The sequence below is a fragment of the Nitrospira sp. CR1.1 genome (genome assembly GCA_014055465.1).
Taxonomy (GTDB): Bacteria; Nitrospirota; Nitrospiria; order Nitrospirales; family Nitrospiraceae; genus Nitrospira_A.
This window is the reverse complement of sequence record WIAF01000001.1, coordinates 115344-227411: the sequence shown is the minus strand read 5'-3', so window position 1 is coordinate 227411 and position 112068 is coordinate 115344. Positions and strand designations below refer to the sequence as shown.

110 protein-coding genes are annotated in these 112068 nt (G+C 59.8%); 53 read left to right on the top strand and 57 right to left on the bottom strand.

All coding sequences use genetic code 11. From position 1 onward, the window contains the following. The first annotated feature begins 356 nt into the window (after positions 1-356). Positions 357-1001, top strand: coding sequence for a DUF2238 domain-containing protein (locus tag GDA65_01055; GenBank protein MBA5861287.1), 645 nt, complete (start codon positions 357-359; stop codon positions 999-1001). Positions 1002-1011: 10 nt separating this feature from the next. Next, positions 1012-1692, top strand: coding sequence for a DUF2238 domain-containing protein (locus tag GDA65_01050; protein ID MBA5861286.1), 681 nt, complete (start codon positions 1012-1014; stop codon positions 1690-1692). 54 nt (positions 1693-1746) lie between these two features. On the opposite strand, the gene GDA65_01045 is transcribed toward GDA65_01050, so the two are convergent. Beyond that, complete coding sequence (locus tag GDA65_01045; protein ID MBA5861285.1) at positions 1747-2493, bottom strand: CBS domain-containing protein; 747 nt, start codon at positions 2491-2493, stop codon at positions 1747-1749. 85 nt (positions 2494-2578) lie between these two features. Between GDA65_01045 and GDA65_01040 the strand changes: the two genes are divergently transcribed. Beyond that, positions 2579-2797, top strand: coding sequence for a hypothetical protein (locus tag GDA65_01040; protein MBA5861284.1), 219 nt, complete (start codon positions 2579-2581; stop codon positions 2795-2797). Between the two features lie 410 nt (positions 2798-3207). Here GDA65_01040 and GDA65_01035 read toward each other — a convergent pair whose 3' ends face one another. Together GDA65_01035 and GDA65_01030 are read right to left on the bottom strand one after the other, a co-directional pair. After that, complete coding sequence (locus tag GDA65_01035; protein MBA5861283.1) at positions 3208-4122, bottom strand: hypothetical protein; 915 nt, start codon at positions 4120-4122, stop codon at positions 3208-3210. 20 nt (positions 4123-4142) lie between these two features. After that, positions 4143-4907 carry a hypothetical protein gene (locus GDA65_01030; protein ID MBA5861282.1) on the bottom strand — a complete coding sequence of 255 codons (765 nt, stop codon included), beginning with the start codon at positions 4905-4907 and terminating at the stop codon, positions 4143-4145. Between the two features lie 269 nt (positions 4908-5176). Here GDA65_01030 and GDA65_01025 point away from each other — a divergent pair, with 269 nt between their 5' ends. From GDA65_01025 to GDA65_01000, 6 genes are all read left to right on the top strand, one after another. Then, a complete protein-coding gene (locus tag GDA65_01025) occupies positions 5177-6190 on the top strand; it encodes a methyltransferase (GenBank protein ID MBA5861281.1) in 1014 nt (337 codons plus the stop codon). 181 nt (positions 6191-6371) lie between these two features. Continuing rightward, the gene (locus GDA65_01020; protein ID MBA5861280.1) at positions 6372-7253 is read left to right on the top strand and encodes a hypothetical protein; all 882 of its coding nucleotides are present in this window, start codon (positions 6372-6374) and stop codon (positions 7251-7253) included. A gap of 41 nt (positions 7254-7294) precedes the next feature. Then, complete coding sequence (locus GDA65_01015; GenBank protein ID MBA5861279.1) at positions 7295-8764, top strand: hypothetical protein; 1470 nt, start codon at positions 7295-7297, stop codon at positions 8762-8764. A 31-nt stretch (positions 8765-8795) separates the two neighbouring features. After that, a complete protein-coding gene (locus tag GDA65_01010) occupies positions 8796-9614 on the top strand; it encodes a hypothetical protein (GenBank protein MBA5861278.1) in 819 nt (272 codons plus the stop codon). Between the two features lie 90 nt (positions 9615-9704). Beyond that, entirely contained in the window at positions 9705-10502 is a 798-nt protein-coding gene (locus GDA65_01005; protein MBA5861277.1) for a methyltransferase domain-containing protein, read from the top strand. Between the two features lie 13 nt (positions 10503-10515). After that, on the top strand, positions 10516-11085 hold the full coding sequence (locus GDA65_01000) for a hypothetical protein (protein MBA5861276.1): 570 nt from the start codon (positions 10516-10518) through the stop codon (positions 11083-11085). Positions 11086-11112: 27 nt separating this feature from the next. Here the strand turns inward: GDA65_01000 and GDA65_00995 are convergent, their stop codons facing one another. The 4 genes from GDA65_00995 to GDA65_00980 all read right to left on the bottom strand — a co-directional run bounded on the left by GDA65_00995 (position 11113) and on the right by GDA65_00980 (position 16721). Next, the gene (locus GDA65_00995; GenBank protein MBA5861275.1) at positions 11113-11868 is read right to left on the bottom strand and encodes a TerC family protein; all 756 of its coding nucleotides are present in this window, start codon (positions 11866-11868) and stop codon (positions 11113-11115) included. 178 nt (positions 11869-12046) lie between these two features. Continuing rightward, positions 12047-12892, bottom strand: coding sequence for a CBS domain-containing protein (locus tag GDA65_00990; protein MBA5861274.1), 846 nt, complete (start codon positions 12890-12892; stop codon positions 12047-12049). Between the two features lie 99 nt (positions 12893-12991). Then, on the bottom strand, positions 12992-15772 hold the full coding sequence (locus GDA65_00985) for an HAD-IC family P-type ATPase (protein MBA5861273.1): 2781 nt from the start codon (positions 15770-15772) through the stop codon (positions 12992-12994). After that, positions 15765-16721: a hypothetical protein gene (locus GDA65_00980; GenBank protein ID MBA5861272.1), complete on the bottom strand. Its 957-nt coding sequence runs from the start codon at positions 16719-16721 to the stop codon at positions 15765-15767. Before GDA65_00980 ends, GDA65_00985 begins: the two co-directional genes overlap by 8 nt. A 268-nt stretch (positions 16722-16989) precedes the next feature. On the opposite strand from GDA65_00980, the gene GDA65_00975 reads away from it, so the two are divergent. The 4 genes from GDA65_00975 (at position 16990) to GDA65_00960 (ending at position 18960) form a co-directional block, all read left to right on the top strand. Next, positions 16990-17520 carry a hypothetical protein gene (locus GDA65_00975; protein ID MBA5861271.1) on the top strand — a complete coding sequence of 177 codons (531 nt, stop codon included), beginning with the start codon at positions 16990-16992 and terminating at the stop codon, positions 17518-17520. A gap of 46 nt (positions 17521-17566) precedes the next feature. Further along, positions 17567-18037 carry a CBS domain-containing protein gene (locus tag GDA65_00970; protein ID MBA5861270.1) on the top strand — a complete coding sequence of 157 codons (471 nt, stop codon included), beginning with the start codon at positions 17567-17569 and terminating at the stop codon, positions 18035-18037. Positions 18038-18070: 33 nt separating this feature from the next. Next, positions 18071-18505, top strand: coding sequence for a CBS domain-containing protein (locus GDA65_00965; GenBank protein MBA5861269.1), 435 nt, complete (start codon positions 18071-18073; stop codon positions 18503-18505). Between the two features lie 245 nt (positions 18506-18750). Next, a complete protein-coding gene (locus GDA65_00960; GenBank protein MBA5861268.1) occupies positions 18751-18960 on the top strand; it encodes a hypothetical protein in 210 nt (69 codons plus the stop codon). Positions 18961-19202: 242 nt separating this feature from the next. On the opposite strand, the gene GDA65_00955 is transcribed toward GDA65_00960, so the two are convergent. The 8 genes from GDA65_00955 to GDA65_00920 all read right to left on the bottom strand — a co-directional run bounded on the left by GDA65_00955 (position 19203) and on the right by GDA65_00920 (position 27957). Beyond that, on the bottom strand, positions 19203-20411 hold the full coding sequence (locus tag GDA65_00955) for an MFS transporter (protein MBA5861267.1): 1209 nt from the start codon (positions 20409-20411) through the stop codon (positions 19203-19205). Between the two features lie 352 nt (positions 20412-20763). Continuing rightward, positions 20764-22263 (bottom strand): pentapeptide repeat-containing protein, encoded by a 1500-nt coding sequence (locus GDA65_00950; GenBank protein MBA5861266.1) that lies wholly within the window; start codon positions 22261-22263, stop codon positions 20764-20766. Positions 22264-22276: 13 nt separating this feature from the next. Then, positions 22277-23611: a nicotinate phosphoribosyltransferase gene (locus GDA65_00945; protein ID MBA5861265.1), complete on the bottom strand. Its 1335-nt coding sequence runs from the start codon at positions 23609-23611 to the stop codon at positions 22277-22279. Next, entirely contained in the window at positions 23608-24189 is a 582-nt protein-coding gene (locus GDA65_00940) for an isochorismatase family protein (protein MBA5861264.1), read from the bottom strand. Before GDA65_00940 ends, GDA65_00945 begins: the two co-directional genes overlap by 4 nt. Positions 24190-24222: 33 nt before the next feature. Further along, entirely contained in the window at positions 24223-24699 is a 477-nt protein-coding gene (locus GDA65_00935) for a c-type cytochrome (GenBank protein ID MBA5861263.1), read from the bottom strand. Then, positions 24624-24788: a zinc ribbon domain-containing protein gene (locus GDA65_00930; GenBank protein MBA5861262.1), complete on the bottom strand. Its 165-nt coding sequence runs from the start codon at positions 24786-24788 to the stop codon at positions 24624-24626. Before GDA65_00930 ends, GDA65_00935 begins: the two co-directional genes overlap by 76 nt. Before the next feature lie 30 nt (positions 24789-24818). Further along, on the bottom strand, positions 24819-27365 hold the full coding sequence (locus tag GDA65_00925; protein MBA5861261.1) for an AAA family ATPase: 2547 nt from the start codon (positions 27363-27365) through the stop codon (positions 24819-24821). Beyond that, the gene (locus GDA65_00920; GenBank protein ID MBA5861260.1) at positions 27241-27957 is read right to left on the bottom strand and encodes a hypothetical protein; all 717 of its coding nucleotides are present in this window, start codon (positions 27955-27957) and stop codon (positions 27241-27243) included. The genes GDA65_00925 and GDA65_00920 overlap by 125 nt, the downstream gene beginning before the upstream one ends. 108 nt (positions 27958-28065) lie before the next feature. On the opposite strand from GDA65_00920, the gene GDA65_00915 reads away from it, so the two are divergent. From GDA65_00915 to GDA65_00905, 3 genes are all read left to right on the top strand, one after another. Beyond that, positions 28066-29154: a phosphotransferase gene (locus GDA65_00915; GenBank protein MBA5861259.1), complete on the top strand. Its 1089-nt coding sequence runs from the start codon at positions 28066-28068 to the stop codon at positions 29152-29154. A 49-nt stretch (positions 29155-29203) separates the two neighbouring features. After that, on the top strand, positions 29204-29740 hold the full coding sequence (locus GDA65_00910; protein ID MBA5861258.1) for an adenylyl-sulfate kinase: 537 nt from the start codon (positions 29204-29206) through the stop codon (positions 29738-29740). A 143-nt stretch (positions 29741-29883) separates the two neighbouring features. After that, on the top strand, positions 29884-31794 hold the full coding sequence (locus GDA65_00905) for a 1,4-alpha-glucan branching protein (GenBank protein ID MBA5861257.1): 1911 nt from the start codon (positions 29884-29886) through the stop codon (positions 31792-31794). A gap of 394 nt (positions 31795-32188) precedes the next feature. Here GDA65_00905 and GDA65_00900 read toward each other — a convergent pair whose 3' ends face one another. Then, positions 32189-33019 carry a hypothetical protein gene (locus GDA65_00900; GenBank protein ID MBA5861256.1) on the bottom strand — a complete coding sequence of 277 codons (831 nt, stop codon included), beginning with the start codon at positions 33017-33019 and terminating at the stop codon, positions 32189-32191. Between the two features lie 90 nt (positions 33020-33109). Continuing rightward, complete coding sequence (locus tag GDA65_00895) at positions 33110-33565, bottom strand: GNAT family N-acetyltransferase (GenBank protein MBA5861255.1); 456 nt, start codon at positions 33563-33565, stop codon at positions 33110-33112. Between the two features lie 776 nt (positions 33566-34341). Here GDA65_00895 and GDA65_00890 point away from each other — a divergent pair. From GDA65_00890 to GDA65_00870, 5 genes are all read left to right on the top strand, one after another. Then, positions 34342-35196 (top strand): hypothetical protein, encoded by an 855-nt coding sequence (locus GDA65_00890; protein MBA5861254.1) that lies wholly within the window; start codon positions 34342-34344, stop codon positions 35194-35196. 193 nt (positions 35197-35389) lie between these two features. After that, positions 35390-36628 carry an efflux RND transporter periplasmic adaptor subunit gene (locus tag GDA65_00885; GenBank protein ID MBA5861253.1) on the top strand — a complete coding sequence of 413 codons (1239 nt, stop codon included), beginning with the start codon at positions 35390-35392 and terminating at the stop codon, positions 36626-36628. Further along, a complete protein-coding gene (locus tag GDA65_00880) occupies positions 36625-39753 on the top strand; it encodes a CusA/CzcA family heavy metal efflux RND transporter (GenBank protein ID MBA5861252.1) in 3129 nt (1042 codons plus the stop codon). The genes GDA65_00885 and GDA65_00880 overlap by 4 nt, the downstream gene beginning before the upstream one ends. A 19-nt stretch (positions 39754-39772) precedes the next feature. Then, positions 39773-42298: a magnesium-translocating P-type ATPase gene (gene mgtA, locus GDA65_00875; GenBank protein MBA5861251.1), complete on the top strand. Its 2526-nt coding sequence runs from the start codon at positions 39773-39775 to the stop codon at positions 42296-42298. A gap of 151 nt (positions 42299-42449) precedes the next feature. Beyond that, entirely contained in the window at positions 42450-43967 is a 1518-nt protein-coding gene (locus GDA65_00870; protein ID MBA5861250.1) for a response regulator, read from the top strand. A gap of 979 nt (positions 43968-44946) precedes the next feature. On the opposite strand, the gene GDA65_00865 is transcribed toward GDA65_00870, so the two are convergent. Next, complete coding sequence (locus GDA65_00865; GenBank protein MBA5861249.1) at positions 44947-45315, bottom strand: hypothetical protein; 369 nt, start codon at positions 45313-45315, stop codon at positions 44947-44949. 49 nt (positions 45316-45364) lie between these two features. Continuing rightward, positions 45365-46354, bottom strand: coding sequence for a hypothetical protein (locus GDA65_00860; GenBank protein MBA5861248.1), 990 nt, complete (start codon positions 46352-46354; stop codon positions 45365-45367). Positions 46355-46696: 342 nt separating this feature from the next. On the opposite strand from GDA65_00860, the gene GDA65_00855 reads away from it, so the two are divergent. After that, entirely contained in the window at positions 46697-47314 is a 618-nt protein-coding gene (locus GDA65_00855) for a hypothetical protein (protein MBA5861247.1), read from the top strand. Between the two features lie 18 nt (positions 47315-47332). Here GDA65_00855 and GDA65_00850 read toward each other — a convergent pair whose 3' ends face one another. Continuing rightward, positions 47333-47785: a hypothetical protein gene (locus GDA65_00850; protein ID MBA5861246.1), complete on the bottom strand. Its 453-nt coding sequence runs from the start codon at positions 47783-47785 to the stop codon at positions 47333-47335. Positions 47786-48075: 290 nt separating this feature from the next. Here GDA65_00850 and GDA65_00845 point away from each other — a divergent pair, with 290 nt between their 5' ends. Further along, entirely contained in the window at positions 48076-50796 is a 2721-nt protein-coding gene (locus GDA65_00845; GenBank protein ID MBA5861245.1) for an HAD-IC family P-type ATPase, read from the top strand. On the opposite strand, the gene GDA65_00840 is transcribed toward GDA65_00845, so the two are convergent. The 4 genes from GDA65_00840 to GDA65_00825 form a co-directional block, all read right to left on the bottom strand. Further along, on the bottom strand, positions 50786-51622 hold the full coding sequence (locus tag GDA65_00840; protein ID MBA5861244.1) for an acid phosphatase: 837 nt from the start codon (positions 51620-51622) through the stop codon (positions 50786-50788). The genes GDA65_00845 and GDA65_00840 overlap by 11 nt on opposite strands. A 53-nt stretch (positions 51623-51675) precedes the next feature. Then, on the bottom strand, positions 51676-53406 hold the full coding sequence (locus GDA65_00835; GenBank protein ID MBA5861243.1) for an ATP-binding cassette domain-containing protein: 1731 nt from the start codon (positions 53404-53406) through the stop codon (positions 51676-51678). Between the two features lie 100 nt (positions 53407-53506). Beyond that, on the bottom strand, positions 53507-53725 hold the full coding sequence (locus GDA65_00830) for a hypothetical protein (protein MBA5861242.1): 219 nt from the start codon (positions 53723-53725) through the stop codon (positions 53507-53509). 31 nt (positions 53726-53756) lie between these two features. Then, complete coding sequence (locus GDA65_00825; protein MBA5861241.1) at positions 53757-53852, bottom strand: AURKAIP1/COX24 domain-containing protein; 96 nt, start codon at positions 53850-53852, stop codon at positions 53757-53759. Positions 53853-54027: 175 nt separating this feature from the next. On the opposite strand from GDA65_00825, the gene GDA65_00820 reads away from it, so the two are divergent. Both GDA65_00820 and nadB read left to right on the top strand, forming a co-directional pair. After that, the gene (locus GDA65_00820; protein ID MBA5861240.1) at positions 54028-54543 is read left to right on the top strand and encodes a hypothetical protein; all 516 of its coding nucleotides are present in this window, start codon (positions 54028-54030) and stop codon (positions 54541-54543) included. Between the two features lie 2 nt (positions 54544-54545). Next, positions 54546-56216 carry an L-aspartate oxidase gene (gene nadB / locus GDA65_00815; protein ID MBA5861239.1) on the top strand — a complete coding sequence of 557 codons (1671 nt, stop codon included), beginning with the start codon at positions 54546-54548 and terminating at the stop codon, positions 56214-56216. Here nadB and GDA65_00810 read toward each other — a convergent pair. The 3 genes from GDA65_00810 to GDA65_00800 all read right to left on the bottom strand — a co-directional run bounded on the left by GDA65_00810 (position 56122) and on the right by GDA65_00800 (position 59320). Continuing rightward, entirely contained in the window at positions 56122-56787 is a 666-nt protein-coding gene (locus GDA65_00810; protein ID MBA5861238.1) for a transglycosylase SLT domain-containing protein, read from the bottom strand. The two genes, nadB and GDA65_00810, sit on opposite strands and share 95 nt — an antisense overlap. Before the next feature lie 149 nt (positions 56788-56936). Continuing rightward, on the bottom strand, positions 56937-57821 hold the full coding sequence (locus GDA65_00805) for a branched-chain amino acid aminotransferase (GenBank protein MBA5861237.1): 885 nt from the start codon (positions 57819-57821) through the stop codon (positions 56937-56939). Further along, entirely contained in the window at positions 57821-59320 is a 1500-nt protein-coding gene (locus GDA65_00800; GenBank protein MBA5861236.1) for a hypothetical protein, read from the bottom strand. The genes GDA65_00805 and GDA65_00800 overlap by 1 nt, the downstream gene beginning before the upstream one ends. A gap of 92 nt (positions 59321-59412) precedes the next feature. Between GDA65_00800 and GDA65_00795 the strand changes: the two genes are divergently transcribed. The 4 genes from GDA65_00795 (at position 59413) to atpF (ending at position 61322) form a co-directional block, all read left to right on the top strand. After that, positions 59413-59697 (top strand): hypothetical protein, encoded by a 285-nt coding sequence (locus GDA65_00795; protein MBA5861235.1) that lies wholly within the window; start codon positions 59413-59415, stop codon positions 59695-59697. A gap of 30 nt (positions 59698-59727) precedes the next feature. Continuing rightward, complete coding sequence (locus GDA65_00790) at positions 59728-60477, top strand: F0F1 ATP synthase subunit A (protein ID MBA5861234.1); 750 nt, start codon at positions 59728-59730, stop codon at positions 60475-60477. Between the two features lie 35 nt (positions 60478-60512). Beyond that, positions 60513-60743, top strand: a complete 231-nt coding sequence (gene atpE, locus GDA65_00785) for an ATP synthase F0 subunit C (protein ID MBA5861233.1) — start codon at positions 60513-60515, stop codon at positions 60741-60743. Between the two features lie 66 nt (positions 60744-60809). Beyond that, positions 60810-61322 carry a F0F1 ATP synthase subunit B gene (gene atpF / locus GDA65_00780; GenBank protein MBA5861232.1) on the top strand — a complete coding sequence of 171 codons (513 nt, stop codon included), beginning with the start codon at positions 60810-60812 and terminating at the stop codon, positions 61320-61322. Here atpF and larE read toward each other — a convergent pair. Genes larE through rlmN form a run of 4 tightly spaced genes read right to left on the bottom strand, consistent with a single transcriptional unit; the run spans position 61319 to position 66076 of the window. Then, complete coding sequence (gene larE / locus GDA65_00775) at positions 61319-62149, bottom strand: ATP-dependent sacrificial sulfur transferase LarE (GenBank protein ID MBA5861231.1); 831 nt, start codon at positions 62147-62149, stop codon at positions 61319-61321. The two genes, atpF and larE, sit on opposite strands and share 4 nt — an antisense overlap. Positions 62150-62193: 44 nt before the next feature. After that, the gene (locus tag GDA65_00770; GenBank protein ID MBA5861230.1) at positions 62194-63567 is read right to left on the bottom strand and encodes a hypothetical protein; all 1374 of its coding nucleotides are present in this window, start codon (positions 63565-63567) and stop codon (positions 62194-62196) included. A gap of 11 nt (positions 63568-63578) precedes the next feature. Next, positions 63579-64973, bottom strand: coding sequence for an insulinase family protein (locus GDA65_00765; protein MBA5861229.1), 1395 nt, complete (start codon positions 64971-64973; stop codon positions 63579-63581). A 14-nt stretch (positions 64974-64987) separates the two neighbouring features. Continuing rightward, positions 64988-66076, bottom strand: a complete 1089-nt coding sequence (gene rlmN / locus GDA65_00760) for a 23S rRNA (adenine(2503)-C(2))-methyltransferase RlmN (GenBank protein MBA5861228.1) — start codon at positions 66074-66076, stop codon at positions 64988-64990. Here rlmN and GDA65_00755 point away from each other — a divergent pair. The 9 genes from GDA65_00755 (at position 66075) to GDA65_00715 (ending at position 75611) form a co-directional block, all read left to right on the top strand. Then, on the top strand, positions 66075-68420 hold the full coding sequence (locus tag GDA65_00755; GenBank protein MBA5861227.1) for a transglycosylase SLT domain-containing protein: 2346 nt from the start codon (positions 66075-66077) through the stop codon (positions 68418-68420). The two genes, rlmN and GDA65_00755, sit on opposite strands and share 2 nt — an antisense overlap. 95 nt (positions 68421-68515) lie before the next feature. Then, the gene (gene zapB, locus GDA65_00750) at positions 68516-68770 is read left to right on the top strand and encodes a cell division protein ZapB (GenBank protein MBA5861226.1); all 255 of its coding nucleotides are present in this window, start codon (positions 68516-68518) and stop codon (positions 68768-68770) included. Then, positions 68649-69059, top strand: a complete 411-nt coding sequence (gene zapA, locus GDA65_00745) for a cell division protein ZapA (protein ID MBA5861225.1) — start codon at positions 68649-68651, stop codon at positions 69057-69059. Before zapB ends, zapA begins: the two co-directional genes overlap by 122 nt. Positions 69060-69627: 568 nt before the next feature. Beyond that, complete coding sequence (rny, locus tag GDA65_00740) at positions 69628-71205, top strand: ribonuclease Y (protein MBA5861224.1); 1578 nt, start codon at positions 69628-69630, stop codon at positions 71203-71205. A 10-nt stretch (positions 71206-71215) separates the two neighbouring features. After that, on the top strand, positions 71216-71995 hold the full coding sequence (locus GDA65_00735) for a TIGR00282 family metallophosphoesterase (GenBank protein ID MBA5861223.1): 780 nt from the start codon (positions 71216-71218) through the stop codon (positions 71993-71995). A 37-nt stretch (positions 71996-72032) separates the two neighbouring features. Next, the gene (locus GDA65_00730; protein MBA5861222.1) at positions 72033-73391 is read left to right on the top strand and encodes an exodeoxyribonuclease VII large subunit; all 1359 of its coding nucleotides are present in this window, start codon (positions 72033-72035) and stop codon (positions 73389-73391) included. 58 nt (positions 73392-73449) lie between these two features. After that, positions 73450-73698 (top strand): exodeoxyribonuclease VII small subunit, encoded by a 249-nt coding sequence (gene xseB, locus GDA65_00725; protein MBA5861221.1) that lies wholly within the window; start codon positions 73450-73452, stop codon positions 73696-73698. A 65-nt stretch (positions 73699-73763) separates the two neighbouring features. Continuing rightward, positions 73764-74519: a TlyA family rRNA (cytidine-2'-O)-methyltransferase gene (locus GDA65_00720; GenBank protein ID MBA5861220.1), complete on the top strand. Its 756-nt coding sequence runs from the start codon at positions 73764-73766 to the stop codon at positions 74517-74519. Positions 74520-74687: 168 nt separating this feature from the next. Next, positions 74688-75611: an NAD-dependent epimerase/dehydratase family protein gene (locus GDA65_00715; protein ID MBA5861219.1), complete on the top strand. Its 924-nt coding sequence runs from the start codon at positions 74688-74690 to the stop codon at positions 75609-75611. A 9-nt stretch (positions 75612-75620) separates the two neighbouring features. Here GDA65_00715 and GDA65_00710 read toward each other — a convergent pair whose 3' ends face one another. Further along, on the bottom strand, positions 75621-75941 hold the full coding sequence (locus GDA65_00710) for a rhodanese (protein MBA5861218.1): 321 nt from the start codon (positions 75939-75941) through the stop codon (positions 75621-75623). Between the two features lie 362 nt (positions 75942-76303). Here GDA65_00710 and GDA65_00705 point away from each other — a divergent pair, with 362 nt between their 5' ends. The 3 genes from GDA65_00705 (at position 76304) to GDA65_00695 (ending at position 79644) form a co-directional block, all read left to right on the top strand. Next, positions 76304-76633, top strand: coding sequence for a divalent cation tolerance protein CutA (locus GDA65_00705; protein ID MBA5861217.1), 330 nt, complete (start codon positions 76304-76306; stop codon positions 76631-76633). A 115-nt stretch (positions 76634-76748) separates the two neighbouring features. Beyond that, positions 76749-77768, top strand: a complete 1020-nt coding sequence (locus tag GDA65_00700; protein MBA5861216.1) for a peptidoglycan DD-metalloendopeptidase family protein — start codon at positions 76749-76751, stop codon at positions 77766-77768. A 193-nt stretch (positions 77769-77961) separates the two neighbouring features. Next, positions 77962-79644, top strand: a complete 1683-nt coding sequence (locus GDA65_00695; GenBank protein MBA5861215.1) for a formate--tetrahydrofolate ligase — start codon at positions 77962-77964, stop codon at positions 79642-79644. Positions 79645-79650: 6 nt separating this feature from the next. On the opposite strand, the gene hflC is transcribed toward GDA65_00695, so the two are convergent. The 11 genes from hflC to GDA65_00640 form a co-directional block, all read right to left on the bottom strand. Then, positions 79651-80511, bottom strand: a complete 861-nt coding sequence (gene hflC / locus GDA65_00690) for a protease modulator HflC (protein MBA5861214.1) — start codon at positions 80509-80511, stop codon at positions 79651-79653. After that, positions 80508-81545 carry an FtsH protease activity modulator HflK gene (hflK, locus tag GDA65_00685; GenBank protein MBA5861213.1) on the bottom strand — a complete coding sequence of 346 codons (1038 nt, stop codon included), beginning with the start codon at positions 81543-81545 and terminating at the stop codon, positions 80508-80510. The genes hflC and hflK overlap by 4 nt, the downstream gene beginning before the upstream one ends. Positions 81546-81671: 126 nt before the next feature. Beyond that, on the bottom strand, positions 81672-82634 hold the full coding sequence (locus GDA65_00680) for a hypothetical protein (GenBank protein ID MBA5861212.1): 963 nt from the start codon (positions 82632-82634) through the stop codon (positions 81672-81674). 70 nt (positions 82635-82704) lie between these two features. After that, a complete protein-coding gene (locus GDA65_00675) occupies positions 82705-85167 on the bottom strand; it encodes an arsenate reductase (azurin) large subunit (protein ID MBA5861211.1) in 2463 nt (820 codons plus the stop codon). A 31-nt stretch (positions 85168-85198) separates the two neighbouring features. Beyond that, the gene (locus GDA65_00670; protein ID MBA5861210.1) at positions 85199-85726 is read right to left on the bottom strand and encodes an arsenate reductase (azurin) small subunit; all 528 of its coding nucleotides are present in this window, start codon (positions 85724-85726) and stop codon (positions 85199-85201) included. A gap of 30 nt (positions 85727-85756) precedes the next feature. Further along, positions 85757-87232, bottom strand: a complete 1476-nt coding sequence (locus GDA65_00665) for a hypothetical protein (GenBank protein ID MBA5861209.1) — start codon at positions 87230-87232, stop codon at positions 85757-85759. Between the two features lie 134 nt (positions 87233-87366). Beyond that, the gene (locus GDA65_00660; protein MBA5861208.1) at positions 87367-88500 is read right to left on the bottom strand and encodes an inorganic phosphate transporter; all 1134 of its coding nucleotides are present in this window, start codon (positions 88498-88500) and stop codon (positions 87367-87369) included. A 139-nt stretch (positions 88501-88639) separates the two neighbouring features. Then, complete coding sequence (locus tag GDA65_00655; protein MBA5861207.1) at positions 88640-89677, bottom strand: radical SAM/Cys-rich domain protein; 1038 nt, start codon at positions 89675-89677, stop codon at positions 88640-88642. 51 nt (positions 89678-89728) lie between these two features. Beyond that, positions 89729-90085: a metalloregulator ArsR/SmtB family transcription factor gene (locus GDA65_00650; GenBank protein ID MBA5861206.1), complete on the bottom strand. Its 357-nt coding sequence runs from the start codon at positions 90083-90085 to the stop codon at positions 89729-89731. Further along, positions 90085-91272 (bottom strand): methyltransferase domain-containing protein, encoded by a 1188-nt coding sequence (locus GDA65_00645; GenBank protein ID MBA5861205.1) that lies wholly within the window; start codon positions 91270-91272, stop codon positions 90085-90087. Before GDA65_00645 ends, GDA65_00650 begins: the two co-directional genes overlap by 1 nt. Before the next feature lie 226 nt (positions 91273-91498). After that, positions 91499-91855 carry a hypothetical protein gene (locus GDA65_00640; protein MBA5861204.1) on the bottom strand — a complete coding sequence of 119 codons (357 nt, stop codon included), beginning with the start codon at positions 91853-91855 and terminating at the stop codon, positions 91499-91501. Between the two features lie 322 nt (positions 91856-92177). On the opposite strand from GDA65_00640, the gene GDA65_00635 reads away from it, so the two are divergent. Next, the gene (locus GDA65_00635) at positions 92178-92879 is read left to right on the top strand and encodes a cyclic nucleotide-binding domain-containing protein (protein MBA5861203.1); all 702 of its coding nucleotides are present in this window, start codon (positions 92178-92180) and stop codon (positions 92877-92879) included. A gap of 64 nt (positions 92880-92943) precedes the next feature. On the opposite strand, the gene GDA65_00630 is transcribed toward GDA65_00635, so the two are convergent. Continuing rightward, the gene (locus GDA65_00630; protein ID MBA5861202.1) at positions 92944-93183 is read right to left on the bottom strand and encodes a hypothetical protein; all 240 of its coding nucleotides are present in this window, start codon (positions 93181-93183) and stop codon (positions 92944-92946) included. A 557-nt stretch (positions 93184-93740) separates the two neighbouring features. On the opposite strand from GDA65_00630, the gene GDA65_00625 reads away from it, so the two are divergent. Continuing rightward, positions 93741-94649, top strand: coding sequence for a restriction endonuclease (locus GDA65_00625; protein ID MBA5861201.1), 909 nt, complete (start codon positions 93741-93743; stop codon positions 94647-94649). A gap of 157 nt (positions 94650-94806) precedes the next feature. On the opposite strand, the gene GDA65_00620 is transcribed toward GDA65_00625, so the two are convergent. After that, positions 94807-95283: a group 1 truncated hemoglobin gene (locus tag GDA65_00620; protein MBA5861200.1), complete on the bottom strand. Its 477-nt coding sequence runs from the start codon at positions 95281-95283 to the stop codon at positions 94807-94809. A gap of 212 nt (positions 95284-95495) precedes the next feature. Between GDA65_00620 and GDA65_00615 the strand changes: the two genes are divergently transcribed. Both GDA65_00615 and GDA65_00610 read left to right on the top strand, forming a co-directional pair. Next, entirely contained in the window at positions 95496-96101 is a 606-nt protein-coding gene (locus tag GDA65_00615) for a sigma-70 family RNA polymerase sigma factor (protein MBA5861199.1), read from the top strand. Further along, the gene (locus GDA65_00610) at positions 96098-96682 is read left to right on the top strand and encodes a hypothetical protein (protein MBA5861198.1); all 585 of its coding nucleotides are present in this window, start codon (positions 96098-96100) and stop codon (positions 96680-96682) included. The genes GDA65_00615 and GDA65_00610 overlap by 4 nt, the downstream gene beginning before the upstream one ends. A gap of 11 nt (positions 96683-96693) precedes the next feature. Here GDA65_00610 and GDA65_00605 read toward each other — a convergent pair whose 3' ends face one another. The 4 genes from GDA65_00605 to GDA65_00590 all read right to left on the bottom strand — a co-directional run bounded on the left by GDA65_00605 (position 96694) and on the right by GDA65_00590 (position 98645). Continuing rightward, on the bottom strand, positions 96694-97065 hold the full coding sequence (locus GDA65_00605; protein MBA5861197.1) for a DUF2784 family protein: 372 nt from the start codon (positions 97063-97065) through the stop codon (positions 96694-96696). 52 nt (positions 97066-97117) lie between these two features. Further along, a complete protein-coding gene (locus GDA65_00600; GenBank protein ID MBA5861196.1) occupies positions 97118-97690 on the bottom strand; it encodes a DUF488 family protein in 573 nt (190 codons plus the stop codon). Then, positions 97687-98091 (bottom strand): competence protein TfoX, encoded by a 405-nt coding sequence (locus GDA65_00595; GenBank protein MBA5861195.1) that lies wholly within the window; start codon positions 98089-98091, stop codon positions 97687-97689. The genes GDA65_00600 and GDA65_00595 overlap by 4 nt, the downstream gene beginning before the upstream one ends. Positions 98092-98210: 119 nt before the next feature. After that, positions 98211-98645, bottom strand: a complete 435-nt coding sequence (locus GDA65_00590; GenBank protein ID MBA5861194.1) for a hypothetical protein — start codon at positions 98643-98645, stop codon at positions 98211-98213. A gap of 208 nt (positions 98646-98853) precedes the next feature. On the opposite strand from GDA65_00590, the gene GDA65_00585 reads away from it, so the two are divergent. After that, positions 98854-99132: a hypothetical protein gene (locus tag GDA65_00585; protein ID MBA5861193.1), complete on the top strand. Its 279-nt coding sequence runs from the start codon at positions 98854-98856 to the stop codon at positions 99130-99132. Between the two features lie 67 nt (positions 99133-99199). Here GDA65_00585 and GDA65_00580 read toward each other — a convergent pair whose 3' ends face one another. Both GDA65_00580 and GDA65_00575 read right to left on the bottom strand, forming a co-directional pair. Next, positions 99200-100057, bottom strand: a complete 858-nt coding sequence (locus GDA65_00580; protein ID MBA5861192.1) for a methyltransferase domain-containing protein — start codon at positions 100055-100057, stop codon at positions 99200-99202. Between the two features lie 34 nt (positions 100058-100091). Beyond that, positions 100092-100598: a hypothetical protein gene (locus GDA65_00575; GenBank protein MBA5861191.1), complete on the bottom strand. Its 507-nt coding sequence runs from the start codon at positions 100596-100598 to the stop codon at positions 100092-100094. Positions 100599-100883: 285 nt separating this feature from the next. Here GDA65_00575 and GDA65_00570 point away from each other — a divergent pair, with 285 nt between their 5' ends. The 5 genes from GDA65_00570 to GDA65_00550 all read left to right on the top strand — a co-directional run bounded on the left by GDA65_00570 (position 100884) and on the right by GDA65_00550 (position 104323). After that, positions 100884-101480: a DUF4396 domain-containing protein gene (locus GDA65_00570; protein ID MBA5861190.1), complete on the top strand. Its 597-nt coding sequence runs from the start codon at positions 100884-100886 to the stop codon at positions 101478-101480. A gap of 182 nt (positions 101481-101662) precedes the next feature. Further along, complete coding sequence (locus GDA65_00565) at positions 101663-102610, top strand: hypothetical protein (GenBank protein MBA5861189.1); 948 nt, start codon at positions 101663-101665, stop codon at positions 102608-102610. Beyond that, a complete protein-coding gene (locus GDA65_00560) occupies positions 102607-103392 on the top strand; it encodes a hypothetical protein (protein ID MBA5861188.1) in 786 nt (261 codons plus the stop codon). Before GDA65_00565 ends, GDA65_00560 begins: the two co-directional genes overlap by 4 nt. Positions 103393-103491: 99 nt before the next feature. Further along, complete coding sequence (locus GDA65_00555; GenBank protein ID MBA5861187.1) at positions 103492-103737, top strand: hypothetical protein; 246 nt, start codon at positions 103492-103494, stop codon at positions 103735-103737. A 289-nt stretch (positions 103738-104026) separates the two neighbouring features. Then, positions 104027-104323, top strand: coding sequence for a hypothetical protein (locus GDA65_00550; GenBank protein ID MBA5861186.1), 297 nt, complete (start codon positions 104027-104029; stop codon positions 104321-104323). Positions 104324-104468: 145 nt separating this feature from the next. Here GDA65_00550 and GDA65_00545 read toward each other — a convergent pair whose 3' ends face one another. From GDA65_00545 to GDA65_00535, 3 genes are all read right to left on the bottom strand, one after another. After that, a complete protein-coding gene (locus tag GDA65_00545) occupies positions 104469-105188 on the bottom strand; it encodes a hypothetical protein (GenBank protein ID MBA5861185.1) in 720 nt (239 codons plus the stop codon). Between the two features lie 70 nt (positions 105189-105258). Then, positions 105259-105660, bottom strand: a complete 402-nt coding sequence (locus GDA65_00540) for a hypothetical protein (protein ID MBA5861184.1) — start codon at positions 105658-105660, stop codon at positions 105259-105261. An 817-nt stretch (positions 105661-106477) separates the two neighbouring features. Further along, positions 106478-107431 carry a hypothetical protein gene (locus GDA65_00535; GenBank protein ID MBA5861183.1) on the bottom strand — a complete coding sequence of 318 codons (954 nt, stop codon included), beginning with the start codon at positions 107429-107431 and terminating at the stop codon, positions 106478-106480. Positions 107432-107488: 57 nt separating this feature from the next. Between GDA65_00535 and GDA65_00530 the strand changes: the two genes are divergently transcribed. Continuing rightward, a complete protein-coding gene (locus GDA65_00530; GenBank protein ID MBA5861182.1) occupies positions 107489-108727 on the top strand; it encodes an MFS transporter in 1239 nt (412 codons plus the stop codon). 33 nt (positions 108728-108760) lie between these two features. Here GDA65_00530 and GDA65_00525 read toward each other — a convergent pair whose 3' ends face one another. Next, positions 108761-109711, bottom strand: coding sequence for a tetratricopeptide repeat protein (locus tag GDA65_00525; GenBank protein ID MBA5861181.1), 951 nt, complete (start codon positions 109709-109711; stop codon positions 108761-108763). Between the two features lie 256 nt (positions 109712-109967). Here GDA65_00525 and GDA65_00520 point away from each other — a divergent pair, with 256 nt between their 5' ends. Then, on the top strand, positions 109968-110534 hold the full coding sequence (locus GDA65_00520) for an AAA family ATPase (protein MBA5861180.1): 567 nt from the start codon (positions 109968-109970) through the stop codon (positions 110532-110534). Between the two features lie 49 nt (positions 110535-110583). Here GDA65_00520 and GDA65_00515 read toward each other — a convergent pair whose 3' ends face one another. Together GDA65_00515 and GDA65_00510 are read right to left on the bottom strand one after the other, a co-directional pair. Continuing rightward, complete coding sequence (locus GDA65_00515) at positions 110584-110829, bottom strand: GIY-YIG nuclease family protein (GenBank protein MBA5861179.1); 246 nt, start codon at positions 110827-110829, stop codon at positions 110584-110586. Between the two features lie 824 nt (positions 110830-111653). Then, positions 111654-112013, bottom strand: coding sequence for a DUF4440 domain-containing protein (locus GDA65_00510; GenBank protein ID MBA5861178.1), 360 nt, complete (start codon positions 112011-112013; stop codon positions 111654-111656). Positions 112014-112068 lie beyond the last annotated feature (55 nt).

Sequence of the window (112068 nt, the reverse complement as noted above, 5' to 3'; positions counted from 1 at the left end):
CCACCTAATCCACCGCTTTTGCCGTCCGTAGCCTGCTCTGCTGCGGAACTCCGGTCTTCACCGATTGGATTGCCTGCTCGGCCTGTTCATACCGCAACATCCTGGCGATCGCTTCACCCATGCCCTTCTCCGCCATTTCAACAAGACCGTTTGTGTAGAGGTTTCCGGCTGAACTGATCTGTTGTGAGGTCTGATGTGCGCGATGCGGTTCCCTCAATGTGTGGCGGGGAGCCGCAGTGGAGACATCGCGCTCCGAGGCTGGCGGTTGCAGGAAGGGGGATCATCCAGTAGAGTAATTCAATCCCTTCGTCCGTCTGATCGGAAGCAATCTCTCCAGTACCCTCTTACAAGGAGTCATGCAGGTGAGCCGCAACAAACTGGTCTCGAGCGGGCTGCTCCTCTGGTATCTGGCGGTGTCGGTCTGGATGGCGCAGGCTCCGGTCGATCCCCAATTCTGGTTGCTGGCGAGCATTCTTCCGGCCCTCTTCGTCGTCCTCCTGGTGGTGACGCACCGGTTTCTTCCCCTCTCGCATACCTCCTATGCGCTCATCACGGCCTTCCTCACCTTGCATACGATCGGTGTGCACTATACGTATGCCGAGGTGCCGGTCGGGTTGTGGATGGACAAGGTGTTGCATCTCGGGCGCAATCATTTTGATCGCATCGTGCATTTCAGTTTCGGGTTCTTGCTCGCCTATCCGATGGAGGAGTTGTTCCGTTTGAGTGCAACGATTCGGGGATGGGTGGTGTATTATTTGCCCGTCATGACGGTGCTCGGTCTGAGCGGACTCTGGGAAATTATTGAATCCTGGGTGGCTCGCGCAGTGCATCCTGAACTGGGCGTGACGTATTTAGGTTCGCAGGGTGATATCTGGGATGCGCAAAAGGATATGGCCGCCGCGCTCTATGGCGCCCTCCTGTCTATGACGGTGCTGTTGGTCGTGCGCGCGCTTCGAGGGGCGGAGACCGCGCTGGAGTCCGAGGCGGCGTTTTCAGAGTAGCCTGCAGGACATGCTGGGAGCAACCATTCCGCAACGGGGCAATGCGCAGGCGGCTCATCGCCGGATCACGGCGGGGCTGTTGTGTGGTTATGGCGCAATCTGGATCTGGCTGGCCATCAACCCGGTCAATCGCCATGATTGGTTTCTGGAAAATCTCCTGGCCGTCGGACTGGTGGCGGTCCTGGTTCTGACCTACCGCCGGTTCTCGTTTTCTCTCACCTCCTACTCACTCATTGCCGCATTCATGGTGCTCCACGCCATCGGCGCACACTACACCTATTCAGAGGTGCCGTTCGGTTTTTGGCTCAAGGACATGGGGGGATTGAGCCGGAACCCGTTCGATAGAATCGTCCACTTTGCCTATGGTCTCCTGCTGGTCTATCCCATGCGGGAATTGTTGGTGCGTCTGGCGGGATTGCAGGGGGCTTGGGCTTATGCAATGCCGGTCAGCAGCATTCTCGCGCAGAGCGGGTTCTTTGAAGTGATTGAAGCGATCGTGGCGATGATCGTCAGTCCGGAATTGGGCAGTATGTATCTTGGGACCCAGGGCGACGAGTGGGATGCGCAGAAGGACATGGCCGCGGCCTTTGCCGGTGCCGTCCTGACCATGCTCTTGACGGCGGGAATGTTCACCCGTTGCCACCCGCAGGAGGAACGGTCGCACCGCGCTGCGCCGGGCGTAGTTCAGTAAGATTTCTGCGCGTGGAGCATCATGCCGCTCGGAGGCCTCTGTCGCAGGGCGCTGCTACGGCCAGTAGATCGCCCGGGCTTTCACGTAAGCAAAGACAACATCACGCCGTGCGACCATCCCGACCAGTTTTTGCGCCTTCACGACCGGAACGCGGATGAGGTGCCGCTCTTGCAGCAGGTGAATCAGATTCATGAGCGGTGTGTCTTCAGTGGTGGTGACCACCTCTCTGGTCATAATGTCCGACACGGGAACCGTTCGGAGATCTCTTCCCTGCTCGACGGCTTTCAGCAAATCAAACTCCGTGACGAGCCCGCGCAAGGTCCCATCTCCCTCAACCACCGGCAAGCTTCCAAAGGCATGCTCGCTTAAAAGCTCCGCAACAACCATGGCGCTCGATGCCGGATGAGTCGTGACGACGGCATCCTCCATGATTTGTCTTACGATCAGCGTGTTCGGATCACAGCCTCGAACGAAATATTCTGTTGCCCTCATAGGATCCTCCTTCTTTTGCTCTGTTGGAGTGAAGCAGGACGCCAGGATTCGACGCACTCTCCTGGAAACGGAGAGGAGCAAGCCCGATGCCCTGGTCGTTCTCCCCACCGTCGCCAAAAACGCAGGAATAAGCCGGTGTTCCGGTATTGCCGCTACTCCGGCTGTGGACATTCGCGCCAGGTCAAAGTCTTCGAACTGCGGAAAATATCCGCAGTTCTGCTTCGCCATTGGCCGGTGATGGAACAATTCTGTCTGATTCGCTCCTTCCGCAATGCGTGGGTGCTGGCATGTCTGTTGCGCGTATGTCATGAGGTAGCGAAGAGGTTCGGAGCATCCGCTTGCGGGGGAACAAGCGTGAAGCGGAGCAGAATCCTGGGATCGACGAGGAGGACGGATGATGCCAATCACCGCCAGTGTCGTGTTGAGTGTCGTGGCAGGGCTATTCTTCTCCGTTGCCGCTTGCGCGCCGCCGACACCGAAGATTCAACAGGGGCCGGCCGCAGTCCCGCCGCGCATCGAGCAAAGACCTCAGGGCCCTGCTCACGAGGTAGACCAGTCATTTCGCCCGATGGTTCGAGAGGAGGGCGTCACAACGCCGACTCGTCATGGGTGAGCGCAGTCCCATTAGGCAGGGACATCCTGCCGGAGGGCTGGTCATGGTTCCCACGCCGTGGCCGACGAATATGCGAAGGGTTGCGAAGCCGGCGGCCGCGCCGTCAAGGCGGGTTGAGGTGGCGATAATGGAGTTTTCTGTCCGGAGGACAAAAGAGGAGGTTGCGATAGGGCGACCCCCGGATTTCACCAGGCAGGCGCAGTGGCACCTCGCGCATAGTCTCTAGCCCGCCTTATTCAAGAGCACCTCTGCTGCCATCGCCGATGTACTGCTACGACGGGCTTTCGGCCGGCTGGCTCGCCCCCGGCTCTCACCGTCACCTAAGGCATCATTGGAGGGCGAGCGGGGGAGTGTTGCGGGACTTCGTCGAGGTCGCAGCGGCAACCATCTCATCGCATGGGAGAAATCTGTTACGGGGTGTACAGCAATTTCCGGCACTCGGCCAGAATGTAGACCGGCCGCGTGTCGTTGCCTGTATTATCCGGGTTGTGCCCGATGGCCATACCGGTGATGACCATGCCCGGGGGACATGTCCAATAATCGACTCTGATCATGCCGCCCAATCCAAACGCATCCGGGACTTTATCGCTGAGCGTGAAGCCGTCGACTTGCCGACCGTTGATTCCGGCAGCCTGAATCGCCGCGGCATCGGTGAGTTCCAGGGCGAGTTGTAACAGGCTCTTCGTACTGGTGAGGCGGTTGCCGACTTCGAAGATTCCGAAGGTGAGGTATCGGCTGGCCGCCGTGGTTTCGTACAGTGTGCCCTCCCGGTCATAGTTGAAGAGAAAATCCGATTTCTGAGCGGTTCCAACCATGTTCCCGTCCGGCGCCATGTCGCGGCAGGAGAACCGGAACGATTCCCATGTCCGATTGTTAATTTCCTTGATCGAGACGCCGGAAACCACGCCGTTGGGGAAGAGATCGAGACAGGAGATGAAGCGGCTTTCCACAACCTTGTCCTTGAGGTAATCGAGGTCGTTGCAGGCCACCCACACCGATCCCACCGGTCCCTTGATGGGTAAATGTTTCGGCACACAGCCGGCGACCACGAAGGTGCGACCGTCGTTGGAGGTGTATTGCTTGTCCTTCGCGTCCAGCGGGCTCTTGTCCACATAGTAGCCCTGCTGGGTATGGATCGTGGCGGTTACGTCAGACCCGGCCTGCGCCCAAAACCCTTCTGAGAGCGTCAACTCCTGCGGGTGGTCGTAGTAGCGAACGGCGCCCTCCTTGATCACCTGGTTCAACGTCACTCCGGTGGTGGCCGCCGCTGGATGGGCCAGCGCCGCCAGTAGTATCGCACTTGCTACTGTGGTGAGTCGCGTCATGGATACGTCCTCTCTCTGAATCAGTGCGAATCGATCGCGCGTACCTGTCCTTGCATCTGGTGGGACGACCGGTCCTGCTCCAAGCGGTGAAGCTGTGCTTGCAGTGTCGCGATGGTACGGTGTTGCTCGATCGCATGCAGCGTCAGTTCTTCGATTTTTCGGAGAAGTTTCGCCTGCATGTCACCAAGGTTGATGCCGGTTTCCGCCACGTCTTCGGCGCTCGGCATCTCCGGCAAGTGATGATGGTCGCGGATATAGGTTGCCACTTCAGGAAGGGCGGCGAGTCGGTAGTCCGGTTGAAAGACAGAGTCCGCCCAATCCTTGATGAGCTTGATGCGGACTTCCTCGGCAAGCACCTTCCCTCCCACCACCAATCGATAATCGGTCGGCAGCCGTTCGGTCACGCTGTTGACCCCGACGGCGATCCCGCGCCCGACAGCTAGGTCGAAGACGCCATCCGGCACCAGGGAAGTTCTGGTGGCCGCGCCGCCGATATAGACTCGTTTCGTGTCGGCCTGGAGAACCGTGGCTGTCGCGTCTCTAAAGGTTGAACGGAGGCTGAGGAGAATGTCTTCATCGCCGGAGAGGGGGCGCTGTATCTCGAGTAGCGGCTTCTTGCTTCCGCCCGCCGTTGGTTCGAATCCTAACGCCACGCTGCCCGGTCGCCAAATGGCTCCCGTCGGAGTGTGCGGTCCGTTCCATTGTTCGGCCTGGACGGCCGCGGCCATCGTGCCGAGCAGCAAGACGGTCATCATGGCGGCCTTCACGTGGATATACGTAGTCATGTCAATGTCCCCCTTGCCTGATGGTCAAATGTGCGGATGTACCGTCACTCTGTAGCAAGGAGCTTGCCTTCCCGTCGCGCGTGTGGGGTGATCGCTCTGTCTGTCTTATCGTGGAATTGCAAGCAACGCGTGGGCGCGTAGCTGTATCTCTCTCGATACGGCGCAGGAAAAAGAGATACGGTCTGCAGTTTAGGATCGGCATCGAAGTTGACAGCACCCGGTTCCCCGCGTAGCCTCTGGCTCTTTGTGTCTTATGAAAGGATGGCATCATGGCCGGAGGCCAATTGGTTCCTGATCGAATGCTCCAAATCGGGTTCGGGTTTTGGGGTTCAAAGACGTTACTGACTGCGGTGGAACTGGGCCTCTTCACGGAGTTGGCCAAGCGCCGGCTCGACCACAAAGCCTTGACTGCCAAACTGAAATTGCATCCGCGAAGCGCGCGGGATTTCTTCGATGCCTTGGTGGCGCTTGGCCTGCTGAAACGGAGCGGGACGCGCTATGCCAACACGCCGGAGACCGCCCTCTTTCTCGATCGCGCCAAACCGTCCTATGCCGGTGGCATGCTGGAGATGTGTAATGCCCGCTTGTATGGATTCTGGGGATCGCTGACGGAGGCCTTGCGGACCGGCAAGCCTCAAAACGAAGTCAAAACGGGTGAAGATTTTTTCGGTGCCCTGTACGCCGATCCGCAACGGCTGGAAGGATTCCTCAAGGCCATGACCGGACTCAGTCGGGGTACGGCCCGATCCATCGCGGGAAAGTTCCCGTGGAAGCGCTATCGCTCGTTTGCTGACATCGGCTGCGCTCAAGGCGGCGTGGCCGTGGAGATTGCGCTGGCTCACCGGCACCTCAACGGCCAGGGCATGGATCTTCCTGCTGTGCGGCCGGTCTTCGAGGCCTATGTCAAAAGCAGGAAACTAGCGCAGCGCGTGGCGTTTCACGAAGGGAACTTTTTCCAGGAACCGCTACCGGAGGTGGATGTGCTTATCATGGGGCACATCTTGCACGACTGGGACCGCAAAGAAAAAATGATGCTGTTGCGCAAGGCCTATGCGGCGTTGCCAAAAGGCGGCGCGCTGATCGTCCATGAGTCCTTGATCGATGATGCCCGGAAAACCAATGCGTTTGGCTTGCTGATGAGTCTCAATATGCTCATCGAGACCCCCGGCGGATTCGATTTCACCGGCGCGGATTGCCGGCAATGGATGAAGCAGGCCGGCTTCACCCGCACGAAAGTCGAACCCCTTGCCGGGCCGGATTCCATGGTCATCGGTTTCAAGTAGACTCGACGCCGTTCGACACTGGCGCGTAGCATACTTGACAGGCCGGAGTGCGGTTGATTACTCTCCCTCTCGTGCGCACATAATTGAGGCCAACGAGCGACCAGCTCTAGAGCCCGAATCTCCAGACGGAGGTTCGGGCTTTTTTTATTCTTCACCGGCCCTGGGTCATCCGGCCCCCGGTATGTCGATGAGGTCTTCCATGTCTCCACGACGACATCGCGGTTACCACCTTCTGTTTCTGTGCTGGCTGGCAGGGCTTCTCACCGCAACCAGCGGCTATGCGGAGTATGAAATTATCGATGTCTCCGACGGCGGCACGGTCAAAGGCCAAGCTGTCTGGAAGGGCAGCATTCCGAAAATCCCCCCGCTCAAAGTGTTTGCCGATCTGGATGCCTGCGGCACGCATGTGCCGTCGCCGGCCTTACGAATTGATCCGGCCACGAACGGCCTTCAGGAGGTCCTGGTGTATCTCGAGCGGGTGGAGCGTGGAAAGGCCGCCGCGCCTGCCTATCCGCTGCGTATGGGAAAAAGCGCGGGACATCCCGCAGGGCAGGCTTGCCAGTTCGAGCAGCAGATTACGCCGTTTGTCCGCACGGCGGAGGTCGCGCTGACCAATTTCGAGCCGATCCTGCACAATCCGCATCTGTTCAGCGATAAACACAGTCTCTTCAATATTGCCATGCCGACGGCGAACCGCGAGATTGCGGCCACCCTGGTGCGGGCGCGCGGCGTCGGATTGCGGCTGCAGTGCGATGTGCATGTCCATATGAACGCGTGGGCGGCGGCGCTCGACCATCCCTACTTTGCCGTGACCGATGAACAGGGGCGATTCGAAATTGCCGACATTCCACCCGGCTCCTACACACTGGTTGCTTGGCATCCCGGATTCAACATCGTCAAGTTCAGTTCCTCTCGTCCTGTGTATGACGAACCCCATGTCATCCGGCAGCCGTTAGAGATGTCTCCGAAAGCACAGGTGGAATCCCGGTTTGAATTTCCCGTCCGGCCGGTGGAAGTCGAGTGGAAAGTCGCCGGTGGCGGAGACGAGCTTCCGCCTGAATAAGCAACCAATGAAGCCGGATTGTGGAATGGGAGGCTGATCCGATGAAGATCTCAACGTTGCGCGCCAGGGCGGTGATTGTCGCCATACTCGTCCTGGTGGCGCTGATCAGTTACGAATTGAGCGGGCTGGTACAGAAGGCTGAGGCGATTCCGGCATTTGCCCGCAAATATGATTTTAAGTGTAACGTGTGCCACGTCCCTGGTTTCCCGAAACTCAATGACTTCGGCAATCTCTTCAGAGATCGCGGATATCAATTGGGATCGGAAGCGGATTCGCCGGTCTATGAGGGGATCGGGATGGGCTTCTGGCCGGTCTCGATTCGCGCGACGGTCGGATACCAGGCGGCGCAGGTGAGGACGGAAGGCAGCGGTGTGACGACCGGGGGATTCGGCTTCACCGGGCTGGACCTCTTGAGTTTCGGCACGCTGCACCGAGACATCGCCTTTGGCGTGGTGTATACGCCGGGACTCGGCAGTGCCGGGTTCGGCACCGGCGCGTCGGATGGGGATCTTGAAAGCGCGTTTGTGCGTCTGATGCGTTTAGAACGGTATTTCGGCGTCAAGTCCGACCCCGGCAACTACCTCTTGAACTTGCGCGTGGGGAAATTTGAGCTCGATCTTCCCTTCAGCGAAAAACGCAGTCCGACCTTGAATACGCCGTTCGTCATGTACCACTACACGCCAGGCGTGCCGTATACGGCCACCATCGGAGGGACCTCGACCAGCTCCTATTTGAATCCCAATTCCTTCCTGCTCGGAGACAACCAGCCTGGCGGGGAACTGTCGGGCATCATGAAAACGCCGTCCACGGAAGGGTACCTGCGGTATTCATTGACCGCGCTGGCCACCAACTCGTTTTCAGGGCCGTTGGGTGGTTGCCCTCCGGACACGCCTTGTGGCACCGGCGGTCGTAATGTGAATTTCTATGGCCATGTCACGCAGTCGTTCGGAGGCTACGGGATCGTGACCGGGCATCGTGTGGGAATTTTCGGGGCCTACGGCCAGGCGCCAACGATGGTCAATGCGACTTGCCCGACTTGCCAAGGCGTCGCAGGCAGCGGAAAGCCGTTCACGAGAATCGGCGTCGATGTGAGTCTGACCTTCAACGGGGAGTGGAATGTCTTTGGCGCGATCATGCACGGACATGACAGTGCGCAATTGTTTGCATCGCAGGGGATTCCGACTCCGCAAAACGCGTCCTGGAACGGGGCGTTCGTGGAATTGGACTATGCGCCGGCTCTGTTCTTCGACATGCCGGACTGGTTTTTTGCCTACCGGTATGATGTGATTCGAAACGACCGGCACGGAGACGGCAACACCGATGTCTTCAAAGGCAACTACAATGACGTCGACTCCCACACCGTGCTGGCGCGCTATTTCATTCATCACTCCACGAGAACCGATTTGGCGCTGCACGCGGAATATAATAGTTACCGCACGCAAGCCGTCGGCCCGACGGGCGGTGATTTGAGAGGGCAAACCATGTTGGTCGGATTGGATTTTGCGTACTGAATTGTCCGGTCAGAAGGAAGGTCGCGCGCACGTGAACCATCTGTTCCTTCGAAGGGCGAATGGCGTCGTCCTCTGGCTCCTTTGTCTCGTTCTGCCCGGTTGTTCTGGCCTGGCTCCTGGCAAGGAGATGCCCTGCGTCTCCTGTGACGACCAGCGGCTGGTCAGGATCGTTCCATTCACACAAGGGCATGATCAACAACAACGGCTCCATCACCCATTCGAGCTGCAGCGGCAGGAATGGGAATCCCTGCTGCGAATGGTAAAGGTACGAAGCGTTCACAGGCCCCTCCTTGGCGCATCGTATCGGGGAGATACCGAACCGGCGTTTTCCGAAGAGGAAGTCCGGTACCTGGGCGAATCGTTACAACGGGCATTTCAGCAGGCCACCGCGCAAGAGCAAGTGGTGTTCGCGCTGGCGAGGCCGTCGGATCTGGGATTGGAACAGGTGACTTCGGGAGTCTGGGTTGTCGAGGAGGGTCGAATCCATCTGCGATTGGCTAACTGCCGGATTGCCGTGACCATGCCGGCGATTAGAAAACAGATCTGGAAGGATCCGCTGTTTGCGCAAGCCGGAGCATTTTACGAATTCGTGCCGGGTGAAGGGCAGGCGTTGATACGCCCGACCAGGGGCGGCGGGAATCCATTTCGTTCCGACCCGGACGAACTGGCGATCGAATACCATGGCGCAATGGGTGGAACTCAGGTGACGGCTCCAGAGCCCTCTGTTCAACCGGGCCCACCGCCCTCACTGGAGGAACGGCTTGCTGTGCTCAAGCGTCTTCACGAGCAGGGGTTGATTACGGAAGAGGAGTACCGGGCGAAGAAGCAGCAATTGTTGGACCGGCTGTGACGGAGGCGGCGAGGCTCGCCCTATTCAACGCCTGATCGAGTGGGAGAGTCTTCTGATTTTCTCCTGGCTCTTCGAGTAAGATGGCCAGGTATGATGGTTCAGGCGCAACAATGGCCCCTTCCCGCAGAGGATGACTGGTCGACTCCGTTCGCGGAACTGCTGTTGGAGCAGCTTGATCTGCGTCCCGGCCTCACCATCCTCGATATCGCCTGCGGCCATGGCATCCCGGCCTTCCATCTGGCGGAACAGGTGGGGCCGACCGGCTCCGTCCTCGGGATCGACGTGAGCCGCGGCCAGGTGGGGAATGCCAGAACGCTACAGCGGGGTGAGTTGCCCTGGCTCCGTTTCGAATGTGTCGACATGCGCGCCTTGCCCCCGTCCTTCCCCGACTTCCAACGCATCACCGGTAATCTCTCCGTCATGTTTCTCCGGCCGCACCGGTTCGAGGCGATGAGGGGATTGATTGAACATCTCGAGCCTGGAGGCCAAGTGGTGTTGACCTTTCCGTCGCTGGGAACATTCGATTCCATCTGGCAACGGATTGATTGCGAAATGAGCCGGCACGGGCTGACGATCGAGCGTGAACGTCTGGCCGCGCATGTGGCGGAGCGGCCGTCGGCGGTGGAGGCGAGGGGATGGCTCGAACAGCTGAACATGGAGCGCATCGGGGTGATCGAGCGGCCGCTTGAAGTGGCGAGCGGGTCCGGGCAGCGGTTTCTCCAGCATCCGCTCTTACGTGGTGGATTTCTCGACGATGCCTATGAATGTTTCGAAGACCCCCGGCTCGCCGATACGGTCATGGCCAGCGTAGCCGGAGATGTTGAGCGCATGATGCCGTTGACTGCCCAGCGGTGCGCGCTCAGTGGTTGGAAGCGTGGTCGGGCGTGATCGTTACGGGTTCTTGGCGTCTCGACGAATGGAGGATGATGTGAAGGGACGGTTCTCTCGACTACTGGCAGGCCTCACGGGCCTTTTTCTCGTGACGGGGTGCGGGAATTTGCCATCCCGGTACATTCAGCAGGCGGAGCCGGGAGTCACCTTGACCTCCCTTGCCGCCTCGCCGGACACCTATCAAGGCAAGACGGTCATTCTCGGCGGGGTTGTGGTAGACCAGCAGCAGAATGGTCCGCGGCTCTGGCTCCATCTGAAAAACCGGCCGCTGGATAAGGATTACCGGCCTCATCGTCCGACCATCAACGAAGGGCCAGAAGCAGGGTATTACTGGGTGGTCGTCCAGGACGCATCCCTCCTGCCTCCCAAATGGAAGCAATGGGCGCGGGTGACGGTGGTGGGGCGCGTCGCGGATCAGAAGGAGGCCAGGCCGCCGGCGGTGCCGGCGAGTGAGCCGGTGCTGGGCGTAGTCTTCATGCGAGGGTGGGCCATGGGGAACGCGCAGGGAGGAGGGGCCTGGGAGGAGTCGGTGGATGCCAATTATCTCCTCTCCGTTCCCGAAGGCCTCCACGGAGAATAACCCGATCGGTAGCGGGCGCGCGCCAGATCATCGCCGCTGATCGTCCGCGTAGCGGCTATGAAGCCTGACCGGTGCAGTCCGCTTTTTGCGCATGCGGATATTCAGCATTTCGACAGTCACGGAAAAGGCCATGGAGAAATAGATATAGCCCTTCGGCACATGCACGTCGAATCCTTCGACCATCAACGTCACGCCGACGAGAATTAAGAATGACAGGGCCAGAATCTTGATCGTCGGATGTGTTTCCACAAAATCACCGATCGCCTTCGCCGCCACCAGCATTACCACCACGGCCAGGATGATGGCCACCGCCATGATCGATACATGCTCGACCAGTCCGACTGCCGTGATGACGGAGTCCAACGAAAAGACGATGTCCAGAAGCGCGATCTGGAGCAGTACTATCCCCAGGCTGGCGGCGGCAGTCGGCGAGTGGCCTTCCTCGACACCCTCCAGGCTGTTATGAATCTCATGCGTGGCTTTCGCCATCAGGAACAGCCCGCCACCGACCAAAATCAGATCACGGCCTGAGACCCCGTGGCCGAGGACCGTCACCCAAGGTTTGGTCAGGCCCATGACAAAAGAGATCGAAAAGAGAAGTCCGAGGCGGGCCATCATGGCGAGTCCCAGGCCCACTTTACGCGCGATGGCGCGTTGAGATTCCGGCAGGCGGCCGACGAGCACGGACAGAAAAATGATGTTATCGATGCCCAGCACGATCTCTAACGCGGTCAGCGTTCCCAAGGCGATCCAGACTTCAGGATTGGCAAGCCAGTCCAACATCAGCGGCTCCGTTCATCTAAGAGGGGGGGGAAATGATTCACTCTGTCATGCGCGCAGGTGTGGGAACAACACGGATGTGAGGAGTCTACCGTTCCGGACAGGGCGGCGCAATCAAAACGTGGGTCCTGGGCGATCCCGGCCGCGAGGGGGGGCTGTGCTCCCCCTTGCGGCCGGTCGATCAGGTTCGCCGGAGAAAATCCGGGCGGTCACGAATCGCGACCATCTTGACTAGATCCCGAATCGAGAGGACGCCGACGACCTTCTCATGTTCGGTCACGGCCAGGTGGCGAATGCGTTTGGCCGCCATCCGTTCACTGGCGTCGCGAATGGTGCGGTTGATGTCGATGTCGAGCAGCGGCGAGTTCATGAGCGCGCCGACGCGCATTGACTCCGGATCGAGCTGATAGGCGAGCAGCTTTCGCACCAGGTCACCTTCGGTGATGATTCCCACGAGTTCGTCCGCTTCGATCACGAAGAGCGCCCCGATGTGTTTGTCGGCCATCCGTTGCGCGGCGGCCATGGCGGTTTCTTCGCTGCCGATGGTTTCAATGGCTGTTTGCATGAGGACGCTCAGCGGACGGTAGACATTCGTCAGCGCCTGGACCGGCCCTCCGTCGGCATCCACGAAATGTCGCACGAGGTCCCGGACGGAAATGACGCCGAGCACGTCCGTCCCTTCGCTCACGACAAGGTGCCGCACATTCTTGCCTTGCATCAGATGGCTGGCATCGACCATCGGACGATCCGGCGCAATCGTGATGAGCGGGCTGCTCATGATGTCGACCATGCTGGTGCGGGACGGAACGCGGCCCGGCGCCAGGACCTTGGAGACAAGATCGGTTTCAGTCACGATGCCCGCAATCCGGCAATCGTTGTGGGGGCGATCGAAGGATTCGATCAACACCGAGCCGATGTTTCGCGTTCGCATTCTAGTGGCGACGGTCACCACGGAGGTATCCTGCGGAACCACCTCCAATTGCCGGTGCATGTAATCACTGACGCGGAAATCTGACGGGGTTGTCATACGCGCTTCCTTTCCCGGTCTGCCGTGGATTGGCGGCACAGTGCAACCGGTGCCGATGGTGTATGATGCATTGGATTCGTTCACGCATAGGTCACGTCGTCAACCGGCCTGCCGCATCTGCACGCGCCCGACCAGAGATTTCTTGAAGCTATCGGCCAGCAAGAGTCCGATGGCCCCCAGTGCCAGCGGCCCGTAGATCCAGGCGGGGAGGGGCGCCGTGCCGAGCACCAGATGTCCGAGAGGACTGTAGGTCATGATGAGCAGGATGGTCAGTTCGACGGCAATTCCCACCAGCAATAACGGATTACTGACCCAGCCAAGCCGGAACGCCGGGAGGCGATCGGACCGGCACGCAAAGACGTTGGCTACCTGGGCCGCGACGATCCCGGCGAAGGTCACGGTCGTCGCTTCCTTGTAGAGCGGAGAGTTCCAGTCCAGCGGCTCTCCCCAGGTCCAACCTTCGCTGTACAGGTAGAGGAAAAACCCTCCCATGGCAATGCCGGCCTCGATCATGCCTAGAAAGGCATAGGCCCTTATGAGGACATCCCGGCTCAGGAGCCGTTCGGTTCTTGGCCGTGGCGGTTCATCCATCACGCCGCTGTGCGGCCGTTCGGCGGCCAGCGCCAAGGCCGGCACCATGTCCGTTCCCAGGTCTACGGCGAGTATTTGCGGGACGGTCAAGGCCAGCGGAATCGACGACAGCCCGTAGGCCAGGTAGGGCACGACCTCGGGGACGTTGCTGGCCAGGACGTAGGTCATGAATTTACGGATATTGAGAAACACCGCCCGGCCCTCTTCAATGGCGCTCACGATGGTGGAAAAATTGTCGTCGAGCAGAATCATCGACGCCGTCTCCTTCGCCACGTCCGTGCCGGCTGCGCCCATGGCAATCCCGATGTCCGCCATTTTCAGCGCCGGCGCATCGTTCACGCCGTCGCCGGTGACGGCCACCACCTCGCGCATCTCTTTGAGCGTCGAGACAATGCGCATTTTATGCCGCGGCGCCATACGGGCGAACACCGGGTCCGGCTCGCCCGGAGACGTCGGGGTGAGGAGGCGGCGGAGTTGCTCATCGCTGAATGTATCCAATTGCGCGCCCTCGATCACCGGCACAAAGCGGCCCGGCTCTGCCACCGGAGATTCCGGCGCCAGGCCGATTTTGCTCGCGATGGCCAGGGCCGTCATCGGATGATCGCCGGTAATCATCACGACGCGAATGCCGGCCTTCCGGCATTTTTGGATGGCTTCCGGCACCTCCCGGTGCGGCGGGTCCATCATGGCCACGAGCCCGAGAAACGTCAGGCCCTGTTCGAGGCTGTCGGCCTCGAGTTCATCCATGCCGCGGTCCACTTCGCGCATGGCCAACGCCAACACCCGATACGCCTGCCGGGCGAAGGTCTGGCTCTGTGCCAGGACCTTCTTGCGCCCGTCGAGAGTGAGTTCCGTGGCGGCCGATGAGCCCTGCTGCATGGTGCATCGGGGGAGGACCGACTCCGGCGCGCCTTTGGTGAATGCGAGCAAGCGGCCCTCGCTCCAGTGCAGCGTCGTCATTCGCTTGCGATCCGCATCGAAAGGCCATTCGCCCATGCGCCGCAGGAGGGGCCGGTGGAGCAGTCCATGGTCTGCGGCAAAATTCAGGAGCGCCGTTTCCGTGGGATCGCCGCTGGCCTGGCTGCGGCCATCGGGGCGGCGCGTACGTTTCGCATTGTTGCAATGGATCATGGCGTCGAACAGCGGACGCCACCGTTCGGCCTCGGCGGCGCTGATGAGGCGGTTTCTCGTAAACAAGCAGCCTTCCCGGGATTCGACAATGAGATCATCGACATACAATTTGTCGAGGCGCATGCGGTTCTCCGTCAACGTGCCGGTCTTGTCGGTGCAGATGACGGTGGTGCAGCCCAGCGTTTCGACGGAGGCGAGGTGTTTGATCAGCGCCTTACGCGCGGCCATGCGCTGGCTGCCCATCGCCAGGGCGAGGGTGACGGTCGGCAGGAGCCCTTCCGGGACGTTGGCGACGATGATGCCGATGCCGAAAATCGCACTGCTCCAGAATCCCAGCCCCATGCCGACGCCGATGGCAAAAAACACCAGACCCATGGCGAGGGACAGGCCAGCCACGACGTGCGTTACTTTCACGATTTCCTGCTGGAGCGGGCTCAATCCGGATTGGACGGAGGTCGTCAAATGGGCGATTTTCCCGAATTCGGTGTTGAGGCCGGTGGCAAAGACCACGGCCTGACCATGGCCTGAAAGAACCGTAGTCCCGGCAAACGCCAGGTTGGCGATATCGAGCGGATGGCCGTCGGTGATGGGCTCGGCCGTCCGCCGTTGCGGTTTCGATTCACCGGTGAGGGACGAATTATCCACGCGCATCCCGCTGGCCTCGGTGAGCCGGGCATCGGCGGGCACCTGCTCGCCTTCTTCCAGCACGAGCACGTCACCGGGCACGAGCTCGCTGCGGGCGATCTGTTGTTGTTGCCCGTCGCGAATCACCCAGGCTTTGGCGGGTAACATGCTGCGCAGGGCCTGAACGGCGCGCTCGGCTCTATACTCCTGGAAGAACGCGAAGACGGCGTTGATGAGAATGACGCCGAGAATCGCCCATCCCAGCGTTGCCATGCCTTCGCCGGCATGGAGGGCGTCGGCGAGGAAGGCGAGGCCTGCGGCCACCCACAACAGCAGCGCGAGAAAATGTGTGAATTGACGGGCAAACCGGCCGATAAGCGGCGCGCGGCGCAAGGCCCGCAGACTGTTCGGTCCGTGCTTGAGCGTTCTTCGCCGTACATCGTCCGCGGAGAGGCCCTGCGGCGATGTGGCGAGCGCACGAAACACCTGGCTCGGCGCCAAGCGACAGATGTCCAACGCAGTCAGTTCAGGCACGCCATCCTCGCACAATGAGGACCGAGCAGGGCGCGTATTTCAGCAGGTTTTCCGATACGCTTCCCAACTGCAGCCGTTCGGACCCGGTCAATCCTCGCGAGCCTGCCACGAGCAAGTCGATGGTGCGTGAGGCGGCTTGCCGGAGGAGCGCGTCGGTCACATGGTCAAACTGGACCTCTGGCTTGACGGCGTACCCTTCGGCCAGGAAGCGGTCGCGCAAGGTATCCACCAGCTGCTCGGCTGCCTGACGCTTCGGCGCGGAAATCTGTTCCACCTGGTCCCGCGACAGATATGTACTCGCCAGTTCGGTCACGGCGGGCTCGACAACGGAAAGAACCGTGACCCGGGCGGAATCGGGGAGGAATTGTTTGCACAGAAAGCTGCAGGCGCCTTGCGAGTGTTTCGACGTATCGGCCGCGAAGAGCACGTGGGAGAGATGTGTGAGCGGCCGTTTCACCACCAGCACCGGGCAGGGAGCCAGGGCGCTGACTTTTCGCGAGACACTGCCCAGCAGGTAATGCTCCGCGTCGCTGAGCCCGCGCGAGCCCACGACGAGCAGGTCGGCCTTTTTTTGCCTGGCGACTTTTGTAATGGTGTCGGCCACGCGCCCGTGGGCGAGCATCGTGTCGATGGTGGTGCGGGGTTTCGTGGTGGCTTGCTTCAGCGCGGTTTTCGCCAGGCCCTCGAACCGGCGCAGAATCTGATCGCCGGCTTTCGTCATGGCGGCAATGGCCTGCTTCGAGACAGAAGCCTGTTTGCGGGCGGAGGATTTGAGCGACGCGCTGTCGACGACATGCAGCAATGTCACGCTATCAGGCGGCCGGCCGGCGACCGCTTCCAGCAGTTGCACGCTCCACTCGGCGAATTCCGATCCGTCGACCGCGATGAACATCTTCATTGCTGCAGCTCCTCCATGGTCTGGTTTTCCATTCCGGAGTACGGTCTGCATTGGATATGCCTGGATGAGGTTGCATCCCGGCCGGGGTATTCTCCTCGATGGCGAACGGCAGGCCACCCGGGCGTAGTCTTACGGATCATGGAGCTGCGGCGTTTTGCAGCAGTGCCAGGCCGTCTTCTGGGGTAATTGGCCTCAGTGGCTCTGTTCGCGCCCGGCGGTTTGCCAGGCCGGATGTGTCCGCGCATGCGGTGGTGTAGACTGAACCAGTTGCCTGTGCTGGGCATCACGATTGCGTGCCAATTGGACGGGAGGGACCGACATGCGGCAGAGATACCTGAATGGATTGGCGGGCGGGTGTTTGATCATGAGTCTCGGGCTGGCGGCGGACGTGAGTGCCTCGGCGGTGGCGGTCCGCGTGCTTCCGGACGGAGAGGCGGTCGAGCTGGAGATTCCGACGGACATTGGTGTGCAGAAGGAGCGCCTGCCGCTGTATCGCAGCGGGACGGTTCGTTACTTCAGCGCCGGGATCGGTCAGGTTGAGCGCGAAGCGAATTATCCCCCGTTCCCGTTGAAGCTGGTCTTTACCGCGGGCGGAAAGCCGTTTGTTTCGGGTGTGGCCGTGACGCTTCGTCAGGCCAAGGGCGGAACGGTGCTGACGGTGCCGAAGGAGCACAACAGCGGACCCTGGTTGTTTATCGACTTGCCCGACGGCACATACGAGATAGCGGCCACGTTGGGGGGCGTGACGCAGCAGGTCAACAACCTCACAGTGCGGCAGGGACAGGTCCTGACTCGGCATATCCGTTGGGCCGAGGACCGGAGTCCGGCGTTACCTGCGCAAGCCGAGTAGCAGCGGAAGTGATGCCAAGCCCATGGGGCGATGATGAGGAGGAAGTATGGTGACGAAGCGGCAGGCCCAGACGAGGCGATCCGCAAGCGCAAGGCGCACACCCGTGCGGTTCGAAGACCTGACGGTGAAGGATATCGTGAATCAACGCGTCCCATCGGCTCGTCTTGAATTCACAGGCGACAAGGTCGCGTCGTTGCTGCTGAAGGCCGGTGGCGCGGTGCCGGTCGTGGACCAGTCGAAACAGCTGTTGGGTGTGGTGAGCGAACATGATGTGCTGCTGGCTCTCAATGAGGGGCATGCGTGGGGCGCTCGGACGGTGAACGAGCTGATGAGTGCGAACCCCTATTCCGTTCGGCCGGAAACCAGTTTGCCTACGCTGGTGCATGTGCTGACGGAGAGCGATCTGCTCTCGGTGCCTGTGGTGAATGACACAAACCGGCTTCTGGGCGTGGTCACCCGCCGGGATGTGGTGCGGGCGGCATTGCGTCCCGCTGCGAAGCGGCGATCTAACGGGTGAACGGAGCGATGTCCCGGGAGGAAAGGAGCGCCTATGCGTCGAATCGATCTGCTGACTCAGGCGTGTGATCCCGCAACGCTCACGGTCGGTCAGCTCATGCAGGATGCGTTGTTTACCTGTACGGCTCGCACGGACGCGCTCACCATCGGGCGTCTGATGACGAACCAGAATTTCGGCGGAGTGCCCGTGGTGGGTGAGGACGGTGGTCTTGTCGGTCTCGTGACGGAATACGATTTGTTGCAAGCGATGATCGAGGGGCGGGATCTGCGCAAGGTGTCGGCGTCGGAAATTATGACGACCCATCCACTGACGGCCCGTGAGGAAATGAAGCTGGAAGAAGTGGCGAATCTCTTTCAAGATCGCTACGTCACGCGCCTGCCGGTCGTGCGGGGCACGCAGCTCGTGGGCATCGTGGCGAGGCGGGATCTGTTGCGCGGGTACATGAAGGCGTCGGAATATTGGTCGTAGCGCAACGCTACGGTTTGGGGTAGTCATCGCTCTTCTTCGAGTGCGGCAAACCACCTCTCCCAAAAATATCAGCGACTCGTTTCATGGTCATGATGCGCCCGGCTTCCTGGCTTCGCACCGCTGCACGGATCTCTCTGAGAAACGGCTCCAGTGGATGGGATGCCGATCCTGCCCTTCCAGGCGGAGTGGGGCTTCGCGACATCACGGAGAGCAAGAAGGTTCAAGAGCAAATCCGGCAATAGACGATCGCGTGTAAGCAGCGCGTATCGGAACGGACGCAAGAGTTGCTGCTGTCCCGTACTCGCCCGCGGGCATTCGCTTCAGATCTGACGTTGACCAAACAACGGGAACGTCAACGTCTCGCGGCCGAACTGCACGACGATCTGGCGCAGCTCCTGGTGTCCGGTCGCATGAAGCTCAGTCACGCCAGGCGACGCAATCTCGTCCGGCCATAGCCCTGGTGAAGGAATTGGATGACATGCTGGACGAAGCGTTGACCTACACCAGGTCGTTAGTCGCGTAATTGAGTCCTCCCGTACTCCGTGAGTTCGGGTTGGTGGTTGCGATCAAATAGCTCGCGGAGCAGATGCGTTGGCACGAAATGACGGTGGTGCTGCGGGACGCGGGAGCGGTGGCTTTTCTGACCATGGAAGCCGCGATTGAACAGCTCCATGAAACAATTCAGGCGGCGATTCGCTCAGCCGGTCTCCCGGCGTGAGGCGCTCACGCCGGGAGACAGGAGAATTCCGGTAACGGCGATGAATGAAAACAGTGCGCCCGCATAAAACGTGAAGGCCGCACCCAGCCGGTCCCATAAGAATCCCGCCAGCACACTGGCGATGAGCATGGCCAGTCCGCAGGCCAGGTTGAAGCATCCATATGCGGTTCCTCTCAGGTCTGGCGGCGCCTGGTCCGCCACCATGGCGGCAAGCAAGCCCTGCGTCATCCCCATGTGAACGCCCCACAGCGCCACCCCTCCTAACAGCACGCCCCAGTGATTGGCGGCAGCCAGCACCACATCGGCTGCAATCAGGACAAGAAGGCCGAAGGTGAGCAGCGTCTTGTGGCTGGTCCTATCCGAGAGCTTACCGAAGGGATAGGCAGAGGAGGCATACACCAGGTTCATTGCGACCATCACCAGAGGAATGAAGGCGAGAGGAATGCCGCCTTGTTGGGCGCGCAACACGAGAAACGCTTCGCTAAAGCGCGCCAGCGTACATACGGCGCCGATTCCCACGACCCACCAGAAGGCCTGACTGAGGCGCCTCAGATTGTCACGGCTGATCGGATTGGCTCGATGGGATGATGGCGGTGAGACAGGGTCTTGTATGCCGAAGAACAACAGTGCGACGGCCATCATGCCCGGTATGACGGCTACCCAGAAGACCGCCCGAAAATTGTCGGCCCAGAGGAGCATCAGTCCGGTCGCGAGCAGAGGCCCGAGAAAGGCGCCCACGGTGTCGAGTGATTGCCGGAGGCCGAACGCGGCTCCCCTGAGCTCCGGCGGCGCGATGTCTGCGACCAGCGCGTCGCGAGGCGCGCCCCGGATTCCCTTTCCCAGTCGATCCAGCAGACGCGCACTAAGGAGGGTGGCAATGTCAGGAGCCCAGGCGAAGAGCGGTTTGGTCAGCGCTCCGATCGCATACCCGCACAGGGCCAGCTCCTTCCGCTTGCCCAGATAGTCGCTCAGCGTTCCTGAAAAGATTTTGACCACGAGGGCCAGTGACTCTGCCAGCCCTTCCACGAAGCCCACCGCAATCGTTCCCGCGCCGAGCGTCGTCACCATGAACAACGGCAGCAAGCTGTGGATCATTTCCGAAGACACGTCCATCAACAGACTGACGAAGCCGAGGACCCAGATTCCGGAGGGCAGTCGGCGAAACGAATGGGCGGGAGATCTGGGCATCAGAGTCGGCGCATCGTTGCGACGGGTGGGCTGGTGCGGCGTTTCCGCGATACGGATTATAGAAAATGCGATGCAGCTCTGTCATGCCGAATTCCGCAGGTTCGGATGCAGCGCCAGCAGATCGGTTTCCTGCCTCCAGCCGCACCGCGTGACATCGACGGGACGGGCCGTTCTCGTGGCGGTCGATCCTGACTTCCGATCGGCTGTCTTGATCGGGCTCGTACCAGTGACAGAGAGGGCGCAACGCCACTCGTCATCCAGGGCGGGCAGGGCAGAGGTGTGAATGTTGAGGGCTCGACTGGCGACCGGCCTCTGTGGTGAAGTGGTCCGGGCCGGCGTTCCATCGATCACCTTACGACTTGCGCCGTTGTTGTGGCGAGGGGCAGGCCTTCGGCCGCTGAAGGTCCGCAGGGATTTGGGTGGCCTCATTCAGACAGGCCTGGTCCAGTTGTGCTTGCACGAGTCCCAGCGCGCCGCTCAAGTTCGCCCCGCGCAAGTTGGCCTGTTGAAGGTCGGCATTATCGAGCTGGGCTCCCGTCAAATCCGCGGCGCTCAAGTTTGTTCCTCGCAGAGTGGCTTCCTGCAGATTGGTTTGGACCAGGATGGTGTGACTCATGTCGGCATCGCTCAAGTCGGCGGAAACGAGATTCGCCAGTTCAAGATTCGCCTCGGCGAGCCGGGCTTGCTGCAGATGGGCTTTCGGCGCATAGACCTCGGTCAGGTCGGCTTTCTGCAGATCGGTCTGCGAAAGGCGAGCGCCAATGAGGACGGCATGATGCAACCGGGCTCCGTGCAGGTTGGCGGCGGACAGATTGGCTTTGTAAAGCACGGTCATGGTCATGGTGGCGGAATCCAGGCGCGCCTTGGCCAGATTGGCTCCTTCCAGATTCGCATTTTCGAGATTGGCCCGTTGCAGGTTGGCGCCGGTCAGGCGCGCGTAACGAAAATCCGTGCCTCGCAGGCTGGCCTCGTGAAGATCCGCTTGAGCCAACGATGCGTCATCCAGATAGGCGCTTTCCAAATCGGCCTCGACCAGTGAGGCGCCGTCGAGTGTGGCGCTGTCCAGGAGCGCGCCCTGGAGATTGGTCCGGCGCAAATTGGCCTGGCGGAGATTGGTCCGGCGCAGGTCGGATCCGGCCAGGTCGGCATCCCTGAGATTGGCCTTCGACAGGTTGGCGCCGTAGAAGTATCCGTCAAGGAGGCTGGCTCCGCTGAGGTCCGCGAGCTGTAAATCCGCGTCCTCAAAATGGGCCCGCTCCAACAGCGCTTCCCGGAACAGTGCGCCCTGGAGATTGGCTCCGTAAAAGGCCGCCTCGTCCGCGGCGACTCGATTGAGATGGGCCCTGATCAGCAGGCCCTTCCGCAGGTCCGCCCCCTCCAGGTTCGCATCGTCGAGCATCGCCTGGGACAGGTCGGCGCCCTTCAGGTGTGCCTGCACAAGACTGGCGGTCCGTAAATTTGCGCGTTTAAGACTCGCCCCTTCCAGGTTGATTCGCTCGAGATTCGCCCCCGCCAGCCGGAGTTGGCGCAAGTCCGTTCGGCACAGGTTGGCGCGGCGGCCATCGGCGGAGTCACGATCTTCAAGCCAGCGCGCATGCGACCGCAGGACCTTGTCTAGTTGCTTGCCGGCCGGGCGTTGATGTGTGAAGGGGCTCTCGCAGGCAGGAGCCGGTGCGGGTTTGGCGGCGCGCTTCGCCGCGGTAGCTGCATCGGCAGGCACGGAGAGCAGGGCGGTGAGCACCCAACTCGCGACGAGGGTGAGGGACAGGGGATGCTGATTCATCAAGGACCTCCTTACAGCAACATCGGTGCACAGCAACATCGGTGCCGTGCCGGGCTGCAGCGGCAGCATGGTGTGTATCGGTTCATGTGTGCCGGTCGACCTGTTGTGCCATATGTTCCAGCGCCTTGGCGATCCGGACTTCGTAGGGCGCGGCCTGGTCTATCCGGCGTAGGGTATCCGGAAGTTCCGCCAAAGCCAACTTTGCGTGGTGGCGAATCTCCTGGATGGAGGGGCCCGGCGCAAGTCGGCGCCCATTCTGCATGACCTGTCGCAGGAGAGGCCGGCCCGGCTGAGTGTCGCCTTCGACAGTGATCGTGTCTCCGTCCAGTCGTCCGTCGCGTCCGCTCAGGCGATAGACCTGCTTTCTGCCGGGCCAGGTCGCCTTGCCCTCAGAGCGCTTGCGGCAGGCTCTCCCGGCATATTCCTGAAGTTTATAGGCGCAGTCCAGGTAGGGCGCATCGGCCGAGGTGGTCATGGCCGTGCCCACCGCGAACCGGTCGATCGGCGCCTCGCTCCTCACCAGCGCCTCCACCCGATCCTCATCGAGGTTCCCGCTGGCCAGGATCTTGGTGTCGGCGAGACCTCCGCGATCGAGGATCTGTCGTACCTTCCTCGCATGGTCGGCCAAGTCTCCGCTATCGAGACGCACCCCGTGGATCGAAATGCCCTGGCTCTTCAGGCGGGGGGCCAGCGCGACCACCTTTTGCGCCGCGGCTTCCGTGTCGTAGGTATCGATGAGGAGGGCGACATTGCGCGGGTGCGCCTGGGCAATGTGCATGAATGCGTCCGCTTCGTCGTGATGCGCCTGTACAAACGAATGCGCCATTGTGCCGTAGGTGGGAATGCCGAACCTCGCTCCGGCCAGGACGTTGGAGGTGCCGTCGAATCCGGCCAGGTAACAGGCGCGGGCGGCCAGCAGTCCGGCTTCCGCGCCATGCGACCGGCGCAGGCCGAAATCGATCAGCGGTCTCCCCTCTGCCACAAGCATGGAGCGGCAGGCTTTGGAGGCGACCATGGTCTGAAAGTTCAGCAGATTCATCACCCGGGTTTCGACGAGCTGCGCTTGCGGAAGAGGCGCGGTAATGCGGAGGATCGGCTCGTGCGGGAAAAAGACCGTGCCTTCCGGCATGGCGTGGACATCGCCGGTGAAGCGCATGGCGTGGAGGGCGGCGAGTGTCGACGGAGTGAAACTGCCCGTCTGCTCGAGCCATCCGATATCGCCTTCGGCGAAATGAAACGTCTCCAGATATGTGAGAACCTGCTCCAGTCCTGCCGCCATGAAGAAATTCCGGCGAGCCGGCAGCTTGCGGACAAAAAATTCGAAGACGGCTTCACCCGTCATGTCGCGGGCGAGGTAGGCTTGGGCCATCGTCAGTTCGTACAGGTCGGTGAGGAGTGTCTCGGATGCGGCGTTCATACGACCAGTTGCTCCCAACGGAGAGGGATTGCCCCGGCTGACACCATCGATTCTTCGGCCCGCGCTCCGTCGTCCGGGAGGACGTTCACGGCCCGCACGGCGTCGATGAGCAGGTAGACCACATAGTTCAGGCGGCAGGCATCCTTCACGGTGTGAAGGACGCAATAGTCCGTCGACAGGCCTCCGACGAACAGTCTGGTGATGCCGGCGGCCTGGAGTTGATCATGCAGCGACGTGCCTTGGAATCCGGAATATGCTTCGCGTGCGGGGTCGGCGCCTTTGGAGATGACGATGGACGAGGGCGGCAGGTGGAGCGATGAGGGGAAATCGGCGCCGTGGGTCTGTGCGATGCAATGTGCCGGCCAAGGCCCTCCCTGGGCATGGAAGGAACAGTGGTTGGACGGATGCCAGTCGCGTGTCGCGAACACGGGTGCGCTCGCTTCCACAAAGACGTCGAGATATCGTTGCAGGGCCGTGATGACCTCCTGGCTCTCCGGCACTGCGAGTGTTCCCTCGGGCAAGAAATCGTTCTGCACGTCCACCACGAGCAGCGCATCCCCTGGTCGAAGGTAATTCATGGCGCCCTCTGCGGAGGCAGGCTCTCCCGCCTCCTATTGCCCGTGCTGTACGAGCAGGCGGATGTAGGCAAGCGCGTCTTGCCGCTCAGTTTCGGTCAATTGTCCCTGCCATGCGTGCATGGGGCTGAAGACAATGCCGTGCTCGATGGTCCGGAGCAGTTCTTCATCTGATTTGAGGACGGATTTAAAACGGTGAAAGTCGGCCGGCGGGACTTTCAACGCGGCGGCATCGGGCCCGTCCCCCCGGCCGCCGGGGCCGTGGCAAGCGAGGCAATGACGCTCGTAGACCGCCTTGCCGTTCACGACATCCGGCGGAAATTCTTGGGCGTCTGCGGATTCACAGGCAGCCGAACAAGTCAGACCCACCATGGCGGCGAGGAGCATGTGACGGATACCGATGGGCGTGACAGTCCGCATAGATCGCTGCGCCTCCTTCAACTTTTCTTGGTCGTATGCGCGATGAACGATGAGAAATGTTGCTGCAGCTTGGTGCTGCCGCAGGCCGGACATTGTACCTCGCCTTTTTCGTGTTGCTTCAGCGTCACGACGATCAGGGATTCTTTTCCGCAATCCAGACAGGTGTAGTCGTACATCGGCATAGGCACCTCACTCGGTGAAGCCTGTTCCTGCTAATCTTTGACCTTGCGGTCCTCTTCCGCCTCGCCCCACGTCGCGACGATCTGTGCCATCTCTTGCAGGCGGGCGGCGGTTCGCCCATAAATGCTCTCGGGAGGAAAGTCTCCTTCCGCTCCGCGTTCTCCCGCAGGAACTCCGATGAGCAACTCGAGGGCTTGGTCCGCCGTATCGACCCCGTAGACGGCAAATCGGCCGTCTTCCACTGCCGTGACGACCTCTCTATTGAGCGCCAGATGCTTGATGTTTCGCGCGGGAATGATCACGCCTTGCTCGCCTGTGAGGCCCCGCCGCTTGCATGACTCGAAAAAGCCTTCGATTTTTTCGTTGACACCCCCGATGGGCTGGATTTCCCCGAGCTGATTCACCGAACCGGTGACTGCCAGAGATTGCCGGATAGGCAGATCGGCCAGGCTGGAGAGCACAGCGGCCAGCTCGGCCACGGCGGCGCTGTCGCCTTCGACTTCGGAGTAGGTTTGCTCGAAGGTCAAGGTGGCGCTGAGGGCGAATGGCTGCATGCCGGCGAATTTGCCCGCCAGGAACCCGGCCAGGGTCATGACGCCCTTGCTATGAATTTCGCCGGCCAGATCGACTTCCCGTTGAATGTCGATCACGCCTTTTGTGCCAACGTAGGTGCGAGCGGTGATCCGGATGGGGCGGCCGAAGCAATAGTCGCCGAGCTCATAGACGGACAATCCATTGACTTGACCGATGACGTCGCCTTGGAGGTCCACCATTAGCGTGCCCTCGCGGATCTCTTCCTGGAGCCACTGCTCGGGCAGATCGGCGCGGCGCCGTTGGTGCGCCAGAGCTGACTCGACGTCCGCGCGTGTCGCCAATGGATGCCCGGCCTTCTTGGCCCAATACCCCGCTTCGCGAATCAAGTCGCTGACCAGGCTGAACCGCAGGGACAGCCGGTCGTGCCGGTCGGCAAACCGGAAGCCCTGACGGATGACTTCCGCCACCGCGTCCGCGCCGAAGTGCGGCAACCCTTCCTCGCGGCATAACCGGGACACGAATCGCGCATACTGCCGTTCCTGCTGCTCATCGTGCGCGACTTCCACATCGAAGTCGGCCTTCACCTTGAAGAGTTTGGAGAAATCCTCCTCGTACGCCTGCAGCAGATGGTAGATGCCGGCGGTGCCGACCAGGATGACCTTGACCGAGACAGGGATCGGTTCCGGGCGCAGGCCGGCGGTGGCGAAGCCGTAGAATTCCGCCGGGTCCTCAATGGTCACGGCCCCGGTTTTAATGACGCGCTTCAAGGCCTCCCAGGAGAAGGGCTGGCGCAGAACATCCAGCGCCTGCAGGATCAGGTAGCCGCCGTTGGCCTGCAACGCGGCGCCGGCCCGGATCTCGGTGAAGTCGGTATACATCACGCCCAGATGGGCGCGTCGCTCGATTTTGCCGATAAGGTTGCTGTAGGTCGGATGCGATTCGTCTACCACCGGCGCGCCGGCCGCAGCATCCCTGGCCACGATCAGGTTCACGGCAAACCGTGTCATGTCGGGGCGGCGTGACTGCTCCAGGCCCGGGATCGACAGGACCGGTCCACTGTGAGGCAGGAAGTCTCTGTACTGATGCACGATGTCGTCATGGACCCGTTGCAAATAGGTGAGGACGGCCTGCGAGTATTGATAGGCTTGCTGAAGCGCGTCGTAGGCGACTTTCATGACATTGGCGACGATTTGGTGGTCCAGGTGATGCAAGGCCTGCTCGGCTTCCCGTTCTAGGCTGTGCATCCGGACATGAAACTCGCGGATGTCGCTCTCCAGCGATTGCCGCTGTCCGGTCAGTTCCTGCTGGACCGCTTCGGAGAGCTCCTCCATTTCCTTCTCGTTCATCGGGCGGTTGTCTTTGAGGGGAACCAGTCCGAAACCTGCCGGCGTCTCCTCGAATATGAAGCCGCGCTGGCGGCACAGGGTGGTGAGGTCATGAAAGAGACTCTTCTTTTTGCCTTCTGTCTCCTCGATGATTTTCGCCTTGGCATCGAGATATTTCTTCCCTTCGAAGGCCGCGGGAATGTCGTGGCGCAGGCTTTCGATAAACGCGCCCATGTCGCGTTTGAACGTCGCGCCTTGTCCCGCCGGAAACGAGAGGCAGGCCGGGCGCGACGCATCCTGGAAATTATGGACAAAGCACCAGTCAGGCGGGGACGGCGCCGTCTGGGCCAGCCGTTTGACCATCTGCCGCACCAGTGTTCCCTTCCCGGTCCCTACCGGCCCTGAGACGAAGATGTTGAAGCCGGGACTCTTCATCTGCAGGCCGAATTCCAACGCCTCGACCGCCCGTTCCTGGCCGATCGTCTCGTCGAGGGGCTCCATCTGGCTCGTATCTTCGAAACCCAGCCGGGCGGGATCGACCGTAGGAGCCAGGAGAGAAGCCGGTAGTCTATGGTTGTCCAGCATCGTGCCTCTTCTACAGCTTGGGGAGATGCGGTGGCTGAACGATGGTGGCGTGCAGACCCTTCTCCCCGGGCTCGCTTTCGAACAAGACTTCAACCCCGTCCTCCATTTCCGTGAATGCGATGCCTTTGAGCGCATTCTTGTGGAAATACACGTCTCCCCCGCCGTCCTTCAGGATGAACCCGTACCCGAGTTCAGGAAAGACCTTGCTCACCACGCCGCGGAGCTGCGGCAGAGGTTCCACCCGGATCACCTTATCGGCGCGTTTCTCGCGAAATTTCCGCAATTCGATCGCCACGGCGTCGAAGGCGGACCGGATCGCTTCCTCAAAGGTCTTATCCTCCTTGCGGGAGGTGATCGTCTGCCGGGTCGGAACCGTGACGAGCACGAGCGCCTCCGCGACGTTGTCCAGTTTCTTATGATGACGGTTCTTGGTGAGCGTCACGCGGCCATGAACAATGTCGTCATGGCCGCGTTGCAGAGCGGCCATACGTTCTTCGATCTCGGTTTTCCAGCGCGGGGTCATTTCGACATTGCGGCTTTCCACTTCCAGATTCATGCGTCCTCCTCTCGTCTCAGATGGAACGGGTCCCCCCCCTGTCTCAGCAAGGCACATGCCCTGTCGATCGTCCGCCACTGCGGTCGGCTTAAGGATGAATCGGCTGAAAGTGAGGCATTTGCGTGTGTCGATTATCTCTGCCGTGGAGCGGCGTTCGTACCACTGGCGCATAATTCCTCACTTGCCTGGGCCGGGCTGAAGCCCAATGCGCCAGTCGCCTCCCGATCTGACCGGCCCGTGCGGCTGTTTTCAGGAACATGTTTTGCGTGGGATCGTGGCATGCCGGTATTGAAGAAATCCGCCCTGGAGGCCTATGTCAAGGCACGGTTCGGTTCGGCGACAGAACTGCTGGCCTATGGCCCGATCGGAAAGGAGACGAAAGGCGCGCGATACAAGCAATATGGATATGGCGCTCCGGTCCGATTGACCTTTCACACACCAGGCGAAAAAACCCGCCAGGTCGTGCTGGGCACGATGAGTCCCGGTCCGTTCGGCCATGAGCATCCGGCTGATCGGGCGCAGGCCATGCTGTGGGACTACGACTGTTACGGCCGGCTTCCCGGCCATATCGCCGCGCTGGATGTGGGTGCGTTCACCGCGCGCGGCGAGTTGATGTCGGTTGCCGGGGCCAGGGAATTTTTCCTGCTGACCCAATGGTCGGAAGGGGAAACCTATCACAAGGATCTCGAACGACTGGCCGATGCAATCAGGCCGACGGCATTGGACCGGAAGCGGACCCAGGTGCTGGCTGACTATTTGGCGACCATTCACCGGGTGAAACACAAAGATCCGCAACTGTACCGCCGCCGACTGCGCGAGCTGCTCGGCCATGGCGAATGCATCATGGGCCTCACCGACAGCTACCCCGATAAGTGTGGCTTCATCACGGAGGATCTGCTGCAACGCATCGAAGTCGCCTGTAATGCCTGGCGCTGGCGCCTGCGCGGCCACCATGCCCGCCTGTCGCAGGTGCATGGAGATTTTCATCCCTGGAATGTGCTGTTCCGCCGGGGGATAGACTTTTCCGTCCTGGACCGGTCGCGGGGGGAATGGGGTGAACCGGCCGACGACGTGACCTCGATGTCGATCAATTATCTGTTTTTCTCGCTCTGCCGGCATGGCGCCTTGAAGGGGCCGCTGGAGGTGTTGTTTCATTCGTTTTGGGATCGCTATCTCATCAAGAGCCGCGATCAGGACGTGCTGGCTGCAACGGCGCCATTTTTTGCCTTCCGGGGATTGGTGTTAGCCAGTCCGCTCTGGTATCCGAAGTTGACCCTGGCTGTGCGGCGGAAAATATTCCGGTTCATTGAAAATGTGCTGGCGGTTCCGCGTTTCGATCCGGCCGATGTGAATCGGTACTGCGACTGAATCAGGACTGAGGATTGCCCGTTGCATCGCGCAATGAAGCAACCACCACATGGCGCTCATGGCTGGTTCTCCTTTCGCCCTATGGCTCACCGGTCTCCCGGCCTCCGGGAAAAGCTCGATCGTCGCCCGGTTGCTGCCGAAGCTCGCCTCGTCGGGCATCACCGTCGAGGTGTTGGAGTCCGATGCCGTCCGCCGGATCCTGACGCCGGAGGCCAGCTATGCCAAAGAGGAGCGGGACCTGTTCTACCGGGCGTTGGGCTTCATGGGTGCGCGATTGCTGGCGCACGGGGTGAATGTGATCATCGATGCAACCGCGAGCCGTCGCGCCTATCGGAACTTTGCCCGCGCGCTGATCCCTGATCTATTGGAAGTCTCTGTCGAATGCCCCTTGCAGATCTGCATGGAGCGGGATAAGAAGGGAACCTATCGGCGGGGTCTGCAAGGCGAATCTTCCACTGTGCCCGGCTTGCAGGAGCCGTATGAAGCGCCGCTTTCACCGGACCTGATCATCGATACGACGGCGCTGTTGCCCGATGCGGCAGCCGATCAGATTGTCGCGTTGATTCGTTCCCGTCGTCAGGGGTGAGCACGATCAGCGCCGCGCAGGACTGCCGTCATGATTCTCGTGAGGCCATTTTGCATGGCACCATTCGCGTATCGCTCCTTGCTCGCCGCCACAGGGTTCTATAGGATGAATCCGTTATCGTGATCGTGCCTCGGAGGGCATCCATGCCCGCGTCACTCAACCATGTACATCCTGATACTCCGATGGGGGCGACCCTGATCGCCGGCGGCGCGACGTTCCGCTGTTGGGCTCCGCATGCCAGGGCCGTGTATGTGGTGGGCGACTTCAACCATCGCGTGCGCAATGATGCGGCTCTGCTCACACGGGACCAGCAGGGCCATTGGCGTGGCTTCATCCCCGGCGTGGAGGACCGTCAACGATACATGTTCTACGTGGTTGGCGAGGGGGGTGAGGGGCTCAAGCGGGATCCCTATGCCCGCGAACTGGAATCGCCGTTTCCCGCAGAATGTCTTATTCGCCGCACCGATTTCCCCTGGCACGAGAGCGGCTATGTCACGCCGCCGTTTCATGAATTCGTTATGTATCAGCTCCATGTCGGCACCTTTTTCACGCCGAACCTGCCGCACAAAGGCGGGACGTTTCTCGATGTGGCGCGCAAGCTGCCCTATCTAGCCGAACTTGGCGTGACCGCGTTGCAGCTCATGCCCATCCAGGAATTTCAGACCAGTTTCAGCCTGGGCTACAACGGCACCGACTACTTTTCGCCTGAAATGGATTTTGCCGTGGCCGATGCCGGGCTGCCTGCCTATGTGGCGGAGGTGAACAAGCTGCTGGACGCGAAGGGCCTGCGCCGGTATCAGGCGGCTGACGTACGCGGTGAAATGAATCAGCTCAAGGCGCTGGTAGACCTGGCCCATCTTCACGGATTGGCCGTGCTGCTCGATGTGGTGTACAACCATGCGGGCGGGGAGTTTGGCGACCAAAGTTTGTATTTCTTCGACCGGCAGGATCCGGCAGGCGGTCAGCGGAATTCCCTCTACTTCACGGACAAGGGGCACGCGGGCGGCCTGGTGTTTGATTTTGCCAAGCCGGAGGTGCGCGACTTTCTGATTCAAAATGCCAGGTTTTTTCTCAGTGAATACCGGATCGATGGTTTCCGGTATGACCAGGTCAGCGTGATCGACCATGACGGCGCGCCGGACGGCTGGCGATTTTGTCAGGACCTCACGTCCACCGTACACGCGCACCGGCCGGCGACGTTGCACCATGCCGAGTATTGGGATGTAAACCCGTTCATCGTCACGCCGCCGCCGGCCGGGGCCGGGTTTGATACGACACTGACCGACGGCCTTCGCATTGCCCTTCGCGCCGTGATCGGCAGCGCCAGCGCTCCGGACGAACGGCCGCTCAACATGACAGGGCTGGCGCAAAGTCTGTGGCCCGAAGGATTTGCTGAGCCGTGGCGTTTCGTGCAAGGGCCGGAGAACCACGATATTGTCTATGACGGTCGCGAACCGCGTATCGCGCGGCTGGGCGATCCCGACCATCCTCGATCCTGGTTTGCCCGCAGCCGCGCGCGCGTGGCGACTGGTCTCAGTCTGACGGCGCCGGGGATTCCGATGTTGTTCATGGGGCAGGAGTTCCTGGAAGACAAACAGTGGTCGGATGATTTCGTGTCACACCGCAACTTGCTGCTGTACTGGGCGGGTCTCGATCGGGGTGACAGGCAGATGCTCGATCACCTGCGCTTCACCCGGGAATTGTTGGCGGTCCGCCGTCGTTTGCCCGGGTTGCGAGGCCGCGGGTTCCGCGTGACACACGTGCACGATCACAACCGGATGCTGGCTTTCCATCGCTGGGTTGAAAGCGAGGGGCATGATGTGATGGTCATGGTGCACCTAGCCAACTTCACCCGCGTCGGATACCGCATGGGCCTGCCCGGTGGAGGAGACTGGCGCGAAGTGTTCAACAGCGATGTGTATGAAAATTGGATCAATGCGGGTGTGGCGGGCAACAACGGCCGCGTGGTTGCACAGGCGCAGCCTCTGCATGGATTTGACTACTCCGCCGACATTGTTCTCCCCGCGAACAGCATCCTGATTTTTTCACGATAGCCGCGCGGAGCTTCTGTGCTCCAATCTCGTGTGTTTCCGCCGCCTGGAGTTTCTGCAACTCTCTTTTCCGTCGACACCATCAGACCGTTGCGTCGCGCAGACGACTTCACGTTGCGACGGATAGTCGGGATTATCACCATCGGCAACAGACTGCATCAGGGGTGGGGAGCAGAGTGAGGATGTTCGGTAAGGAACTCATGCCTGGTCGTGCACCCGGCACGGGAGAGGCGGTCATGATGAGCGGGAATCGTGTGCGAAGGGGGACTTTGTGCGTTTCGAAGTCGATCTCGACGACCACATCGTCAACATCGTGAAGATCGCCCGGACCTTGCTCTCCCATCGTGGAGCGTGGCGCCCTCAATCATCTGACCGGCCAAGTAGCCACAGTAGCGGGCTAGGCGGTCCACCAGGAAGCGACCGGAGGATGGGGTCTTGCGCGCAGCGGGCGTGGATGAACCCACTGGCCCAGGAAATGAAGCCCCGCTGTGCGGCAGTAGCGCGCGGCGATTGCAGCCTCCCCGGCCCCCTGGTTCACCATGAAGAACAGGCCTTGCGCTGTCAGGTTGCGCGCGATCCTATGAAACAATTGTGCAGGTGAAAAGACCGTCAGGGGAAGTCGCCATGCGAGGACAGGCGACGGCGTCACGAAGGGGTACCAGGCGGTGACCACGTCAGTCGGACGCTCCACCTCGCAATAGTTCGCCACCAGAAATGTCGTCTGCGGAAGATGCGCTATGTATCCGCAGGCGGCATCATAGCGGCTGTATCCGGTCGGGTAGAGCCGGAAGCCTTCCACATCCACACCGGTCAACGCCACCGGACGAAAGAATGCGTGAAGGGTTCGCGCGTACCAAAAGTTTGCGCACCCCACATCCGTGACGACGATCCCCTGAGGAACCGGCCGGTTCGCGATCGTCCAGGCCCGGTCCAGCAGATCGAGATAGGCATAGTTGGCCAGCGCGGTATGGTGGCCGTACTGAGACTCGAAGCGCACGTCATACCGCGTCCGCAATTCGTCAATGCGCGTGATTTGCCAGGATGCCAACCCGGAGAGGCAGCCGATCGGCGTTTCATGATACGGCCGTCTCGACCACCGCATCCGCTCGGAGAGGCGATACCACATCGCATGATAGAGCGAGCGGCAGCGCTGAACGAGAGAGTAGCGGTGATCCTGCGGCGGCCATGCGGGTGAGGCGTCCGGTGTCGTGAGCGGTGCCGTCGTCATACCGGGAAAGTGTCTCGTAGGTCGCCGGCTTTTCCAATGAAAAACGCAATGGAGAGCATCGGCTGACGAGGGCGCTTGCCCACGGTTCTGTTATCCCGCTTCCGGCTTCAGTAGGTCCTTCACCATCTTCCGATGCGGAATACCGGCATCCATGAACGGCTCGCCGACTATGCGGAATCCTGCCTGCTCATAGAAACCGATCGCGTGGGTTTGGGCCGAGAGAGTGACGCGGGCGAGCCCTTGTCTCACCGCGAGGTCGAGTAATGCGGAAAGCAACGCGCGGCCCGCGCCGCGACCGCGCCAGTCTTTGAGAACGGCCATTCTGCCGATCGTGCCGTTCGCTTGCATGCGCGCTGTGCCGATGGCGTCACGGCGTTCGTTCAAGGCCAGCACATGGGCACAATGTGAATCGAGCCCATCCCACTCCAGCTCCTTCGGTACCCCCTGCTCATCGATAAAGACGATTTTCCGGATGGGCCGAATCAACCGTTCGGCCTGGGGCCAGCCGACGAGCTCTACGCGGATGTGTGCGTCAGTCTTCGGCATCAATGCGTACCCTCCAAGAAATCCCCGACAGGTACTGTGACTCCAATTGCCGTAAGAATCAACCGGACGAATCCAGGCTTGTGCGATGCCGGGTCGATGCCACCGATCGTGGACCGGATCAAATTCAATTCCGATTTGAGGATCGACGATCGCGTGCTACGGTCATGATCGTGAGATCCGATCGATAAGGCGCAGGACGTTGCTCAGGATCTTCAGCGACATGAAGGAGGATGACACGTGAATAGTCAACGGCGAATGTCTCGAGTCGCGGCGTCACGGAAGGTGCGCTCAGGGAGGTGGAGCGCCTGGTGCCATGCCGAAGGGAAAGACGCCCGCCCGCCCTTATTCAGTTGGGAATTTTTGCGGTCAGTCTGGTCTCTGCTGCGCAACGCGACCCGGCGCAAGGCGGGTGAAGGAGCCGAAAAACGCTGTGCCTGGCAGCAGGAAAATATCGGTTGCACGGCGCCACGCTCTGTCGGAGTCTATGGCCGCATGAACTGATCGCGCGCGCCCTGGTTGCTGCTACTCGCGTCCTGTCTATCCTCCTATTCCTTCCCCGGTCTGCCTGCGCGCTCCCTGTCTGAAATCACACCGGCAGTTGCCCACGAAGAGATGTTGTGGTCGAGGTGGCCTCGTGGAGCCTGCTCTCTTCAGTGCCACCGGAAAGTGACTCTTGACCCGCCGACCGGTTGAGGCGAAGATGCGGCAACCTGGCGCGGGTCTTGCTGGACGTTAGTGATATTCCCGGCAACAGATTGAACGATGAGGGACAACCTATGAAAGTGTTGATTGCGACTGATGGATCAAAGTACGGCAAGTGGGCGACGGAGTGGGTGGCGAGAATGCCCTTTGCGGAGAAGCCGGACGTGACGCTCCTGCATGTGACAGATGTCGAGGCCTTGCGCGCGCCCTTCATGTTTCAGCCCGTGGTGATCGGGAACGAGCCGTTCATTCAAGAAGAAATCAAGCGTATCGAGGCGCGCGGAAAAAAGACCATGACCGAAGCCAAGGCTCAAATGGGATCCCTGAAGCTGAAGGGAAAGCTGGTGTCGGTGCGCGGTCCTGCCGGTCCGACGATTCTGGATCGGGCTCCTCAGCGGGACGGCGTGGTGGCGATCGGAAGTCGCGGCTTGGATGCCCTCGACCGGTTGATGCTGGGCAGTATCTCGACACAGGTCACCTTGCATGCCCCCTGCTCGGTGCTGGTCGTGAAGGAGGAGCCGCGTCCGGTGAGCCGGATTCTCTTCGCAGCGGATGGATCGAAGGCGTCGGACAAAGCCCTGCGGTTTCTCTTGACCAGGCTTCAGCCTGAAGCCCGGGAAGGATTGGAGCCGATCGATGTGGTGGTAATGCATGCGATGCCGTTCCTGAAGTATCCGGAGTTGAAAGAGGCTGGCGCCCGCCTGGTGGAGCAATGCGCCAACAAACTGATCAAGGCCGGCTACGTCGTGGATGAAGTCGTGCAACTTGGCAAACCGGCTGATGAGATCTTGAAAGTGGCGTCCAAGAAAAAGGTGGATCTGATTGTGACCGGGGCCAAGGGGATGGGCGCGGTCGCCCGGTTCCTGCTTGGGAGCGTGTCCACCAAGGTCGTGCAGCACAGCACCTGTTCGGTTCTTGTGGTCCGATAAGGCGGACTCTCCAGCGGCGCATTCCTGGAGGCGAAGAAGGCCGCTGTGGCATTTCACCCCGTTTCCCCTCCCGGTAGCGTAGCAAAACGCTGCGATGGACGTGTCATTCCCCGTGAAATCCCGACTCCCCCGCGGCATGTTCCCTGCTGTGTCTGAGAACAGCAGGGAACATGCTGGATCAGACCATTAACGCATGACCTTTCGAGTAGCGGCCTTCACGTCTGAGTTCAGGCGGCGGCTTTGGCGGCCTGGCGGCTCGCTTCGCCTCGCGGGTTGCGCGGTGCTGTCGCTGCCGCTCCTGATGGGCGGGATGGGTTGTGACCGGGATCCGGTGGCTCCGCCGCCAACCGCCAAACCCGCAAACAGAGCTACCGATGGAGTGGTGGAGCTGACTGCTTCCGAAATGGCCCGGGCAGGTATTCAGATCCTGACCGTGAAGAAAGAGCCGTTTGTCCCGCATCGCGAGTTTCCAGCAACGGTGCATGCCAATGAAAACGAATTGGCAGAAGTCACGACGCTGATCCGGGGCCGGGTGGTTGACGTGCTGGTCGATGTGGGCAAGGACGTGAGGAAAGGCGAACGGCTGGCATTGCTCGATAGCACGGAATTGGGCATGGCGGAGGGGGTTTATCTCAAGGCGGTGGCGCGGCAGCACGAAGCCCAGCTCGCGCATGAGCGGGCGGCCAATCTGCATGAGCATCGCGCCATCAGTGTGGCCGAATTGCAACGCCGGGAGGCGGAGATGAAAACGGCGCAGGCCGATGCGAGGGAGGCGGGTCATCGGCTCACCCTTCTTGGTGTGGCGGATCAGGAAATTCAACGTCTCGAACGGGAGCGGACGATCCGTTCCGACATCGCGATCCGGGCGCCGTTCGCGGGGCGCGTGATCATGCGCAATCTGACGCGCGGCGAAGTCGTAGAGACCTCGCGGAACTGTTTCACCATCGCCGACCTGTCCGATGTCTGGGTCGTCGCCAGCGTCCCGGAGAAAGACGTTCAGTTTATTCATCCGAATCAGACGGTCCACGTCGTCGTCGCGGCGTACCCCCATGGTTTATTTTCCGGCCGCATGACCTACATCAGCGATGTGCTTGACCCGGCAACCAGAACGATGCGCATCCGTGTCACCGTGCCCAATCCGGACCGGGCCTTGAAGCCGGAGATGTTCGCGATGGTTCGCGTCGATGCCTCGCCGCGACCGGCTGCGGTGGCGGTGCCGCTGGCCGCCATACAACAGGACGGAGGGGGCAAGGTCCTGTTCGTGCGGCAGGGAGAAAATCGATTCGAGCCGCGCCGGGTCTTGCTGGGCGATGAACAAGACGGGCAGGTCATCGTCCTGGAGGGGGTGCGCGAAGGGGAAGACGTGGTCGTCAAGGGAGCCTTTGCGATCAAGTCCGAACTCGATATTCACAAGATCGAGCCCACGCAATGATTGCCGCCCTGCTGGAATTCTCCCTGCGCCAGCGAATTCTCATCCTGGGCCTGGCCTGTTTCTGCGCGGCGGCAGGCCTCTTCGCCTTCCAATCGATTCCCATCGACGCCTATCCCGACGTGACCAACGTGCAAGTGCAGGTGCTGACGGAAGCGCCCGGCCTCTCCCCGGTTGAAGTGGAGCGGTTCATTACCTATCCGATCGAGCTGCAAATGAACGGATTGCCGGGACTGACGGAAATTCGCTCCATCTCCAAATTTGCGCTCTCTCAATTGACGGTGGTGTTCGAGGACGATGTGGATGTGTATTTCGCCCGTCAGCTTGTGCTGGAACGGATCATGGCGGTGCGGGAGCGGTTGCCGGCTGGCATGGAGCCGGTTCTCGCGCCGGTGACGACCGGGCTCGGAGAGATCTATCAGTATTATCTCGATAGCGCACAGCATCCGGCGCGCGATGCTGCGCTGGTGGAGGACGAGCTGACCTCTCAGCGGACGGTGCAGGACTGGGTGCTGCGTCCCTTATTGAAGAGCGTGCCGGGCGTCATCGAGGTGAACGGCCTCGGCGGTTTGGTCAAGCAGTATCAGGTACTGGTGGATCCCGACAGGTTGCGGAAATACGGCCTCACGTTGCGCGATATTTTTGATGCCGTGGAACGCAACAATGCCAATGCCGGCGGCAATGTACTCGAACGGCATGCTGAACGCGCCATCGTGCGCGGGTTGGGGCTCATCAAAAGCCTGGCCGACATCGAGCGCATCGTGGTCAAGGAAGCAGGCGGGGTGCCGGTGTTCGTGCGGGATGTGGCGGACGTCCGTATCGGCCATGCGGTGCGCCATGGGGCCGCCGTGCTGAACGGGGAGCGGGAGGTGGTGGCTGGGACGGTGTTGATGCTGCGAGGCGGCAATGCCCGGGAGGTGGTTCAGGCGGTGAAGCAACGAGCCGACGCGATTCAGCGGGAGGGAATCCTGCCCGAAGGGCTCGCCATCGTGCCGTTCTACGACCGTATCGAGCTCGTGACAGCCGCCATTCATACCGTGCGCGATGCGTTGATCGAGGGCGTCGTGCTGGTCACGCTGGTTTTTTTCCTGTTCCTCGGCCATGTGCGAAGCGCGATCGTCGTGACAGTCTCGCTGCTGGTGACGCCGTTGATCACGTTTGTGGTGATGCAGCGGCTGGGATTGTCCGCCAACCTCATGACCCTGGGGGGGCTGGCGATCGGCATCGGCGAAATCGCCGACGGCTCGCTGGTCGTGGTGGAAAACATCTATCGCCATTTGTCGGAGAACCGGATGCAGGAACGTTCCCGGCTGGAGGTGGTTCTGCGGGCGACGAACGAGGTGGGGCGGCCGATCCTCTTCGGGATCCTCATCATCAGCGTCGTGTTTCTGCCCTTGATGACATTGCACGGCATGGAAGGAAAGATGTTCGCCCCCCTGGCCTACACGTTGGTCATTTCCCTGTTGGCCTCGGTGCTCGTGACATTGACCCTGTCTCCGGTCCTGGCCTCGCTGATCTTGCGCGGCGACCATCCGGAAGAGACCCGGCTGACCCGGTGGATGAAGATGCGGTATCAGCCGGTGCTTCGGTGGACGCTGGACCATCGCGCCCTAGTGTTGCTGGGGTCGACGGCGATCGTGCTGGCCAGTGTGAGTCTGTTGCCGTTCGTCGGGCGGGAGTTTATTCCGATTCTGGAGGAGGGCGCGCTGACGCCGCAGATCGTGCGGTTGCCGAGTGTATCACTGGAAGAATCGATCGCGATAGAAAAACAGACACAACAAGTCATGCTGGAGTTTCCGGAAGTGCGGATGTCGGTGAGCAAGATCGGGCGGGCGGACATCGCGGTCGGTCCGGAGGAGCCTAATGAAAGCGACCCGATCGTGACGCTACGCCCGCGCGAGACCTGGACCACTGCGCACACGCAGGCCGATCTGGTCGATGCGATCAGGAACCGCCTGGCGGAAATTCCCGGCATTTCCGTGCTGATGAGCCAACCGATCCAGGAACGGGTCGACGAGCTGATTTCCGGGATCAGGACCGAATGCGCCATCAAGTTGTTCGGCGACGATCTCGATCTGCTGTATCAGCATGCCGAACGGATCGCAGACCTCATGCGGACGATCGGGGGAGTGAAAGACGTCAAGGTTGAACAGGTGGCCGGTCAGCCGTATCTGACGATCGATATCGACCGGGAGAAGATCGCGCGATACGGGATCAACGTTTCGGATGTGCAGGACATCATAACCACGGCGGTCGGGGGGAAACCTGCGACGCAGGTGTATGAGGGGGAGCGGCGATTTCAGCTGATCCTCCGGTTCCCGGAGCACTCGCGCAACAGCATCGGCGCGATCGGAGACATTCGGGTACGATCGGCATCGGGCGCGCCGATTCCCTTGAGCGAACTCGCCGCGATCGAGATGCGGGAAGGTCCGGCGAGAATCAGCCGCGAACACGCGAAGCGGCGGATCTATATCGGGTTCAATGTCGTGGGGCGCGACATCGGCGGTGTCGTGGACGAAGGCCGGAAGCGGTTGGCTGCGCACATTCGATTGCCGCAAGGATATACCGTGGCCTGGGGCGGCGCGTTCGAGAATATGGAACGGGCGAACGCGCGGTTGCTACTGGTGGTGCCGGTCACGCTCGGGTTGGTGTTCTTTCTGCTCTTTTGGGCGTTTCATTCGCTGCGGTATGCCGGGTTGATTATTCTGAATCTGCCGTTCGCGTTGATCGGAGGCGTGGTCTCGCTGTGGCTCAGCGATCAGTATTTGAGCGTGCCTGCGTCGATCGGCTTCATCGAACTGTTCGGGTTGGCGGTCGGCAACGGCATCGTGCTCGTCTCGTATATCAATCAGTTGCGGAACGAGGGGCAGCAGACGGAGGCGGCGATCGTGACGGGGTGCGTCCTGCGGCTTCGTCCGGTCGTGATGACGATGATGACGACCCTCCTGGGTCTCCTCCCGCTGGTGATGGCGCAGGGGATTGGCGCTGAAGTGCAGCGGCCCTTGGCGACGGTGGTTGTCGGAGGCCTGTTCACGTCGACCGCCTTGACATTGCTGGTGCTGCCTGCCTTGTACCGCACGTTCGCCGAACAGGACGTTGCGAAGGAACATGCTCCGGAGTGGGTGTAGACAACTCCGGTTTGAACCCATGCTGAAGGAGACACCATTCTGGGCCCTGTCTGCGGATGATGTGCTGCGAGAGTTGTCTGCCACGCGAAAGGGGCTGGCCACGGCCGAGGCTGAAGCGCGACAGGCAACCTGTGCATCCGTCAGGCTCAGGCCTCAGCGGAATGGCCGGCCGTTGCGGCTCCTTCTGGCGCAGTTTCGAAGTCCCATCGTCCTTATCTTGCTCTTTGCCTCAGGCGTATCGTTTTTCCTCGCAGAACGCGGCGATGCGCTGATTATCCTGGGCATCATCCTGGCCGGCGCGTGTTTGAGTTTCTGGCAGGAGTACAGCGCCGCGCGCGCCGTCGCCGGACTGCTGGCACTCGTGCAAATCACGGCTCGCGTATGGCGGGATGGCGAGCTGTGCGAAGTTCCGGCCGACCACATCGTGCCAGGCGACGTCATTGAACTGTCGGCCGGATCGAGTCTCCCCGGCGACGCGTTGCTTCTGGAGGCGAAAGATCTGTTCGTCGATGAGGCCACCTTGACAGGGGAGACGTATCCGGTCGAAAAATCAGTGGCGACGCTGGCTGCTGACGCACCGTTGGCCACCCGTACCAACAGTCTGTTTCTCGGCACCCATGTCGTCAGCGGGCAGGCCCGGGTCGTCATCGTCGCGGTGGGACAGGAGACGGAATTCGGCCGTATCGCCCACCGCATGGCGCTGAAGGCCCCCGAAACGGAATTCGAGCGGGGAGTCCGGCGATTCGGCTATCTGCTGCTCGAAGTGACGCTCCTCCTCGTCTTCGCGATCTTTGCCGTGAACGTCTATCTTGAGCGGCCGGTCCTCGAATCCTTTCTCTTCTCTATGGCCTTGGCGGTCGGACTGACGCCGCAGTTGCTGCCGGCCATCATCAGCGTGAATCTCTCGCACGGCGCGAGGCGCATGGCCCGGCAGCATGTCGTCGTCAAGCGGCTGGCGTCGATCGAAAACTTCGGGAGCATGAATGTGTTGTGCTCCGACAAGACCGGCACCTTGACCGAAGGTTCTATGCGGCTCCATGCCGCGCTGGATCTCGACGGCCAGCCAAGCGAGCGGGTGTTGTTCCATGGTCACATCAACGCGATGTTCGAAACCGGCTTTCCGAACCCCTTGGATGAAGCCCTGCGTCGTCACCGCGCCTTCGATCTCTCCGGCTATCGTAAAGTGGAAGAGGAGCCCTACGATTTTGTTCGCAAGCGGCTGTCCGTCCTGGTGGCCACTCCGCACACCCATCTTCTGATTACCAAAGGCGCCGTCGAAAGTATGCTGGCGGTCTGCCTGCACGCGGAGCAGAAAGACGGGACCCTGCTGCCGATGGATCAGGTCTGCGAGTCGATCAGGGACCGGGTGCGGGGTCTCAGCGGGCAGGGCTTTCGCACGCTCGGACTGGCCTGCCGTGATCTGGGCGTCATCGACCGCGTTTCCAAGGAGCATGAAGCAGGGATGACGTTCCTGGGCTTGTTGGTCTTCGTCGATCCTCCGAAAGCCGGCATTGTCGACACGATTGCCCTTCTCCAGCGGCTGGGGGTGTCGATAAAAATGGTGACGGGAGATCAGGGGTTGGTGGCGGCCCATGTGGGGCGACAAGTCGGCCTGGCGAATCCCCGGCTCATGACCGGGAGTGACCTACGTGGCATGACCGACGATGCGCTTCGGGCACTGGCCAATGAGGTGGACATTTTTGCGGAAATCGAACCGAACCAGAAGGAACGCATCATCCGTGCGCTGCGCGGCGCGGGTAACGTGGTCGGCTACCTCGGGGACGGCATCAACGATGCGCCCGCGCTCCACGCCGCGGACGTTGGTATTTCAGTCGATGGCGCCGTCGATGTCGCCAAGGAGGCCGCGGATCTGGTGTTGCTGGAGCACGATTTGAGCGTGTTGGTGGAAGGCGTCCGGGAGGGGCGGCGCACCTTCGCGAATACCCTCAAGTATGTGTTCATGGCGACCAGCGCGAATTTCGGCAATATGTTCAGCATGGCGGGGGCCTCGCTGTTTTTGCCGTTTCTGCCGTTGCTGCCGAAACAGATTCTGCTGACGAATGTGCTGACCGACGTTCCGGAAATGACGATTGCCACCGACCATGTCGATTCTGAACTCATCGAACGGCCTCGCCGGTGGGATATTCCATTCATCCGGCGGTTCATGTTGACCTTCGGATTCGTGAGCTCGCTCTTCGATTACCTCACGTTCGGCGTCCTGCTGCTGTTGCTGCAGGCCACGACCGGTCAGTTCCGCACCGGCTGGTTTGTTGAGTCCGTGCTCTCGGCGTCGCTGATCGTCCTGGTGATTCGTACACGCCGCCCTTGCGTAACCAGCCGCCCGTCTCCGCCCTTGCTGCTCTCGACGTTGCTAATTGCACTGGCGACGATCGCGTTACCGGTGACGCCCATCGGAACGCTTTTGGGATTTGAATCTTTGCCGGCCATCTTTTGGGCCGCGCTGCTCGGAATACTTCTGGCCTATGTCGCGGCGGCAGAACTGGTGAAGACGTGGTTCTACCGGCATGCGAACAATGGCCGCTGAGCAGGCGCCGCCGCCCGCTTCCGTAATTCCTACGTCACGCCGCGGCCATACAATCGATCAACTCCTTGACTGTACGCGGTGATGTAGTACAACCAAAGACAGCTGGTTCGTTCGGCTGTTCTTCCACGCCCCAATCCGCACGAGGACGCCCATGCCCGGTTCTCCGCACTCGCCCGACGGTCTCTCGTATGATCCGCAGGTGCTGCTGAATTCGCAGCCGGTCATCGTGACGGTGATTGATCCTGCCAACCATTCCGTGCAGTTCCAAAATCAGACCAGCCTGGGTGCGTTCGGCGACATGGCCGGTTCCCCCTGCTATGAAAAAATCGCGGGGAAGACGGCGCCTTGCGAATTCTGCCGCATGCCTGACGCCTTGGGCCGGAACGAGGTGGTGTCGGAGCAGGTGGAAATGCAGCACGGCCGCCATCTGTTGGTCCATTGGGCGAAAGCGCCCTCGAAAGACGGCCGCGTCCATGTCATTGAGACGATCATCGATCTGGCCAAGCGCAAGCAGGACGAGCAGGGCCTGCGGCAATCGCAAAAGATGGAAGCGCTGGGGCGACTGGCCGCGGGCATCGCGCATGACTTCAACAATTTGCTCATGGTCGTCATCGGTCATGCGCACCGGGTCGCGCAGCAGCTGGGATCTCATCCGCTGCACCACGAAGTCGACATGATCGGACAGGCCGGCACGCGAGCCGCGGCGTTGACGAAGAAATTGTTGACGTTCAGCCGGCGCCAGGTTCTGGAGCAGCGTGACGTGCCGCTCAATACTCTGATTCGCGACATGGAAGATATCTTGCGCCGGCTGATCGGAGAGCAGATTCAGACGGTCCTGGTGCTGCACCCCCAGGCCGGCCATGTCTTGGGCGATCCGGTGCAGATTGAGCAGGTGTTGCTGAACCTGGCCCTGAACGCTCGCGATGCCATGGCCGAGGGAGGCATTTTAACGATCGAGACGGGCAATACCGATTTGGATGAGCAGTATGTGCGCACGCACCCAGGAGCGATTCCTGGCCGCTACGTCACGCTGGTGGTCGAGGATACGGGATGCGGAATCGATGCCGAGACTCTGGCCCATATTTTTGAACCGTATTTCACCACGAAGGAATTCGAGAAGGGCACTGGATTGGGGTTGGCTACCGTCTATGGAATCGTGAAGGAGAGCCGCGGGTATATCGACGTGACCAGCCAGCCCGGCCGGGGCTCGCGGTTTACGGTGATGTTGCCGCGTGTGCAGCCGCAAACATCGGACGCCGAACAGGTGGCGGCCTCACGGCAGCTCCAGGCGACCTGCGCGACGATTCTCCTGGTAGAAGACGATGAGGGCATTCGACGTCTTGTGGCAGCCGTGCTGCGGGATCAGGGTTATGAAGTATTGGCGGCGGCAGACGGCGTTGAGGCCTTGCAGATGTTGCAGTTGCGCAAGGGCGGCTGCGACCTCCTGATCACCGACGTGATCCTGCCGCGCATGAAGGCCTCCGTGTTGGCGCAGGGGGCCAGGACGATGTTTCCCAAGATCAAGGTGCTCTATATTTCAGGATATGCCGGGGACATGCTGGTGTCCCACGGGGTGGATGCGCAAGCGGCCTACCTGCAGAAGCCGTTTTTGCCTCAGGCCATCATCGAAAAAGTTGCTGAACTTCTCCTGCCCGTTGGCCCGCAGTAGCGCGCGCCGTTCTCCTGCCTGTCTGATCGGGCAATCCCGTCGCAGACGCGTCGCGCGCTTCCGGATGCCTGATCGCGCCTCCATCTGCCCCGCCCGTGTTCATAACGCCGCAGGCTGGCACTTGCCGTAGTGTGGTGCTCGAAGCGCTGCGGCGATCAGATAGCGTCGTCGACAGGACTCGGGTGATTGTGGGTCGGCGCCGTGTTGATGGCGGCTGCGACGTCGTTGCCCCGAGGTGTTCACGACCGTCAGCGCCTGTTTGCTCGATGCGCCGGACCTGTCCGCTGGAGATCCCTTCGGCGCGGTGCTTGCCAACATGCTCACTCTTGGCCTCATCACCTTGTCCATCGCGACACACGCGTCTGGGCGCAGGCGGCGTTCGAGCATATGCTCGTGGCGGTGGTGACGACGTTGCCTGAGTTGGGCACGTCTCTGGCCGCCGTGCGGCTCGGGGCCTTCGATCTTGCAGTGGGCAATCTTTTCGACAGCAATGCGGTCAATATGGCGGCCTTCTTGTTTACCGATCTGGCAGATGCCGGGGGGGCCGCTGCCCGGAGCAATCGACTCCACTCATGCGCTGATCGCCCTCTAGCAGGATGCGGAACAAGTCCACCAGCGGCGTTCTCGCCTCGTTCAGCGGCTCAACGTACGACACGAGTACGATTCGCCGCTTCACTCGCTGCGGCCTTGCTGGATGGCCTTTTTACGCATCCTGCGTACTATCCTGATACCAACACGCCACGTGAGCTGATCGCGGCGTAGCGTGCAAAAAAACGAGTTTTTCCGCAGCCTGCTAGGGCATGTTGATGATGAATGTAGGGTTGATGGGGATCGGCGATCGCGTGGAGATGCGGTACTGGCTCATTGAACCGGACAGCCTGGCGAGGGTCTACGGGGAGAGACTCGGCCTTTGGTTGTTGCTCCGATGATGCCTGACGTACCCGCGAGGATGTGTTTAGTCACCTCATCTCACGACCGGTCATTTCCAGGAGACGCCGGGAAGGGAGATGACCCGTTCCGTTTCCGCCGTCGACTGAGCGTCCAGGAGAAGGTCATACACCAGTTTCACCCGGCTCCGCGTCTCTGCCGAGAGCGCCAGGAATTCCACGCCGAACGCATCCGTGCTCGTCCAGGTGACGACGGCGGGCTTGATTTCGATGGGTTCGATGCGATCGGGAAGCGAGATCCGCAGCGTCAATCGCATTCCGCAGTGCACCTTGGCGGCAGTCTGTTGAATCTTGCATCCTCCGGGAGAAAAATCCCGCACCACGCCCTGGCTGCTCCCGCGGGGGCCTTGCACATCGATCGGTCGATTCATCGCGACTCGCGTGTTCTTACGTTTTGCCATCACTCTGTCCTTCCATGATCGGCTGGTTCTGCTCGGTTCGAGGCGTTCCTTAGATGGCGGGTTGCATGAGGGATTCCGTTAACGTTCTAAATGCAGGATCCAGCATGAAGCGCCTGAAGGACACGTCCTGTCTGGGGTCCGGCATGGGTTCACGCTCGTTGCTCAGGCGAAAGTGGAGGAAGGCGTCGTGAAGAGATTGCATGGCCCGGTCCCGCTCATTCATTCCGGCATAGGCGCGGGCGAGATCGTAATGAAAAAACGGATTTGCCGGGTCCTGCGAAAGGCCATACTCGATTGCCGTTTTAGCGCGCGCCAGGTCGCCGGTCCGGCGATAGGCGACGGCCAGGTTATGGATGAGAAGACGCCAGAGGGGTTTGTCCAGGACGGGGTTGATCCGTTCGAGGGCGACGGCTTGTTCATAATGCGGGATTGCTCGCGTGAATTTTCCTTGCAGATACGGCGCGCTCCCTGCTTGAAAGTGAGCCAGGCTATCGGCCTTGGCCGCGGCCACGATGGTGAGGGTCTCCAACATCTTGCGCAGTGGCGCGTCGTCTCCGGTGCTGGCGTCGCGTTGCGAGAGGTGGATGTCCATGTACACGTTGTCTTTGCTCGTACAGGCAAAGAGGTGGAGTCGATTCGTCGCGCGGCTGCCGGTCTCCTGCAGCAGATATTCGAGTACGGGGAGGTGATCGATCTCAGTTCGTGTCGGGCCTGCGCTGGGTGGCGCGGCAACGGCTTGTGCGATACGGGCCAAATGAATGAGACAGCCCTGCTCCGTGGCCTGCCCAGAGACCGCTTCCAGCGTGATGGAGAGACGCCTGGCGGTGGTGTCATTGGTGGCGAGGAAGTAGCGCCGGCTGTCCGGTTTGACGCCATCTGCCTGAACGCGGTACCCCGGAATATCGAGACTCACGGCCCAGGTCTTGTCGATGAGGGCGATGGTCGCCTGGCGCGGGCTGTCCTCAGCAAGAACGATCCCGGACGTCACGAGAATGTAGCCGAGTACACTGGCGAGTCGCAGTTTCGTCGACGATGGCATTCCCGCTCCGTATCTTCGGTAGCTGTAGGCTGACGATAGCGCCGTCACTGTAGTCTAACGTTCACTCCTCGCCGGCCAAAGCAAAAGTACGAAACCAGCCTGTATGACAGAGAATGGTTGGGGAGCCTGTCGTGAAGGCGGTCTGATCCTGTGGCGTCGTGCCACAGCATGCAGGGAGGTCTGTCGCCTTTAACGGCAGCCTGGCAGGACCCAGCGGGGGACTATGGGCAATGTCTCCAGCCCGTCATCAACCGTTGGCGGTACCGGCTTTGCATAATGCTTGTTAAGGATGTAGCCCTATCCCGGGACATCGCCGCCGATTCTGTGAAGAGAGGAGTGACGATGCGCGAACGAGACAGACAGGATCGCAGGAAGCGGCGAGGTGTTTGTGGATGGTTGTGGCAGGTTCTGTGGTGCTTCAGCGCGGCGCTGCTGGCGCTAGCAACGGTTCCGGCTCGGGCGGCGGTGCACGTGCTCCCTGAGATGACCGTGAGGCGCGACAGCGGGACCGTCACCGGTGCCAAGGCGGTTCGAGCCGATCCCATGGTGAAGGAGGTGTTGGCGGCCTTCGATCGCGCGGAACGCGCGTTGGAGAAACAGGAACTCCCCGCGCTGATGCAGTTTTATGCGCCGGGTTACAATTATCACGGCCTGCACATGGGGGATGTCGAGCGCATCTGGAGCGAGGTGTTCGAGCACTACCGGACATTATCCTCGACGCACCTCTTTTCTGAGATGAAAATCGTGGGCGCCGGAGAGGGGCTGCGCGTGGAGTTGACTTGCACCGGTGGCTTGTATGGCGTTGACGTGCAATCAGGCGCGCGCGTCACGCTGGATAGTTGGTTTCAGGAGGTGCATTATCTCGTGCGGGACAAGCAGGGGTGGAGATTTCTGGGAAATCGAGGCGACGCGCCGCGTTCGGCGCCCTTCTCCTCTTCCCCGCACCATCCGCTCTTTTGATCGAGATGGTCCAGGCGATTAGGCTGCAGCCGCGGAGGCTGCAGTGGCGGCAGTGCTGAGCAATTTTTTAACGCTGGCATGGGCCAGCACGACGTCTGGGGTGCGTTGCAAGGCTTCGTAGTAGCTGCGTTCGAACCCGTCGCCCTCTTCGGAAGGGCGCAGCATGTGGCGAGCTTCCACCAGCAGATCCTGCGCGGCTTCGATCGTCGTATCCTCCTGATCTTCCAGCACGACATCGATGCGGACAACGAGATGCGACAAGGGGTGCAGCCAGGCGAACCAGGGGTCGTTCATGACGAGCTGCAAAAGTTGACCGGCTGAGGAGATGCGCCCGTAAATGCGTTCATACGTGAGCTGTTCGGAGACAATCAGGGATTTGTGCAGGCCGAGGAGGCCGTGACGAAGGTCCTTCAGGCTGAGACGAAGGTTCTCCGGAAGCGGATTCGAAGACGACCAGGAGGAACGTGTCATAGATCACCAATCCTACGCAATCCACAGCTTCAAGCGACGGCCGTTCCTACCACAGGAATGATGCCCGCTTCAGGGCCGCTCTCCGTCCTTCGTGGATACTGTATCGGCTGGTTTGCGCCGGGGTTGAGTCCCGGGGGTGTGGAACAGAAGAAATTTCCCCCTGCCGATCGGCGGGCCAAAGGAAAAACGGGCGTTTTCTCCGCAAGTTGAAGTACTTAGGATGGTCGCTCGTAAAGGGGCCTGTCCCTAAGGAGTCGTCCCGGCAGGGAAGCCGAAAGAGATCGGAAGGCATGGTCGAAGCGCGACAACACAGTCAGGCCCGGTGGTATGCCCGGTCCACGGAGGAGATCGGCCGCGAGTTCGGCGTCGTCCCGGCGCAAGGGCTGGCCGAAGACGACGCCACGCGCCGGTTATCCGTCCATGGTCGCAATGAATTGCCTGAAGCCGCCTCGCCTTCGCCCTGGCGTATGCTGGGGGCCCAATTTAGCAGCCTCATCATCTGGGTGCTGATCGGCGCCGCCCTCGTCTCGGGCCTGCTCGGCGAATGGGTCGATGCCGGCGCCATCCTCGCCATTGTGCTGCTGAACGGGCTGCTCGGATTTGTGCAGGAATACCGGGCAGAGCAGTCGTTGGCGGCGCTCAAGACCATGTCGGTGACCTATGCCCGAGTGATTCGAGCCGGCACAAGGCGCACCCTGTCTTCAACAGAGCTGGTCCCCGGCGACATCATTGATGTGGAGGCAGGAGATCATGTGCCGGCGGATGCGCGACTCATTCAGGCCGCCGCCTTCCGCACGCAGGAAGCCGCTCTGACCGGAGAGTCCACGCCAGTCGAAAAAACCAGCCTGGCCTTGGACGACGACGATGTGCCCTTGGCCGATCAACGGAACATGCTGTTCATGGGCACGACGGTTACCGGGGGCAAGGGGCGCGCCCTTATCGTCGCCACCGGCAGCGCAACTCAGCTGGGACGCATTGCGACGCTGATGACCGCGGTGCCGGTGGAGCCGACACCCCTCCAGCGGCGATTGGAGCAGTTCGGGCATGTGTTGCTGTGGCTTTCGCTGGGGATCGTGCTCGTGGTGTTCGGGCTAGGCCTGTGGCGGGGCGAGCCGGTGTTCGACATGTTTTTAACGGCCGTGAGCCTGGCGGTGGCGGCCATACCGGAAGGGCTGCCGGCCATTGTGACGACGACGCTGGCCCTGGGTGTGATGCGTATGGTGCGCCGCCATGCGTTGATCCGCCGGCTGCCGGCTGTCGAAACCTTGGGCGCGGCGACGGTGATCTGCACGGACAAGACCGGCACATTGACCAAGAATGAAATGACGGTCACACGCTTGGCGGTTGACGGCCTTGTGTGTGATGTGACCGGGGACGGATACGCGCCGGAGGGCGAGATCATCGGCGGCGATTTCCGCACGGGAGGGTTGCGAGATCTCTTGTGGAGCGCGGTATTGTGCAACGGCGCGTCGCTTCGAGCGGCAGAGGGAGGTTGGACGGTGGTGGGCGATCCCACGGAAGGCGCGTTGCTGGTTGCGGGCGGCAAGGCCGGGTGGCGGAAGGAAGACCTCGAAGTTGCCCATCCTCTCGTGGGAGAAATTCCGTTCGACTCCGAACGCAAAATGATGACCATGGTCCGCCGATCGGGCGGGCGTCCCGTAGCCTATGTGAAGGGTGCGCCGGATATCCTGCTGGGGCGGTGCGACTCGTACATGACGAGCGCGGGGGAGGTCTCGCCTCTCACAGATGCGACGCGACACTCGATTCTCTCGATCAATCAGGAGTTCGCCCAACAGGCTCTCCGGGTCGTGGCGTTGGCGCGGCGTGTGCTCGACCCGGAGCCGGCGACGTTTGAGTCGGAGGGGATTGAGCGGGAATTGGTGTTCTTGGGATTGGCGGCGATGAAGGACCCCCTGCGTCCTGAAGCCAAACAGGCGGTCGAGCGTTGCCGGTCTGCGGGAATCGTGACGGTGATGATTACCGGGGATCATAAGGAGACGGCTCTGGCCATCGGGCGCGAGGCAGGTTTTGTGAGCGGCTCGACGCAGGCCCTGTCCGGTCTGGAACTGGACGGGTTGACTGATGCGGAGTTGTCAGCGCGCGTGCGCGACGTGTCTGTCTACGCGCGGGTGTCGGCGGAGCATAAGCTTCGCATCGTCAAGGCCTGGCGCGCGCAAGGGGCGGTGGTGGCGATGACCGGCGACGGCGTGAATGATGCCCCGGCGGTGCGGGAAGCGGATATCGGGATCGCCATGGGGATGACGGGGACGGATGTGACGAAAGACGCGTCGGACATGGTCGTGACCGACGACAACTTTGCCTCCATCGCCGCGGCCGTCGAAGAGGGCCGGAGCATCTACGAGAACATCCGCAAGTCGGTGCACTATCTGCTGTCGTGCAATCTGAGTGAAGTGCTGGTGATGCTGGGGAGTACGGTGTTAGGCTGGCCGTTGCCGCTGCTTCCGATCCATATTCTCTGGATCAACCTGGTCACCGACGGGTTTCCTGCGTTGGCCCTTGCCGTCGATCCAAAGGATCCCGATGTGATGACACGCCCGCCGCGTGACCCGCAGGCGCCGCTCCTGGATCGCCAACGGTTTCTGACGGTCTGCGTTCAAGGCGCGGTGATGGCCGCGGCGACGCTGGCGATGTTCGGTATTGCCCTGTCGATCATGAACGACGAGGTGACGTTTGCCCGCACCATGACCTTTACGACGCTGGTGCTCGTTCAGTTCCTCCACGCGTTCACCTGTCGTCATGACCGGCTTTCGCTGTTTCAGATCGGGGTCGCCACCAATCGGATGCTGGTGGCCGCTGTGTTCATCTCGGCCCTGTTGCAGGCAGGGATTCTGTTGAGTCCTTGGGGGCAGGAGATTTTTCGGGTCGTTCCACTGCGGCTCGATGAATGGTGGCTGGTCGCGGGATTCGGGGTGTTGCCGTTCCTGGTGATGGAACTGTGGAAAGCCTGGAGCCGGGTGCGAAGCGGGCCGCCGCGCGGGTCTACGGTGTAAGTGTCGGCGCTGCCCAAATCGTGGTGAGAGGAGACGCCTGCCGGCTGAGGCCTACTGGTTGTGCTCCATACAGGTCCGTGATCGTCCGCAGCAGTCCGTAGTGATTCGTCAGCTCTCCGTAGCGGCCCGGTCGCACCATCGGCCCCACCAGAATCGTCGGGATGTGGTTGTCCGATTTCCCGTTGTCCTCGTCCCAGGTGATGACGAGCAGACTATTGTGTGTCTGTGCCCATTCCACGTAACGCTCGAGGCGGGCCCGGAGCCACTGGTCTGCGCGTTGAATCCGGTCGGGATCGGTGCCGTCGTGCATATCGTTCTGTTGATTGGGCACCACGATGCTGACGGTCGGCAGTGTGCTGAAGTCTGTCGGGAAATCGGTTAGCGGACGGTTGTTGGCGGCGGGGACCGTGTTGATGGGAGAGGATTGCCAGTTGACCCAGGGATTGTGTTTGCGCGCATAGGCGCCCGCGATGCACTCGATGGATCCGACAGCGGGCAGGTCTTCCGCATAACCGACGAATGTCTGTCCGGCCTGAGCCAGTGTGCTGGATAGATTGGGAACCGTCAGCGAGGTCGGGCAGGTGTTTTTGCTGACTCCGTCGATGGTTCCCGCGAAGAGAGCGATATAGTTCGGTTGGCTCGGATGGGTCACGGCATAAGAATTGGTCAGCAGGGCGCCTGTACGCGCCAGCGTATTCAAGTATGGGGCTGCCGGTGAATCGATGATTTGACCGAAGGCATGATTCTCTTCGATCACGATCACCAGATGGTCGGGTTTGGGCAATGGGGGCTGAGCTGAACCAGGCGCGGTCCAAGAGAGGAACAGTGCGGCGAAGGCGAGTGCGATGACAGGCCTGTTCATCAGGGCCTCCTGATCGATTACACCGGGAGTTCGCTGAGACGCAAGGTATAGAGGTAGTGATACAGCCCCTGCTGCGCCAGCAGCGCCGCATGGGTGCCGGATTCCACGATTTTGCCTTTATTCAGCACCAGGATGCGGTCGGCGCGTTGAATGGTGCTCAGCCGATGGGCGACGACAAAGGTTGTCCGGTTCACCATGAGTTCTTCCAGGGCTTCCTGCACCAGCCGCTCCGATTCAGTATCCAGCGCCGAGGTGGCTTCATCAAGCAACAGAATCCGGGGGTTCTTGAGAATCGCTCGCGCAATGGCGACGCGTTGCCGTTGGCCGCCGGAAAGATTGATGCCTTTTTCTCCGACGATGGTCTGATAGCCGTCCGGAAATCCCGCGATGAATTCGTGGGCATGCGCCGCCTTGCTCGCGGCGAGAATCTCTTCTTCCGTGGCGTCTTCGCGGCCATAGCGAATGTTATCGCGGATCGGACCGCCGAATAAAATTGTATCCTGAGGCACCAGCGCGATCTGCCGGTACAGGCTATCGAGCCGGACGTCTTTGACGTCATGGCCGTCTACTGTCAGCCGCCCCGAGGTCGGATCGTAAAAACGGTGCAACAGATTCATGATCGTGGTTTTTCCCGAGCCGGTCGGTCCGACGATCGCAATGAGTTCGCCGGGCTTGGCTTCGAATGACACGTCCGAGAGCACGGGCTGCCGGGCGTCATAGGCGAAGCTGAGGTGTTCCGCGCGCACATGTCCACGGACCGGAGGCAGGTCGATCGCGTTGGGTGCGTCGGCGATTTCGGCATGGGTGTCGAGAATTTCAAAGACACGCTGCATGGCGCCTTGTGCTTCCTTGATTTGGGCGAAGACGCGTGCGGCCGATCCGAATGGTCCGATCAGAATGCCGGCAAACAGGACGAAAGCGAACAGGTCGCCGGGAGACACGGTCCCGTCGATGACCTGCCTGCCTCCATACCACAGCACCATGGCGGCGGCGGCGAAAGTGACGAACGTAATCGTCGGCACGAACCACGCCATGATGGTGGCACGGCGCAAGGACAGTTCCATGGCGGTGTGTACTTGCGTCACGAATCGCTGTTCTTCCCGCTTGGTCTGCACGAAGGATTTCACGACACGGATGCCGGCAATCACTTCCTCCACTAGCGTGCTGACGGAGGCGGTTTGATCTTGAATGGTGGTCGAGAGTGCCCGCAAGCGCCGGCCGAACAGCTTGGCGACGACGACCAACAAGGGGAGCAGAACCAGGATGAGGAGGCAGAGCTGCCAGTTCATCGCAAACAAGAAGCCCGCGCCGCCGATGAAGGTGACGACCTGCTTGGCTGCGTCGATAGGGGTATCGGTGACGACGTTCTGGATCACGGTCACGTCGTTCATCAGCCGCGACATCAACTCGCCGGTCCGGCGCTTGGAGAAGAAATTCACGGACAGGGTTTGGAGATGCGCGAAGAGATGGGTCCGGAAGTCCGCCATGACCCGTTGCGACACCCAGGCCGTCAGGTAACTGTGCCCCATGGAACAAAGCCCTTGGAGCAGGACGAGGCCAAGAAGCAGCAGGATCATCTGTGCCATTCGGTCGGCATCGTGCTGCACGGTAATGACGTCCCAGAGCGTACCTCCCAGGCGCAGCAGAGCCAGGTTCACGGCGGCAACGGCCATGACCATGATGGCGGCCGCAATCATTCGGGGGACGTAAGGCTTGAGGAAGGGATAGAAGCGCTTGAACGAGAACATCGGTGTTACGACAATTGTTTCAGGGAGGCAGGCGCGTAGCGTATCACCGGTGATCGCGGCGGTACGAAGACGACATGACCTTTGCAATGAGGTGAGAGCGCTAGAGCTGAGCGATCGACTCGATCAGGTTCTTGTTGATCGCCACGAAGTCCGATCGATCCTTATCATTGATCAACACGTCAGTCAGGCTGATAAACAGCCGCTGCTCTTCGTTAATCGCATCGGACACACGATTCCGCATGGGCGGGATGAGGAAATCCCCGACGTAGACACAGTTCACCGTTCGAACGCGGATGCGAACTTTTTTTCCTTCGGGCACGGATCCCTCCGTCCATTATGTCGTGATGGGCTCAGCTCTTGCGACGCAAGAATTTCTGACGCCGGCGCAACTTCTTATACTTGTGCTTGCGCATCTTCTTCCGGCGTTTCTTGAGGACACTCGCCATACGTTCAATCTCCAACTGCTAGGCGCGGGAGTCTAGTGGGTTTCGGTTCAAAAAGCAAGTCAAGATTCTGACGAAATGTTTGCTGCCGGTTCATTCGCGGGCCTCAGCGAAGCCAGGGTGGGTGCGGACAGGGTCATTGCTTGACCTCTTTCCGCCAAGGTTCCTATACTGCGCCATGTTCAATTTTTACGTATCCCGTTCTGCCTGTCTTGTCCGACTGCTCCTGGGGTTCATGCTGATTCTCAGCGTGGGCTGTGCGGGAAAAACCATCCAATATAAAGACGATCACGACCGTCTGCTTCGGATCGATCAGGCCGTTGAGGCACTGAGGAAATCCTACGTGGAGCGGGACCGGAGCGCTTTGGAGGCGTTACTGCTACCGTCTGGAGGCCTGGATCAGGTGCAACGGGATATCCACAGCGATTTCGATACCTTCCGGGATATTCACTTGGAGTTTTCAATCGAACGCATTGTGATCGAAGGCGACAACATCGATGTGTTTATTCATTGGCAGGGCCAGTGGAAACGGGAGCCCGGCGAAGTGGGCACGCGCCAGCGAGGTCACGGGCGGTTAGCCTGGGTCGGGACGCAATCGATTTTGCTTCGAGAGGCTCAGGGCGATCTGCCATTCGGCATGGGCAGGCGGGCCAGCCTTGGCGAAGATCCCGCTCGCGGACAAGCCAAACCTTAGCCATGTCAGCCCGCAGTGCTTCTCCCAACATTGAAACAGACTTTCTCGTCGTCGGGAGCGGCGTCGCCGGTCTACGCGCGGCCATTGAACTGAGCCGCGCAGGGCGCGTGTTGATGCTGACCAAGGGGCATCCCCTGGAAAGCAATTCCATGTATGCCCAGGGCGGAGTGGCAGTCGCGCTCAGCGAGGAAGACGATGTTGGAAGCCATCTCACGGATACGTTAAAGGCCGGTCACGGACTCTGTCGTCGTGAAGCGGTGCGGGTGCTGGTCGAAGAAGGACCGGATCGCATTCAGGAACTGATCGCGTGGGGAGCGAAGTTCGACAAGATCGGCAAGCGGTTTGCGTTTACCCGCGAAGCCGCGCACAGCCGGAGCCGCATCCTCCGCGCGCGCGGCGATGCCACCGGCAACGAAATGGTGCGCGCCCTCATGGCCTATGCGGCCAGGCAGCCGCGCATTCAGCGGCTGGATCGGAGATTTACGGTCGACCTGGCGGTAGTCGACGGGCGTTGCTGCGGCGCCATTGTCTTGAACGAGATGTCGGGCGAACGCACCGTGCTGCCGGCCAGCGCGGTGGTCCTCTCCACAGGCGGAGCGGGCCAGGTCTACGCGCGCACCACGAATCCGGGGAATGCGACGGGGGACGGCATGGCGATGGCGTTGCGGGCCGGGGCGATGCTGATGGATATGGAGTTCGTGCAATTCCATCCCACGTCGCTATACCTGCCGTCGAGTCCTCCCTTTTTGCTGTCGGAGGCCATTCGCGGGGAAGGCGGGCAGCTCCGGAACATCAAGGGCGAGTTATTCATGCACCGGTATCATCCAGACGGCGCATTGGCTCCACGGGATGTGGTCTCGCGGGCGATCTGGTCGGAAATGGCCGCCACGCGCGCGCGGCATGTCTATCTGGATGTCACGCACCTGGGCGCGGCCTTTGTGAAGCGCCGGTTTCCCACGATCTATGCGACCTGCCTGCGGTATGACATCGATATGACGGAAGAGTGGATTCCTGTCTCCCCCAGCGCTCATTACATGATGGGCGGTGTGTGGACGGATGTGCATGGCGCGACGACGCTGCCCGGCCTGTATGCGGCGGGGGAGGTCGCCTGCAGCGGAGTGCATGGGGCCAATCGGTTGGCCAGCAATTCATTGCTGGAAGGATTGGTCTTCGGCATGCGGGCCGCCCAATCTGCGGTGGCTCATGCGGGGCACTTTTCCGAGCCGGTGCCGTCGCTTGAAGACCTGGAGCAGGGCCGGCCGACCGACCTCGATGATCCGGAAAAACTCCGCAGTTCGCTGCGTCGATTGATGTGGGGAAAGGTGGGGCTTGTGCGTTCGGGAGAGTCATTGATCAGTGCGTCCGCGCAACTGGTCCGCTGGATGCGTCTCCTTGGAAAACCCTTTTCCTCGCGCGCCGCCTTGGAGGTGAAGAACATGGTGCAGGTGGCGCGCTGCATCACGGATGCGGCCTTGTGGCGGGAGAATAGCGTCGGTGCCCACTATCGGTCGGATTTTCCCGAAGCCAGGAGGCAAGGGTGGAAGCAGCATAGCCAGTTACGGTTGGGGGATGGGCAGATTATCGGGATGCCGTCGAAGGAGCGAGACCTCGTCCTGGCGACCGAGGCGCCGCCGAGCCGTAGGCCCGGGAAGAAGAAGACCGCGCGTTCATGAGAAACGTGCGATAGTGCCCGAGGACTTTGAGGACATACTGCCGCGTTTCCGGAATCGGAGGAAGCCCCCGGTAGCGCTCCACCGCATGTTCTCCCGCATTGTAGGCCGCCAGGGCCAGCGGCAGATTGCCGTTAAACCGGTCCAGCAGTTGCCGTAAGTACTTCGTGCCCCCGCCGATATTGTCATCCGGATTGTACGAATCCCGCACATCGAAGCGCATGGCTGTCTGGGGCATCAGTTGCATTAACCCGACGGCGCCCGCATGAGAAACGGCCAGCGGATCGAAGTCCGACTCTGTTTTGATCACGGCTCTGATCAACGCCGGATGCAGGCGATGGGCGCGGGAATGTCGGGCGATCACCGGATCCAATTCACGGTCGGAGATGATGCTGCGGGAGCGAGGCAGTTCGGACATCACGCGTTTATATCGCGGATCATTCGGCACATTGGTTAAGGAAATGGTGCCGTTGGCATCAATATATTGGTAGACCTCGGCCCGCCCCGGAGAAACGGTTAGCAGCACGATTGCAGACAGGAGGAGGCTCGGCGTGATGCGGGTGTAAAGAGACATCGTGGTTGAGACGCCTGGGCCGGTGTGGCGTTCACTGTCGTTGATTCAACCGTAGCAGCTGACCTCCTGCCTGTCAAAAACGGCGGGTCCTGTTCTGTGGCCGGAAAGATTTCTCAACGCACGGATAAATATAGAAATATTGCGGAATGTCAGGCGGGGAGCGGTTCGAGGAATCTGTGGCGACTGGCGGCGAATCGCGCCTGAATCCGTCCGGTGAGGGGGCCGGGTCGGCCGTCACTGATAGGAAAGGCGTCGACCCATGAAACCGGCATGACTTCCATGCTGGTATTCGTCAGAAAGCATTCAGTGGCCTGGCTCAGGTCTGCCAGGTGGTAGTGTCCTTCCTTGACGGGCAGACCTTCCTCCTCGGCCAGCATCATGACAATCGCCCTCGTGATGCCGTCTAAAATACCGCAGTCCATGGCAGGGGTATGCACGGCGCCGTTCGAGATGAAAAAGAGATTACTGATGGTGCATTCAGTCAGTTCATCTCTCCAATTGAGAAGCAGGCTGTCGAAGGTGCCGGCCGCGATGGATTCGCGTTTGGCCAGAATGTTATTGAGGAAATTCGTGGATTTGATCTGCGGGGACAAGGCGGCCGGAAGATTCCGTCTGGTCTGTGCGACGGTCAACGAAACTCCGTCGCGCAAAAGCTGTGCCGATGGCGGATGGAGCGCCTTCGCCAGAATGACCACTGTTGGACGCGGACAGAGCGCGGGATCCAAGCCGATCTCTCCTTCGCCGCGTGAGATCGTCACGCGGAGATAGGCATCGACGCGATCGTTACCGACTGCATTGCGGCGCATGGCCTCATGGAGCAGATCCGGCCACTGCGCGTCTGGAATGGGGATCGTGAGTCCGATGGCCTCCGCCGAGCGCCGGAGCCGGGCCAGATGTTGGTCGCGCATGAAAATGCGAGGGCCGTAGGAGCGAAGGGTTTCGTAGACTCCGTCGCCATAGAGAAATCCATGATCAAACACCGAGACGACGGCTTCTTCTTTGGGCACGAATCGATCATTGAGAAACACCCACATCAGCGGTCAGCCTCCAGGATGGTAAAAAAGGCGCCCGCCTTGGCGAGCGTTTCGTCGTATTCGCGATCGGGATCCGAATCGGCCACAATGCCGGCGCCGACCTGCAAGTAGCCTCTGTTTTTTGTCAGGATCAGTGTCCGAATGAGGATGTTCAGGTCCAAGTCCCCGCTCCAGCTGAAGTAGCCCAGCGCTCCGGTATAGAGGCCGCGGCGCACCGGTTCCAGCTCCTCGATGATCTCCATGCAGCGGAGTTTGGGCACGCCGGTGATCGTTCCGCCCGGAAAGACAGCCTGGACGAGGTCGAAGGGCGAAGTGCCCGGTCGTAGCGCTCCAACTACCTCTGATACCAAATGGCTGACATGGGAGTACTGCTCGATGGTCATGAATTCGTCCACCCGGACGGAGCCGTACCGGCAGACCTTTCCGAGATCGTTCCGTTCCAGATCGACCAGCATGACATGTTCCGCTCGTTCCTTGGGGCTCGCCAAAAGCTCGGCCCGCAGTGTGAGGTCTTGCGGCTGCCCCTCTCCCCGGGGCCTGGTGCCGGCAATAGGTCTCGTATCGGCCCGTGAACCGGTTAATCGCACGAGTCGTTCGGGAGAGCTGCTGACGAGGCTGAGCTCGGGGAATCGCACGAGCCCTGCAAAGGGAGACGGGTTCACGCGGCGAAGGCGTCCGTAGAGATCCCTGGCATATTGATCCAGCTCCGAGGCCGACCAGGCAGCGTCGAGATCGAGAGTGAAGCGATGAGAAAGATTGGCCTGATAGATGTCGCCGGCAGCGATGTACTCCTGACATCGGCGGACGCGAGCCGTATAGGCATCCCGCGATTGGCTGGGTACAAAGCTGGTTGGTGCGGGCCTGGTCAGGGCAGATCGAGGGGGGAGTGAGCTCGTCAGGCGCGCCTCCAGTTCGGCCAGCCGGTCGCAGCCTTCGCGAAACAGTTTTTCTCGGGGTTCCGCACGAAATCGTGACAAAGGAGGACAGTACATTAGAAAGAGCTGATTCGTATGGTGATCCACCGAGGCTACGAGATCGAAGAAGGCCATATGCAGATCTGGATGGCCGAGATCGTCAGCGGCCAGGGTGGGCAGCGATTCGAATGATCGGGCGAGATCATAGCTGAGGTACCCGACCGCGCCCCCAAAAAACGGTGGCAGGCCGGCTGGCAGGGGAATCGTCGAATCCGCAAAGGCCTGCTGGAAGGCATCGAACACAGAGCCATGACAGGTATTCACCTGCTCCCCGGTGTTCCATTGATAGTCTTGGGCACGGCCGGTCAAGGTCAGATAAGGATGGCTGCCGAAGAACGAATAGCGCGCGGTCGCATTGGTGCCGTTCCCGCTCTCCAGAAGAAAGGAGGGGAAGTCTGTGAGGGCCAGGCGTTGATAGAGCTCGAAGACATCGGCTTTCGGGTGGGGGCGAACTACGACAAGGGGCTGCGGGGGCCCGCTGAGAAATGTGTGATGCGATAATTCGGTCATCGATGTGTCATTCATGGAGGGTTGTGCCCAGGAAAAGACTATACCGCATCATGAGGCCTGGTCATAGCAGGCCAACTTCTTGACAAGCCCCCAGCGAATTTGCTTGAATGGCGCGCCCGCCGATGGGTGCACTCTCTCCGACTGCGCTGAGGAGTGCCGCGCGTGAGCACGTGATGCCCCCCTCTCAGGATCCGTTATATGCGGGGCTCGGGCAGGCTGTCCGGATTGGGACGGAACTGCTCGCTGCGTTGATTGTCGGCGGAGGATTGGGCTGGGTCATCGACACCTATCTGCTGGATTCCAATCCCTGGGGACTGGTCGCAGGCTTAGGATTGGGGGCCGCCGCCGGTATCCGGAATGCCTATCGATCGGCCCAACGATGGCAGAGTTAACCTGAATCGTCTGACGCAAAAAGGATCATTGTGGAAGAAAGTCCGCTACATGCATTCGAATTGCACGATCTGATTCCGCTCGTGCCCGCCGGTATCGATATCTCCATCAACAAAGCGGTCATCCTCATGTGGGTGGTGGTCGGTCTGGTGGCCTTCCTGATGATCTCTGCCGCCGCTGCCCGTAAGTTGGTTCCCGGCAAATTGCAGAACATGGCCGAATTGATCGTCGAGTTCATTCGCGGGATTATTCTGGACACCATGGGTGAGGCGGGCATGAAATATTTCCCCCTGATTGCCACGCTGTTCCTCTTTATTCTCTTCGCGAATTTGCTCGGATTGATTCCAGGGTCCTATACCGTCACCAGCCAGATTATCGTCACCGCGGTGTTTGCAGTGGGGATTTACGGGCTGAGCCTGGTCCTGGGATTTTCGCTGCATGGCATGAAATTCCTCGGTATTCTCGTGCCGCCGGGAACGCCGGGTTGGTTGCTGCCGCTCATGATTCCGATTGAGCTGATCAGCCAACTGGCGCGGCCCATTTCACTGGCGGTGCGGTTGTTCGCAAATATGACGGCCGGCCACGTGATTTTAGGCGTGCTGTTCGGATTGGCTATCAGTGGTGGATTGCTGATTGGATGGTTGCCGTTTGCCTTCACGATTGCGATGAATGGCCTCGAAGTCGGCATTGCGTTTATTCAAGCCTATATCTTCACCGTGCTGAGCTGTGTCTATTTAGGGGATGCCGTGACTTTGCACGGTCATAGCGAGCACGCACATTAGGTCGAGTGGTCTATAAACGGAGGAGAGGACACACAATGGATGCAGCAGCAGCAGCGTTGGTCGGCATGGGGTTGGCGGCGGCAGGTTTTGCCGGAGCCGGCGTGGGAATCGGGTACATCTTCGGAAAAATGATTGAGGCCGTGGCTCGCCAGCCGGAAGCGGAAGGCCGCGTCGGGAAGTACATGTGGATTGGTTTCGCGTTGGTCGAAGCCATCGCCTTGTACGGGTTGGTCATTGCGTTCATCATCATGGGCTTGCGCAAGTAGCGCATAGACGGTCGAACCTGGCGGCATGCCCGGCTCAGAACCCTCAACTCATTTGGGTAACAGACTATGCCTCAATTTGAATCGCATTTCTTTTCGTCGTTGATCTTCTGGGAGATTCTCTCCTTCGGCATTCTCTTCTTTCTGCTCTACAAGTATGCGTTCCCGAGCTTGCTGGCCATGCTGGAAGAGCGTGAGAAAAAGATCAAGGACAGTCTCGATCAAGCCGAACGCCACCGTTCAGAGGCTGAGCGCAAGCTCAAGGAATACGAAGCCAAGCTGGCGACGGCGGCCAAAGACGCGGATGCCTTGTTGGCGCAGGCCAAAGAGCGCGCGGCGCGGTTGATGGAAGAGAACGAGCAGCGTATGACGGCGGATGCGGAGCGAATCAAGGGCGACGCGACTCGCGAGATCGAGGCTGAACGCCGCAAGGCTATTCAGGACATCCGCTCACAAACGACAGATTTAGCGATGATGGTCGCGGAGAAAGTTGTCGGGCGGGCCTTGACGGATGGCGATCATCGTCGTCTGGCGGACGAAGCCCTTGACGCGCTCGCGAAGACCTACCAGAGCCGGAACTAGTGTTCTGCCGCCGGGGGGGTGAAACTTACGCCTCCCTGGCGATATCCTTCCAAGTCCACCGTCACGAAACGATACCCTACCTGTTTCAGGCTCTCGACAAGCCGTTCGCGGCAACCGGTTTCCAGTAATTTCGGCAGGTCTTCCACTGCTAACTCAATCCTTGCCAGTTCGCCGTAGTCTCGCACGCGGCAGTGGCGGAAGCCTTCCTGGATCAACGCGGCTTCCGCATGCTCTACGCGCGAAAGTGTGCTTCGGGTGATGGTGATTCCTCGCGGTACGCGCGAGGAGAGGCAGGCAGCGGCCGGTTTATCCCAGTTGGAGAGTCCTAGCTCACGGGCGGCTTCGCGGATGTCGGCCTTCGTGAATCCGGCTTCCAGCAATGGGCTGCGCACACCCCACTCGCGGGCGGCCTTCAGGCCGGGGCGATCGTCTCCCAGATCGTCGACGTTGGTGCCATCTACGATACACATCGTTGTGTATTCATGTCTGAGCCTGCCTAACAGCGAATAGAGGTCGGTCTTGCAATGATAGCAGCGGGTGGCATCATTGCGGACAAACTCGGGAATCTGCAGTTGATCCGTTTCGACGATACGATGAGCGGCGCCGATTTCTGCGGCAATCTGCTGCGTCCCTTCCAGTTCAGAAGCAGGGAGTGTGGGGGAGACAGCGGTGACGCCGATGGCCTGCGCACCCAATGCATCATGGGCCAGTTTGAGGACCAACGTGCTGTCGATGCCTCCGGAGAACGCCACGATGACTGAGCCCATCTCTCGCAGGAGCTGCCTTGCGCGGGAGACTTTCTCGGTGGGTGGCGTGGTGGAAACCATGAGGATTCCGGGGAATTGCGCAGTCGCCTGGTCGGGGAAGCAGGCTACTGCTTTACTTTGGCCTTTGCAATCGATCCGACGACGACTAAGGCGTAATGTTGCGGGTCAAGATACTGCTTGGCTACCCGGAGGACATCGTCCTTCGTGACCTTTTCGATCGCTTTCGGGTAGTTCGTAAAATAGTCCAATCCCAGATTATAAAATTCCACCTGCGCGAGGACGTTGGCGAGCTTGGCGCTTGAATCGACGCGCAGCGGGAAGCTTCCGACGATAAAAGACTTCGCTTCATTGAGCTCTTGATCTGTCACCGGGGCATCGCGGATTCCTTTGACCTCTGCCAGGACTCCCGTGATGGCTTGATTCGTGACCTCGGTCCTCGTCTGTAAGCTGATGAAGAAGGCCCCCGGCAGCAAGCGGGAATCGAATTGGCTCATGATGCCGTAAGCAAGCCCTTGTTTATCCCGGATGGAGTCCATCAGGCGGGAGGAGAACCCGCCGGCCCCTAAAATGTAATTCATGACCGTGACGGCATAATAATCTGGATTGGTCCGGCTGATGCCGGTATGTCCCAGGATAATGGTCGATTGCGTGAGATCTTTTTCAATCAGCTGCACCATTTTACGATCGATCGGCGCCGGCTTTTTGAGCTGGTAGGGCGAAGGCGTGCCTTTCTTCCAAGAGCCAAAGTGTGTCTGAACCAATGTGGCTGCCTGCTCTTGCGTCAAGTCTCCGACAATCACCAGAATCGTCTGATTCGGCAGATATTCCCGGGCATGGAACTGTTGGACATCGGCCACCGTGATTTTATTGAGGGTGTCCTCCGCGCCATGGGCCGGCCAACTATAGGGATGGCCGTGAAAAATCAATTGGTGAAAGGCCTTCATCGCCACGTTGCCGGGGTCGTCGTCATCGCTGACGATTTCACCGAGAATTTGGGTGCGGACCCGTTCGAATTCCTGCTTATGGAACGCGGGATGCTGCAAGACATCGGCGAGGAGGGCAAAGCCGAGGTCTGCGTCTTTCTTCAGCACGCGCGCTGACGCGGTGGTGAAATCTTCTGCGGCATGCGCCCCGAGCGACCCTCCCACGAAATCGATCTGTTCGGCGATCTGTCGGGACGTTCTTGTCTGAGTCCCTTCATCGAGAAGGCTGGCGGTAAGATTCGCCAAGCCGGCTTTGTCCGGCGGATCTTGCGCCGATCCCACCTTGACCAGGGCGTGGATTTCCACGGTTGGTAGAAAGTGTTGCTCGAGGAACAGCACGGTCATGCCGTTCGCAGTCACGGAACGGGTTGGAACAATGTCGGCGGCCTGTCCTTGATCGCCGGGCAGGCAGAGGGCCAGAACAAGAAGCCCGAGGAAAATCCGGCCTAGTGGCTGCTGGCTTCGAGATGAGAGTGGAGCCGGTTGTCGTGCCATCTGTATGTGCCTCACTGGTGCGGTTGGGCCGGTGAAGCTGATTGGGGTTGCGGGGGAAGGGGCATCAATGTCCCGGTGGTGCGCAGATCGGCGGTCAGATAGCGCGAGGCGACTCGCTGGACGTCCTGTGCCGTGACGGCGCGGGTACGTTCTACGAACTGGCTGACTTTTCGCCATCCAGCTCCGATGGTTTCAGCTTCCCCCAGTAGCATGGCCTGGCGAAAGTTGGAATCCTGTTCGAAAATGTGAGCGGCTTCGATTTGATTTTTTGCGCGTTGGAGCTCGAGTTCACTGGGTGGTTCCGCCTGGAGGCGCTGAATCTCTTTCAGCACGGCTTCCTCGACGGCTTCGATTTTTTCTCCCGGTTTCACCACCGCATAAAAATAAAATAAGCCCGGGTCAGCCTGCATCAATCCGTAATCGGCGCCCACCGCCAGGGCGGTCTTCTGCTCATAGACCAGACTTTGATAGAGACGCGCGCTTTTGCCGTGGGACAAAATCGATTCGAGCACGTTCAACGCATAGGAATCGTCGCTGGAATAATTGGGAACGCGGTAGCCCATCATGACGAAGGGCACCTGTGCTTCGCGTTTCAAAAGAAAACGGCGTTCGCCGTGTTGCGGGCCTTCGGTGACGGCCAGGGCTTTGGGCGAAGGACCTTTGGGAATCGGTTCGAACAGTCTGGCGATGACCGGCAGGAGCGTGTCCGCCTTGATGTCGCCGACGACGAGCAGGGTCGCGTTATTCGGTGAATAGTACGTGTCATAGTGGCGCTGGAGATCGTCGAGGCTCATGGCGTCGAGGTCGGAGAACCAACCGATGACCGGCCAGTGGTAGGGATGGCTCATGAATGCCTGTGCAAACAGCGCCTCGACCAATGCGCCTTGCGGGTCGTCTTCGTTGCGAAGCCGCCGTTCTTCCTTGACGACTTCCCGTTCGGTTTTCAATTCGTTGGCATCAAGAATCAGCCCTTGCATCCGGTCTGCTTCGAGTTCAAGGGCCAGCGTGACGCGATCGGCCGCCAGGTTTTCAAAGTACGCGGTAAAGTCCTGGCTGGTGAAAGCATTGTCCATACCGCCGTTTTTGCGGATGAGGCGGGAGAAGGTCCCTTTGGGATATTTCGCGGTGCCTTTGAACATCATATGTTCCAGCATGTGCGATAACCCCGCCCGGCCCATGACCTCGTTACGCGAACCGACCTTGTACCACACCTGCACGGTGGCCACGGGAGCCTTCGGGACCTCCACGAGGATGACTTTCATGTCGTTGGAGAGGGTGAACTCCTTCGGCTCGACGGCATGGGCGGTAGAGCCCTGGCTCGTAAACAAGAGGGCGCTCAGAAGCGAACACGCGAGAACTGAATGGCGGAGCGGCGATGGCCTGTGGGATGTGCTCGGCTTAGGCATGTCCGAAGATCATGCTAACAACGGGTCTGAATCTGTGTCAAGGCAACCGGGGCCTGGCTCATCTCAATCCGGCCCAGTTGGCCGCAGGCGCCGAGGACGTCGCGACCGCGACTCCGACGGAGGTAGGCATCAAGGTGGCCCCGGCGCAAGGTGTTCTGAAACATGTCGATGGCGGCATCCGACGGGCGTCGAAACGGGCTTCCTGGAAAAGGGTTGAAGGCGATCAAGTTGACCTTGCAGCGAAGCCCGCGGAGCAGCTTGATCAAGCGGATTGCATCCTCCGGCCGATCATTCACGTCCGCGAGCAGAACATATTCGAAGGTGAGGCGATCGCGATCAGCCAGCGGATAGTCGCGGCAGGCGGCCAGCAAGGCCTGGAGCGAATGGAGCCGGTTGGCCGCGGGCATGATCTGCTGGCGGAGTTCATCGGTGGTGGCATTTAAGGAAATGGCCAGGTTGACCTTCAACGGGGCCACATCTTTGATTCGCGAGGCGAGACCCGCAGTGGAAACGGTGATGCGGCGACCTGAAAACCCCAGCCCCCATGTCTGATCGGTGAGGCGACCGACGGCATCGGCCACGGCGTCGAGATTGGCCAGGGGCTCTCCCATTCCCATGAAGACCAGGTTCGTCAATCGTTGGTCGGCCTCCAAATGGTCTTGGGCCAGCAGGACCTGGTCCAGGATTTCATGGGCGCGCAAGTTGCGTGTGAGTCCCAATGTGCCGGTCAGGCAGAATCCGCAATCGAGCGTACACCCCACTTGCGTGGAAAGGCACAGCGTGAGGCGGTCTTCGTCCGGAATGAGGACGCACTCGACTTGCTTGTCGTCAGCCAGGGTGAGCACAAATTTCTTCGTGCCGTCCTGCGAGGCGAATAGGTGAACATCCGTCGCTCGTTCGATGCTGCAGGCGGAGGTGAGATACTCGCGGTCTTTCTGCGAGAGGTTACTCATCTCGGCAAAGGTGCGGACGCGTTCCTGATACAGCCAGCGAAGGATTTGAGATGCGCGATAGGCCGGCCATCCCAGCGACGCGACGAATGCAACCATGCCCGCTTCGGTCAAAGCCAGCAGGTTGTGACGAGTCGTAGTGTGCGAGACCATGCCGGAGCCTAGCACAGGGAAAAAACTTGTGACAAGCAACGCGAACCTAATCGCGTTTATGCGTGGTTACGTTATAATGGTGCCGGTTCACCTTCTGCGCAGGGGGATTGTGCGCGAACTACCTTGGCGGGCCAGTGTAGCGGCACTTGCCGCGTGGCTTCTTCTGTCGAGTGTGTTCTTGACGGCGACAGCTGAGTCTCCTCGCCCGTTGCCTGTTGCCCCTCCACTCTGTGTCTCCGCCGAAGATTGCTTTCGTTCGGCCCTCTCCGTCAATGATCGCTCCGGATCTCCGGATCAGCGCGAACAGGCGACAATGCTCAAAATCGACCAGCTGCGATCCGTGATGGAATTGTTTCCTTCAACCCCGTGGGCTCAGCGGGCTCGGGTTGTCCTGGGGGTTCTGTTGATTGAACGGGACCCGGGGGAAGCGGCGAAACTTCTTCGCGCGGCCCAGCCGGAGATGCCGGTGATCGACGATTATCTCCGCCTCTGGATCGCAGAGTCGTTGTTGAAGCAAAACGAGCCGATCCAAGCCGCCGAGTTGCTGGAGACAATTCCCAAGAGCGTGCCGGATTCGAACCTCATTGCGAAGGCTGCCTATCGCACAGGAGAGGCCTGGTATAGCGCAAATGTGTGTTTCCGCGCGGTGGACTGGCTGGAGCGCGCCGTGGCGCTTGCGGAGAAGGATCCGGCTGCTCCGATGGCCTTGTCCCATCAGGCCGACTGTCACATTCGCGAGAACCGGCTGCCGGAGGCGCGCGCTGCGTTCAAGCAGCTCTGGCTCCGTTATCCGCAATCAGCGGAGGCTCGGGAAGCGAAAACGCGATTGGATGGGGCGATAGGCGGAGAATCCTGGTTGCCGACTGCCGACGACTTTCTGATTCGAGCGCAGGCGTTTCTTGGACTCTCGATGCAAGCCGAGGCGGTGGAAGAGTTGCGCCGCTTCCTCTCGTTGGCGCCCGGACATGCCCGCCGATATGAGGCTCGCCTCAAATTAGGTGTTGCCTATGTCCGCCTGAAACAATATGACCAGGCCCGCGAAACGTTTCGCGGCTTAGTGGCCGATCGGGTGCAGGAATCGGCGGAGGCCACAGTATGGCTGGCCCGGGTTTATTTGCGGCAGAATCTTGGAGACAAACTCATTGAATTGGCGCGATCGGCAGCCCAGGGCCCCTTGGCCGGCGACCAGCGAGCGATGGTGCATTTGTTTGCCGGGGTGTGGTTAGAGGATCAGGGCAAGTTCGATGAGGCGATCGGCATGTTCCGTCAGGTCGCGAAACTAGGTGATTCAGCGAGTCAACGAGCTGAGGGGCTGTGGCGGGCCGGATGGGCCCAATACCGGACCGCGAGGTACAAGGATGCCACGGAAACCTTTCGTGCCGTCGTCGAGCTGCACGTCAATGGGTTTGAGCCTCAGGCGATGTATTGGGCGGCGCGGGCGGAAGAACATGAAAAGAACCAGCATGTGGGCGAGCAGTATGTGCGACTCTGTCAGCGCCACGCCTATAGCTACTACTGTCAACTGGCTGCGCGGCGAACGGCAATGCCGACAAACCAGCCGGTGGTCGCAGCAGCTGAACGTTCCACGGCCGAAGAAGCGGAACGGTTGCCGGAGAACCGGCGTCAGGAAATCGAAAAACACGCCGTCTACCGGCGCGGAATAGAGTTGAAGGTACTGGGATTTGCGCAAGATGCGGCGCGTGAACTGGGTGCGCTGACGGAGCAGTACAGCCGGGACCAGGATGTGCTGCTGGCCTTTTCGACGATGCTCAGCGAGGTGGGGGCCTATCATCCTGCCTTGCGGGTCGCGAAAGTTCATTTTCGCGAGAAGTTGGAGAAGAGCGGCTTGCCGACGGCGCCGGCCTTATGGACCGTAGCCTACCCCACCGGCCTCGTGCCGACGATTGCGGCCCAGGGGGTGACCGCCGTCGATCCCTACCTGGCCGCCGCCATTATTCGCGAGGAAAGCCAATACGATGAAAAGGCGGTCTCAGTGGTGGGGGCCGTCGGTTTGATGCAGCTGATGCCGGGGACAGCCAATGCGGTCGCGCAACGATACGGGTTTCCGGCGGTCGGGCGAGAGGAATTGTTTGACCAGGAAACAAATATCCGGCTCGGGGTGCGCTACTTGGGACAACTGCTCGAACAGTATGGCGGGAACTTCGCCCACGCAGTGGCGGCCTATAATGCCGGGCCGATTGCCGTGAATAATTGGATTGCGGTGCATCGGGGGCGTGATCAAGACGAGTTCGTGGAACTTATTCCCTACCAGGAGACCCGTCTGTACGTGAAACGGGTGTTGCGCAGTTACGGAGAATATCGCCGACTTCACGGTGCGTCATAGCCGGAGCGGTTTTCTTGACAAGGGGGAATGAACTTTCTATATTTCGCCCCCATTAACCACCATGTGCGACCATCACTTTGCTATGAGGACCTACCATGACTTTAGATCGTCTCGACGCTCTTGAAATTCGGATTCGTGATCTCGTGAAACTGGTGCAGGATCTCAAGCGGAAGAACACGTCGCTGGAGGACGAGCTTCGCCTGGCGCGTGAACGGGTCGCCGTGCGCGATGATGAAAACCGACGCTGGGAGCAGGAGCGCCTGGATATCCGATCCCGGATCGAAAAAGTGCTCGGCGAAATTGATTTGTTGGAGTGCCTGGATGAATCCAAGGAGGTGGCGTTTGACTAAAACCATTGACGTGGAGATCTATGGCCAGCGGTATGCCGTGAATGGCGAGGCCGACGAATCCTACGTGAAACAATTGGCCGACATTGTTGATAAACAAATGAAACAGGTGGCGGCCGGAATGCGGTCTGCCACTCCGGCCAAATTGGCGGTCCTTGCCGCATTCAATCTTGCTCATGAGTTGATGGAATTGGAGCGACGGTTCCGGCAGGGCGAAGCGGACGCGGACCGCCGCGTGGCGTCCCTCATGGAGTCGATCGATCAGCAGATGCCGTCCATCCTCTCGCGGTGAGTTTCGCCTTGCTTTCACTGCAGTCCTTTGTTATCGTTTCCTCGTTGTATTGACCTGAGGGTCAACAAGAGCAGGAGAGGAAAGGACGCTTCGACTAAGGACGGAAAATCTGACGACGGTATTTGAGCTCTAAACATATGGAATCGCTGGTTTTTGTTCTGTTGTTCAGTGTGGTCGTGATCGTATGGATGAGTCAGGAGGCTCGGTCCTCCGTGCCCATGCGACAAGTGTGTCATCAACGAACGTTGATGGTCGGGGACCAGGGGCCCACCAGAATTTGGGGGCTTTCGCCGTGGCATGAATATGCAACAATTCGAACCCGGCGGCAGAGGTCTGCTCCTGTGCGAGCTGGCCGAAGAAATGATTCAGGTCGAGGCCGACCACTCCTCTACTTGAAGTAGCGACGGCGATTCCACATGGCGGTTTCACTGGCTCAAGTAGTCAGCAAGTAATCAGATAGTGTTCCTTCCTGTCTAGCTATTCCTTGCCCTCACTCCCTGCTCCCCTATGCCACTGGCTGCGATTATTTGCAGGGTGACAGTGTGTCTGTCCCGCTGCCGTAAGGGAGGTGGTTCCCATTTCTCTCAGCGTTGTTGCGTACATTGTTATCGGGTTAGTTGGAGCGGTCTTGGGGGCCGGTCTGTACGAAGTGTTGCGCCGACGGTCGGCCATCACACGACGGGCCGAGGCCGAGGACCAGTCAGCACAGATCGTACAATCGGCTCAGCGCGAGGCGGAAAATCTTGTAAAAGAAGCCAAGCTGGAAGCCAAGGACCTCGTGTTCCAGGCACGAATCGAGCTGGAAAAAGAGCAGAAAGCGAAGCTCGCTGAAGTCACCAATGTGGAGCGGCGGGTGTCTCAGCGCGAAGAGGGGCTGGACAGGAAAGTCAGCCTGCTCGAGAAGCGGGATCAGGAGGCGCTCAAGCGGGAGCAGGACCTCCTTAAGCGGGAAGAGGTTCTGACTCAGAAGGATGCGGCCTGCGCACAGGCGCTCAAGCAGCATCGCGAGGCATTGGAGCGGGTGGCCGGCCTCACCGCAGAAGAAGCCAAGCGTCAGTTGATTCAGGAGATGGATAGTCAGGCTCGCTTGGAAGCTGCCGGGTTAGCGAAGCGCCTGCTCGAAGAGGCGAAAGAAAACGCCGACCGTGAAGCGCGGGAGATCATTGCTTCTTCGATTCAGCGCGTCACCCGTGATTATGTGAACGAGGCCACGATTTCGGTGGTGCCGATTGCGAATGATGCCATGAAAGGCCGGATTATCGGCCGTGAAGGGCGAAATATTCGCGCTATTGAGGCGGCCACGGGTATCGATCTCATTATCGATGAGACGCCCGAGGCGGTGATTATCTCAGGCTTCGACCCGCTGCGCCGTGAGATTGCCAAGGTGTCGCTTGAGCGGCTCATGCACGATGGCCGGATTCATCCGACCCGTATTGAAGAAATCGTCGAAAAAGTGAAGGTCGATATCGAGAAGCTGATGATCGAAGAGGCGGAAAAGGTCATCTTCGAGGTCGGGTTATCGGATTTTCATCCCGAGTTGGTCAAGGTGCTGGGGCGGCTCAAGTATCGAACCAGTTACGGCCAGAACAACCTGTACCATGCCCGTGAAGCGGCCTACATTTGCGGCATCATGGCGTCAGAATTGAAGTTGGACGTCAAACTCGCGAAACGCGGGGCCCTGCTGCACGATATCGGCAAAGCGGTGAGTCACGAGGAAGAGGGGCCGCATGCCATGCTGGGCGCGGAGATCGCCAAGAAATACGGCGAAAACGCCAAGGTGGTCAATGCTATTGCCGCGCATCATGAGCAGGTCGAGCCTATTTGCCCGGAGACGGTATTGGTCGCAGCGGCGGAAGCGCTGTCGGCCGCGCGGCCCGGCGCTCGCCGTGAAGCGTTGGAATCGTATGTGAAGCGGTTGGAGAAATTGGAGTCGCTGGCGACCGTCCACAAGGGCGTACAGAAAGCCTATGCCATTCAGGCCGGACGGGAAATTCGTGTGATTGTGAAGCAGGAAGATCTCACGGATCCGGAATGTTTTCAGCTTTCCCGGGACCTGGCCAAGAAGATCGAGCAGGAGTTGACATACCCAGGGCAAATCAAGGTCACGGTGATCCGGGAAAGCCGGTTCGTCGATTTTGCGAAGTGAGCGATCGGGCATGAAAGTACTGATGATTGGAGACATCATGGGCGAGCCGGGACGACGGTCCGTGGCTCGCCTGCTGCCGAAACTCATTGCCAACCACTCCATCGACGTCGTGGTCGGCAACGGCGAAAATGTGGCTGGCGGATTCGGCATCACGCCTGATCTGGTGGATGATCTCTTTGACCTCGGGGTGTCGGTCATCACCACGGGGAACCACGCGTGGGATAAGAAGGAAATTCTGGACGTGTTTCCCCGCGAACCGCGTCTCTTGCGTCCTGCCAACTATCCGGCGGGGGTGCCCGGACGGGGCAGCTACATCTTTACGACGCCGGGCGGGGAGTCGCTGGGCATTCTCCATCTCATGGGTCGAGCATTTATGCCAACGATCGATTGTCCGTTCCAGGTTGCAAAACGCGAGGTCGAGCAGCTCAAGACGCAGGTGTCGGCCATTGTCGTCGATATGCATGCCGAGGCATCTTCTGAAAAGATGGCGATGGGACATTATCTGGACGGGTTGGTCACCGTCGTGGCGGGAACCCATACTCACGTGCAGACGGCGGATGAGCAAATTTTGCCAAAGGGAACGGCCTACATCACCGATATTGGCATGACCGGTCCATTGCATTCGGTGATCGGCATCAAGAAAGAATTGGCCATCGAAAAGTTTCTCACGGGGATGCCGCGCCGGTTTGAGGTGGCGTCGGGGCCAACGGTGTTCTGTGCGGTCCTCGTTGATCTGGATGCCACGCTTGGCAAAGCGGTGTCGATCGAACGCATCCGAGTGATGGATTGACCTGCTCCCGGAATCATTCCCTTCCGCTCGGTGAGATATGACCGGGCACAACCTTACGTTGCCGTTGCTGCTTTCTGTGTCCGATGTGACACGGCTCATCCGGAATTCTCTGGAAGATCAATTTCAGGATGTCTGGATCGAGGGGGAAATCTCGAATCTTCGTGCGCCATCCTCCGGTCACCTCTATTTCACGCTGAAAGATAGCCAGAGCCAACTTCGCGGGGTGTTGTTTCGGTCCGGCGCCTTACGGCTTCGGTTTGCCCTGCAGGAAGGCCTGGCCGTGATTGCGCGCGGTCGCATCTCGGTGTACGAGCCGCGCGGTGAGTACCAACTGATTGTCGAGTCCCTTGATCCGAAGGGAGTCGGCGCGCTTCAACTGGCATTCGAGCAGCTCAAGGAGCGGTTGTCTCAGGAGGGGTTGTTCGATGAGTCGCGCAAACGGAGGTTGCCGTCATTTCCAAGGACAGTAGGCGTGGTCACCTCGCTGACTGGGGCGGCGATCCGCGATATTGTGGCGGTGCTTCGACGCCGTTGCCCCGTCGTCAATATTCTTATCGCCCCTGTTCCGGTTCAGGGCGAAGGCGCGGGCGCGCAGATTGCCGCGGCGATCAGCGTATTGAGTGCAATGCCGCAGGTGGAGGTGCTGATTGTCGGACGTGGCGGCGGCGCTTCGGAAGATTTGGGGGCGTTTAATGAAGAAGCGGTGGTTCGTGCCATCGCCAGGTCCAGGGTACCGGTAGTCTCCGCTGTGGGGCATGAAATCGATGTGACGCTCTCGGATTTTGCAGCGGACCATCGTGCCGCCACGCCTTCGGCGGCAGCGGAGGCGGTGGTGCCCGTGCTGGATGAGATCATGGAACGGTTGGATGAATTGGCCCGTCGTCTGCGCCGTCTCGTGGACACTCTGCTGCAGGTGCAGCGGCACCGGTTTGAGCGGTCGCTTAGCATCCTGGGCGAGGCGCGCTTTCGGATACAGACGCAGGCTCAGCGGCTCGATGAACTTCGGGACGGATTAACGCGCGCATTGACCGTACAGCTGACGGTGTTGCATCGTGAAATGGTGGAACGCCGCCACCTTCTGATCGCGCAGGGCCCGCGCGATCGGATTCAGGGGTCGTTGGTAGTCATTCCCCAATTGTGCAAGCGCTTGGAGCAGGAAGCCCGCCGCGGGCTCATGTCCAGACGGCAGTCGGTTGCGATACAGCTAGCCGCGCTCGACGCGCTCAGCCCGTTAGGCATTTTGCAACGCGGGTTCAGCATTGTTCGTACCATGTCGGGCGGGAGGATCGTGCGGCGGGCGGCCGATGTGGCGGTGGGAGACGCTGTTCAGATCAAACTCGCCGAAGGACAGTTGGTGTGTGAGGTGGAAAAGGTGGTCCCCCCGTCGATGCCTTGACCGCACCGGGGGCGCAGGCAATAATGTTTCGGGTAATGGATGAGCAAAGGGAGTGGTTGTGGCTGCTGTGAAATTCGAATACGCGATGGCGAGATTGGAAACGATCGTCGCCGAACTTGAAAAGGGAGACCTTCCGCTCGACGATTCGTTGAAGATTTTCGAGGAAGGGATTCGGTTGTCCAAGACCTGTCTCAAAATGTTGGAGGACGCCGAACGGAAGGTGGAGATTTTGGTGCAGGAGAAAGACGGGAAAAAGCGCATTCAAGCCTTTTCTCCTGGTGAGGATGAGTCAGAGAACCCACAGTAGCCGTCCGAGCCATGCGCGGGCCGCTAGACGGCCTGCGGCCGCCGTCGTCGAACTTCCTTCACAGTATGACCCAGAAAATTCGTCCACAACGGGAACGGCTTGATCGGGCGCTGGTCAGTCGAGGTCTCGCCGCCAGCCGGGAAGATGCGGCCCGACTGATCCTGGCCGGTCTGGTCCGTGTGGATGGAATCGTCATCGACAAGGCGGCAAAACCGACATTGCCGGATGCGCTGGTGGAGGTGACCGGGTCGGGCTCTCCCTATGTCGGGCGCGGGGGAGAAAAGCTGGCCGGCGCGCTGAATCAATTTCACATCGACCCGAGCGGGATGGTGTGTTTCGATGTGGGGTGTTCGACCGGAGGTTTTACCGATTGTCTGTTGCAGCGAGGGGCGACTCGTGTGTATGCGGTGGACGTGGGATATGGTCAGTTTGAGTGGCGGCTTCGGCAGGATCCACGAGTTGTCCTGATGGAGCGGACCAACGTCCGGTATCTTGAACCGGGCGCGATCGCTGAACCGATCGATTTAATCGTGATCGACGTCTCATTCATTTCACTCACCCTCGTGTTGCCTGCTGTCATCTCCCATCTCACCCCTGCTGGTTCTATCATCACGCTGATCAAGCCGCAGTTTGAGGTGGGGAAAGGGCTCGTCGGGCGGGGAGGGATCGTGCGGGATGACGGGTTGCGGGAGGCGACGGTGGAGAAGGTTGTGGCTTGTGCGATGCGTCTTGGATTGGAGCTGGCAGGTCGCATGGAATCTCCGATCGAAGGCCGTAAAGGTAATCGCGAATTCCTCGCTTGGTTTCGGCGCAAGATATGAACTGACTTTGGTAGGGCCGGTCTCGCATGGCGGTCGTGGCCATAGGGACCCGTGGGACTAAATCAGGACGAAAACACTTTGAGGAAGCGGGCAGAGGGTGTAGGCTGAGTTTCGATGATGCAGTCGGGTGTTGTTAGTACGGCTGATGAAGGAGAGGCGAGGAGACGTATGAAAGTCTTGGTTACCGGAGGGGCTGGATTTATCGGATCACATGTCGTGGATCGGTTGCTCCAGGAGGGTCACGACGTCGTGGTGGTCGATAATCTTGTAACGGGCAAGCGAAAAAACGTTCCCAAGGCGGCGCAATTCTACAAACTGGACATCGAGAATCCGAAACTGGAGCGGGTGTTCCGCAATGAGCGGCCCTCGGTGGTCTTTCACCTGGCGGCACAGATGAATGTTCGACGTTCAGTCGAAGATCCTCTGTTCGACGCACAGGTCAATGTGCTGGGGACGTTGAATGTCTTGGAGCAGGCATCCAAACATGGCGCGAGAAAGGTTATCTTTTCGTCATCCGGGGGGGCGATTTACGGAGAACAACTGGCCTTTCCAGCACCGGAAACGCATATCACTCAACCGCTCTCCCCCTATGGAATCAGCAAATTATGCGGGGAGCATTACCTCTCTTACTACCACCGGATGAGTGGCATTCAGGTGGTGAGTTTGCGGTATGCCAATGTCTATGGGCCTCGCCAGGATCCTGAAGGCGAAGCGGGCGTCGTAGCCATTTTCATTCAGAAAATGCTGCGAGGGGAGCAAGCTGTGGTGAATGGGAATGGCCGCCAAACCCGTGACTTCGTCTTTGTCGAGGACGTCGTCGAGGCAAATTTGATGGCGATGGGTCCTCAGGTTGAGGGTGTGTACAATGTGGGGACCGGCATTGAGACGTCGGTCAATGACCTCTTCCGAGTCGTCGTTGACCTGACCAAGGTTGAATTCAAGGAAGTGCACGGTCCGGCCAAACGCGGTGAGCAAGCAAGGAGCGTCATTGACTGCACAAAACTCCAACGCACGCTCGGGTGGGAGCCGAGGGTCGACTTGCGGGAAGGATTGCGGCGAACCGTAGAATTTTTCAGAGATGGACTTGGCTGATCTCCTGAGCTAATAGCGGGGGACGGATGAGTCGACCTGGACAGACCAGGCATCGATTCCCCCGATCAGGTTTTTCACGTTTCCAAACCCTTGCTGTAACAGAAACCCCGTCGCATCCGCGCTTCTCATCCCGTGGTGGCACACGGCGATAATTTCGGCGTTACGGTCCAATTTCCCAAGGGATTGTTGAAGAGTTGCCAGCGGCACCAGGACGGAACCCTCCAGCTTGGCAATGGCGTATTCCCAAGGCTCTCGAACATCTACGAGCACAAGTTTGTCACCTTTATCCAACCTCGATTTGAGTTCTGTGGGTGTAATTGTAAAGCTCATCGACGGACCTCCATCTATACTGAGATGATCGGATCATAAGGACCCGGAAAAGGGGTGTCAACCCTGGCCGCGTCTGGCTAGAGGGTGTCTCTCAAGGCCGGAAGGCTTCACTCCGAAGAAGAGCAGTGGCAATTAGCGTGCGGGAGTTTTGCTTTCTAAATGTGAGGGGCGGGAAAATCCTGCATGGTGAGACTGGCCGTTTTTTGCTTGTTTGTGCAAATCCTGCCTAGAATTGGTCAAGGAATCGTGCCTCGAACTGGGTCTGAATAGTATGTAAGACGTTGATTTGTATCGTGTTATTGGTTGTCTGTGGCTGGCATAGGCATGCAATTTGCTTAACTTCTTAAGATGACGGGGGAGATGTGGATGCGCAAAGTTCAGAGATCGTGGTGTTGGTGACTGCCTCCACCTATGAAGAAGCCGAGAAGATGGGACGGATCATTGTCGAATCCAGGCTTGCTGCTTGCGCCAATGTAGTGGGGGGGATGCGATCAATTTTCCGATGGGATGACAAGATCAGTGTCGAGAATGAATGCTTGATGATCATTAAAACAACCCAACAGCGATATTCAGAGCTTGAAGCGACGATTCGGCAGCACCACAGCTATACTGTCCCCGAAATTATCGCGTTGCCGGTCATTGCGGGCTCGGTCTCCTACCTGAACTGGATTAGGAGTGAAACTTCTAAGTAGTTGATTCTGATGATAAACTTTTTGCAACAAAGGGTTGACCATCGGACTTGAGATGGGTACACTGCAAAAGTCCGTGGTTGCAACGAAGCTGAATCCGTGAAGGGGAGAGCGCCCTATGAGCCAACAAACGGCCGAAACAAGTGATGCCTATACTGTCGTGGTGTTTCGAGGATCCTCCTCCAAGCCGCTACGGTTTAGTTTTCCACGGAAATTCGTACGTAAGCTCTTGATCCTGGCTGCAATTCTGATTGTGGCCGATCTGCTCGTTGTGTCCCATTATGTGATTCGAACCGGAGAAGTCTGGCAATTATCGGCCTTTCGAGCTGAGGCCATGGGTGCACGAGAGCAAACTGCTGCCTTTTCTGCCGCAATCGATGATCTCAAGAAGAGAATTTCAGCTATGGGGGAGGTCAATCAACGGCTCCGGGTCATGCTCGGGATTGATGCGTCGAAGCCGGTCGGCGATCTAGCTAACGGACGGGGTGGTGAGGATGGTCCACTGCCCGATGGAAAGAGCAGTGTTCAAGGAAATGGACCGGCTGCTTCAGGGCCGGGGGCTAGGCAGCAGGTATCGGAGCTGCGGGATAACAACCAATCCGATCTTGAGTTCTCCACCGAGAGCATTGAAGAGGTGACCCAGCAGGTTCGCGAAAGTTTAGACGCCCTCGTGCGGGAAGCCACGCAACAGGAAGAAGCCCTTCAAAGTCTGACACAAATAGCCGAGCAGCGCTCCGCCCAGTGGGCTTCCACTCCCTCAATCTGGCCGGTTCGCGGCTGGGTGACGTCAGGTTTTGGGCCCAGGGTCTCGCCGTTCACGGAGAAGCCGGCCTGGCACGATGGCCTTGATATCGGCGCCCAGGCGAATGCTCCAGTCCAGGCTCCCGCCCTTGGTCGTGTGGTCACGGTAGCATTTGATTCAAAAATGGGGAATATGGTGAAGCTGGATCACGGCTATGGCATTGAAACCGTGTACGGGCATCTTGCCAAGTCCTTGGTGAAAGAAGGTCAGCGCGTGAAGCGCGGAGATGTCGTTGCTCTTGTTGGCAGCACCGGCCTTTCGACCGGGCCACATCTCCACTACATGATTAAGAAGAACGGCCAGGCGCTTGATCCGACGAAATTCATTCTCGATTAGGTCTTCACCATCCCTCGGGTTTTCTCTTCCGCGCTTCTACCGTAACGTCCAATCTTCTCGATTCCATCTTCAATAGCCCCACGATCCATTCTTTGCTTCACCACATCTGAGCAGGTTTTTGTGCGTCATCAGTCGGGTGAGGGGCATGGTATACTTCGCGCGCTCTGAAGACGTTCCTTTGAGGAGACATGGTATGACCGACCTTGAAATAGCCCGATCTGCCACTCACAAGCATATTTTCGAAGTCGCACAAACGTTAGGTATCTCTTCCGAAGATCTCATCCCTCACGGCAGATACAAAGCCAAGATTGCTCCCCATTTTGCTTCGCGAGTGACGAAGAGACCGCTCGGGCGGTATATCCTCGTCACGGCCATTAATCCGACGCCGCTTGGGGAGGGTAAGACGACGACCTCCGTCGGATTAAGCATGGGCCTCTGTCGATTGGGCCACAAAGCTGCTGTTACGTTGCGGCAGCCTTCTCTGGGGCCGGTGTTTGGCATCAAAGGCGGAGGAACAGGCGGGGGGCGAGCGCAGGTATGGCCCATGGAGGACATCAATCTGCATTTCACCGGCGATGCCCATGCTGTCTCGGCGAGCCACAATCTGCTATCGGCGTTTGTGGATAACCACCTCTTTCACGGCAATGTGCTCAAGCTGGATCCACAAAAAATTAGCTGGCCTCGCACGCTGGGCGTGAGCGATCGAGCGCTCCGCGACATCATTCTGAGCGCGCAAACGGGATCACGAGCGGGGCAGTTTGTCATCACCGAGGCGTCGGAGATCATGGCGGTGTTAGCGCTGGCCAAGGATCATGCCGATCTGCGTCAGCGCCTTGGCAGAATCCTTGTTGGTCTGACGGAGAGTGGTGCCATGACCACAGCCGAGGCATTTGGTTGTGCCGGTTCGATGGCCGTGTTGCTGAAGGATGCCTTGCTCCCGAATCTGGTGCAGACCTTGGAAGGCACGCCCGCATTTGTTCATGCCGGACCGTTTGGCAACATCGCTCATGGCAATTGCTCTGTTGTCTCGGATCAGTTGGCGCTCCGTTGCGCGGAGTATGTCATTACGGAAGCCGGTTTTGGCAGCGATTTAGGAGCGGAGAAGTTCTTCAATATCAAGTGCCGCACATCCGGTCTTCGGCCCGATGTCGGAGTCGTTGTGGCAACGTTGCGTGCCCTGAAGCTGCATGGGGGAGGGGGGACAGTGAAATCCGGGACACCGCTCCCATCGGGATTAACGGGAACGAATCAGGCCGCCCTGGAAAAAGGGTTTGCCAATCTGGAACAGCACATTGCGAATGTGCGAGCCCACGGTGTGCCCGTGGTGGTGGCGGTCAATGCGTTCAAGGATGATTCGACCGCTGAATTGAACTGGGTGTGCGAACGCGCGCTGGTTGCCGGGGCCTCGTCGGCTGCCGTGTCGACTCATTGGGCCGATGGCGGAAAAGGCGCGGAGGAACTTGCGCGTGCGGTTGTCAAGGTCGCGGCGCAAGGATCACAATTCACGCACCTCTATGAGGCAACCTGGCCCATCAAGAAGAAGATCGAGACCATTGCGGCGACAATGTACGGCGCGGTAGGTGTGTCGTATTCGACTCAGGCGGAAACGGACATCGAATTGGCGGCGCGATTGGGATTCGAGCAGTTTCCCATCTGCATGGCGAAAACGCCGTTGTCGCTCTCCCATGACCCGGCTCTCAAAGGGCGACCATCCGGCTTTACCGTGCCTATCCAGGAGTTGCGAATCCTGTCCGGTGCGGGCTTTCTCACGGCCGTGTGTTCGGGGATTCAACTCATGCCGGGGTTGCCGAAAAAACCGGCCGGTGAACGCATCGATATCGATCCGCGGTCCGGCGAGATCGTTGGGCTGGCGTGATTCAACTTAGCGTTGTTTGAGAAAGCGGAAGTATTCCGAGTCGGGACTGACGAGGATCGTGGTCTTGTCTTTGAGGGTTTTGCGATACGCTTCCATGGTGCGCGTGAACTCAAAGAAATGCGGGTCCTGGCGGTACGCATCCGCGTAGATTTTGAAGGCCTTGGCATCGCCGCCGCCCCGAAGCTCTTCTGATTCGCGATAGGCTTCGGCAAGGATAATCTCCCGGTCCTTCTCGGCTTCCGACTTGATCTTCTGCGCTTCTTCGGCGCCTTCCGCGCGATATTGCTTGGCTTGCCGTTCCCGTTCCGCCTGCATACGTGAGAAGACGGCCTTCTCGTTTTGCTCGGGAAGGTCTGCCCGCTTGATCCGCACATCTTGAATCTCAATCCCGTACGCCGACGCCTTTTCATTGGCGCGTTGGGTCACCACGGCCATGAGTTGCGCCCGGGTCGACGACACAATTTCCGCCAGGTCGTGTCGGCCCAGTTCGACTCGCAGCTCCGAATAGATGATGTCGTGTAAACGCTGCAGCGCGCCACGCTGGCTTTGGAAGGCTTGGTAGACCTTGAGGGGATCGGTGATCCGCCATTTGGCAAAGTTATCGAGGAGAAGGGTCTTTTTGTCCTGCGTGATCACGTCCTGCGCGTTGGAATCATAGTCCAGCAGGCGCTTATCGAAATAGGTGACCTCTTCAATGAAGGGCACTTTCAGGTACAGGCCGCCTTCGGTGACATTTCGGACCGGCTTGCCGAGCTGCACCACAATGGCATTCTGGGTGACGTCGACAATGTAGAAGGGTGAAGCGCCTAGAACCAGCAAGCCGATGACGATGCCGACAAAGGCGATAGCAAATCCCTGCTTGCTCATGGGGTACGCTCCTGCGCCGCGCCGGCCGGGGCCGGTTTATTGAAACGATCCAACGGGAGGTACGGCAGGGTCCGCTCTCCGCCTTTGCCATCCATCACGAATTTATCGATGTGGGGAAGCACGTCTTCAAGCGTCTCGATGTAGATTCGCTTGCTGATAATGTCTTTTGCCTGGTTGTACTCCTTGAGGGTGGCAAGGAAGCGATTAGCTTCTCCCTGGGCGCGATTCAATCGCGCCTGCGCATAACCCTTGGCTTGATTCACCAACTGCGCTGCCTCTCCCTTGGCTTTAGGGGTGATGTCGTTTCGATAGCCCTGGGCCTGGTTGATGAGTTTTTCGCGATCTTCTTTGGCGTTGGTCACGTCTTTAAATGCCGCGGCCACGGCTTCCGGGGGATCGACGTCCTGTAATTGGACGGCGGCCACCTGCACGCCGGTTTTGTATTCATCTAGAATGTGCTGGAGCAGTTCCTGCGTGTCATTCTGGATCTGTGCTTTGCCGGTGGTCAGGGCTTCGTCGATTTTGCTCTTGCCGATGACCTCCCGCATGGACGCCTCAGCCGCCTTTCCGATCGTCTCGTCGATGTCTGCGACATTGAACAAATACTCGCGGGAACTTTTGATCTTGTATTGAACGATGAATTCAATGGCCAGAATGTTCATGTCGCCGGTCAGCATCAAGGCTTCTTGCGGAATCATCTGCTGACGGCCCTGCCGATCGGTGCGAAACCCGACTTCCACCCGATGCAACTTCGCCACCTTGGGCTGCAAGACGCTTTCGACCACAGGAATTTTCACATGTGGCCCCGGTTCCACGACTCGAACCGGGATCCCGAATCGTTTGACGACGCCCTCTTCGTCGGGAGCCACAATAAACGCGCTTTGCCAGATGAGGAACACGGTGAGGGCAACGAGGAGCAGATTGCGAAATCCGCCGGTCGGCAGCAGGTTACGAAGTTGGCCCTGGGCCTGCTTAAAGGCTTGATCCAAATCGTCGCCCTTTTTGCTCCAAGGGTCTTTAGGGTCCCAGACCATCGCGTGGTTTACCTGTTTGGGGTGGTGAAGATGCGGATGGGTCACCTTAACAAAGTGGGGACGTGTGAGCAATACTTAAGATGTGAGGAAGGTGCGGATGGCGGAGAGGCACGGTGTTCAGTGCGACTAAGGCGCCTGTCGTTGGCGTTCCAGTTCGGCAATCCGCGTTTCCAATTGTTTGATCAGATCCAGGAGCCGTTGTTGCGTTTCACCAACCGTGGCAGCTGTCCTGTCGATGGCCGGTTTGGGGGGATCGGGTGGGGAGCCGGGAACAGCCGTGTCTGGAGATGGTGCAGCGAGGGCCCGGTTGGCCTGTTCAAGCTCTGCGATTCTGCGCGTGAGGTCCTCAATCGTCTGGCGCTCCGCGTTTTCGCTCGAAGAGTGAGGCTGACGGGTTTCGCTGTCGGCCTTTTGTGATGCCGGCCGGGAATGGTCCGAAAGAAAAGGCGCATAGGCAATTGAGAGCGTTCGCTCCGGGTATCGGACCAGACTCCCCGATCGGGTCTGATTTTGATAGGCAGGCTCCTTGAAGAATAGGGCGAAATCCTGCTCTCCGATTGAAACACAGGGAGACGTCCTGGCGTACCGCACCGTCTCCCTCACGTCACCGAGGCGATCGGTGGCGCCGACATCGGATAGGCTGGCGCGCACCGGGTGTCTAAAATTAAAGAGGGCAATCGACAGCACCTCGCCTCGAATGGACAAGGCGCCAGACGTGACGATGCCGCGAGAGTCGGACGCGGGTGCGGTCAACAGGAACACCACAACTTCTTCGGGAGTGGCCAGTGCAAATGCTTCCTGAATAGGGAGGGTCAGCCGGTCGAGGTCGCCATCGGCAAAGAGTCGCGGCGTTCCGTGAGCGTGGACAAACGAGTTGAGCAGCCCGACCTTTTCGCGGGCGAGCAATGAGACGAGTAGCGTCCGAATCTGCTGGCCACTGAGTTGAATGGGGTGGGAAAACGGCGTTGCTTCCGAGCCGGCCGCACAGGTGTGCGCCGGTTGCAGGCGAACGAGGAGTTCGCTGGTGTCGTGGATGACTCGCGGTGGGGGTCCTATCGTGGCGCAACCGGTGATGGAGGCGGCGAGCATGATGGCACGCGCGACGTCCGCCGCACGACGTCTGAACCTGTGGGCATGAGACTGTGCAGAAGGCGACACGTTAAGCCTGATTCGTCGGGACAAAGGTCACGTGCTCGTTCAGCCCCGGCATGGGTCCAACTTTTCGAATGCCTGCTTTGGTTCCCTTGTAGTACGGGATCGTGGTTGCCGGGTCGACATAATCGGTCGTCAAACTGTTTAGCCAGCCTTTCGGGTGCTCGAATAACATAAACACATGTCCTGGCGCATTCGAGTCGGTCACGACGGCCATCGCCGAGACTGCTCCATAGGGATTGAACAGTTCGATCAGATCGCCGTTGGCGATGTCGAGGCGTTGGGCATCCTGCGGATGAATTTCCACGTGCGGGAACGGTTCGCGGCCCATCACATAGGGTTTCCGGGCGTCGTCATAGAGGGTTTGCCAGCCGTGATTGGCCCGCCCATTGTTCACCCAGAACGGATATCGGCTATCATTCATGAGTGCCTGAATCTGTGGGGGAAAGCCTGGCCAGGCTGAAGGAATAAACGTGAACCGCTTCTCGTCCATGTAGAGGCGGGTGGTGCCGACCGGTATGCCGTTCTTCATTCCCTGTACGGGTGTTTGCACGCCGTTTGTGCCGAGTGCCTGCAGCATGGCATAGGTCGTGTCCCCATAGTCTTCCTGCGCACCCTTCACGCCGGCAGCGGCAGCACGAAAGACCTCTTCGTCGCTGGTCCAGGTGAATCCCGAAAAACGAGTGGCCATCTCCGTCTTGCCTTCGGCACGGTAGGCGGACTCTAGCCGTTGCGCCATGCGCGCCATGATTTTCCAATCCGGTTCGGCGATTCCTGGCGCGTCCATGAACTGCTGATAGAGCCGGAGTCGCCGTTCGCCGTTGATTGAGGTGAGATTCATCTCGCCCCATTGTGCGGCGGGTAAGACGAGATGGGCATACTGAGCGGTCTCAGTCGGGTAAATGTCCTGCAGGATAAGAAACAGGCCTCCCTTGTCGAGGGCGGCCATGACGGCCGCCACCTTGTCGTCGAGGCTGCCGCCGCTCGTTGCATCGAGCGCCTGATTCACGAGCGCGGTACGTTGGGCGAGGGCGGTGCGGAATTGTTGCGCATTCAAGGTTCCGCCCACGGGATTGCAGCCGGCGACCCAGAACACTTTGGAGGCTCCGCCTTTCACGGCGACTTCATCGACATTGACCGGCGGGCGTTGCCCCGGATATGGCGGCCGACTGTAGCCTTCCTGATGTCCGCCCAATCGACCGCAGCCGGTGCCAGGCTTACCGAGGTTGCCGGTGAGCAGCGCAAGGTCGACGACAGACGCCACATTTTCATAGTTCTTCAGCCCCCAGATCAGTCCCTTCTCGTACAGGAAGAGGGTGCGGCGTCGTGCCATTGCCGCCTTGGGTTTGGCGATCCATTCGGCCGCCTGCATCATCTGGGCTTTCGAGATGCCGGTCAGCCGCACCGCCTCGTCGAGACTCTGTGCGAGATTTGTCTGCTGGAAGCTCGAAAAGTTGTTTGTCCGTCGAGTAATGAAGTCCTGATCGTGCCAGCCCTGTTCGTGTATCAGGCGTGAGAGCGCATTGCAGAGGGCAATGTCGGTGCCATTGTTGATCTGCAGATGCAGGACGTTGTCCTTTCCCGCATGCGCTTCCGCCACGGCGACCGTCGATGTTCGCCGCGGGTCCACAATGATCATTTTGCCTCGCGCAGGTGTCTCCCCCGGCAACAGGTGTTGCTTGAGCGACAATGTTGCCCCGCCGAGATTGGGCAACATATGCTCGAGAAAGTAGATTGACTGGGTTTCATAAGAGTTGGCCCCGATCAGCACGATCGTATCGGCCAACTCGGCGTCGAGATACGCTGAAGGAAGAGGGGCGATTCCGGCGTCATCGGAGGCGAACACCTCGCTGTTGTATGCGGGACGGTTGTGGATCGAGGCCATTTTCGTGCCGATGCCGGTGAAGAAAAAGGACCCGATGGCCCAGTTATTCTCGAACCCTCCGCCTCCGCCGCCGTGGTCAAAACACTTCATGGCGATGGCATCCGGCCCCCATGTGTCCAGATTGGCTTTGATCACGCGGGCGCCCAGCTCGATCGCATCCTCCCAGGTCGTGGGCAGGCGGCTGCGACCGCGATACACCAGCGGGTGAGTCAACCGGTCCGCCGTGGGACGGTCTGGCGCGTAGAGCACGTCGCCATGCGTGCCGCCACGGATGGAATGGTTCCCGTTGTTCACGACGCAGTCTTTGTCCGGCAAGACGACAAGGTTGAATCGTTGGCCGTTTCGTTCCGTGATGACACTGTGCATCGCCGGTGAGATCCAGGTTCCGGCCTGTTCAGGCTGCGGAGTCCTGTAGTCGGCTTGCAAGGCATTCTGATGTGGCAGCGGCCCGCCTTCTTTTCCCAGCGGCCATTTATAGACCTTGTAGCCGCAGCCGACGATGCAGTAGGAACAGACGGTCGTAAACTGTTGGGCATCGGCCGGAGGAACGGGAACCCGGTCTTCGCCATGATAGATCGAACTCATACGCGAGATCTCCTCTTCGTGCGGTCCCCGATTAGGCCAAGACGTTCGCCTGGCGCCCGTACAGCAAGCCTCTGATTCCCACGGCAAACACGTCGCCTGCTGCATCGACTTCGAGTTCGAGCTGGGGCAGATTATCCGTCGCTTGTCCGATGACCAAGAGGCCTCCCTTCTCAGCGTCAAACATGGCGTAATGGAGGGGGCAATGAAATGTTGCGGTGTCCGGCCGAAAGCTCAGGGTGCCGCCCATGTGCGAGCAGCGTCGGCTGAACGCGACGATGTCACGGTCCGGGCCGACCCCATTGACCGCGGGCCGTCCGAGTTTTAACAGCACGACCGGCGAGGCCTGATCCGGATAGGTGCTCAGCTGTTCACGACCGATTTTCAGTTGTCCGATGGACGCCAGTTTCATGCGAGGATAGGGAAGGGTGGTTTTGAGCGTGGCGAGTTCCCCGCTCTCGGTAGCGTGAGTGAGCGACGGGAGGGCATCGGCCGCACAAGCTCCACCGACTACACAAGCCCCCAATTTCAAGAAGCGTCTTCGTGAGATCTCACTCATCATGTCCTCCTGATAGTTCCCGCAGCGCCGTCGCTACAGGGCGTATTGGAAACGGGAAAAGACTTCGTAAATCGAACGTTCAACGCTAGTCGCTTGGGTCCGGTTGGCGAGGAATCCGCCCATGGAGGCATAGGCGGCTCCGATATCAAGATTCAGATTCTTCGCAATGTTATAGGTCAGCATGGCGCCTGTTTCGGTACCCATGTAATTGGTGCCGCCGCGGGCCCCAAACTCGCGGGATCGAGCCGCAGCAAAATAGGCGCTTTCCAACGTGCCGGTCAGTCGGGGCACGATGGGGAATTTCAACTGGGCCTGCACCGTCATCAGACCGGCTCCGCCGTTATTCAGGTTGACGCCGAAATCATTCACGTCACCCGGAGCGTTCGCATTGAAAATATGTGAATAACCCCAATAGCCGTTGGTGCCCAGAATGGCCTCCGGCGTGGTGAATTGGTTCGACGTCTGTCCTGCCTTGTCACCGGACGCATAGAGGGCGAACAGATTGAAGGTCGTCGGCCCGATGGGGATCGATCCTTCAAACTTGCTTGAATAGCCGGTGTGGTTGTTGCCCGTCAGCCCTGTGCCGATTCGGCCGCTATTGAGCATGAGGTACGCGTTCCATGCGCCGCCGAAGAGGCCGCCCGATGCCGTCAGCGCGGCCCAGTTCTCATGTGTATCTCCGATGGAGATGTTTTCAGTCTTGCCCAAATTCAAACTATAGAAGTGTCCGCCGACTTTCATGTCATAGGCGCCGAGCTTGACGGGTCGGTTGTAATCGGCGACCCACATGTCGCCGTCTTTGCCGAAGCCAGTTCCAATGGTGCCGGCTTTCAGGTCGGAGGCAATCCGGTAAAACCCGAGGCGGTAGTCGCCGTCGCCCACTTTCCCGCCCAGCGAGGCGCCGCCGACGAAGAAGTCCCATTCACCGTCCCACAAGACACGGCCCACCTGGTCGATGGTCGGAAGAATGCCGACCACCAGCGTGTGATTTTCAATCGGGCTGACGTAGACATACCCGTAGCGGATGCCGCGAGCCTGCAGGCGATTGAAGGCATTCGGGGTGCCGTCTGCGTTGGCGCCGTTTTCTCCGCGAGGGTCGCTGGCTGCCGGACTCGATCCGCCGAAACCGCCTCGATACTCCATTTGCATATAAGCGCCGACGTTGCTGGAATCCTTGTGTTGAAGGTCGAGCGCGAGGCGCATGCGTTGACGAAAGAAATCGTAGCCGGTAGTGTCCCCATAGTTGAGTTTGCCGGTGCCGTTTCCTGCCGTCGGCAGGCTCCCGTTATTGATGCCGCTGGGAATATTGCTGGCATTGTACATGACGCGATATTGCGCCCAGACGCGCAGTCGGAGATTTTCCACCGGGACGGCATAGGCATTCTCATTCGCCGGCTCCGGGAACGGGAGGTTGTCTGCCTGCGCCGGGAGGACGAGGGACAGTATGAGTGCGCCGAACAACAAGACGCGTGCAAGTGCTGTGAAGGCGGATAACCGAGGACGATGCATGAGCAGGCATGGCTCCTTTGTGTGAGGTGTCGAGATCGCATCGAAGCGGTACTGATACATACATGCATGGAGATGTGTCTATACGTTTCGTCGAAGGATGAGCCGCGCGAGCCATTCGAGATAGAGCAGCATGGTTACGAGAAGCGCGAAAGGAGTACGTACGCCAGAGCGGCGAAGCCTCCGGCAGCGGGCACGGTGATGACCCAGGCCAATACCATGTCGCGCACGGTCGTCCAACGTACCGCAGTGAAGCCTTTGAGGAGCCCGATGCCGATAATCGCGGAACTGCTGACATGAGTTGTTGAAACCGGCAATCCCAGCCAGCCGGAACAGAGCACGAGCGTCGAAGTGGTGAGGTTCGCCGTCAATCCCTCCGCATGGTCCATGCGCGTGACCTTTTCGGCCAGCACCTCGGTGACGCGTAATCCGCCCAAGTAACTGCCCAGGCCCATCGCGAACGCCACCCCTCCGAAGGCCGAGAACTGAAACCACAGGCTGGGCCAAGTTGCCGTCGTGCTACCGAGCAGGAGCATCGCGACGATTTTTGGCGCGTCGTTGGTGCCGCGCGCGAAGGACGCGAGCCCGCTGGAAAGCCAATGGACCGTATCGAGCCCCACGGACAATCCCCGCAGCCCTGCGCGGTCACATTGAGCCGGCACCGCGACGACCGGCTGGCCAAATCCCGTGCTCTGAAAAAGCGTTCGCGTGCTCCCGCGAGCGTCAATGGTGAAGAGTGCGCGCGAGGCGGGCATCAGGCAGAGACACGCTCCTCCCCATTTTTCCGCCGACTGGCGCACAGCAGGGTGCAATAGCAGCGAGAGGCCGAAGGCGAGAAAAGGACTGAGTAGCAAGGGCAACGCGATTTTCTTGCCGATGGCCTCCCACAACAACCCTTCTCCCGCAAACGCTACCAGCCCGGTTCCCACGATGGCGCCGGTGAGCGCATGGGTTGTCGACACGGGGAGGCCGGTTCGTGATGCCACGAGGACCCAGGCCATCGCGCCGAACAGAATAGCCAGAGCGATGGTGGGCGAAAGGCTCGTGCCGGTTTGCAACAGCCCATTGCTGAAGGTCTTGACCATCGCTCCGGCGACCAGGGTGGCGAATCCGGCTCCGGCGATGGTCCAGGCTGTTCCCCATAGAATCGCCGTGCGGTAGTTGGTGACTCCGCTGCCGACCAATGTCGCGATGGCTTTCGAGACGTCATTGGCGCCGTTGGCATAGGCCAACGCCAACACCAGCGCAAAGGTCAGAAAAGAAATATCCATGCGGTCTCCCACGCAGAATGCTCAAAGCGTCGATCCGGCAAGACTGCAGGGATGTGAGTCCGCCGACGCGTACCGGATAAGTACGGTGAGGCGGGTACACGGCTGAGAACGAAGCTGGACGGCGGTGTCAGCATGGTAATCAGGTCACCGCACCGCCGCACGACGAGCCCGCTCCCGCCGTGCATCCGTAACAATGATTTCGAGTGGTGATCTCCCGCTGATGGAGTCGTGCCGGATCGAAGTCCCGGATGTGCGAAAGGGCATCGGGCCGCACCGGAAGGTCCAGCATCTGGTTGAAATCACAATCGTAGAGCGCCCCGTCCCAGCCGACCGAGAGGGTATAGCGGCACATGACGCCGGCGGCGGCAGCGGGATTGTACGCACTCGCAAGACGTGCCATGTATCCCTGGTAATTGCCGCTTTCCAGTAGAAATTCAAGGAACCGGCTCACCGGCATGTTCGTGATCGTATAGAGGTGGTTGAATTCCACGCCATGCTTGGTGCGGAGCTCTCTCCGGAATTGCGCCTCGATCGCCTCCTGTTTGGGAGGCAGAAAGGCGCCGACTGGATTGTGCACGAGATTCAAGAGCAACCCGCTGCCCTCACGGCCGTAGCCGAGCGCGTTCAGCAGGCGAAGCGCCTGGATGGATTTGTCGAAGATACCCTCACCCCGTTGCGCGTCGGTCTGCGCGGCGCGGTAATAGGGAAGAGAGGCGACGATCTCTACCTGGTGTGCCGCGAGAAAGGCTGCCAGGTCGGCCTGCGAGGGCAACAGCAGTACCGAGAGGTTACAGCGGTCCATCACGTGCCGGTTCAGGGCACGGGCCTGCTCGACCAGCCAACGAAAATTGAGATTGAGTTCCGGCGCTCCGCCGGTGATGTCGACGGTTGGAATGTCCGTCTGCGCCAGGGCCGCGATGCATTGCTCAGCGGTTTCTCGAGACATGCGTTCGGTCCGGTCAGGCCCTGCGTCTACGTGGCAATGGCGGCACGTTTGGTTGCAGAGTTTGCCCACATTGAGTTGAAGCACTGTGATGCCGGTCGCGTGGAGCGGGGACAGACCACTTCGGCGAAGTTGTTCCTCAAACGGCAGGCAGGTCCCGATCTCTGCAAGTACCTTCAATTGCTCGGCAGAAGACGCAAGCGGTTTGTGTTGGCCCACAAGCGTCAGTGCCATCGTGGGCCATCCCAAGTCGTGTGGAGCGCGTTCATCGCCGGAGTCCTGGCCTCAGTGTTTGTGCTGCACGGTGAGCAAGGTCGAGGTAGGAAAACGTAATTCACAGCATCCAAAGTCCAGCACCTGTTCGCCTCGACGTTTCATCGCTCGCTGGACGGTTGGCTCGACTCGATAACAGACTTGTTTGCCGTGTCGATGCCCCTCCACTAATCCGGCCTCCCGAAGAATGCGGAGGTGATGGGACACATGTGGCTGCGAGCAGCAGAGGGTTTGTGTGAGGTCGCTCACGCACTTTTCGCCCAACAACAGTGATTCCAAAATACGCAAACGCGTTTCATCGCCCATGGCCTTCAAGACGGCGGCACACTCACGCGGGGTGGTCAGATTGGCGATGGCGTGGCGTGGCATCAGCAGCAATTCCCTTCAGGCGAACAACTGACCGCCTCCCCCTCCACCGCGCTCGCACTTCGGTGGTAGATGGTGAAGTGAGGCCGGTAGGTGTCCTGCATCAGGACGTGCTGGGTTTTGGAGCAGATTTCCAACGGCACTCCGCGATAGTACTGATGATGATCATCGTCTTCAGCGCTGATGATCGGCCCGGTGAGAATGGCGTAGGCGCCTTGCCAGACGCAGGGCTTCTGCTCTGGGAGGACCGCGCACCAGCGGGGATCAGCCGCATCGAGGGTGATCGGAGCCGGCCCGATGAGGAAGAGTGAGCGCAATGGCTCACTCCGCAGCAGTTGCGCACCGTGCGCCTCAATGGGTTGCGGGACACCGCGTCGGTACTGTTGGCCCAGTTCGTCGGTCACGGTGGAAAAGGGGCCGCAGAGCGTGGCAAAGAGCGGGGCCTCTTTCCCGACCGCTTCAGGGAGCTTGTACCCGGTCAGGGTGACGGACAGAAAATGAACGCCGTCGATCGATTGCCAGGCCCCGGACTTGATCTGGTGCACGGCGCGAAAGCCGGCATCCACCATCCCGCCAATGTAGTCCTGGACCTGCAGGGCTCCCGAAAGGCAATCGCCCCACTTGGCGGCGTCGTGGACCATATATTGCGGCACCACTTGGTCTGAGACGATATCGGAGATCGTGAAGCGACCACCGGGTTTCAAGACACGGTACATCTCGCGGAAGACCTTGCGTTTGTCAGGGGCCAGGTTGATGACACAGTTCGAGATGATGAGGTCGATGCTGGCGTCCTCGACCGGCATGGCATCGGCCATGCCCTTGCGGAATTCGGTGTTCGGCTGCGGATACCCGAGATTTGTGGCGACGATGGGGGCATGGCGGCGGGCGATCTCCAGCATGGTGTCGGTCATATCGATTCCGATGACCCGGCCATTGGCGCCTACACGGCGTGCCGCTTCGAAGCAATCAATCCCGCCGCCGGAGCCGATATCCAACACGGTTTCACCTGGTTGCACCGTGTCCAGCCCGGCGGGCGTGCCGCACCCGTAGGAAATGTTCAGAACCGCATCCGGAATGAACGAGCGCAGATCGTCAAAGTTGTACCCCGTTGGGCAGCACATCTGCTCGCCCGTCGAGGCGGCGCGAGCATAACGCTCGCTGACTTTTTGTGTAATATCGTCGGTGGGCATATCCCCCTCATGTCTCCTTCGGATGATATGGAATGAATTCTATGTAACACATTTTGCATGAACTCGGCCAATGGGGAGCTGGTGCAACGAATAGTCTGATGACGCCCGTCCCTCGGAAGATCGTTCTCGAGAGAACTCAGCGGCCGACGGTTGCACATTCTACGGAACTACCCACGCAAATGGGGAGGCGAGTTCCTTCCCAGATGCCTCGCCCCCACGCTATCCCTCAGAACGTGATGATCTGATACCCCTGCGAAACGAGTTTTTTGAAGCTCGGATGGCCGTCGTACTCCCCTGCTAGTGCGATCCCGCAGGCGGCGACTTGGTCTTTCACGCCGAAGGCGCCCGCACAAAAGTCACAGGCTCCGCTGATGCGATCTTTCACTGCCACGTATAGCCCGTGGGCCATGTGATCGGGCTTCTCCAACTCCACGATCCATTTGGGCCCGGCGCCGTCAAAGATGAGTTGGACATCGTCCTGACCATCTTTGAACTCTTTGACGGCCTCCATCGCGTTCACCACGCGCCCTAACCCTTCGTGTGTTTGCGTGTCCGCCAGTACAACAATCGCCACTTTTGACATCGCGCACTCCTTTCCCGACGTACAGATAAATGAAGAGACGGCTCCGCTGCAGACTTGAGCGAACCCGTCGATATGCCGCCATACGCAAGACTTTACTGCGCCGACCCTCCTCACATCTGTGAGCTGGCTTACAAAAGGACCTTAAAACCTTTCGGCGACGTTCTCAGCCGTGCCATGCCGCACAGACGGTCGGATTCCTCGTTCGGCCTTGGGATGGATTGGCGCGCTGCGGAGGAAAAGGGCAATGAACCTGTTCTTTCAAGCCGTTGCCTTGTCGGGAATAGATGAGTACCGTACAGGACTCCAACAATGAGGTGCGCACATGGAACGGTCGCCATCCATTCCGAATAAGCTGTGGTTCCTGAAACACATTCGATTGTTTGACGGGATCTCTCCCTCAGCCATGCACGAGATGGAGAAGATCACCCGCATGGAAGAGGTCAGAAAACGGCAGCCGCTGTATCTTCCAGGTGATCCCAGCAGCAGCGTGTATTTGCTCAAGCGCGGCCGAGTTAAAATTGCCAATACGGCGGCAAATGGAAAGGAGGTCACCTTCGAGATCATCGAGGCCGGCGACGTGTTTGGAGAACTCGACGTGCTGCAGGATACTCCCAGGTCCACCTCAGCGGAGGCTCTCGACGATGCGTTGATCTGCGTGATTCCGCGCAAGGAATTTGATCAGTATTTGGCCATGCATCCGAATGTGACCATCAACCTGACGAAACTGATCGGACTCAGGTTGAAGAAGATCCAGAGTCGTGTGGAGGACCTGGTGTTCCGCGATGTGCCGGCCAGGCTGGCGCATCTCCTTTCGGAGTTGGGCAAGAGCGAAGGTGATCCGGGCCCGCAGGGAGTGCGTCTAAAGGTGAAGCTGACCCATCAGGAAATGGCCAATCTTATCGGCTGCAGCCGGGAAACGGTGAGCACAACGTTAGGGCAGTTCAGGGAAGAAGGGCTGATCCATACTGAGGGGCGCACGGTGATCATCCTTCAACCCGACGCGCTGGTGCGACTCGCCTCCTAAGACCGCCTTTGGGGCGGCCTCGCCGTGGGCGTTGGTCTTTTCGCAGTGATCCTTTCTCCCCCTCTCAGCTGTGCCCTTGCAGTCGCTGCAGGAGCCATTCTCTTTCAGGAAGACCTGTCGCTACCAATGTCCCGTTGACGAGAAAGGCCGGGAATACAATGAGCCCGCTGGACTCGGTACTGCGTTCTGCGGATATCAGCTCAATGGTCCAGTCGGGGAGCCGTTGCCGAACCTCTTCCGCCAACTTCTGCACGGAATGGATGGAGAGACAGCCCTGGTGTACCACAATGGTGAGACGCGCCATGCGGTCACTTTAGAGGAGACCGGTCGTCTGTTCTGTGAGGGCCATGACAGAAGAAGTGTTTGCGACCAAGGATCCATCCATAGCGGGCTGCGGAAAAACTCATTTTTGCACGCCACGCCGCGATCAGCTCACGTGGCGTGTTGGTATCACGATAGTAGGCAGGATGCGCAACAAGGCCATCCAGCAAGGCCGCAGCGAGTGAAGCGGCGAATCGTACTCTCGTCGTACGTTGAGCCTCTGAACGATGCGAGAACGCCGCTGGTGGACTTTTTCCGCATCCTGATAGGGGGCGAGGGTGACGCCTTTCGATCAGCGGAGTAGGAAGTGCATCGGATAACTGGTGGGCGCTGTTAGGGGACTGGGTTCATAGGAATAGCATACGGGCTGTGTGCCTAGAAACATACGCCAGGGATCGCCTCACCGCTACGGCCTGTTGAACGGTCAACAGGCATGGGGTATGGTTCACGAGCCGTGGGGATCGCCATAGAGAAGCATTGGCAAATTAGCTTCGCGGCCGAAAGCCCCAATTGTAGCTGTTCACACTCCATGAGTCATATATGGCAATTCCTGACTACCAGTCCGTCATGCTTCCGCTCCTTCGTCTTGCTTCCGATGGGAACGAACACACATTGCGCGAGGCCGTTGAGGAATTGGCCGAACGATTCAACCTGACGGAGGGGGAAAGAAAAGAGTTACTGCCCAGTGGATCGCAATTCACCTTCGCTAACCGCGTTGGCTGGGCTCGAACCTATATGAATAAGGCAGCGCTACTGGAATCTACCCGCCGTGGGTACTTTCGGATCACCCAGCGAGGCCGGGACGTGCTCTCGAAAAACCTGCCAGAGCTCAACGTCAGATTCCTCGGTCAGTTCCCGGAGTTTATTGCATTCCGGACAAAACACCGGGATTCCGAGCCAGCCAACGAGCCGACCGAAACCGACAGCCTGCAGACACCGGGAGAACTTCTCGAAAGTGCCTATCAGAAACTGCGCGAGGATCTTTCTTCGGAATTGCTGAAAACCACAAAAGAATGTTCCCCGGCCTTCTTCGAGCGGCTGGTCATCGATGTGCTAGTGAAGATGGGGTATGGAGGTTCCCGCAAAGAAGCGGGAAAAGCAATCGGTCGCAGTGGGGACGAAGGAATCGATGGAATCATTAACGAAGACCGTCTAGGTCTTGATGTGATCTATCTCCAGGCCAAGCGTTGGCAAGCACCGATCGGCCGTCCCGACATTCAAAAATTTGCGGGCGCCTTACAAGGACATCGCGCGAACAAAGGCATCTTCATCACCACGTCCGGTTTCACTCGGGAGGCTGAAGACTATGTCGCCAAGATCAACTCAAAAATCGTTCTCATAGATGGGGACCAATTATCCCAGCTCATGATCGATCACAATGTTGGCGTCACATCAGTCACGTCGTATGAAACCAAGAAAATTGACAGCGACTACTTCATTGAAGGCTGACCGATGGCTAACGTCTTGCGCGCGGACAGGACATTGGTCGCGGCGATGTCGTTGTTGCGCATCTGCCAGGTCGGCTTGGTGTAGCCTCATAACGTAGGGGCATAGCGGGGCGACCGCAACGGTCGCCCCGCCTTCATCCGGTGAAATGGCCTAGCCGCTACCGCATCGAGGCCATCGGCTTCTCGACGATATCCCCCTTCATCGGGCCGAGCGCGCCCAGCAACTCGTTTTTCTCCTTCTCCGGCACTTTGAACTTGTTCAGCGTGGCGACCAGGTCGCCGACCAGCGCATCGAAGTCGCTGCTGCTGACACCCATACCCGCGTGGGTGCTCTTCATGTCGCGGCCGGTGTAGGTGCAAGGGCCGCCGGAGGCCTGACAAATCTGATCAACCAGCATGCTCTTCAGACGTGGGATATTGGCGTTGGCAAACTTCCCGTTGATGCGGCTGTCGGCGGCCACGCGTCCGACAAAATCATCGACCACAGCGGTGATGGCGGTTTTGCCGCCTAAGCGATCATACAGGGATTTTTCCGTGGCGGCCGTACCGGCTGGCGACGAGCCCATGCTATTGCAAGCGGAGACGGTCAGCGCAAGACCGAAGACCATGGCGAGTGATGCAATGCGGTGAGACATGATGTGTCCTCCTGGTTAAGAGTCTGTATGGCGGGCCGCCTTATCGGCCTCTCTGTCTGTGATTACGAGAGCTGAAGGCAATTGGATCTCCGCCCTTACGAAAAAAGTGCCGTTGCGCCACGGTGAGCCCGATGCTACAGTTCCGCCTGACACGGAGAGCAATCAGACATCCAAGAGAACGGGTGCACTCGTAGACCTTCACGAGGACACCCATGTGTGACACCCAGACCGTGGCCAACGCACCATCGATTCATGAGCAGGAATGGGCGGGACTCCTCGCGCGTATTGCGGTCGGAGACCAATCCGCGCTGGCGGAGCTGTACGATGTCAGCAGCGCGAAGGTCTTCGGCCTGGCGATGAAGATTCTCGGGGATCATGCGGCCGCCGAGGAGACGACCCTGGATGTCTATACTCAGGTCTGGCGCCGGATCTCGACCTATGACGCGGAGCGAGGCACGCCGGGGGGGTGGCTCATGACGCTCACGAAGAGCCGAGCCATCGACCGGTTTCGGAGCAGCTATCTGGAGCGGGGCCGGCACGTTCCGCTCGAACAAGCGGCCGAGTTGCCGGGCCATGAGGACACGCCGGAACAATACAGCGCGGGATTGGAACGGCAACGTTTCGTGCAGGACGCATTGGCGAGCCTCTCCGTCGAACAGCGCCAGGCGATCGCGCTGGCCTACTATTGGGGCTTGAGTCAGAGTGAAATTGCCGATCACCTGAAGCTGCCGCTGGGGACAGTGAAGACGCGGATGAGGCTGGGGATGATCAAATTGCGCGAAGTGCTCGCGCCTCACGGGGAGGGGTTGCTGTCATGACCGATCCTCGCCGCGAACAGGATTTGGCCGAACTGGCGGCACTCTATGCGTTGGAGGCCCTCGGCGACGACGCGCAGCGGGAGTTCACGCGTGCATTGGAGACCGCCTCCGCCTCCACACGGGAAGATGTGGCAGCGTTTCAAAATGTGGTGCAGGAGCTGGCGTTTAGTGGCCCGGCTATCCCTCCTCCGGCCTCTCTCAAGGAGCGGCTCATGGCGCAAATCGCGCGGGAACCGCAGGAGCCCGCTGAAGCAACAGGCTTCACCTTCGTCCGGAGCAAGGGCCTGGCTTGGCAGGAATTGGCCCCGGGGCTCTTGATGAAGGTCTTGTTTCACGATCAGGCGGCGGCACGCACGACCATGTTGTTGCGGTTGGCTCCCGGCGGCGCGCTGATCGGCCACCGCCATCCGCAGGTCGAAGAGTTGTATGTGCTTGAGGGAAGCTGTGTCTGCGCCGGTGAGTTTCTGCAGGCCGGGGATTACCATCGTGCAGAGGCAGGCACCGTGCATCCCGTCACCTCAAGCGAACAGGGGTGTCTGGCCCTGGTCATGACCTCGTCCAAAAACGAACCCATCCGGTAGCGAATCGATCGCTACGGTTTCCCACCCGGGCGCCTGAAGAATACCAGCCAGTACAGCATCACGTTCACCAGCAGCACGAGCAGACCTAGCAGGATTTGAATCTCGCGCGTCAGTGCTGCGGGATACAGCAGGGGTGGAAGGTAGCGGCCGATGAAGTCGGTTCCGCCCGCCGATTCACCACCCAGCGTGCGTAAATCATGCTCGAGTGGCGTCAGCGGACAGATCCAGCCAGTGAACTCGATGAGGGCGCCCCAGGCCACCGCCGGCACATGGAGCCACGCCAGGGCTCGCCATTTCAGCAGCAGCACCCCGCCACCGATCACGAAGAGGACAAAACCCAGGTGCAGCAGCAGGACGAGGTCGGCGCCGACGCGATACCACATGGGCCGATAGTGTGCAGCAACCCCGGGATGAACACAATGAGCGGCAGAATGTCTACAACATCAGGGGAGTGGAACGCTGGTCGGGTGGCGCGGGATAAATCAGATGGCCGGACTGGACTATTGCGAATGTCGTGAGTTGGTGCTGCTTGACCTGGTGGGCACCTAGAATATGGGTGACCTCCCACCCGCGTGACACAAGGGCATCAGCGACCAGGGAGCGATGGCAACGCCAGGGGACGGCTTCTGCGCACATGATGGCGGTTCGTTCATGCTCGCCATGGGCCATCAGCTCGCCGAGTGCCCTCTCAAATTCTTCTGTCTGCATGTAGTCGGCGTACCCTCGAAAGCCCGCGTTCTTCCAGCCGTTGTTAGGTGAATCGGATCGTGCCGTTCGACGCCCGCCTAACCTCGGCATTGCTTCATGCCGGATTCCCGCCATCGGAACACTCTTGGCCAACGCAGCCGAATGAAAATGAGGATATCGCCGAGAACCGGGGTAGCGGCGGATATCCACCAGCCGCAGGACGCCGTGGGTTTGGAGGAGCGCGAGAAACTCTTCGATTGAATGGGTCGAGTGACCGATCGTCCAGAGTCGTTGAGTGGGAGTGAGGAGTGATTGGCTCATGACAGTTGGGCGAGAACATCCCCTGTCGAGGGATGGTCATGAAACGGAAGCATCAATTGCGCGCTCGGTGGCACAATGGCCCGGCGGGCCCAGTCCTCCAACTGTCCGGCATCTTCCAGAATATCGACCGGCACTTCGTAATAGTGTGTGAGAAGTTGCCTGCCGTTCGGGCGAAACGGCTGCATGCCGCGCGCGGCATACGCCGATTGGGTCGTCTCATGTGTCTTTAAGTAGAACCGGCCTTTGTGAATGATCCCAAAGAACGTCTCGCGCTGATACAGACCGTGGCCACCGAACATCGCTTTACAGATGATGTGGGGGACCCGGCCGAGTTGGTCCAGGACAAAATCTTTGAAGCTGTCGGCACGCATGCGCCACGCACCTTTCGCGTTTTCCCGCATGGACGTCGGCCATATATGTCGGCTCGACAGGCCGGCGGCAGCGTCGTAAATCGTTGCATCGGCGGGGAGTCATCGAGCCTGACTCCTCCGCCGTGGCGCACTGTGCAACATTCCGGCATTCATTTCAATGCTTGGAGCGAGTCCCGGAGTTCACGGACTTCCGTGGCGAACAGTTCCAAATGCTGACTGCGTTGGGGTTGATCATCCTTGAACTTCGAGACCCGCTTAAAGATCGCCCAGAGTTCCTTGTTATGCGTGACAACCAAGTCATAGGCCGGCAGGGCGCGTTTGTTTTTGTCCACGCAGCAAATGGTGTTGTCGAAGGCGTGGAGCTGATTGTGCAGATCATCAAAGGCCTGGTCCTTCCCTTTCCCCTGCTGGCCGGACTTGGCGGAGGCTTCCATCATATTCGTCAGGTTGATCAAGGTCTCAACCGTGGTTCCACCCTTGGCCTTCTCGGTGAAGTCTTTGGCGTGAGGGTAGAACACATAGCTGCACCCGCCGGTTGTGACGAGCACGAAGCCCAGGAGGCTGCGAAGAATGAGGTGTCGCATGAGCACGCTCCTTTCTCGATAGGGACCAGAGGCTGTCGGCACGAGTGTGTCGCCGCAATGCCACTGGTTCAACTGGCGGTAACCCTAGTCTCTCTCCATGGGAAACTCGACACCCGAGAACTAGGGGGTTTGCTAGTGGGGCAACGGGGAGGGAACGTGCAGATTGATAATTGCTCACGGCGGTTCACCTAACATTCGGAGGATGGGTATGCGTACATTCATGACGGCGCTGGTTATCGGCGTGTGTGTGTCGGTAGGAATGATGTTTTCTGCGGAGGCCAGTGAGACCAAGGCCAAGATGGAGAAGGCCAAGGGTGAAATGAAGGCGGATGTCGAGGAGATGAAGGGCGAGGCGAAGGCGATGAAAGAGGAGTTGAAGGGGAACGAGACGAAGGCTGAGTTGGAACGGGCAAAAGGCAAAATGAAGGGAGCCGGAGAGCGGGCGAAGGGGAAGGTGAAGGAGTTGAAGGAAAAAGTCACCGACTAAGGTCCGGTCAGTCCGCCACATGCCCGGCGACGCACGCCGTCGCCGGGCATGTGCCCCGCTTGGAGCGTTACTGAGGCTTGCGTGCGCTGACGATCCGCACCGCAATCGGCAATGAAACCCCTTCCGGTCGTCGGTATTCGTTTGCAGCCTTGATGATGCCGCGTTTCGCCTCGGCTTGTTGCGCCGGGGTGAGTTTGGCAAAGAGGTTTTGGATTGGTGCGGCGACGTCCATCAGTCCGAGAAAAAACTCTTCCGCCGTGGCGTAGGTCACTTCGGCCGTGAACTCCTGATCATCCAGCAGTATGAGCCCGGCACGTTCGAACATGCCTGCCAAGTCGCCTGGACGCGCCAGACGGAAGATCCCCGGCGCCTCGGGATCGGGCGGTGGAAGGGGCGTGATGGTTTTGATCACGTCCATCGGAATGCGAATGAAGGGATTTTTGTCCGGGGCCGACCAGACGGCGGCTGCGACATATCCTCCCGGCTTCAGCACGCGCGCGATTTCCGCAGTGGCCCTGGGAATCTCTGGCAGGAACATCAAGCAGAACCGGCTGATGATCGAGTCCATCGAACCGGAGTCGAACGGCAATGCTGTCACATCTCCGGTCCGAAAGCTGACGTGTTGCAGGCCAAGCGTCTTCGCTTTGCGAGAGGCCACCGCCAGCATGGATTCAGCGAGATCGATGCCGACCACCGTTCCATCAGCCCCCACCACCTCACCGGCCAAAAGCGCCGGATACCCGGTCCCTGACCCCAAGTCCAAGACCTGAAGTCCCGGGCGGATGCGCGCATCAGCCACCAGCCGGTGGTTGATAAATGCCATGGTACGATTGAAAAACTGATCCCATTTATCCCAGCCGGCGGCGACGCGATTCCAATCCTCTCGCTGGGCTTCGATCAGAGCTGCGGGTGTTTGTGACGGCATCGGCGGGCTCCTTGTGGGACGACGTAAGTGAGGGCTATTTCACACGCTCAAAGGCAAACACTTTCGGCACGTCTTTTCCGGCCTTGCTCAATGTCCAGGTTTGGGTGAAGTGGTCGTGGTCTTTGACTTCGATCGAAAGCTGATGCATGTGCACATCGGTTGGATTCTTCAAATTCGTCGCATCCACGAAGGAAAACACAATGGTTTTCTCTCCGTCTTTGATTGCCGCGGCGCGCATGCGCGGCTGGTTATCGAGCGAACAATAATGCGTCAACATCAGCTGGTCGCCGTCGCTATAATACATGGTCGTCATCGGAGGGCTATCGGGAGGCGTCAGGATTTCGGTGAGAGTCGTGCCGCCTGAGCTGAGGGCAAACGCGATCTTGTGGGCCTTCCCGTCCGCGTCCGCTCCTTTCCATTCTCCCGCAAGGAATTTTAAGGGCGTCAGGCTGGTATCAGGCATGTCGGCGGCTTGGGTCACGAGGGGGATGAGGAGGAGAAAGAAGAGGCTATAGAGAGTGCGGTGAATTCCACGCGGCATGCAAGCCCTCCATTAAACAGGGAAGATGCGGAACACGGTTCAGTCAAGCATGCCTCCAAGGTCGAGATCAAGACTTTTCCGGCGCTGTCGCAAAACTGGACGGCAGGAAGCTGGAAAGTCAGTGAGAAATACACGTATTCGGACTGGTGAGTACAAAGCAGAAGGACAGAGAGTCATTCCGCAATCCGCGCCAGTTGGTTGCTCCACCTGCCGCTGTAAGAATTTCCACCTCGTTCCGTCTGTAGTGGTGCACGGCAGATATCACCACTCACAGGGAGGCTGCGCATGAGCAGGTATCATTTGGCGACTGCAACCGCACCACGCCACGCAGAGTCAAAAGGACATGATCATCATCGAAATGACCATGAAAGCCGACAGGCTGAGCGCGATCATCTTGGCCATCGACACCATCAGGAGCATGGTGAAGAGAAACACCGGACACCGTCACTCGATCGAACGGCGCTCATGGCGACCCTGCATTGCTTGAGCGGCTGCACGATCGGCGAAGTCCTTGGGATGGCGATCGGCACGGCGTTGGGTTGGAGTAGCTGGCCTACGGTCGGACTTGCTATTGCGCTGGCTTTTTCCTTCGGCTATGCCATGACCGTCTATCCGTTGCGGCGGGCGGGTATGGCCTGGGGAACGGCGCTGGGGTTGGCCTTTGCCTCCGATACCCTCTCGATGGCGGCCATGGAATTGGTGGACAACGCCCTCATGGTCATCATTCCCGGCGCCATGGAAGCCGGATTGCTTGATCCACTGTTCTGGGGCAGCCTGATTGTGTCACTGTTCATGGCCGGAGTCGCGGCATTTCCCGTCAACCGCTGGTTGATTGCGCGGGGCAAGGGCCATGCGCTGGTGCATGGGCAGCATGGCCACTGAGACGGTTCGGTTGCAATGGTCGATCCGCTGCTGCGATATGCCGGACCCGACTTCCCGTCACCCTCTCGCGAGCGAGGCCGGGCGAGAACTGCCTCGAGGGCGAGAGAATCGGACGGCAGAACAGGCATTCATGAATAGTCCGGGCCGGGATGTTGATCACGGTGATTGAGGAGCGATTCAGCATGACCATTGGAAAATATGTGCGCAGCATCGCGGTCGTGGCCACAGCCGCGGCCGCCCTCGCGCTGGCGGGGTGCAGTCAGTTCGAACCGCGCGACAAGCGGTTTTATTACCGCGCCTTGTGGAATTTTTCGTTGCGGGAAGATCTGGCCGAACTCGACAGTGAGTTCAATGGCGTCGACTTCGGCCATTCCAATTTGTACGAGAATTTACTGCTGACCGGCGGTCAGGACGTACCGGCCATTGAGGAGCGGGCCCGGAAGGAGACGCTCGCGTTCATCGCGACCAAGCCGCGACTGAACCCCAACGAAGAGGCCATTGCCCCCACCTACATGAAGCTGGCCTGGCGCGCGCAGAACACCTTCGACGAAGCGCATGCGTTGCACCGCGCCACGTATGACATTGCCGTGTCGGACGAACCGGACAAGGATCGCGCGATCCAGGATGTCTTGACCTATTACAAGGACAGCGAGTATGCCATCACGTCCAAGCAACTGGACCACCGCCGCCTGGATGCCTTCCCCTATTCCAAAGCGTTTCGGCAGCGGTTCCCGCTCTTCAACGCCACGATTTGGTCGTACCACTATCTGCAGGTCGCGGTCTACGATCCACTGCTGGCCGCGCGCGACCTGGCCGCGAAAGCTCAGGCGGTGCGTCCGATTCTCACAACCTATCGCCGGTATCTCGATCAGCCGCCCGTAGAGTGGACGTTCATGCCACTCACGGCGGAACTGAGCCCGCAGTTTGCCGCGCGGTATCCGGAGATTGCGCATATCTTCGACAATCTGCATATGCTGCACGACAACATCAGCGATATCCTGACGAGCGAGGGGCTTCCGACGTGGGAGGCGAAGCGCGCTGAAATTTATCGCCTGGTGAATCACTACTATCTCGCGAGTGCGGATGCGACCAATCCGATGATCGTGCAAGGAGAGGAGCATCACCATTGAAGCTGAGGGGTAACCGATTTCTTGCGCAGGTGCTCGTCGGGGCCCTCATGCTGACGCCCGTGCCGTTGTCTGCCTTGGATCATGACAACCTTGATCCCAACCGTCCGATCGGAATGGAGGATGCCTACGCCGTTCCGAAAGGAGAGATCGGCCTGGAAGGCGGTGTGCGATTCAATGACCGGCGTCAGGGGCGTACCAACGTCACCTTTCAGCCGCAAATCATTTATGGCGCATTCGACAATACTCAGATCGAAATTCAGGGGGATTTGTTCACCGACCCTCATTCGCTTGTGGGAGCCAATAAGTCCGGGGATCTCCACCTCGGGGTCCTCTATAACTTCAATACGGAAACATTGATGCTGCCGGCGTTTGCCGTTCGCGTCGAGGCGGATCTGCCCACCGGCGTGAACTCGAAAGGGGTGGATACGCAACTCACCGGCATCCTGACCCGGTCGTTCGGGCGGCTGCGCGTGCATTTCAATGGGGGGTACACCGTACTCGGCTCTCCGCAAGGGCAGGAGCGGTCCGGTGTCTATCGTGCCGTCGCGGCGGTGAGTTATCCCTTGGGGTATCCCGCTCGTTTTCGCGACACGTTGATTGCCAGCCTCTACACCAGACAATCCGACCTCCAAGGCCAGCGGAACCACACCGGTGTGGAGATCGGCCTGCGCCACCAGCTCACCTCGCGTGTCGTGTTGGATGGCGGACTCGGCACCGAATTCCTCGGGCCTTCCGACAGGGCGGCATTGCTGGGAACCGTCGGCGTTTCATTGGGATTTTAGGATGTTACGGAGCAGCAGTTCGCAGGCTCGTTGGTTCGATGACAACCTTGACGTGGTGTGTTTTGCAAGCAGATAATGCGCGCGTCTCCGGAGGCGGGCATGGGACAAACCGGTCGTTGCGCGGGCAGTCTCGTTGCGCAGTGCAGTTTCCTCGTGGCGGTTGCCTCCGTTGACGCCTGCTGCGAAGCCACCGGCAAGGGCAATCAGGACACCTGCGAACCCCTCATCCGCGTACTCGAGAAAAGGCGCAACCAGACCGGCATGTATCCCGCTCGCGCCCGGTGCCGCTCCGTTCTCGGGTCCTACGCGCCCGCCCCGTCCTTCTTGCTCGCAGCCCGCGCATGATCAGCATGCGCCAGGCCCATGCGTGCAGGGAAGACCGCTGCGGCTGCTCCCCGGAAGAATGAAGGGGAGGAGGGAGAACCATGAGATTTCGGCGCCCAGCCTTGTATGGCCATCGTTGGACGGGCGCGCTGGGTGATCTGCTAGGCCACTCCGGGGAGTAGAACGAGAAGGCAAGGGCTCGCAATCATACGCTTCGTATGGCGAGGTGGATTCGCGAGTGATTTAGAATGCCACCAATTGACAGTCGCCTGTGAGCATCGGTAGGCTAAGAAAAACGGGAGGGTTGGTGATGGCACTTCTTCTCGCAGTGTATTTGTTCTTTTCCGCAGTCATTCCCGCAACAGCGGTTGAAGGTATGCAGACTCCCGCAGCCATCGTGATCAAGGCCGATGTCTTGTATTGGGAAGAGGGCGAGCTGATCGTCAAAGAATTCTCCGGTCACGAAGAGCGCCTGAAGGTGACGCCTGAGACCAAAATTGAGGGCGTGATTGCCGGACGATTAAAAACCGGGGACAAGATCGTAGCGCAGATCACCGATGACCGAAGGGCGCTCTCCATCAAGTTGCAGGTTCCCGACGGCAGGTAATGGTTCCTTTTCGAGCGTATTGCCGCAGCATGTTCACAATGGCCGCCAGCGCGGCCGTAGCACATGAAGGGTCGAGGCACACCTCTGTGGTACGTTGAGAACCTGCATGAAGCGGCACCACGCTACGGCCATCTTCAACATCCTATTAGTCCAGGATTGAGAAGGCGCCGATAAAGTACGGCCCTTTCGCAGCCTGAGCCCCTCGAATCCGCACTTCGATCACATCCTGCACCCATCCGCCGACCAACCAGGGGTTGGGGGCCAGGCTGGACCAGTACCACCAGCTGCCGTTTGATTTCTTGAACCAGAACTGAATCGGTTCGGTTCCCGCCACTCTGATCACCGGCATGTCGAAAACGCGCGGCTGGTGGCTCACCCGATCTTCCATCCAGATTTTGATCCAGTGATCTTTGCCATGCGTGCCGAGTGTTCGCGGTTCATGAATCCAATCGGCTGCCACGCAGTCATTGCCGACCGATCGTCCGTATCCCGCGCCCGGGCCGTCGCCCGGGTCGACGAAACAAGGCGTGAGCAGACTGGGACTATCGAACGTCAGGTGGATATGTCCGTAGGTCATATCTTCGACGTTGATGTAGTTGCCGAAACAGCGATGACGGTAGGTCCAGCAAGCTTGATGGGTGGCATTACACGGTTGTAACTCGCCTGAATTGTCGATCCCGGTGGGAAAGCCGAAGTTCCCCCTCGCTTGGCCGTAGATGTAGGTCAAGGCAAACGTATTGTCGAAATCGACGACGCAGTCCCCAAGCCAGTTGTGGGCTTCGGCCGGCTCGGCCGTCAGGAGCTGCCCGCCGATCGTTACGGCAACGCTGAGCGTCAGCAGGGCGAGGATTCGTAAGGGCTTCATGGTCAATTCCTTTCTCTGTTTGATCCGGGCCAAGTGAGCCTGACCGGCTCGGGTCGGCTCACCAGGGCCGTCACTTGGTCATCGGTCCAGGATTATCCAGGTCGCGTAATTGCTGAAAGGCCTGACGTCGCTCGGCTTCCGGCAGAAGAAGAGCCGCGTGGTGATAGTGATCCACCAAACGCTGTTTCTGCCGGAAGGTGGTGGCTTGAGAAATTTGCGTAAGCAGTGCGTTCAGATCGATTCGCTCGGAAGGATTTGATTGGCGCTGCGAAGATTCTGCCAGCATCGCGCGCACCTCGACGTCGCTGGCTTGTCGCGGACCTTGGAGTGCGTCTCCTGCTTCCCCGACCGGCCCTCCGGGCACGAACTGATGGGGCGGCGGAGGGACACATCCGGACAGGGCACTGATGGCTAGGACTGCTACGTGCGGGATGACGAGTGTGAGGCGCGATCTATATGAGATGGAATACATATTGACCTCCTGCGCGGGCCTCCCCGTTGGTTGTCCTCGTGAGGCGACATGCGTCCCTGGCACTCTGTTTGAGAATGGGAAAAGGCAACCTTCGGGCCATGAAGCCAGTGGGCGTGATTCGTGCGCAATAACAAGTGTTTGAGGTACATCAGCTCGACGGGCAGTGGAGCGGAGCGGCGTGAGCGGGTATCGCATACGATACAGAGCCGTATCCCATCCGATACAACTACGTAGTCTGGAATTGACGGACGATTTCGAACCGTGGCCGGTCCCATCCGGAATCGGCAATCGTTGATCGCGATCGAAGTTGCCGCGCCGCAGCGCAGGAAAAGTGGCGATGCCGCCAGACTGTGCGGGGATGGTCACTGCCTGATCGAAATGAGCTATGACTGACGGATGCGGGTGCTGTGTGGCGCCCCGGCCCCACAGAGAGGTCACACCGGCTCAAGGTGGACCGCCGTTCTAGGACCGCTTGGGCAATCGCACGGGATGACGCCGGTGAAACCAGTCTCGAATGAGCGTCCCGATGACCAGAACAGGAACAGCCAGTAGCCATACGTACCAACTTGCCCAAAGCGCGGGGTCGTGCATGATGGTTCCTCCAGTCCGTGTGCCGATGAAGAGAGCAAGCACCATACCGTAATCTGTTGCGTCGAGGGATTATGCCGTCATACCCCAAACTATTCGATAATATGCGTCTATCGGCGGCTGAAGCGGCAGGCCGCCTCATGGCACGACGCGCCCGGCAATTTTTGCCGTCGCAAAAACCTCACACGGCGTGATGCCGTTCCCACAGGTGTTGAGGGTCCTTTGACCCCTATCCCAGCAACCGGACCAGCTGCGGGAGCCATGGAAGGATCGCGATGCCTGCGCAAATGGAGAGTGCGACGATCGAGGTGACCAGGTCTTCGTCGAGCCCTGTCTCTGCGGCAAAGATCACGGCGGTGACGGCGGAGGGCATGGCGGCGATCAGGATGACGATCGCCCGTTCGATCCCGGTGAGGTTCAGCACATATGCGGCGCCGAATCCGAGGAGCAGGCCGCCCGCCATGCGCATCACTACGCCGAGAGCGGCCAAGGCCAGGGTGCGGCGAAGGGCGGTGAAGCTGATCGACAGGCCCAGGACCAGGCTTGCCAGTGGCGTGGTACTCAAGTGAACCGGCGTCAAGACCTCTCGCAGCCAGGTCGGAAGATGCCACTCCGCCAGCGCACACAGCAGACTGATACAAAGCGCCCATAAGGGCGGTGACGAGACAAATCGAACGAAGGCGGATTGAGCGGTCGCACTCTTGGCCCCGTGCCACACGGCAATGGCATAGAGGACGGTCAGTGTCAGCGTCGTTTGCCCCAGGTCGAAGAGGATCGCGTGCGCCAGGCCGCTGTCGCCGAACGTGGCGAGCACGACGGGGTAGGCGAAGTACACGGAGTTGATGCAGCCGGTGCCCAGTAGAAATCCGCCTTGCGATGCGCGCGGCAGGTGAAGCACGCGCGCCAGCGGCCAGGCGCACAATTCCATGGAGAGTGTGATCAGGCAGGCTGCGACGGGCAGCTTCCACGCGCTGGGAGCCACGGCGACATGATCGAGTGAGACGACAATCGTCGCTGGCAGACTGATCGAAAAGACGATGGATGCGAGCCGTTCCGCGTGCCGTTTGCCGAGCAGCCCGGAGGAACGGAGCAACGCGCCGAGCATGAAAATGGCGATGAAGGCTTGGAGCGCGGCGGGCATCGGGTGGAAGCGTACCAGAAAACCGGTTGCAAGAGGAGGCACGGCCTGCCGTGAATCATCCCGCCTTTTTCTGTGCGGCGGGGTCGCGAGCCTGGTACGATGGCGCACTTCATGAATCAGCCCCAGCCATCAGCGCAGCCGCGGCAAGCGGCGGTCTTGTTTATCCTCGTCACGGTCGTCCTCGACATGTTGTCGTTCGGGATCATCATTCCCGTGCTGCCGAAACTGGTCGAGGAGTTTCTGGGCGGCGACACGGCGCAGGCGGCGGAAATATACGGTCTGATGGGTACGTCCTGGGCGCTGATGCAGTTTGTCTGCTCACCGATTCAGGGCGCCCTCTCCGATCGGTTCGGGCGTCGTCCGGTGGTGCTCCTTTCCAATTTGGGGCTCGGCCTCGATTTCATCCTGATGGCGCTGGCTCCCAGCCTGGCCTGGCTCTTCGCCGGTCGAGTGATATCTGGAATCGCATCATCGAGTTTCAGCACCGCAGGCGCGTATATCGCCGATGTGACGCCGTCGGAGAAACGCGCCGCCGCGTTCGGTATGATGGGGGCGTCGTTCGGGCTGGGCTTCGTGCTGGGACCGGCTGTAGGCGGCCTACTGGGCGCGATTGATCCACGCTGGCCCTTCTGGGGCGCCGCTGCGACAAGTGTGCTCAATGCCTGCTACGGATTTTTTGTCTTGCCGGAATCACTTCCCGTGGAGAAGCGGGCTCCGTTCCGATGGCAGCGGGCCAACCCGGCCGGCGCCTTGATCCTTCTGCGCTCCCATCACGAACTGTTCGGTCTGGCGGCCGCCAATTTTCTCATGAACCTGGCTCACGGGGTGCTGCCCAGCGTGGCCGTGTTGTATTTGGGGTATCGGTATGGCTGGGGTCCGTCGGCAGTGGGATTCACGCTTGCGGCGGTCGGGATGTGCGCCATGATTGTCCAGGGCACCTTGGTGCGGCCCATCACGGCGCGGCTGGGGGAGCGCCGCACGTTGCTCACGGGGCTCCTCTGCGGCGCGACCGGCTTCGCCATTTATGGACTGGCGCCCACGCCGTTCCTGTATTGCCTTGGTATTCCGGTGATGGCGTTTTGGGGACTGGCCGGTCCCTCCGCGCAGGTGTTCATGACGCGCCGGGTGAGCGCCTCTGAGCAAGGACAACTGCAAGGGGCGATTGCCAGCCTCACCGGCATTGCCGGATTGATCGGTCCGACATTGTTCACCCAGACTTTTGCTGCGTTCATCGGCCCGCAAGCCGACTGGCAGTTGCCCGGAGCGCCCTATCTCCTCTCGACGGTGCTGCTGTTGGTCAGTGCGGGCACGGCCTGGCGCGCGACCCGGGCCGCTTGACCGGCCCGGGCGCTCGAGCAGGCTAGCCTCTGCCTACCGGACACCGTGTACGAAGAGTTCCCGGCTGCGATACATCGCCAGCGCCCGCGTCTCCGCCGCTTCCGCTTCCGGTTGCTGTCCTAACTGCCGGTAAAGGTCCGCGAGGAGCGACCAGGCATCGGCTTCGCCGGCGGTATCCTGTATCGCCTGGGCAATGTGAAGGGCCCGTTTCCCCAGCGCGACCCGATCATCCAGCGAATCCTTCCCTTGATCGAGCCGGGCGAGCCGCAGATGCAACATGCCTTCGAATGGCAGGTGATGCTCCGCTTGGGCCAGCGCAAGGGCGTCCAGGTAGGTCGCTCGGGCATCTTCGAGGCGGCTCAGCAGCCAATAGGCGTCTCCGAGCGCGACGGTGGCGGTGAACTGCTGATCGACGTGGCGCCGAGTGCGCGCCTCTTCCGCCGCCTGCTGCAAGGACGAGAGTCCGGCATCTGCCGAGCCTTCGACGACGTGCAGAAGCCCTAGCTGCACCATCGTTTCGTTCCATCCTCTCGCATTCCTCACGCGGGTAAACAAGGCGGCGGCCCGGGTGAGGGCGTCGCGCGATTCGCCAGGGTGCCCCAGTTGTGCGGCCACGCGGCCCATCGCCAGCAGGGTTTCCGCATGGGCGGACCGGTCAGACGCTTGGGCGAATAAGTGCTCGGCCTCCTTCAAGGACGTATGGGCTTCTTGCAGCTTCCCTTGCCGTTCATGCACGCGCGCAATTTTCACCAGCGTGGTGGCGATGCCCTGGTTTTGCTGTTTCTCCCGGAACTTCGAGAGCGCGAGTTGGTAATAGGTCAACGTTTCATGCCAATGTTCTTGCTGGTCGTGGACCTCACCGATGCGAAGCAATTCATGGCCGGACAGCTGATTGGGCGAGGCGATGGGAGTGACGTCTCCCTGGGGAACGGCCAGGGCCTGAGCCGGCAGACACCAGAGCAGGAGGAACCAGAAACCGATCATGCTGCGTCTCCATCAAGTCGTAGAATTGCGGCCTATGCCGGAGAGCGATCTGTCGCGTAAGCTTGCATCCGCGTCCCGGCCAGGTCAAGAGATCTGAGGCGGGTCCCCGGACGGCCTTGTGTATGCCTGGCCGACCGGCTGTCGGGTGAATACGAAGAAATTCAGCGACGGAGCGAAGAACCGGTTATACTCAGCGGCTGTGCTCTGAGGGGAGCGATGACATGGGCCAAACCAGCAGCGGAAAGGGATGAAGGACATGGCAGGTGCACCAGTGACCCGGCGAAAGAAGCGGACTCCGCAACAAAACAAGAATGCCCCTGTGAAAAAGACCAGGAAGGCCCGCGCCGGCAAGCCATCCGGCGCCGTGATCGTCTTGTCGGGGGCCACACCGCTCCGTCGGCAAAAGGCGGCTGAAGTCCTGGCGGAGGAGCTGCAGTTGCATCTCGCCAGTGTGGATTTGTCGGCGGTCGTCAGCAAACATGCCCGCGAGACCGAAAAAAATGTGAATCGCGTATTCGATATGGCGAATCGCCACGGGTCGATTCTCTTCTTTGATGAGGCCGATGCCTTGTTTGGAAAAGGCACGCCGCTCAACGACGCCGGCGATCGGTATGCGAACACTGACGTTTCGCATCTCCTGCAGTGCATCGAGCATCACCAGGGACTGGTCATTCTGACGACCAACGGCAAGAGCCGGATCGAGGAAGTTTTCTCGCCGGAAAAGCCGGTCATTGTGCTGGGCGGGACCGCGAAGAAAAAACCGTCTCAAAAGAAGGCTTCCTCAGCGGTGAAACCAAAAAGGAGGGCGGCCAAAAAGAAGTAAGGAGAGCCTATCGTGCCGGAGAGAACGCGTTCGTCCACGTCCCGCTCCCTTACGGACTTGTCAGCAGCGCCACTTTGGCAGATCGATCCAATGCCTTAATGGCGGCCTCGCGCTGTAACGCGGCGCCTTTGTTATCCAGTGATTCGGTATACCGCACCGTAAACGGTCCCCGACGTTTCGTATATTTCGCGCCTGTTCCGCTTGCGTGCGCCCGCAAACGACGTTCCAAGTCATTCGTGATGCCGGTGTAGAGGCTACCGTCGGCACACTCCAGGATATAGACAATCCACATCATGAGTGGTGAAGCTTGAAGGGTTTTGCGCGCAGGTTCGGTTCCGCCGGACAAGAGGTGCGCCGCGCGTGCGAGATCATAGCTGAAAAGACGGGAAGAGGCGATTATTTGGAGAAGGTGGGAAAGATCGTCAATCCCAGGCCGGACAGCAGGGCGGCTAGAATGAGTGCTGCGGCCAATGCCACGATCAGAAACTTCCGGTCCTTGCGCACCGAATCGTGAAACCGGTACTTGCTGGATTTGTGTAACCGATGAGTAGCCATGATGTGTTCAGGCCTGATCGGAGGTGTCGTTGGCAAGTACGTGCAGCCATCCTCATCAGAGCGCGCCCAGTATGACGGCCTCGGCTCCAGAGAGGAATAGGGATTTCCCTGAAATCGTGGGGAATTATCACTGTGACGAATCATCTTCGGATTGTGTGTTTCAGTTGGACGCCATGCTCGATCTTTGCAGCGGCCGAGCATGGTGATGCGCGTTTCATCGGCAAGCCTGCCTTATTGACAGGTCCGACTTCAGCCGCGTCGAGTAGGGTTTAAGTCGCATCCCTCGCGCATTGCTCAGGAGCGTTCTGCGGCGAAACACGCCTGGAATGACGGCCACGAAGGGAAGGCGCGAGGCTGTGCGCGGCGCGCGGTGGTCGTGGCCGCCGAATCCCGGGCAACGGGTCGCGGTGAACCACAAGGATCTGCCGATGCGCTGGTGATCGACGCTGCTCTTCCTCCAGCTGAAATCGTTCGACAGATCAGGCGCAGTCTGCTTGTCCCGCGAAGCGCGTGATTGTGTGCATGGCCTGAAGAGTGGCGCCGCACTGTGTTTGCTGCGCAGGCCTATTCTTTGACGTAATGTACCCGCACTGTTTGGATCAACCCCTTGCCGTTGACCGTCATCATTTCTGCTGCCAGCATGCCGTTGACGCTGCGATAATAGAGCAACAGGCTGTCGATTCCTGTCAGGATGCGTAGTAAGTCGAAATGCAGGTCGGGATAGGCTTGCAGCCCCTTTTCGAAATAGGCGGTCAACCGTTCGCGGCCGCGAAGGATGCCGGACGGCTCTCCGGATAGCGCCGTCACGAATGGACTGGTAAACTCTACATCCGGTGCATAATGATGGAGGATAGCCTTGAGGTCGTGCCGGTTCCAGGCGCCGATCCACGCTTCGGCCAGGCTCCGTGCAAATTGTTCGGTCATCACCGTGAACCTTTCATTGAGATCCTATGGCAGGCACTAGCCTAGGGGAACGGCC

What these genes read in the sequence shown, in the direction of transcription:
- GDA65_00825 (MBA5861241.1), bottom strand. Translation starts at nt 53,852, where the DNA reads ATGGCGAGTGTCCTCAAGAAACGCCGGAAGAAGATGCGCAAGCACAAG.
- GDA65_00735 (MBA5861223.1), top strand. Translation starts at nt 71,216, where the DNA reads ATGAAAGTACTGATGATTGGAGACATCATGGGCGAGCCGGGACGACGG.
- GDA65_01055 (MBA5861287.1), top strand. Translation starts at nt 357, where the DNA reads ATGCAGGTGAGCCGCAACAAACTGGTCTCGAGCGGGCTGCTCCTCTGG.
- GDA65_01045 (MBA5861285.1), bottom strand. Translation starts at nt 2,493, where the DNA reads ATGACATACGCGCAACAGACATGCCAGCACCCACGCATTGCGGAAGGA.
- GDA65_00695 (MBA5861215.1), top strand. Translation starts at nt 77,962, where the DNA reads ATGACCGACCTTGAAATAGCCCGATCTGCCACTCACAAGCATATTTTC.
- GDA65_00895 (MBA5861255.1), bottom strand. Translation starts at nt 33,565, where the DNA reads ATGCCGAAGACTGACGCACACATCCGCGTAGAGCTCGTCGGCTGGCCC.
- GDA65_00900 (MBA5861256.1), bottom strand. Translation starts at nt 33,019, where the DNA reads ATGACGACGGCACCGCTCACGACACCGGACGCCTCACCCGCATGGCCG.
- GDA65_01025 (MBA5861281.1), top strand. Translation starts at nt 5,177, where the DNA reads ATGGCCGGAGGCCAATTGGTTCCTGATCGAATGCTCCAAATCGGGTTC.
- GDA65_00630 (MBA5861202.1), bottom strand. Translation starts at nt 93,183, where the DNA reads ATGGCGCGTCTCACCATTGTGGTACACCAGGGCTGTCTCTCCATCCAT.
- GDA65_00970 (MBA5861270.1), top strand. Translation starts at nt 17,567, where the DNA reads ATGGTGACGAAGCGGCAGGCCCAGACGAGGCGATCCGCAAGCGCAAGG.
- GDA65_00660 (MBA5861208.1), bottom strand. Translation starts at nt 88,500, where the DNA reads ATGGATATTTCTTTTCTGACCTTTGCGCTGGTGTTGGCGTTGGCCTAT.
- GDA65_00920 (MBA5861260.1), bottom strand. Translation starts at nt 27,957, where the DNA reads ATGCGCCAGTGGTACGAACGCCGCTCCACGGCAGAGATAATCGACACA.
- GDA65_00590 (MBA5861194.1), bottom strand. Translation starts at nt 98,645, where the DNA reads ATGCGACACCTCATTCTTCGCAGCCTCCTGGGCTTCGTGCTCGTCACA.
- GDA65_00990 (MBA5861274.1), bottom strand. Translation starts at nt 12,892, where the DNA reads ATGACAACCCCGTCAGATTTCCGCGTCAGTGATTACATGCACCGGCAA.
- GDA65_01035 (MBA5861283.1), bottom strand. Translation starts at nt 4,122, where the DNA reads ATGACGCGACTCACCACAGTAGCAAGTGCGATACTACTGGCGGCGCTG.
- GDA65_00770 (MBA5861230.1), bottom strand. Translation starts at nt 63,567, where the DNA reads ATGGCACGACAACCGGCTCCACTCTCATCTCGAAGCCAGCAGCCACTA.
- GDA65_00615 (MBA5861199.1), top strand. Translation starts at nt 95,496, where the DNA reads ATGTGTGACACCCAGACCGTGGCCAACGCACCATCGATTCATGAGCAG.
- GDA65_00860 (MBA5861248.1), bottom strand. Translation starts at nt 46,354, where the DNA reads ATGCCATCGTCGACGAAACTGCGACTCGCCAGTGTACTCGGCTACATT.
- GDA65_00755 (MBA5861227.1), top strand. Translation starts at nt 66,075, where the DNA reads ATGCCGGAGCCTAGCACAGGGAAAAAACTTGTGACAAGCAACGCGAAC.
- GDA65_00800 (MBA5861236.1), bottom strand. Translation starts at nt 59,320, where the DNA reads ATGAATGACACATCGATGACCGAATTATCGCATCACACATTTCTCAGC.
- GDA65_00945 (MBA5861265.1), bottom strand. Translation starts at nt 23,611, where the DNA reads ATGAACGCCGCATCCGAGACACTCCTCACCGACCTGTACGAACTGACG.
- GDA65_00610 (MBA5861198.1), top strand. Translation starts at nt 96,098, where the DNA reads ATGACCGATCCTCGCCGCGAACAGGATTTGGCCGAACTGGCGGCACTC.
- GDA65_00730 (MBA5861222.1), top strand. Translation starts at nt 72,033, where the DNA reads ATGACCGGGCACAACCTTACGTTGCCGTTGCTGCTTTCTGTGTCCGAT.
- GDA65_00520 (MBA5861180.1), top strand. Translation starts at nt 109,968, where the DNA reads ATGGCAGGTGCACCAGTGACCCGGCGAAAGAAGCGGACTCCGCAACAA.
- GDA65_00680 (MBA5861212.1), bottom strand. Translation starts at nt 82,634, where the DNA reads ATGCTCGCCGCCTCCATCACCGGTTGCGCCACGATAGGACCCCCACCG.
- GDA65_00585 (MBA5861193.1), top strand. Translation starts at nt 98,854, where the DNA reads ATGCGTACATTCATGACGGCGCTGGTTATCGGCGTGTGTGTGTCGGTA.
- GDA65_00655 (MBA5861207.1), bottom strand. Translation starts at nt 89,677, where the DNA reads ATGGCACTGACGCTTGTGGGCCAACACAAACCGCTTGCGTCTTCTGCC.
- GDA65_00820 (MBA5861240.1), top strand. Translation starts at nt 54,028, where the DNA reads ATGTTCAATTTTTACGTATCCCGTTCTGCCTGTCTTGTCCGACTGCTC.
- GDA65_00950 (MBA5861266.1), bottom strand. Translation starts at nt 22,263, where the DNA reads ATGCTGCCGCTGCAGCCCGGCACGGCACCGATGTTGCTGTGCACCGAT.
- GDA65_00550 (MBA5861186.1), top strand. Translation starts at nt 104,027, where the DNA reads ATGGCACTTCTTCTCGCAGTGTATTTGTTCTTTTCCGCAGTCATTCCC.
- GDA65_00870 (MBA5861250.1), top strand. Translation starts at nt 42,450, where the DNA reads ATGCCCGGTTCTCCGCACTCGCCCGACGGTCTCTCGTATGATCCGCAG.
- GDA65_00530 (MBA5861182.1), top strand. Translation starts at nt 107,489, where the DNA reads ATGGCGCACTTCATGAATCAGCCCCAGCCATCAGCGCAGCCGCGGCAA.
- GDA65_00935 (MBA5861263.1), bottom strand. Translation starts at nt 24,699, where the DNA reads ATGTCCGGCCTGCGGCAGCACCAAGCTGCAGCAACATTTCTCATCGTT.
- GDA65_00925 (MBA5861261.1), bottom strand. Translation starts at nt 27,365, where the DNA reads ATGCGCTCAAAGGCATCGCATTCACGGAAATGGAGGACGGGGTTGAAG.
- GDA65_00640 (MBA5861204.1), bottom strand. Translation starts at nt 91,855, where the DNA reads ATGTCAAAAGTGGCGATTGTTGTACTGGCGGACACGCAAACACACGAA.
- GDA65_00885 (MBA5861253.1), top strand. Translation starts at nt 35,390, where the DNA reads ATGACCTTTCGAGTAGCGGCCTTCACGTCTGAGTTCAGGCGGCGGCTT.
- GDA65_00765 (MBA5861229.1), bottom strand. Translation starts at nt 64,973, where the DNA reads ATGCCTAAGCCGAGCACATCCCACAGGCCATCGCCGCTCCGCCATTCA.
- GDA65_00720 (MBA5861220.1), top strand. Translation starts at nt 73,764, where the DNA reads ATGACCCAGAAAATTCGTCCACAACGGGAACGGCTTGATCGGGCGCTG.
- GDA65_00645 (MBA5861205.1), bottom strand. Translation starts at nt 91,272, where the DNA reads ATGCCCACCGACGATATTACACAAAAAGTCAGCGAGCGTTATGCTCGC.
- GDA65_00555 (MBA5861187.1), top strand. Translation starts at nt 103,492, where the DNA reads ATGGGACAAACCGGTCGTTGCGCGGGCAGTCTCGTTGCGCAGTGCAGT.
- atpE (MBA5861233.1), top strand. Translation starts at nt 60,513, where the DNA reads ATGGATGCAGCAGCAGCAGCGTTGGTCGGCATGGGGTTGGCGGCGGCA.
- GDA65_01030 (MBA5861282.1), bottom strand. Translation starts at nt 4,907, where the DNA reads ATGACTACGTATATCCACGTGAAGGCCGCCATGATGACCGTCTTGCTG.
- GDA65_00575 (MBA5861191.1), bottom strand. Translation starts at nt 100,598, where the DNA reads ATGCCGCGTGGAATTCACCGCACTCTCTATAGCCTCTTCTTTCTCCTC.
- hflC (MBA5861214.1), bottom strand. Translation starts at nt 80,511, where the DNA reads ATGAGCAAGCAGGGATTTGCTATCGCCTTTGTCGGCATCGTCATCGGC.
- GDA65_00865 (MBA5861249.1), bottom strand. Translation starts at nt 45,315, where the DNA reads ATGGCAAAACGTAAGAACACGCGAGTCGCGATGAATCGACCGATCGAT.
- GDA65_00650 (MBA5861206.1), bottom strand. Translation starts at nt 90,085, where the DNA reads ATGCCACGCCACGCCATCGCCAATCTGACCACCCCGCGTGAGTGTGCC.
- GDA65_00890 (MBA5861254.1), top strand. Translation starts at nt 34,342, where the DNA reads ATGAAAGTGTTGATTGCGACTGATGGATCAAAGTACGGCAAGTGGGCG.
- zapB (MBA5861226.1), top strand. Translation starts at nt 68,516, where the DNA reads ATGACTTTAGATCGTCTCGACGCTCTTGAAATTCGGATTCGTGATCTC.
- zapA (MBA5861225.1), top strand. Translation starts at nt 68,649, where the DNA reads ATGATGAAAACCGACGCTGGGAGCAGGAGCGCCTGGATATCCGATCCC.
- GDA65_00940 (MBA5861264.1), bottom strand. Translation starts at nt 24,189, where the DNA reads ATGAATTACCTTCGACCAGGGGATGCGCTGCTCGTGGTGGACGTGCAG.
- GDA65_00845 (MBA5861245.1), top strand. Translation starts at nt 48,076, where the DNA reads ATGGTCGAAGCGCGACAACACAGTCAGGCCCGGTGGTATGCCCGGTCC.
- GDA65_00930 (MBA5861262.1), bottom strand. Translation starts at nt 24,788, where the DNA reads ATGCCGATGTACGACTACACCTGTCTGGATTGCGGAAAAGAATCCCTG.
- GDA65_00715 (MBA5861219.1), top strand. Translation starts at nt 74,688, where the DNA reads ATGAAAGTCTTGGTTACCGGAGGGGCTGGATTTATCGGATCACATGTC.
- GDA65_00665 (MBA5861209.1), bottom strand. Translation starts at nt 87,232, where the DNA reads ATGCATCGTCCTCGGTTATCCGCCTTCACAGCACTTGCACGCGTCTTG.
- GDA65_00570 (MBA5861190.1), top strand. Translation starts at nt 100,884, where the DNA reads ATGAGCAGGTATCATTTGGCGACTGCAACCGCACCACGCCACGCAGAG.
- GDA65_00510 (MBA5861178.1), bottom strand. Translation starts at nt 112,013, where the DNA reads ATGACCGAACAATTTGCACGGAGCCTGGCCGAAGCGTGGATCGGCGCC.
- GDA65_00795 (MBA5861235.1), top strand. Translation starts at nt 59,413, where the DNA reads ATGGCGCGCCCGCCGATGGGTGCACTCTCTCCGACTGCGCTGAGGAGT.
- GDA65_00810 (MBA5861238.1), bottom strand. Translation starts at nt 56,787, where the DNA reads ATGTCTCTTTACACCCGCATCACGCCGAGCCTCCTCCTGTCTGCAATC.
- GDA65_01020 (MBA5861280.1), top strand. Translation starts at nt 6,372, where the DNA reads ATGTCGATGAGGTCTTCCATGTCTCCACGACGACATCGCGGTTACCAC.
- GDA65_00980 (MBA5861272.1), bottom strand. Translation starts at nt 16,721, where the DNA reads ATGCAGACCGTACTCCGGAATGGAAAACCAGACCATGGAGGAGCTGCA.
- GDA65_00850 (MBA5861246.1), bottom strand. Translation starts at nt 47,785, where the DNA reads ATGACACGTTCCTCCTGGTCGTCTTCGAATCCGCTTCCGGAGAACCTT.
- GDA65_00620 (MBA5861200.1), bottom strand. Translation starts at nt 95,283, where the DNA reads ATGTCTCACCGCATTGCATCACTCGCCATGGTCTTCGGTCTTGCGCTG.
- GDA65_00975 (MBA5861271.1), top strand. Translation starts at nt 16,990, where the DNA reads ATGCGGCAGAGATACCTGAATGGATTGGCGGGCGGGTGTTTGATCATG.
- GDA65_00915 (MBA5861259.1), top strand. Translation starts at nt 28,066, where the DNA reads ATGCCGGTATTGAAGAAATCCGCCCTGGAGGCCTATGTCAAGGCACGG.
- GDA65_00605 (MBA5861197.1), bottom strand. Translation starts at nt 97,065, where the DNA reads ATGTGGTATCGCGTCGGCGCCGACCTCGTCCTGCTGCTGCACCTGGGT.
- GDA65_00955 (MBA5861267.1), bottom strand. Translation starts at nt 20,411, where the DNA reads ATGCCCAGATCTCCCGCCCATTCGTTTCGCCGACTGCCCTCCGGAATC.
- GDA65_00540 (MBA5861184.1), bottom strand. Translation starts at nt 105,660, where the DNA reads ATGTATTCCATCTCATATAGATCGCGCCTCACACTCGTCATCCCGCAC.
- rlmN (MBA5861228.1), bottom strand. Translation starts at nt 66,076, where the DNA reads ATGGTCTCGCACACTACGACTCGTCACAACCTGCTGGCTTTGACCGAA.
- GDA65_00835 (MBA5861243.1), bottom strand. Translation starts at nt 53,406, where the DNA reads ATGTTCTCGTTCAAGCGCTTCTATCCCTTCCTCAAGCCTTACGTCCCC.
- GDA65_00595 (MBA5861195.1), bottom strand. Translation starts at nt 98,091, where the DNA reads ATGCGGGAAAACGCGAAAGGTGCGTGGCGCATGCGTGCCGACAGCTTC.
- larE (MBA5861231.1), bottom strand. Translation starts at nt 62,149, where the DNA reads ATGGTTTCCACCACGCCACCCACCGAGAAAGTCTCCCGCGCAAGGCAG.
- GDA65_00700 (MBA5861216.1), top strand. Translation starts at nt 76,749, where the DNA reads ATGAGCCAACAAACGGCCGAAACAAGTGATGCCTATACTGTCGTGGTG.
- GDA65_00805 (MBA5861237.1), bottom strand. Translation starts at nt 57,821, where the DNA reads ATGTGGGTGTTTCTCAATGATCGATTCGTGCCCAAAGAAGAAGCCGTC.
- GDA65_00545 (MBA5861185.1), bottom strand. Translation starts at nt 105,188, where the DNA reads ATGAAGCCCTTACGAATCCTCGCCCTGCTGACGCTCAGCGTTGCCGTA.
- GDA65_00855 (MBA5861247.1), top strand. Translation starts at nt 46,697, where the DNA reads ATGCGCGAACGAGACAGACAGGATCGCAGGAAGCGGCGAGGTGTTTGT.
- GDA65_00600 (MBA5861196.1), bottom strand. Translation starts at nt 97,690, where the DNA reads ATGAGCCAATCACTCCTCACTCCCACTCAACGACTCTGGACGATCGGT.
- GDA65_00625 (MBA5861201.1), top strand. Translation starts at nt 93,741, where the DNA reads ATGGCAATTCCTGACTACCAGTCCGTCATGCTTCCGCTCCTTCGTCTT.
- hflK (MBA5861213.1), bottom strand. Translation starts at nt 81,545, where the DNA reads ATGGTCTGGGACCCTAAAGACCCTTGGAGCAAAAAGGGCGACGATTTG.
- GDA65_00670 (MBA5861210.1), bottom strand. Translation starts at nt 85,726, where the DNA reads ATGATGAGTGAGATCTCACGAAGACGCTTCTTGAAATTGGGGGCTTGT.
- GDA65_00580 (MBA5861192.1), bottom strand. Translation starts at nt 100,057, where the DNA reads ATGCCGTCACAAACACCCGCAGCTCTGATCGAAGCCCAGCGAGAGGAT.
- mgtA (MBA5861251.1), top strand. Translation starts at nt 39,773, where the DNA reads ATGCTGAAGGAGACACCATTCTGGGCCCTGTCTGCGGATGATGTGCTG.
- GDA65_00515 (MBA5861179.1), bottom strand. Translation starts at nt 110,829, where the DNA reads ATGATGTGGATTGTCTATATCCTGGAGTGTGCCGACGGTAGCCTCTAC.
- GDA65_00995 (MBA5861275.1), bottom strand. Translation starts at nt 11,868, where the DNA reads ATGTTGGACTGGCTTGCCAATCCTGAAGTCTGGATCGCCTTGGGAACG.
- GDA65_00910 (MBA5861258.1), top strand. Translation starts at nt 29,204, where the DNA reads ATGGCGCTCATGGCTGGTTCTCCTTTCGCCCTATGGCTCACCGGTCTC.
- GDA65_00635 (MBA5861203.1), top strand. Translation starts at nt 92,178, where the DNA reads ATGGAACGGTCGCCATCCATTCCGAATAAGCTGTGGTTCCTGAAACAC.
- nadB (MBA5861239.1), top strand. Translation starts at nt 54,546, where the DNA reads ATGTCAGCCCGCAGTGCTTCTCCCAACATTGAAACAGACTTTCTCGTC.
- GDA65_00675 (MBA5861211.1), bottom strand. Translation starts at nt 85,167, where the DNA reads ATGAGTTCGATCTATCATGGCGAAGACCGGGTTCCCGTTCCTCCGGCC.
- GDA65_00965 (MBA5861269.1), top strand. Translation starts at nt 18,071, where the DNA reads ATGCGTCGAATCGATCTGCTGACTCAGGCGTGTGATCCCGCAACGCTC.
- GDA65_01015 (MBA5861279.1), top strand. Translation starts at nt 7,295, where the DNA reads ATGAAGATCTCAACGTTGCGCGCCAGGGCGGTGATTGTCGCCATACTC.
- GDA65_00905 (MBA5861257.1), top strand. Translation starts at nt 29,884, where the DNA reads ATGCCCGCGTCACTCAACCATGTACATCCTGATACTCCGATGGGGGCG.
- GDA65_00565 (MBA5861189.1), top strand. Translation starts at nt 101,663, where the DNA reads ATGACCATTGGAAAATATGTGCGCAGCATCGCGGTCGTGGCCACAGCC.
- GDA65_00710 (MBA5861218.1), bottom strand. Translation starts at nt 75,941, where the DNA reads ATGAGCTTTACAATTACACCCACAGAACTCAAATCGAGGTTGGATAAA.
- GDA65_01005 (MBA5861277.1), top strand. Translation starts at nt 9,705, where the DNA reads ATGATGGTTCAGGCGCAACAATGGCCCCTTCCCGCAGAGGATGACTGG.
- GDA65_00525 (MBA5861181.1), bottom strand. Translation starts at nt 109,711, where the DNA reads ATGATCGGTTTCTGGTTCCTCCTGCTCTGGTGTCTGCCGGCTCAGGCC.
- atpF (MBA5861232.1), top strand. Translation starts at nt 60,810, where the DNA reads ATGCCTCAATTTGAATCGCATTTCTTTTCGTCGTTGATCTTCTGGGAG.
- GDA65_01050 (MBA5861286.1), top strand. Translation starts at nt 1,012, where the DNA reads ATGCTGGGAGCAACCATTCCGCAACGGGGCAATGCGCAGGCGGCTCAT.
- GDA65_01040 (MBA5861284.1), top strand. Translation starts at nt 2,579, where the DNA reads ATGATGCCAATCACCGCCAGTGTCGTGTTGAGTGTCGTGGCAGGGCTA.
- GDA65_00880 (MBA5861252.1), top strand. Translation starts at nt 36,625, where the DNA reads ATGATTGCCGCCCTGCTGGAATTCTCCCTGCGCCAGCGAATTCTCATC.